Origin of the sequence: Pseudanabaena sp. SR411, from assembly GCF_002251945.1 — a bacterium.
Classification (GTDB): domain Bacteria; phylum Cyanobacteriota; class Cyanobacteriia; order Pseudanabaenales; family Pseudanabaenaceae; genus Pseudanabaena.
Map to the genome: position 1 here is coordinate 1 of NZ_NDHW01000159.1, position 115,343 is coordinate 115,343.

General features: G+C 42.5%; 97 protein-coding genes and 1 pseudogene (1 of these 98 running past the window's edge). 43 read left to right on the forward strand and 55 right to left on the reverse strand.

Features of this window, described 5'->3' with window-relative positions; translation table 11 throughout:
- Positions 1–116: 116 nt before the first annotated feature.
- The 3 genes from B9G53_RS15890 to B9G53_RS15900 form a co-directional block, all read right to left on the reverse strand.
- Complete coding sequence (locus B9G53_RS15890; RefSeq protein WP_094533986.1) at positions 117–1,193, reverse strand: ATP/GTP-binding protein; 1,077 nt, start codon at positions 1,191–1,193, stop codon at positions 117–119.
- A 147-nt stretch (positions 1,194–1,340) separates the two neighbouring features.
- Complete coding sequence (gene metH, locus B9G53_RS15895) at positions 1,341–4,904, reverse strand: methionine synthase (RefSeq protein ID WP_094533988.1); 3,564 nt, start codon at positions 4,902–4,904, stop codon at positions 1,341–1,343.
- Between the two features lie 255 nt (positions 4,905–5,159).
- Positions 5,160–5,864 (reverse strand): response regulator transcription factor, encoded by a 705-nt coding sequence (locus B9G53_RS15900; RefSeq protein ID WP_094533990.1) that lies wholly within the window; start codon positions 5,862–5,864, stop codon positions 5,160–5,162.
- A 594-nt stretch (positions 5,865–6,458) separates the two neighbouring features.
- Between B9G53_RS15900 and B9G53_RS15905 the strand changes: the two genes are divergently transcribed.
- From B9G53_RS15905 to B9G53_RS15915, 3 genes are all read left to right on the forward strand, one after another.
- The gene (locus tag B9G53_RS15905) at positions 6,459–7,196 is read left to right on the forward strand and encodes a phycobilisome rod-core linker polypeptide (protein ID WP_094533992.1); all 738 of its coding nucleotides are present in this window, start codon (positions 6,459–6,461) and stop codon (positions 7,194–7,196) included.
- A gap of 273 nt (positions 7,197–7,469) precedes the next feature.
- Entirely contained in the window at positions 7,470–10,109 is a 2,640-nt protein-coding gene (locus tag B9G53_RS15910; protein WP_094533994.1) for a PAS domain S-box protein, read from the forward strand.
- Between the two features lie 191 nt (positions 10,110–10,300).
- Positions 10,301–10,897, forward strand: a complete 597-nt coding sequence (locus tag B9G53_RS15915) for a Uma2 family endonuclease (protein ID WP_094533996.1) — start codon at positions 10,301–10,303, stop codon at positions 10,895–10,897.
- A 47-nt stretch (positions 10,898–10,944) separates the two neighbouring features.
- Here B9G53_RS15915 and B9G53_RS15920 read toward each other — a convergent pair whose 3' ends face one another.
- From B9G53_RS15920 to B9G53_RS15980, 13 genes and pseudogenes are all read right to left on the reverse strand, one after another.
- On the reverse strand, positions 10,945–12,573 hold the full coding sequence (locus B9G53_RS15920; protein ID WP_094533998.1) for a B12-binding domain-containing radical SAM protein: 1,629 nt from the start codon (positions 12,571–12,573) through the stop codon (positions 10,945–10,947).
- A gap of 286 nt (positions 12,574–12,859) precedes the next feature.
- On the reverse strand, positions 12,860–14,221 hold the full coding sequence (locus B9G53_RS15925; protein WP_094534000.1) for an AIM24 family protein: 1,362 nt from the start codon (positions 14,219–14,221) through the stop codon (positions 12,860–12,862).
- A 187-nt stretch (positions 14,222–14,408) separates the two neighbouring features.
- The gene (locus B9G53_RS15930) at positions 14,409–15,983 is read right to left on the reverse strand and encodes a B12-binding domain-containing radical SAM protein (protein ID WP_094534002.1); all 1,575 of its coding nucleotides are present in this window, start codon (positions 15,981–15,983) and stop codon (positions 14,409–14,411) included.
- Positions 15,984–16,049: 66 nt separating this feature from the next.
- Positions 16,050–16,505: a YlqD family protein gene (locus B9G53_RS15935; RefSeq protein ID WP_094534004.1), complete on the reverse strand. Its 456-nt coding sequence runs from the start codon at positions 16,503–16,505 to the stop codon at positions 16,050–16,052.
- A 109-nt stretch (positions 16,506–16,614) separates the two neighbouring features.
- Complete coding sequence (locus B9G53_RS15940; protein WP_094534006.1) at positions 16,615–18,492, reverse strand: long-chain fatty acid--CoA ligase; 1,878 nt, start codon at positions 18,490–18,492, stop codon at positions 16,615–16,617.
- Positions 18,493–18,600: 108 nt separating this feature from the next.
- Entirely contained in the window at positions 18,601–19,716 is a 1,116-nt protein-coding gene (locus B9G53_RS15945) for a hypothetical protein (protein WP_141211799.1), read from the reverse strand.
- Between the two features lie 138 nt (positions 19,717–19,854).
- Positions 19,855–20,625: a Uma2 family endonuclease gene (locus B9G53_RS15950; RefSeq protein ID WP_094534010.1), complete on the reverse strand. Its 771-nt coding sequence runs from the start codon at positions 20,623–20,625 to the stop codon at positions 19,855–19,857.
- A 109-nt stretch (positions 20,626–20,734) separates the two neighbouring features.
- The gene (locus B9G53_RS15955; RefSeq protein ID WP_094534012.1) at positions 20,735–20,959 is read right to left on the reverse strand and encodes an RNA chaperone Hfq; all 225 of its coding nucleotides are present in this window, start codon (positions 20,957–20,959) and stop codon (positions 20,735–20,737) included.
- Positions 20,960–21,290: 331 nt separating this feature from the next.
- Positions 21,291–21,815 (reverse strand): hypothetical protein, encoded by a 525-nt coding sequence (locus tag B9G53_RS15960; RefSeq protein WP_094534014.1) that lies wholly within the window; start codon positions 21,813–21,815, stop codon positions 21,291–21,293.
- A 527-nt stretch (positions 21,816–22,342) separates the two neighbouring features.
- Positions 22,343–23,059 carry a DNA/RNA nuclease SfsA gene (gene sfsA, locus B9G53_RS15965; RefSeq protein WP_094534015.1) on the reverse strand — a complete coding sequence of 239 codons (717 nt, stop codon included), beginning with the start codon at positions 23,057–23,059 and terminating at the stop codon, positions 22,343–22,345.
- A gap of 75 nt (positions 23,060–23,134) precedes the next feature.
- A pseudogene (locus tag B9G53_RS15970) lies at positions 23,135–23,332 on the reverse strand (DNA-binding protein).
- Between the two features lie 107 nt (positions 23,333–23,439).
- Positions 23,440–23,694: a hypothetical protein gene (locus B9G53_RS15975; RefSeq protein WP_094534017.1), complete on the reverse strand. Its 255-nt coding sequence runs from the start codon at positions 23,692–23,694 to the stop codon at positions 23,440–23,442.
- Positions 23,681–23,953, reverse strand: coding sequence for a BrnT family toxin (locus tag B9G53_RS15980; protein ID WP_094534019.1), 273 nt, complete (start codon positions 23,951–23,953; stop codon positions 23,681–23,683). Before B9G53_RS15980 ends, B9G53_RS15975 begins: the two co-directional genes overlap by 14 nt.
- 223 nt (positions 23,954–24,176) lie before the next feature.
- Here B9G53_RS15980 and B9G53_RS15985 point away from each other — a divergent pair, with 223 nt between their 5' ends.
- On the forward strand, positions 24,177–24,989 hold the full coding sequence (locus B9G53_RS15985; RefSeq protein ID WP_094534021.1) for a cupin domain-containing protein: 813 nt from the start codon (positions 24,177–24,179) through the stop codon (positions 24,987–24,989).
- Positions 24,990–25,420: 431 nt separating this feature from the next.
- On the opposite strand, the gene B9G53_RS15990 is transcribed toward B9G53_RS15985, so the two are convergent.
- The 11 genes from B9G53_RS15990 to B9G53_RS16045 form a co-directional block, all read right to left on the reverse strand.
- Positions 25,421–27,412 (reverse strand): RecQ family ATP-dependent DNA helicase, encoded by a 1,992-nt coding sequence (locus B9G53_RS15990; protein ID WP_094534023.1) that lies wholly within the window; start codon positions 27,410–27,412, stop codon positions 25,421–25,423.
- Positions 27,402–28,373 (reverse strand): hypothetical protein, encoded by a 972-nt coding sequence (locus B9G53_RS15995; RefSeq protein WP_094534025.1) that lies wholly within the window; start codon positions 28,371–28,373, stop codon positions 27,402–27,404. Before B9G53_RS15995 ends, B9G53_RS15990 begins: the two co-directional genes overlap by 11 nt.
- Before the next feature lie 99 nt (positions 28,374–28,472).
- On the reverse strand, positions 28,473–28,661 hold the full coding sequence (locus B9G53_RS27480; RefSeq protein ID WP_176453241.1) for a hypothetical protein: 189 nt from the start codon (positions 28,659–28,661) through the stop codon (positions 28,473–28,475).
- Entirely contained in the window at positions 28,658–28,879 is a 222-nt protein-coding gene (locus B9G53_RS16005; protein WP_094534027.1) for a hypothetical protein, read from the reverse strand. Before B9G53_RS16005 ends, B9G53_RS27480 begins: the two co-directional genes overlap by 4 nt.
- A 72-nt stretch (positions 28,880–28,951) precedes the next feature.
- Positions 28,952–32,476 carry a ribonucleoside-triphosphate reductase, adenosylcobalamin-dependent gene (gene nrdJ, locus B9G53_RS16010; protein WP_094534028.1) on the reverse strand — a complete coding sequence of 1,175 codons (3,525 nt, stop codon included), beginning with the start codon at positions 32,474–32,476 and terminating at the stop codon, positions 28,952–28,954.
- Between the two features lie 122 nt (positions 32,477–32,598).
- Positions 32,599–33,138, reverse strand: coding sequence for a pyridoxamine 5'-phosphate oxidase family protein (locus tag B9G53_RS16015; RefSeq protein WP_094534157.1), 540 nt, complete (start codon positions 33,136–33,138; stop codon positions 32,599–32,601).
- A gap of 87 nt (positions 33,139–33,225) precedes the next feature.
- Entirely contained in the window at positions 33,226–33,984 is a 759-nt protein-coding gene (locus B9G53_RS16020; RefSeq protein WP_176453242.1) for a GDSL-type esterase/lipase family protein, read from the reverse strand.
- Between the two features lie 75 nt (positions 33,985–34,059).
- Positions 34,060–35,229, reverse strand: coding sequence for a pyridoxal phosphate-dependent aminotransferase (locus tag B9G53_RS16025; protein ID WP_094534032.1), 1,170 nt, complete (start codon positions 35,227–35,229; stop codon positions 34,060–34,062).
- A gap of 159 nt (positions 35,230–35,388) precedes the next feature.
- Positions 35,389–36,279, reverse strand: a complete 891-nt coding sequence (locus B9G53_RS16030) for an NAD(P)-dependent oxidoreductase (protein WP_094534034.1) — start codon at positions 36,277–36,279, stop codon at positions 35,389–35,391.
- Positions 36,280–36,429: 150 nt separating this feature from the next.
- Positions 36,430–36,624, reverse strand: a complete 195-nt coding sequence (locus tag B9G53_RS16040) for a DUF2281 domain-containing protein (protein WP_094534036.1) — start codon at positions 36,622–36,624, stop codon at positions 36,430–36,432.
- A 15-nt stretch (positions 36,625–36,639) separates the two neighbouring features.
- Positions 36,640–39,978: an NACHT domain-containing NTPase gene (locus B9G53_RS16045; RefSeq protein WP_094534038.1), complete on the reverse strand. Its 3,339-nt coding sequence runs from the start codon at positions 39,976–39,978 to the stop codon at positions 36,640–36,642.
- A 174-nt stretch (positions 39,979–40,152) separates the two neighbouring features.
- Here B9G53_RS16045 and B9G53_RS16050 point away from each other — a divergent pair, with 174 nt between their 5' ends.
- Complete coding sequence (locus tag B9G53_RS16050) at positions 40,153–40,509, forward strand: hypothetical protein (protein ID WP_094534040.1); 357 nt, start codon at positions 40,153–40,155, stop codon at positions 40,507–40,509.
- 4 nt (positions 40,510–40,513) lie between these two features.
- Complete coding sequence (locus B9G53_RS16055; protein WP_094534042.1) at positions 40,514–41,203, forward strand: hypothetical protein; 690 nt, start codon at positions 40,514–40,516, stop codon at positions 41,201–41,203.
- Positions 41,204–41,228: 25 nt separating this feature from the next.
- Here B9G53_RS16055 and B9G53_RS16060 read toward each other — a convergent pair whose 3' ends face one another.
- Positions 41,229–41,867, reverse strand: coding sequence for a histidine phosphatase family protein (locus B9G53_RS16060; protein WP_094534044.1), 639 nt, complete (start codon positions 41,865–41,867; stop codon positions 41,229–41,231).
- Between the two features lie 89 nt (positions 41,868–41,956).
- On the reverse strand, positions 41,957–44,404 hold the full coding sequence (locus B9G53_RS16065; RefSeq protein ID WP_094534046.1) for a phosphoketolase: 2,448 nt from the start codon (positions 44,402–44,404) through the stop codon (positions 41,957–41,959).
- Between the two features lie 555 nt (positions 44,405–44,959).
- On the opposite strand from B9G53_RS16065, the gene sat reads away from it, so the two are divergent.
- The 3 genes from sat to B9G53_RS16075 all read left to right on the forward strand — a co-directional run bounded on the left by sat (position 44,960) and on the right by B9G53_RS16075 (position 46,836).
- A complete protein-coding gene (gene sat, locus B9G53_RS16070; RefSeq protein ID WP_094534048.1) occupies positions 44,960–46,162 on the forward strand; it encodes a sulfate adenylyltransferase in 1,203 nt (400 codons plus the stop codon).
- A 175-nt stretch (positions 46,163–46,337) separates the two neighbouring features.
- Positions 46,338–46,484, forward strand: a complete 147-nt coding sequence (locus B9G53_RS27485; RefSeq protein ID WP_176453243.1) for a hypothetical protein — start codon at positions 46,338–46,340, stop codon at positions 46,482–46,484.
- Positions 46,485–46,533: 49 nt separating this feature from the next.
- Positions 46,534–46,836, forward strand: coding sequence for a hypothetical protein (locus tag B9G53_RS16075; RefSeq protein WP_254923683.1), 303 nt, complete (start codon positions 46,534–46,536; stop codon positions 46,834–46,836).
- Positions 46,837–46,899: 63 nt separating this feature from the next.
- On the opposite strand, the gene B9G53_RS16080 is transcribed toward B9G53_RS16075, so the two are convergent.
- Positions 46,900–48,000, reverse strand: a complete 1,101-nt coding sequence (locus B9G53_RS16080) for a glycosyltransferase family 4 protein (protein ID WP_094534050.1) — start codon at positions 47,998–48,000, stop codon at positions 46,900–46,902.
- Positions 48,001–48,194: 194 nt separating this feature from the next.
- Between B9G53_RS16080 and ykgO the strand changes: the two genes are divergently transcribed.
- Positions 48,195–48,320 carry a type B 50S ribosomal protein L36 gene (gene ykgO / locus B9G53_RS16085; protein WP_094534052.1) on the forward strand — a complete coding sequence of 42 codons (126 nt, stop codon included), beginning with the start codon at positions 48,195–48,197 and terminating at the stop codon, positions 48,318–48,320.
- 98 nt (positions 48,321–48,418) lie between these two features.
- Here the strand turns inward: ykgO and B9G53_RS16090 are convergent, their stop codons facing one another.
- From B9G53_RS16090 to B9G53_RS16130, 9 genes are all read right to left on the reverse strand, one after another.
- Positions 48,419–51,499, reverse strand: a complete 3,081-nt coding sequence (locus B9G53_RS16090) for a beta-ketoacyl synthase N-terminal-like domain-containing protein (protein ID WP_094534054.1) — start codon at positions 51,497–51,499, stop codon at positions 48,419–48,421.
- Complete coding sequence (locus B9G53_RS16095; protein WP_094534056.1) at positions 51,496–52,725, reverse strand: cytochrome P450; 1,230 nt, start codon at positions 52,723–52,725, stop codon at positions 51,496–51,498. Before B9G53_RS16095 ends, B9G53_RS16090 begins: the two co-directional genes overlap by 4 nt.
- 114 nt (positions 52,726–52,839) lie before the next feature.
- Positions 52,840–54,864, reverse strand: a complete 2,025-nt coding sequence (locus B9G53_RS16100; protein ID WP_094534058.1) for an AMP-binding protein — start codon at positions 54,862–54,864, stop codon at positions 52,840–52,842.
- Between the two features lie 74 nt (positions 54,865–54,938).
- The gene (locus B9G53_RS16105) at positions 54,939–59,465 is read right to left on the reverse strand and encodes a GEVED domain-containing protein (RefSeq protein WP_176453244.1); all 4,527 of its coding nucleotides are present in this window, start codon (positions 59,463–59,465) and stop codon (positions 54,939–54,941) included.
- 181 nt (positions 59,466–59,646) lie between these two features.
- The gene (locus B9G53_RS16110) at positions 59,647–61,806 is read right to left on the reverse strand and encodes an OmpA family protein (protein WP_094534062.1); all 2,160 of its coding nucleotides are present in this window, start codon (positions 61,804–61,806) and stop codon (positions 59,647–59,649) included.
- Between the two features lie 5 nt (positions 61,807–61,811).
- Positions 61,812–66,896 (reverse strand): OmpA family protein, encoded by a 5,085-nt coding sequence (locus B9G53_RS16115; protein WP_094534064.1) that lies wholly within the window; start codon positions 66,894–66,896, stop codon positions 61,812–61,814.
- On the reverse strand, positions 66,896–68,323 hold the full coding sequence (locus B9G53_RS16120; RefSeq protein ID WP_254923684.1) for a hypothetical protein: 1,428 nt from the start codon (positions 68,321–68,323) through the stop codon (positions 66,896–66,898). Before B9G53_RS16120 ends, B9G53_RS16115 begins: the two co-directional genes overlap by 1 nt.
- A 197-nt stretch (positions 68,324–68,520) precedes the next feature.
- On the reverse strand, positions 68,521–69,087 hold the full coding sequence (locus B9G53_RS16125; RefSeq protein ID WP_094534068.1) for a DUF11 domain-containing protein: 567 nt from the start codon (positions 69,085–69,087) through the stop codon (positions 68,521–68,523).
- A 93-nt stretch (positions 69,088–69,180) separates the two neighbouring features.
- The gene (locus B9G53_RS16130) at positions 69,181–71,853 is read right to left on the reverse strand and encodes a hypothetical protein (protein WP_094534070.1); all 2,673 of its coding nucleotides are present in this window, start codon (positions 71,851–71,853) and stop codon (positions 69,181–69,183) included.
- Between the two features lie 547 nt (positions 71,854–72,400).
- On the opposite strand from B9G53_RS16130, the gene B9G53_RS16135 reads away from it, so the two are divergent.
- The 3 genes from B9G53_RS16135 (at position 72,401) to B9G53_RS16145 (ending at position 75,300) form a co-directional block, all read left to right on the forward strand.
- On the forward strand, positions 72,401–72,994 hold the full coding sequence (locus B9G53_RS16135) for a PAP/fibrillin family protein (protein WP_094534072.1): 594 nt from the start codon (positions 72,401–72,403) through the stop codon (positions 72,992–72,994).
- A 115-nt stretch (positions 72,995–73,109) separates the two neighbouring features.
- Entirely contained in the window at positions 73,110–74,462 is a 1,353-nt protein-coding gene (locus tag B9G53_RS16140; RefSeq protein WP_094534160.1) for a glycosyltransferase family 1 protein, read from the forward strand.
- Between the two features lie 139 nt (positions 74,463–74,601).
- The gene (locus B9G53_RS16145) at positions 74,602–75,300 is read left to right on the forward strand and encodes a hypothetical protein (RefSeq protein WP_176453245.1); all 699 of its coding nucleotides are present in this window, start codon (positions 74,602–74,604) and stop codon (positions 75,298–75,300) included.
- 39 nt (positions 75,301–75,339) lie between these two features.
- Here the strand turns inward: B9G53_RS16145 and B9G53_RS16150 are convergent, their stop codons facing one another.
- Positions 75,340–76,713 carry an ATP-binding protein gene (locus B9G53_RS16150; RefSeq protein WP_094534076.1) on the reverse strand — a complete coding sequence of 458 codons (1,374 nt, stop codon included), beginning with the start codon at positions 76,711–76,713 and terminating at the stop codon, positions 75,340–75,342.
- Positions 76,714–76,716: 3 nt separating this feature from the next.
- Here B9G53_RS16150 and B9G53_RS16155 point away from each other — a divergent pair, with 3 nt between their 5' ends.
- The 5 genes from B9G53_RS16155 to B9G53_RS16175 all read left to right on the forward strand — a co-directional run bounded on the left by B9G53_RS16155 (position 76,717) and on the right by B9G53_RS16175 (position 82,623).
- Positions 76,717–77,403, forward strand: a complete 687-nt coding sequence (locus tag B9G53_RS16155; protein WP_094534078.1) for a response regulator transcription factor — start codon at positions 76,717–76,719, stop codon at positions 77,401–77,403.
- 41 nt (positions 77,404–77,444) lie between these two features.
- The gene (locus B9G53_RS16160) at positions 77,445–78,791 is read left to right on the forward strand and encodes an ArsB/NhaD family transporter (protein ID WP_094534080.1); all 1,347 of its coding nucleotides are present in this window, start codon (positions 77,445–77,447) and stop codon (positions 78,789–78,791) included.
- Between the two features lie 6 nt (positions 78,792–78,797).
- A complete protein-coding gene (locus tag B9G53_RS16165) occupies positions 78,798–80,483 on the forward strand; it encodes a mechanosensitive ion channel family protein (RefSeq protein ID WP_094534082.1) in 1,686 nt (561 codons plus the stop codon).
- Positions 80,480–81,631 carry a mechanosensitive ion channel family protein gene (locus B9G53_RS16170; protein WP_094534084.1) on the forward strand — a complete coding sequence of 384 codons (1,152 nt, stop codon included), beginning with the start codon at positions 80,480–80,482 and terminating at the stop codon, positions 81,629–81,631. The genes B9G53_RS16165 and B9G53_RS16170 overlap by 4 nt, the downstream gene beginning before the upstream one ends.
- 134 nt (positions 81,632–81,765) lie before the next feature.
- A complete protein-coding gene (locus B9G53_RS16175; protein WP_217901605.1) occupies positions 81,766–82,623 on the forward strand; it encodes an HAD-IIB family hydrolase in 858 nt (285 codons plus the stop codon).
- A gap of 7 nt (positions 82,624–82,630) precedes the next feature.
- Here the strand turns inward: B9G53_RS16175 and B9G53_RS16180 are convergent, their stop codons facing one another.
- The gene (locus B9G53_RS16180) at positions 82,631–83,185 is read right to left on the reverse strand and encodes an ankyrin repeat domain-containing protein (protein ID WP_094534088.1); all 555 of its coding nucleotides are present in this window, start codon (positions 83,183–83,185) and stop codon (positions 82,631–82,633) included.
- Between the two features lie 173 nt (positions 83,186–83,358).
- Here B9G53_RS16180 and B9G53_RS16185 point away from each other — a divergent pair, with 173 nt between their 5' ends.
- Together B9G53_RS16185 and B9G53_RS16190 are read left to right on the forward strand one after the other, a co-directional pair.
- On the forward strand, positions 83,359–84,840 hold the full coding sequence (locus B9G53_RS16185) for a BCD family MFS transporter (RefSeq protein WP_094534090.1): 1,482 nt from the start codon (positions 83,359–83,361) through the stop codon (positions 84,838–84,840).
- A gap of 55 nt (positions 84,841–84,895) precedes the next feature.
- Complete coding sequence (locus tag B9G53_RS16190) at positions 84,896–85,438, forward strand: hypothetical protein (protein WP_094534092.1); 543 nt, start codon at positions 84,896–84,898, stop codon at positions 85,436–85,438.
- Between the two features lie 57 nt (positions 85,439–85,495).
- Here B9G53_RS16190 and B9G53_RS16195 read toward each other — a convergent pair whose 3' ends face one another.
- From B9G53_RS16195 to B9G53_RS16230, 9 genes are all read right to left on the reverse strand, one after another.
- Entirely contained in the window at positions 85,496–86,269 is a 774-nt protein-coding gene (locus tag B9G53_RS16195; RefSeq protein WP_094534094.1) for a hypothetical protein, read from the reverse strand.
- Between the two features lie 83 nt (positions 86,270–86,352).
- Entirely contained in the window at positions 86,353–86,865 is a 513-nt protein-coding gene (locus tag B9G53_RS16200) for an opioid growth factor receptor-related protein (RefSeq protein ID WP_094534096.1), read from the reverse strand.
- Positions 86,866–86,898: 33 nt separating this feature from the next.
- Positions 86,899–87,060 carry a hypothetical protein gene (locus tag B9G53_RS27490; RefSeq protein ID WP_162615588.1) on the reverse strand — a complete coding sequence of 54 codons (162 nt, stop codon included), beginning with the start codon at positions 87,058–87,060 and terminating at the stop codon, positions 86,899–86,901.
- A 64-nt stretch (positions 87,061–87,124) separates the two neighbouring features.
- On the reverse strand, positions 87,125–88,177 hold the full coding sequence (locus B9G53_RS16205; RefSeq protein ID WP_094534098.1) for an isochorismatase: 1,053 nt from the start codon (positions 88,175–88,177) through the stop codon (positions 87,125–87,127).
- Positions 88,178–88,201: 24 nt separating this feature from the next.
- Positions 88,202–88,798 (reverse strand): hypothetical protein, encoded by a 597-nt coding sequence (locus B9G53_RS16210; RefSeq protein WP_094534100.1) that lies wholly within the window; start codon positions 88,796–88,798, stop codon positions 88,202–88,204.
- Positions 88,799–88,820: 22 nt separating this feature from the next.
- Positions 88,821–90,683, reverse strand: coding sequence for a hypothetical protein (locus B9G53_RS16215; protein ID WP_094534102.1), 1,863 nt, complete (start codon positions 90,681–90,683; stop codon positions 88,821–88,823).
- Between the two features lie 17 nt (positions 90,684–90,700).
- On the reverse strand, positions 90,701–91,474 hold the full coding sequence (locus tag B9G53_RS16220) for an ADP-ribosylglycohydrolase family protein (RefSeq protein WP_094534104.1): 774 nt from the start codon (positions 91,472–91,474) through the stop codon (positions 90,701–90,703).
- Entirely contained in the window at positions 91,468–92,241 is a 774-nt protein-coding gene (locus tag B9G53_RS16225; RefSeq protein ID WP_094534106.1) for an ADP-ribosylglycohydrolase family protein, read from the reverse strand. The genes B9G53_RS16220 and B9G53_RS16225 overlap by 7 nt, the downstream gene beginning before the upstream one ends.
- Positions 92,242–92,305: 64 nt before the next feature.
- The gene (locus tag B9G53_RS16230) at positions 92,306–93,154 is read right to left on the reverse strand and encodes a protein phosphatase 2C domain-containing protein (protein ID WP_094534108.1); all 849 of its coding nucleotides are present in this window, start codon (positions 93,152–93,154) and stop codon (positions 92,306–92,308) included.
- A 108-nt stretch (positions 93,155–93,262) separates the two neighbouring features.
- Between B9G53_RS16230 and B9G53_RS16235 the strand changes: the two genes are divergently transcribed.
- The 4 genes from B9G53_RS16235 (at position 93,263) to B9G53_RS16250 (ending at position 96,065) form a co-directional block, all read left to right on the forward strand.
- On the forward strand, positions 93,263–93,955 hold the full coding sequence (locus B9G53_RS16235; protein ID WP_094534110.1) for an NUDIX domain-containing protein: 693 nt from the start codon (positions 93,263–93,265) through the stop codon (positions 93,953–93,955).
- A gap of 212 nt (positions 93,956–94,167) precedes the next feature.
- Positions 94,168–94,881, forward strand: coding sequence for a ribonuclease H-like domain-containing protein (locus tag B9G53_RS16240; protein WP_094534112.1), 714 nt, complete (start codon positions 94,168–94,170; stop codon positions 94,879–94,881).
- A 126-nt stretch (positions 94,882–95,007) separates the two neighbouring features.
- Positions 95,008–95,292: a BolA family transcriptional regulator gene (locus B9G53_RS16245; protein ID WP_094534114.1), complete on the forward strand. Its 285-nt coding sequence runs from the start codon at positions 95,008–95,010 to the stop codon at positions 95,290–95,292.
- A 176-nt stretch (positions 95,293–95,468) separates the two neighbouring features.
- Entirely contained in the window at positions 95,469–96,065 is a 597-nt protein-coding gene (locus tag B9G53_RS16250; protein ID WP_254923685.1) for a 1-acyl-sn-glycerol-3-phosphate acyltransferase, read from the forward strand.
- Between the two features lie 36 nt (positions 96,066–96,101).
- Here B9G53_RS16250 and pyk read toward each other — a convergent pair whose 3' ends face one another.
- The 3 genes from pyk to B9G53_RS16265 all read right to left on the reverse strand — a co-directional run bounded on the left by pyk (position 96,102) and on the right by B9G53_RS16265 (position 99,230).
- Positions 96,102–97,529, reverse strand: coding sequence for a pyruvate kinase (gene pyk / locus B9G53_RS16255; protein ID WP_094534118.1), 1,428 nt, complete (start codon positions 97,527–97,529; stop codon positions 96,102–96,104).
- Between the two features lie 251 nt (positions 97,530–97,780).
- On the reverse strand, positions 97,781–98,782 hold the full coding sequence (locus tag B9G53_RS16260; RefSeq protein WP_094534119.1) for a photosynthesis system II assembly factor Ycf48: 1,002 nt from the start codon (positions 98,780–98,782) through the stop codon (positions 97,781–97,783).
- A 58-nt stretch (positions 98,783–98,840) separates the two neighbouring features.
- On the reverse strand, positions 98,841–99,230 hold the full coding sequence (locus B9G53_RS16265) for a rubredoxin (protein WP_094534120.1): 390 nt from the start codon (positions 99,228–99,230) through the stop codon (positions 98,841–98,843).
- Between the two features lie 180 nt (positions 99,231–99,410).
- Here B9G53_RS16265 and B9G53_RS16270 point away from each other — a divergent pair, with 180 nt between their 5' ends.
- From B9G53_RS16270 to B9G53_RS16300, 7 genes are all read left to right on the forward strand, one after another.
- Complete coding sequence (locus B9G53_RS16270) at positions 99,411–99,599, forward strand: hypothetical protein (protein WP_094534121.1); 189 nt, start codon at positions 99,411–99,413, stop codon at positions 99,597–99,599.
- Entirely contained in the window at positions 99,586–99,783 is a 198-nt protein-coding gene (locus B9G53_RS16275) for a hypothetical protein (protein ID WP_094534123.1), read from the forward strand. Before B9G53_RS16270 ends, B9G53_RS16275 begins: the two co-directional genes overlap by 14 nt.
- A gap of 161 nt (positions 99,784–99,944) precedes the next feature.
- Positions 99,945–100,814, forward strand: a complete 870-nt coding sequence (locus B9G53_RS16280) for a hypothetical protein (RefSeq protein ID WP_094534124.1) — start codon at positions 99,945–99,947, stop codon at positions 100,812–100,814.
- A gap of 22 nt (positions 100,815–100,836) precedes the next feature.
- On the forward strand, positions 100,837–101,166 hold the full coding sequence (locus tag B9G53_RS16285) for a hypothetical protein (RefSeq protein WP_094534125.1): 330 nt from the start codon (positions 100,837–100,839) through the stop codon (positions 101,164–101,166).
- Positions 101,167–101,175: 9 nt separating this feature from the next.
- A complete protein-coding gene (locus B9G53_RS16290; protein ID WP_094534127.1) occupies positions 101,176–101,397 on the forward strand; it encodes a type II toxin-antitoxin system HicB family antitoxin in 222 nt (73 codons plus the stop codon).
- 60 nt (positions 101,398–101,457) lie between these two features.
- A complete protein-coding gene (locus tag B9G53_RS16295; RefSeq protein WP_094534128.1) occupies positions 101,458–101,964 on the forward strand; it encodes a hypothetical protein in 507 nt (168 codons plus the stop codon).
- Between the two features lie 216 nt (positions 101,965–102,180).
- Positions 102,181–103,008: a metal ABC transporter permease gene (locus B9G53_RS16300; RefSeq protein ID WP_094534162.1), complete on the forward strand. Its 828-nt coding sequence runs from the start codon at positions 102,181–102,183 to the stop codon at positions 103,006–103,008.
- A 73-nt stretch (positions 103,009–103,081) separates the two neighbouring features.
- On the opposite strand, the gene B9G53_RS16305 is transcribed toward B9G53_RS16300, so the two are convergent.
- Positions 103,082–103,387, reverse strand: coding sequence for a hypothetical protein (locus B9G53_RS16305; RefSeq protein ID WP_094534129.1), 306 nt, complete (start codon positions 103,385–103,387; stop codon positions 103,082–103,084).
- 327 nt (positions 103,388–103,714) lie between these two features.
- On the opposite strand from B9G53_RS16305, the gene B9G53_RS16310 reads away from it, so the two are divergent.
- From B9G53_RS16310 to B9G53_RS16355, 10 genes are all read left to right on the forward strand, one after another.
- Positions 103,715–105,007: an MSMEG_0569 family flavin-dependent oxidoreductase gene (locus B9G53_RS16310; protein ID WP_094534130.1), complete on the forward strand. Its 1,293-nt coding sequence runs from the start codon at positions 103,715–103,717 to the stop codon at positions 105,005–105,007.
- Positions 105,008–105,329: 322 nt separating this feature from the next.
- Positions 105,330–105,812, forward strand: a complete 483-nt coding sequence (locus tag B9G53_RS16315; protein ID WP_094534132.1) for an MSMEG_0572/Sll0783 family nitrogen starvation response protein — start codon at positions 105,330–105,332, stop codon at positions 105,810–105,812.
- A 15-nt stretch (positions 105,813–105,827) separates the two neighbouring features.
- A complete protein-coding gene (locus B9G53_RS16320) occupies positions 105,828–106,808 on the forward strand; it encodes a Nit6803 family nitrilase (protein ID WP_094534133.1) in 981 nt (326 codons plus the stop codon).
- 211 nt (positions 106,809–107,019) lie between these two features.
- Positions 107,020–108,117, forward strand: coding sequence for an MSMEG_0568 family radical SAM protein (locus B9G53_RS16325; RefSeq protein WP_094534134.1), 1,098 nt, complete (start codon positions 107,020–107,022; stop codon positions 108,115–108,117).
- A gap of 237 nt (positions 108,118–108,354) precedes the next feature.
- Positions 108,355–108,861 carry an MSMEG_0567/Sll0786 family nitrogen starvation N-acetyltransferase gene (locus B9G53_RS16330; RefSeq protein ID WP_176453246.1) on the forward strand — a complete coding sequence of 169 codons (507 nt, stop codon included), beginning with the start codon at positions 108,355–108,357 and terminating at the stop codon, positions 108,859–108,861.
- Entirely contained in the window at positions 108,862–109,824 is a 963-nt protein-coding gene (locus B9G53_RS16335; RefSeq protein WP_094534137.1) for a sll0787 family AIR synthase-like protein, read from the forward strand.
- A 152-nt stretch (positions 109,825–109,976) separates the two neighbouring features.
- On the forward strand, positions 109,977–110,651 hold the full coding sequence (gene plsY / locus B9G53_RS16340; RefSeq protein ID WP_176453247.1) for a glycerol-3-phosphate 1-O-acyltransferase PlsY: 675 nt from the start codon (positions 109,977–109,979) through the stop codon (positions 110,649–110,651).
- Positions 110,629–111,819, forward strand: a complete 1,191-nt coding sequence (locus B9G53_RS16345) for an aminotransferase class I/II-fold pyridoxal phosphate-dependent enzyme (RefSeq protein WP_094534140.1) — start codon at positions 110,629–110,631, stop codon at positions 111,817–111,819. The genes plsY and B9G53_RS16345 overlap by 23 nt, the downstream gene beginning before the upstream one ends.
- A gap of 277 nt (positions 111,820–112,096) precedes the next feature.
- Positions 112,097–112,765, forward strand: a complete 669-nt coding sequence (locus tag B9G53_RS16350) for a hypothetical protein (RefSeq protein WP_094534141.1) — start codon at positions 112,097–112,099, stop codon at positions 112,763–112,765.
- 62 nt (positions 112,766–112,827) lie between these two features.
- Entirely contained in the window at positions 112,828–113,295 is a 468-nt protein-coding gene (locus tag B9G53_RS16355; RefSeq protein WP_094534143.1) for an OsmC family protein, read from the forward strand.
- Positions 113,296–113,386: 91 nt separating this feature from the next.
- On the opposite strand, the gene B9G53_RS16360 is transcribed toward B9G53_RS16355, so the two are convergent.
- Positions 113,387–114,046: a LuxR C-terminal-related transcriptional regulator gene (locus B9G53_RS16360; RefSeq protein WP_094534145.1), complete on the reverse strand. Its 660-nt coding sequence runs from the start codon at positions 114,044–114,046 to the stop codon at positions 113,387–113,389.
- 105 nt (positions 114,047–114,151) lie between these two features.
- Between B9G53_RS16360 and B9G53_RS16365 the strand changes: the two genes are divergently transcribed.
- Together B9G53_RS16365 and B9G53_RS16370 are read left to right on the forward strand one after the other, a co-directional pair.
- Positions 114,152–114,577: an MAPEG family protein gene (locus B9G53_RS16365; RefSeq protein ID WP_094534147.1), complete on the forward strand. Its 426-nt coding sequence runs from the start codon at positions 114,152–114,154 to the stop codon at positions 114,575–114,577.
- Between the two features lie 150 nt (positions 114,578–114,727).
- Positions 114,728–115,343: the 5' portion of an SDR family oxidoreductase gene (locus B9G53_RS16370; RefSeq protein ID WP_094534149.1), read on the forward strand. It continues 122 nt past the right edge of the window; only the first 616 of its 738 coding nucleotides appear in the window; it begins with the start codon at positions 114,728–114,730; its stop codon lies beyond the right edge, outside the window.

Sequence of the window (115,343 nt, forward strand, 5' to 3'; positions counted from 1 at the left end):
GACTTGAAACAGTATTTTCCATTTTGGCAACGTTCTGATACTTTACCCAAATGGGATATAACCATTGTTCCTAATTGATTGGTATCTTATTTCCTCGCAAGTCCCTAAAGCCATTTCTACCGTACCTCAATATTACGCTCAGCAGCGATCGCAATTTGTCGCTCTGTGAAAACGATACTTTTAGATTTATCTTTCTCAATTCGATGAATAGTAATCCCATCCTCGCTCGGATTTTCAGCATTAGCAATATCTGCTAAACTCTGCCAGCAATCATTGCTATGGGTAGTTGCAAAAATCTGTACATTAAGACGTTTTGCTGTTTCCCAAAGCATTTTCCACATATCAGACATCACTGTAAAGTGCAACCCTGTATCAATTTCATCCACCAACAAAACTCCATTTTTTGCATTTACAATCGCTAGAGCAAGTCCTAAAATTCGCCACATCCCATCGCCCATGCTGCCAATTGGTATGCGTTGATTTTCAGGTGTTTGGACAATAAAACTACCGCGTGTGCCTTTATATCCATTCTTGCCAATAAGAGGTGCAATTCGTTTTATTTGAGGCTCAATAATCTGTAAAGCTTGAATAACAAGCTCTTCTTCTGACGTAAGTACTATATCTTCAAATAAATCAAGCGCTTTTTCAGCAGTTAGTGATGATGAGTTTACAAACTGGATATTTGACTTGCTATGATTCAAATTATTGGTTGCAGATCGCAATATTTTGAGAGATAGCATTCCTGCTGAAGAAAGTTTAAATGGTGTTTCAACTTCCATTGAGCTTATTAGCCGTTTGACACATAAGAATAGTGATTCTTGATCTACTAGATCTGTATGTGTTTTTATATTTTTAATAGAAACGATTAGCTCTGCTTGATTGTCACCAAAACTTTTACCACTAATTGTAAATTTACTATCAATATCAATATGGTGGTTATAAAAAAGATGACGAACTACCAAATTTCTATCTTGATCTTCGTCACTTATAACATACTCACTTCTACCAGTAGTTATTTGTTCTAGTATTTCAAAATCGAAAGAAAATGGTGTATTAAGGAGTAATTGCAGTGCTTCTAAAATAGAAGTCTTGCCACTGTTGTTAGTGCCAACTATGAGATTTAACCTGCCAAGTTGTTGCATCTCAAAGAATGGGAAGCAGCGGAAATTTTCAATTTTGAGGGATTTCAACATAATTGGGTACTAGGCATATAAGTAATTACATGTAGGATGGGTTAGCGATCGCGTAACCCATCACCTTTAACTTTATAGATGCGTTACCTTACGCTAACGCATCCTACAAGTAATTAAGAGACTTCCTACTTATAACTTTTAATCTATTTAAGCACTAAAATACTTAGCAGTAGGATGATGCACAATTAATGCAGTGGTTGACTGTTCGGGATAGAGTTGCTCGCTTTCATCCATAACTAAATCTACACGCTTCGTATTGAGCAAATCTAAAAGCTTGTACTGATCCTGCATATTCGGACAGGCGGGATAGCCAAAACTGTAGCGAGAGCCATGATAGCGCTGAGCCAGAATATCGCGGATATTATCAGGTTCTTCTGCTCCAAAACCTAACTCATGACGAATGCGTGTATGTGTCCATTCAGCGATCGCTTCCGCCATCTGCACCGCTAAACCATGAAAATAGAGATAATCGGTGTATTGATTAGCCTTAAATAGCCCTTGTGCGAACTCCGTGGCTATATGTCCGACAGTAACTGCTTGCAAAGGCAGTACATCAATAATTCCTGAATCCTTGGGTGAGAAGAAATCGGCAATGCAGAGACGACGCAGTGACTTCTGACGTGGGAAGACAAAGAAATTGATCGGTTTTGCTGATTGAATATCATTGATATCTTGAGGATCGTAAACATAGACTGTATTTCCTTCAGCTAATACAGGGAAATAGCCATACACTGAAGTCGGCACTAGCAGCTTCTCATTGATGATCCGCGCTTTCCAAGTTTCTAAAATTGGATAAACAGTCTCTTGCAAAAATGCATCATATTCTTCACGGGATTGATCTTGAGGTTTACGGAATTGCCATTGACCTGCGATTAGGGCTTGCATATCCAGATTCCAGAATAGCTCCTCAAAGGGAATATTTTCAGCTTGGAGAATCTGGGTTCCCCAGAAGGGAGTTATGGGACGGGGAATATTAGTATCTACAGCTTCAGAGCGCTCAATGTCCAGATAGCGCTCAGCTAGGAAAGCTTCTTGTTTAGCTTTTTCCTCAGATGTACTGATTGCTGTATCGTTAGAGATCGCTAAGTCATCAACTACCAAATTCTCATCTAAAAAGCCTTGAGAGTCTTCCCATTTACCTTCAGCTTTGGCGGGCATGTATTTGTCCATAAAGTTGAGGTCAGAGAAAGCATCTTTGCCATAGATTACTTTGCCTTTATAGACATTCTGGCAATCAGTGTAGACAAACTTCGGGGTCAGCGCCGCACCACCAAGAATCACAGGCACAGTAATACCGCGATTATTAAATTCTTGCAGGTTATCTTTCATAAAAGCAGTGGATTTCACCAGCAAGCCACTCATGGCAATACAGTCTGCCTTGTGTTCTTCGTAGGCTTTGACAATATTCTCAACGGGTTGCTTGATGCCAATATTCACAACTTTGTAGCCATTATTGGAGAGAATGATATCGACAAGATTTTTGCCAATATCATGCACATCCCCTTTAACAGTGGCAATTAGGAATACTCCTTTATTGGAGTCTTCTGCTTTCTCCATAAATTTCTCTAGGAATGCAACGGCGGATTTCATGGTTTCGGCAGATTGCAATACAAAGGGAAGCTGCATCTGTCCTGAACCAAACAACTCACCGACTACTTTCATGCCATCAAGGAGATATTTGTTGATGATATCGAGAGGTTCATATTTCTTGAGGGCTTCAGTGAGCGCATCATCTAGACCAATGCGATCGCCATCGATAACATGGTTTTTGAGTTGCTCCTCAATGGGAGTATCAGCCTTATCGACCTTCACACGCTTTGCGGAAACACCTTCAAATAGCTTGGTAAACTCGCCGAGCGGATCATAGGTGCAAATATCACCATCAAACTGGCGTTGATCGTAGACCAATTGACGAGCTACTTCCATTTCTCGCTCAGGAATACGATTGAGCGGCACGATTTTACTAGCATTGACAATCGACGAGTCCATGCCTGCTTTCATTGCTTCATGCAAAAACACGGAGTTAAGCACCACACGCGAAGCAGGATTTAGACCAAAGGACACATTGGAAACACCCAGTAACACATGAGTTTCAGGCATTGCTTCCTTAATGCGTCGAATTGACTCAATCGTTGCCGCTGCATTCTGGCGATCCTCTTCAATCCCTGTGGAAATTGGTAAAGCGAGAGTATCAAAGAAAATCTCACTAGGGGGCATTCCCAACTCTTCCGTAGCTTGTTTGTATGCACGGGAAGCGATCGCAAATTTCTTGTCCGCAGTTCGTGCCATGCCCTCTTCATCGATTGTACCAATGACGATCCCTGCTCCATATTGCTTAGCAAGACTAACGACTTTACAGAAACGTTCCTCTCCATCCTCATAGTTTGTGGAGTTGAGAATACACTTACCACCTGCTACTTTCAGCCCTGCTTCCATCTTTTCCCATTCAGTGGAATCGAGCATTAGGGGCAACGTCACATTGGTGACTAGGCGCGATACCAGTTCATGCATATCCCGCACACCATCGCGACCCACATAGTCCACATTCACATCAAGAATATGTGCGCCTTCCTTGACCTGCGATCGCGCGATCGCCACTAGTCCATCCCAATCTTCCGCATTCAGCAAATCACGAGTTTTCTTAGAGCCACTCGCATTTAATCTCTCACCGACAATCAAGAAAGAATTATCTTGAATATAGGGTTGAGAACTATAAATGGAAGCTGCTGAAGGAACTACGAGAGGATGTCTTTGCTTTGGCTTCAGAGTTTTTGCTACATCCGCTAAAGCCTTAATGTGAGCGGGAGTCGTGCCACAACAACCACCGATTACCTGAATTCCTAAATCTTCGACAAAGTGTTGCAGATGTACTCGCAAATCATCGGGAGTAAGTCGATAAAAAGCATTGCCCCCGACATTCTCAGGTAATCCTGCATTCGGCACACAGGATACGACAAAGGGAGAATGCTCGCTCAAATAGCGCATATGCTCCTTCATCAAGTCGGGACCCGTGGCACAGTTCAGACCTAGCACATCAATGGGATAGGGTTCCAAAATCGTGACTACTGCCGAAATATCGGAGCCAACGAGCATTGTGCCAGTGGTTTCCATTGTCACCGATACCATTACAGGAATTCTTGGTTTCCCTTGCTTAGATATTTTTGCAAAAAATTCTTCGATCGCATTTAACGCAACTTTGATTTGGAGTACATCCTGACAAGTCTCAACTAGTAGTAAATCTGCACCGCCATCATACAAGCCTTCGATCTGCTCGATAAATGACTGCTTCATCGTATCGAAATCAATATGAAGCAAAGTTGGCAACTTGGTAGTTGGACCGATCGAGCCAGCTACAAAACGCGGTTTTTCAGGAGTGGAAAATTCGGCGGCGACGGATTTGGCTAATTCAGTTGCTTTTTTGCTGAGTTCATAGGCCCGATGCCCAAGGTCATACTCATTCAGGACAATCGATGTCCCGCCAAAGGTATCCGTCTCGATCACATCCGCCCCTGCGGCAAGGAAGTCTCGATGTACTTTGGCGACTGCTTCAGGTTTGGTCATCACTAGATACTCGTTGCAGCCCTCATACTCTGCGCCGCCAAAGTCTTCGGCGGTGAGGTTTTGCACCTGCAAGTTTGTACCCATCGCACCATCAAATACAATGACGGGGCGATCGCTGCTGTGAAGACGTTCCAGAAACAGACTGGTCATTTGATCTATACCCTAAGCTAACAAAGTGACTCTAGGAATTCATTCTAGCAATATCTCTATGTTTTTTACCTTTTCCCTAATCCTATTCATCGTCAGAATCATGGATTAAAAGGATTAAACAATTTCATAGCAATTTACAGCGTTGTACACCCAAATCCAAATCAATAAATTCCCTAAAATTGTTGTAAAGCAATGCCAATTAACAAAAGTGTAGCCACACTTTCGTTAATTAAAAAACAAACCCTTTTAGAAAATTTATTGTGGTTCGTTTGATCGGAAATTGCTGTAAATCCGATTGAGACGATAGCCCATACTGTGAACAGTCTCGATTAAATCTTCGTTAGCTCCTGCGGCTTTCAGCTTTTGGCGTAACCCACGAATATGAACCTTTACTGTATGTTCTTCTGGAGGTGATTCCAAAGACCAAACATGTTCGATCATTACGCTGCGGCTCAAAACTCGCCTACCATTGCGTAATAGCAATTCTAAAAGTGCATATTCCTTGGGTGTTAAATGGATAGGATTGATCCCATAGCCTACTTCACAAGTGCTTGGATTAAGATACAATTCACCCCACTCTAAAACTGGTGAGGCACTCAGACTGCCTCGACGTAGCAAAGCCCGAATCCGTGCAAACAGCTTTTGTAAATCGACGGGTTTAACAATATAGTCATCGGCTCCTACATCTAGCCCGTTAATTTCATCATTGATCGTATCGCAAGCGGTGAGCATGAGGATTGGTAAGCTGTAACCATGCGATCGCAAGCGATGACAAAGACTAATACCATCTAATTCTGGCAACATTAAATCCAGTAGCATCAAATCATATTCTAGAGACTGAGCTTGATACCACCCAGATTCGCCATCAGTGGCAATGTCAACAACGTAACGTGCATCGATTAGAGCTTCAGCCAAGGTTTCGGCAAGGCGAACATCATCTTCAACTAGAAGAATCCTCATAGCATAGGAAAACCTTGTTTTGGGAATTTATTTTTGGGGGAGACATGATTACTTATCCCCTGATTTTACAAAAGTTTGTCCCAAAATTCTATTGTCGTTAGGATTGGAGTTTAGATATACAGCTATCGCTAAGTCTATTACAGCGCTTTGTGTTTTCTCAAAACCCAAAAGATTTGAAGAAAGTGGTGCTAAGCACCACTTCCTTCATACAAAACCTCAGTTAGCTGTCGCCATTCTTGTTAGGACATAAAACCCAAATAGTGTGAGGCGGCGCTTCGCGCCGCCTCACACTATTTGGGTTTTGATTTGTCCTGATACAGGTGACTATAGCCGTATCATAAAATCGGACTAACTACTTCAAATATATATTACCGAAAATCAAGATTTGTTGCTTTCGATCATTCTTTCCGTTTTCTTTACAATTTCCTGATCAGTTTCCTTACTTTTGATATGGGACTATCTAGGCGGAGAGATATACCGAATCCAACTCCCGATGCTGCACTTAAAGCATCTCAGATCTAAAGACACCAAAAATTTTAATGAAATTTAAGTTATTTGTTCGGTCAATATAAACCACTTTTTAGGAGAATATTTGTGTCGCTTCCATTATTAGAGTACAAACCCTTATCTCAAAACCAGCGTGTTGCTGGTTTTGAAGTCGCAAGTGATGAGCAACCTCGGATTTATAGTGCCGACAGTTTGCTATCTGGCTTTGAGCTAGATCTTTTAATCAGGGCAGCTTATCGTCAAATCTGTAATGAGCAGCAGATGCTCGAAAATCATCGTCAACTGAATTTAGAATCTCAGCTACGATCAGGGCTAATTACAGTTAGAGGATTCATTCGCGGCTTGGTATTGTCTGATTCCTTCAGACGACTGACGTTTGACTGTAATAATAACTATCGCTTTGTCGAGATTTGCATCCAGCGAATTCTTGGTCGTAATGTCTATAGCGATCGCGAAAAGATTGCATGGTCGATTGTAATTGCAACTAAAGGACTCCAAGCTTTTGTTGATGAACTGTTAAATAGTGAAGAATATCTAAATAACTTTGGCGATAGCATTGTTCCCTATCAACGTCGGCGCATTTTGCCTCATCGCACTAGAGGCGAAGTCACCTTTGCTCACATAGCGCGTTATGGTGCTGATTATCGTGATCGCTTGCCCAAACAGGTCTTCACTGGCAATAAAGGTGCGGCAAAATTGGATTATGTGCGTTGGGAATGGCAAAAGAACCCACCTGCTATTGTTGGCAAGATTGGTGCAGGAATTACTATTGGCGGGGCTGTCTTTGTTTGCCTCCTAATATCCTTAGTCTTACTTGGATTATAGTTTCTGTAAAATCATCCCAAAACTCCAAATGGCGTAGCTATTTTGCATTTTTAAAACCCTTAAGAGTTCTGCAATTTAATAAAGAACGAGATTGTTGATGGCGCGGTGAAGCCGCGCCATCAACAATCGTTTAATTTATTTTCTAAAAAGGCTTTGGCTTTTAAATTTTTTTGTTTTTATTCTTGTTTGCGGCTTTTAGAATAGCCAATGTTAATATGAAAATCGCTCTAGTATATAGTGCTTATCGCTTTATACTTGTAGGAATAGTTGCTTATGACCAGTGTTTCTGCGATTGTTTTTTTTCTAATTCTCCTACTGCTATTGGTAAGTTCTTTCTTGGTAGTAAGAGAAAGAAACCGTTGTCGGCAGATAGAAAATTTATTGAGACAGCAAAGCAATCGCGAACGATTGGTCACACGGATAGCGCTACAAATTCGGCAATCCCTTGATCTGGAGCAAGTTCTAGCAACCACTGTAAAGGAAGTGCAGGAGTTCTTGCAAGCTGATCGCGTCTTAATCTATCGACTTTGGGACGATGGTACTGGTAGCGCTATTTATGAAACTGTTTTACCGCCCTATCCCAGTATTTTAGGTCAAGTATTTCCCGAAGAGGTTTTCCCAAAAAAATACCATCAAGCCTACTCCTTGGGGAAAGTTCGCTCCATTGTTAATGTTGAACAAGAAAATGTAGAATCTTGTCTGGCTGACTTCGTAAAACAGTTTGGTGTTCTCGCTAAATTAGTTGTACCAATTATTCAAGAAAATCGTGAAAGCGGCAATTTAGATACTTCTCAGACCTATTTATGGGGATTACTAATAGCTCATCAATGCAATCATCCTCGGCAATGGGAAGATTGGGAAGTGGAACTAATGAAGCAACTAGCAACCCAAGTTGCGATCGCGATTCAACAATCAGAACTTTGCAAACAACTTCAGCAACTTAATACACAACTAGAACAACGAGTCCAACAGCGCACTGCCGAACTCGCTAAGGCTAACGCTTCTCTGATGACAGAAATTTCTGAACGACAGCGTACTGAACTTGCACTACGTCACACTAATGAAACATTACAAGCTCTTGTCAGCGCTTCTCCTCGTGCAATTTTTATGCTGGATATAGAAGGGATAGTAAGGATCTGGAACCCTGCTGCTGAACAAATGTTTGGTTGGAAGGAAGATGAGGTGGTCGATTGTCTTAGTCCAATTCTATTAGATGATCAATTAGAAGATTGTACAACACTGCAAAATAGTGTGCTTCAGGGCAAAACATATACAAGAGTGGAAATGACTCGCCATAGAAAAGATGGCTCAGCGATCGACATCATCTTTTCGGCTGCTCCTCTAACTGATAACAATGGACATATTAATGGCATCGTTGCTGTGATCGCTGATATTACTGAGCAGAAACTTCAAGCTGAACAAGTCCGTTTACTACAATCGGTTGTGATCAATACAAATGACGCAATCATTATCACTGAAGCAGAACCCATTGACACTCCAGGACCTCGCATTATCTATGTAAACGAAGCGTTTACACGAATTACTGGCTATCAACCCCACGAAGTATTAGGTCAGACCCCACGAATTTTACAAGGTGCTAAGACCGATCAAGCAGAACTTCAGAAAGTCCGAAAAGCTCTATCCCTTTGGGAATCCGTTACGATTGAAGTGATCAACTATCGCAAAGACGGTTCAGAATTTTGGAATGAATTTAGTTTGGTTCCTGTAGCTGATGCTAAGGGCTTTTATACTCACTGGATTGCGGTGCAGCGCGATACAACAGAGCGCAAAAAAGTTGAACAAGCCATGCGACATAGTGAACAACGCTTCCGATCGCTAATTGAAAATGCTTTGGATGTCATTATGATTCTTGAGGTGAATGGCACAATTGGCTATGTTAGCCCATCGGTTGAAAAGGTCTTAGGATATGGTGTTGTCGAACTCTTGGGCGAAAACATAAAGGATTTTATCCATTTAGATGATTGGACAATCACTCGCGATCGCTTAACTAATCCAGCATCATCTGAATTGCAACGACCGATTGAGTTTCGGCATCGCCATCAAGATGGAACATGGCGGATTCTTGAAGCCATCAGTCAACCCTTTGTAGATAGTACCGACATTCTGCGGATGATGGTGAATGCTCGCGATATCACCGAACGCAAACGTCTTGATGAAATTCGACTTGCCTTAGAACGGGAAAAAGAACTCAGTGCTCTCAAAACGCGCTTTTTCTCTATGGCATCCCATGAGTTTCGTACCCCCCTAAGTACGGCTTTAGCGGCAGCACAGGTTCTTGAGAATTCCCAACATCAATGGGACAATACCGAAAAACGATTACGCAATTTACATCGTATTCAAGATTCTGTTAGAAATATGGTGCAGTTACTTGACGATATTTTGACAATCAATCGCGCTGAGACAGGCAAACTTGCATTTAATCCCAAATCTTTAGCATTAGAGGCATACTGTCGTCATTTTATTGAAGAGATGCAACTCAGTGCAGACAATCAACACCAACTTACTTTTACTTGTTACGGTAAATCACAGCATGTTTGTCTTGATGAAAAATTAATGCGATCGATGCTCTCTAACTTGCTTTCCAACGCTATTAAATATTCTCCACAGGGTGGCATTATCTCTCTTTCTCTAGAGTTCCAATTAGATAATCTCATAATCAAAGTTCAAGATCGCGGGATTGGCATTTTATCAGAAGATCAAAAGCAATTGTTTGAACCATTCCACCGAGGCAAAAATGTCAAAACCATCTCTGGTACTGGCTTAGGTTTAGTTGTTGTCAAAAAATGTGTGGATTTACATCAAGGAAATATTATCATCAATAGCGAAGTTGGAAAAAGAACAACCTGTATAATCACTATTCCCTTGAGAGATAGTGCGCTCTTTAGGAATTAGTTTGTTGTTCGGCTTACAACATTTTTGATTTAGTGCAGAAAAGATTATTCAGGTCTTCTAGAGAAAGGATTTATGTAAAATTATAGGTATCAGATAGTTTGTGCTGCCCGCATATTTGGCAGCACAAGCTTCTAGGTTTTACCATGCTCTGATTGCTATAATCACCTTATCGCTCCGATTAGGAAACCATTATGACTCCAGCGATCGACCCTTCTAGCCTCTTAGCCGATGCCCCAGAGGACAAACTCCTCTGGACAAGTGCTGACCTCCAACTACTACCCGAAAACGGCAACCGTTATGAAATTATCAATGGAGAACTTTACGTGACGAGAGCGCCTCACTGGAAACATCAAAAAACTTGCGGTAGACTCTTTACGGCTTTGGATACTTGGTCGATCGCTACGAAATTAGGTGAAACAGCTTTGGGTGCAGGTGTAATCTTTGGAAATAAGGATGATGTGATACCTGACGTGGTGTGGGTTAGCAAAGAAAAATATGAAGCTTTAATTGATGAGGCTGGACATTTACTGGGTGCACCTGACATTGCGATCGAGATCCTGTCAGCAGGAACAGAAAACGAAAGGCGCGATCGCGAGGTTAAGTTAAAGCTCTACTCATCACAGGGAGTATTGGAATATTGGATTGCTGATTGGCGAGAGAAGAAACTTCAAATCTATCGCCGTGAAAATGGAGTTCTCAAATTAGCGATGACCTTATTTGTGACTGACATGCTCACTTCCCCATTATTACCCGAGTTCGCTTGTCCCCTCTCCCAAATTTTTGCATAAAAAAGCGACGCAATGCGTCGCTTTTTTATTTACTTAGAGCGCGATCGCTACTTCACTTCTTGCAAATCTGGCTCTTTCTCCACTGGTTGAATCTTTGGTAAAACCTTGGGTTGAAGTACAGGTGGGTTGGCGAGATAATCAGCAAGTTGAGCTTCAATCTGTTCACGCACAATCGAGCGATATTCAAGGAAATGCTCACCCTGAGCGCAAACTGAGAGATAGCTGGTGACCACGTTTGGATAACGCTTCATCAAGTCAAAGAGATTAATCCAGAATTGGAAACGGGTTTTGCGAACGAAACCTTGTCTCCAGCAGAGAATGAGTAAAGCTTTGATAGCAGTCCAATCGGTTCTCTTCTTTTGATCAGTCTTCTCGCGCTTGATCCGCTTGTATGGCGATTCGCCAAGAATCAAGAAATGGCGATAGGTACGATTGAGAAAGACGAGGGGATCGTAAAGAGTCCAAAAAGCATGAACATATTCCGTCGCAATGTCTTCCAATGGACGAGTGGGCATGAAGTTCATCAAAGTGGCTTGATGCCCATTGCTATTCTGGGTAATCATCCGTCCTTCTTTATTTAGGCGATGCCACAGCCCAGTATCAGGCAAGGCTTGCAGCATACTGAAGAGAGCCGTAGGAACCGCAGTCAACTCTACAAATTGGACAATGCGATCGCCTGCTCCTTTTTTCTCGCCATCAAAGCCGATGATAAATCCTGCCATCACCCGAATTCCTGCTCTGGCGATATTAATCACTGATTCTGAAAGCGGATCACGATTGTTTTGGAACTTCTTAGTGAGAGCAAGGCTATCGGTATCAGGAGTTTCAATTCCAAGGAATACTGAACCAAAATTACATTCCACCATCATCTGCATCATTTCAGGATCTTGGGCAAGATCGACTGATGCTTCCGTGGCAAAGGAGAAGGGATAATTGCGCTCTTTCATCCAAGGCTTTAGCTCTTGCAGCATTACCTTAACGTTACGCTTGTTGCCGATGAAGTTATCATCGACCATGAAAATACTGCGTCTCCAGCCGAGATCGTAGAGACATTGCAATTCTGCGAGAATCTGAGCAGGAGTCTTGGTGCGTGGCTTACGTCCGTAGAGAACGATGATGTCGCAAAATTCGCATTGGAAGGGGCAACCACGGGAGAATTGCACCGACATTTCGGCGTAGCGGTTCATCTCTAGAAGATCAAAGCGCGGGATGGGCGTATCGGTAACCGCAGGTTTTTCGCCATTGGATCTGAGAATGCCTGTGCGATCGCCTCTTTCAATAGCCTCGACAAACATCGGCAACGTAATTTCGCCTTCATCAAGGATTAAGAAATCTGCCCCCGAAACTTTCGCTTCTTCAGGTAAAGCGGTCGGATAAGGGCCACCAACAGCAACTAATTTACCGCGTTTTTTCGCCTCTTGGATCTGCGCTAGAAAGTCATTTTTCTGCACAATCATTGCTGAGAGAATCACCACTTCCGCCCATTCCCATTCGGCTTCGGTGATATCGCGCACATTGCGATCGACTAATTTAAATTCCCAAGTTTGCGGCAAGATCGCGGCAACTGTGACCATGCCAAGGGGCGGAAGCTGAGCCTTATAACCAACTAATTCTAGTGTTTTCTCAAACGACCAAAAGCTTTTTGGAAATAACGGATAGACGAGTAAAACACGCATTGTTTGTAGTTGGGGCTTATTTTTGATTGATTATGAACTGCACCTATTATAAAGGGTGATGCAATGGGTAGTCTTTATACTCATGAAAAATCAGCAATTCTCGGTATGAAAAAACAATTTTTGGGTTGTCATCACCTTCGACGCTGACAACCCAAAAATTGTTTTTTTGAAAGCACCGCGATACTGATGCATTAAGACAAATCAAAACCAGAAGCGAGTTGCGGCGCAAAGCGCCGCAACTCGCTTCTGGTTTTGTGTCCTAACAAGAATGGCAACAACTATAATTCTAAAAACCAAAAAACTTGCCGACGATGCTGGTGAAGTTACCAATAAACTGGAAATTCTTTTCTAGTGGGGTAAGTTCTTTCTTAGGAGCAACAGCTTGGCGCAAAAATACACCTTTTCCAGAAAATTGATTATCAATTAATGAGACTTTATTACGAAAATATGGCCAAAATGTCTCTGTACGGATAGTTGAATAGCCCAGTCGGGTATCAAATCCTATCAATAAATGACTCTCAACACTTGTCTTTGATGGCGATGTTTCCATTACATATATCCCCCCACTCCCTTCTAAATACAGCTTTCCTGTGCCATGAAAAATAATGTACCGATGCTGTCCTGTCATCCAACTATGAAAACTCCATATCCATCGAGTCTTTAACTGAATATCTCCAGATATCCCAGTAATACAAGCAGGATGCATCACAAGTCCTGGATGTTGTTGCAACTGTACTTCAGTAATGTAGTTACTTGCTATTTTGGGAGATAAAACAACCGTTCCATCTTCAACTGTACTTTTAGTTGTAAATTCTGTTAGCTCAACTAATCCCGATGCATAACTGATAAATGGAGCAGACCATTTCCAAAATAATTTAGTTCGCTTAGTCAGATTACGATCATATTGATTCATGGAATCCATTCTCATATATAAAGGATTAAACAGATCAACCCTTATACTGACCGTCTTTTCTGCATTTTTATAAAAAATATTTCCATCAGTTATGGGATCAGTTAATTGAATGGGAGGAAACTTTTCTGCACAATAGGCAATCCCAAAAAAGCACCAAGCTTTCCACAATGGAGAAGCCAATAAAACAAGAAGAATAGTGCAAAAAAAATATATCCAGTTCTCTTGAAAATTTATAACTAATAGTTTCCATACTCGATCCAACCGTTGTTCTGATTCTTCAAGTTGGAAGAGCTTTTGGCTCAACTGTTCCTTAAGATTTCCTAATTGCTGCTCGCGTTCGAGATATTCTTTTTCTAGGCGTTGGTATACTGCTTTTTCTTTTTTTAATAATTCGCAAGCAGTCTCTTTTTGCAATCTTATATCGAAACGATAAAATTCATACCAAGGGATATCTATATTACATTCTGCTTCAATTCTGAGGTCAATATCCTTATTCAAAAGGTTGATTTTTGACTTAAACTGCGGATTTGTATTGATCTCAAGTTGCTTGATATCTCTGTTTATCCTATTAATAACTTCCTGCATATCTTTTCCAGAAAGTTGACTCCAGAGATCTTGCCCAATCGGTTTAAGGATGGTAGTCGCTGCAAATAGAACTGTTAGTACAGCAATAAGTAAAGCGATGCTTATGGCTTTATTTGCCAGCCATAAAACAATGGCAAATATTAGTTTCATAAAATATTATGCCCTGAGCCGACAATCACGTATGTAATTAGTATAGAGAGATTTTGAAAGCGTGGCTTTGCGACGCTTTCAAAATCTCTCTATTAATTGCCCAGTTCCTAAATACAGCGCTTTATTAAAACCAAACTCAAGAAATTTATTATTCAAAGGCTGGCTTGGCCAGCCTTTGAATAATAAATTAAGCTGCGATCGCTGATTTCTGTTCTAATTTCTGAATGCGTTCTTCTTCTTTCCAATAAGCAGCTAGCTGCGATTCAATTTCACGACGTACAATGTCGCGGTACTCCATGAAGTGTTCATTGTGAGCGCAGACGATTAGGTAATGTTCCCATACCGCAGGATTTCGCTTGATCATGCTAAACAGATGATGCCAGAACTTCCAGCGGGTGTTGCGCTTGATCCCTTGTCGCCAGACGATAATTGCTAGAGCTTTAAGATCAGTTAGCGTTGGCAGTTTTGCCTCTGCTTTGATTCTGGGTGCGCCAAGTTTCAAGAAGTAGCTGTAAACGCGATCAAGATAGGCGTGAGGTTCATACAAAGCGCAGAAAGCTTCCACATATTCGCGGGCAATCTCTTCGACTGGGCGCGTTGGCTCGAAATTCATCAGGGTTGTTTGGTTCAAGTTCCCATTTTGAGTTCGCAAACGACCTTCTTTTTCGAGGCGATGCCAGAGAGCAGTATGGGGCAATGCTTGCAACATTGCGAATGTTGTTGTAGGTATGCCTGTTAGCTCGGCAAATCGGACAATGCGATCGCCTGCTCCTTTTTTCTCCCCATCAAAGCCGATGATGAACCCTGCCATGACGCGAATCCCTGTTTTGGTGATGGCTTCAACGGAATCCAGTAACGATGATCTGGTATTTTGAAACTTCTTGGTCATCTGTAAGCTATCTTCATCAGGGGTTTCAATACCAAGGAACACCGCATCGAAATAACATTCCACCATCAGATCCATGAGTTCTTGATCGGCAGCTAAATCGATGGAAGCTTCAGTATTAAAGCGGAAGGGATAGCCATGCTCTTTTTGCCACTCCTTCAGTTCGAGCAGGAGCAAGCGAACATTGCGCTTATTACCGATGAAGTTGTCATCCACCATAAACACGCCCCGTCGCCAGCCGAGACTATATAAATAATCTAGTTCGGCTAATAACTGAGCAGGAGTCTTGGTGCGGGGTTTGCGTCCATACAGTACGATAATGTCGCAAAATTCGCATTGGAAGGGGCAGCCGCGAGAGAACTGCACCGACATCGAGTCGTAGGCATCAAATTCTAAAAGATCAAAGCGCGGTACGGGTGTGCTAGTGACATCGGGCTTTTCACTGGTGCGGAAAATACCACTGGTTTCACCCTTGGCGATCGCCTCGACAAACATGGGCAAAGTAATTTCGCCTTCATCCAAAATCAGGTAATCTACACCTGCGGCTTGAGGATCTTCGGGCATCGAAGTGGGATAGGGGCCACCGCAAGCAACTTTTTTACCGCGTTGTTTGGCTTCTTTAATCAGAGATAACAAATCATCTTTCTGAACAATCATCGCTGACAAAATCACCATATCCGCCCATTGCCACTCAGCCTCGGTAATTGAGCGCACATTGCGATCGACCAATTTGAAATTCCATTCTTGGGGCAAAATCGCCGCAACTGTAATCAAGCCTAGAGGCGGTAGTAACACTTTACGATTTACTAGCTCTAGGATTTTTTCATAAGACCAAAATGTTTTTGGAAAAAGTGGGTAAACCAGTAGAACGTTCATGCCTTTTTTTAGGTAAGTGGGCGGATAATCTTAATCGCATCCCCCAAAGGGGGTTGCGATTAAAATTTAGACAGCGGGGAAACCTGTACGGATATCTTCGATGATGCCATCACGGAGAACAATTTCTACACGCATTTGAGCAATTAAATTGTCCCCCTTGCCAGCAGGGAAATAGCTATCAAGTTGCCCTTGAGAAACTTCTTGTTCAAGTTCCAGATTTTGAACTTGGGTTAATTGCGTGAGTAATTGATTCTTTTGGTCTAGCAATTCGGCTTTAACCCGATTCATTTCCGCACGAATACCTTCGATCGCATTGGAAACTTCGGCAGAAAATGGTTTGATGCTTTGACGCTCAATTTCATTGATTTGACGTGAGCCTTGAGCATCGACTTGCTGCACTTGTGCATCAAGTTGAGCAATTTGTTGTTGCAGTTGTTGCTGCATTTCCTCTTTCCAGCGCTGCGTCACAATGACTTGAATATTGGCGGTACGACGCAATAAGAGCTGATTAGAAAAATCCATCGAATTCACACTTATCTCCAAATTTAGTAGTTTTTAATGTGAGAGCGGCAAAGCCGCTCTCACATTATGAAGTAGTTTTTAATGTGAAAGCGGCGCAGCCGCTTTCACATTATGAAGTAAACATTTTGACAATAATATCTTGATAACGCTCAAATACGATGTTACGTCGGATCTTGAATGTTTGCGTTAGGAACCCATTATCGATGGTAAAGGGTTCAGGTAAAAACTCAAAAATGCCGATGCGATCGTTAATGCTATAGCCTGGACGGTTTTGGACTTCGCGATTTAGTTCGTCACGGTAAAGATTCCGAATTTTTGCATGATTCAACTCAGGCAAAATATCAGCAAGAGTTGAGTCAGAAGGAATCAATCCTGCGGCTTCTAGAGCTGAGAGATTGGGAACGATCAAAACTCCTAGCTGCTTTTGGTCTTGACCCACTAGTACTACCTGATCGATATAGGGACTACGAATGCAAGCATCTTCAATGGGCTGAGGTTCAATGTTTTCGCCATTGGTCAAGACGATCGTATCTTTTGCCCGACCTGTGATTACCAAGTCATCCCATTTGCTGACATAGCCTAAATCGCCTGTGTCAAACCAGCCCTGAGGATCGATCGCCTTAGCCGTGGCTTCAGGGTTTTTATAATAGCCTTGCATTACTTGCGGCCCCCGAATTAGCACTAAGCCCTGTTGTCCCACTGGTACGTCGGCTCTGGTAGACATATCGACAATGCGAGTTTCCGTATTCGGAAATGGCTGTCCATCACCACCACGAATATTGCGATTTGGGCGGCGCACATGGGTAATTGGGGAGGTTTCAGTCAAGCCATAGCCACCTAAGATCTCGATACCAACAATTTCATAGAAGTCTTCAAGGTGTTCGGCGATCGAGCCACCACCACTGACGATATATTTGAAATTGCCACCCGTTGCTTCGCGGACTTTTTGATAAACCAATTTATCTCCAAGCTTGTGAACAGCCCATAGTCCAATCACTGAAGGCAAGGCAAGCAATTTCTCGACTAGGGAAGGATAGAGATTTTCTACATTTAATCCTTGGAAAATGCGCTTAGCGACAATATATTTCTGACTAGCATTGAAGAAAAATTTGACTAGCCCCTGCTTATTTGCAGGTTGTTCGCGAAAGTTTTTCTGCACACCTTCATAGATCGATTCCCACAGACGCGGTACGGCAACCATGTAATGGGGTTTATGTTCCTTGAGATCTTTTTTGATGGTGCGGAGATTGGTGTAAATCTGAGTGCAACCTTGGGAAAAGATGAAATATTCAAAGGTGCGCTCGTAGGAATGCCATGTGGGCAAGATGCTCAGAACTTTTTCGCCTACTTGCAGTTGCAAAACTGATTGCGCCCCTTCGACTTCATACAAGAAATTTCCATGGGTAAGCATTACGCCCTTGGGACGAGCAGTTGTGCCTGATGTATAGATCAGTGTGGCAAGGGTATCGCGTTGAATTTGGGGATTGCCTAAATCTTTGCTACTGCCTTTTTCGAGTAATTGCTGGAAGTTATAAGCACCTTCGGGTGGCGTTTCGTCTGATAGCAAGATAATTTGCTTGACGGGTAATGTATGTAATTCAGGTTCTAGTTTTTTGAGGGTGGCAAGATTTTCGACGACGATCGCGACGCTATCACTATGCTCGATGATGTAGAGCAATTCGCTACGTTCAGCTTGAGAGCTACGGGTGGCATTGGCTGCGCCGATCGCTAAAATTCCTTGGTCAGCAATTAACCATCGTGGTGAGTTATCAGCAATTAGAGCTACCTTTTCTCCAAATTGGATGCCTAGCGAACGCAAGCCTGCCCCAAAAGCATTAATTTGCTCAAATGTATCTTTATAGGAGACTCTGACAGGCGGTTTTGCATGGGGATCGTGGAGAGCGATCGTATCAGGATGATTTTTTGCGCCTTGCTCCCATAGTTGCCAGAGGCTAGAGGCTTGCGAAATAGGAAAAGATGTAGCCATAAAAGGAATGATCTCACTAATGTTTAATTATTTTTGATTACTAGAGTTTATAGTCAAAAATAAGCATTAACTTAATAATTGTATGATGCCTAAAATCATTGAAAATAATCAATGGTTCTCATTGGGTTTCTCATAGATTTCTTTTAGCAACCCTTTTTGATTACGACCACTTTTAGTTTTGCCCCCAATCACTAGCAGCCATAATTCTGTAAACTGCCATTTGTATATTGGCATAGGATGTGCCGTCAAATTTCGTAATTTAGCGATTTGGTCAATTTTACTGGCTGCTTTTTGATTGCCTAAGAGCCAACTAGAAACAGGGTGATTCCACTGTTCCAAGAATTCATTTACTAATTGGCGATCGCTAGTTGATATTTTCTGATCATTAATTTTGTGATAGTAAAGGCGATCGCGATCGACATTAGATAAACTATCTCTATTTAATATTTCATCACTAAAAGTATCCCATTCCTTAGCAATCAGATAGGGCAAACTACCAATGGTATATCTGCCTCTATTTTTGAGGATCACTCCCGCAATCACAAAATCTCTTTGCATCGGATTTTGCTTGCAAAGAAAGTGATAGAAACTCTTATAAAAAGAATGCACAATTTCTCTCTCGACCACACTAGCTATATATAAACAGGAGGGTTTGTAGTCTGAAAAATCCTCTGTAAAAATGTCTGACTCAACTAAATATTTATGTTTATAGGCACTAAATAAATCATTTTTGCTAGATATTTCCAACTCTTGCCAAGCCTTTACTCCCAGCCTTTTGATTAGTTTTGTCTCAGTCTCTCGCTCATCATAATTAAAGGTAGGAATATTTTGGCGATCGGATAAAGTTTTGATTTGATCTCTCAGTTGTAAGATTTCACCTCTTTCCTCGTCCGACAGATTAGCTTTTTCCTTAAAAATGGCAATCTCTGCATTAAGCAGACGAATTTCTTCATCTTTATCTTTAAGCAGCTTGTATTTTTCAGCAAGATCGAGCGCGTTTACAGCAGCTTTGATTAAGTTGTAATAGTTATTTTTTAAAATATCGACTTCCTGCGAAGTCGCCCGACTTTTACCGCGCAAAGCTGTTTTCTGCCCTTGCCTGACAGCTAAGATTTCGCCTTCATGATTGCGGATGCGTAATTCTTTACTCTCCCCTCGCTCATCGGAAAGCACCACAACCATGCATTCATACTTACGCTGACTGTAATAAAATTCCGCTTTCATGATTAATTAGATTTCTGATTCAGCATGGCGGCGCTTTGCGCTCAAATCCAAACCAAGAGATTTTTAAAAGTGTTGCAAAGCAACACTTTTAAAAATCTCTTGAGGTTTGTTTGATCGGTATTTGCTGTAGATTTCCACTTAGGGCAATTCATCGGGGTTGATTCCTTGCGATCGCAAATAATTAGCTAACTTTTCAGCCCGTTCATTTGCCTGCTCAGCACGTAAACGCTCCTGCTCGGCAATTTGTCGCTCCTGTGCAACTAGCTCCACAGCCCAAGGCAAAATATTACCTAGCTCATCCCACCAGCGTAACCAATAGCCATCACGTTGTTCTTTAGACCCCTGCCATACGCCCAAATACAACTTCATCGCCTCGATCCAGAAATGCCCTTCCGCGTTTGGTTGAGCGAGTTCATAGCGATCGCCTTGCAGATAGTAGACCTCTAGCACACCTGTAACTGGCTCAAAAATCACATATACAGGCACATGCAAAATCTGCTCATAAAAAAACCATTTACCAAGGGGGAAAGTCCGCTTTACTGAATATTCGCCACCATCGCTATGGGACAAAAATTCCATAACTACAGTCGGTGTCGCCCCTTCAAGTGTGGGTGTATAACTACGGCGATCGCGAATCACCTCATACTTTTGAACATCCGCGACATACAACCAATCAGGAGCCTTGATCGCGATCGTATCGTTGACCGTAGCGCATAGCCCAAAATTAGACGAAATCAACATCTCAGGTTGAATAAAACCTACCAGTTCTAGGCTTTCGCGCAACGCACCTGCCAAAAGCGGTTGCCCTTCATTTTCCACAGGTTCTTCCTCTAAAGGCAGATCATCTGGCAATTTTTCCCACTTAATCACGAGGGGAGATTTGACAATAGAAGATGGTGTCGAAACCATATATCCTCCAAAAATTCTAGTCAGTTAGTACACACGCGGTGCGTGTGTACTAACTGGTTAGCCAATAGAACCATCGCAGAGATTTCAAAAGTTAATTAGCCTTTGATAATTAGCCTTTGATAAAGGCGATCGCATGTTGCCAAATCACGATCTTATGTCCCGATGCATCCATGCAAAGGCATTGATCATCAATCCAGACAATTTTGCCGCGTAGTTGATCGCCTGTAACCAGTTTAATTTCCACTTCGTTTTTGTCGCGAATAATGGCATGAATGCGACGAATACTGGGCAAAGCGGTATTGAGTCCGATCTTAGTTGCTGTTGGTGCGCTCATCGTCTTACCTAGGACAGTTTTACGAATATTATCATTTTAATTTGTAGGACTTACGCCAAATAAAAAACCAGTTTTTTGTAGCGCGGCTTCGCCACGCCACAAAAAAAACGGTTCTTTGTAGAAAAGACTAAGCAATGTCGCTACTCTATAGCAACGCAAGAGCTAGCTAGAACAAATCAAAACCAAAAAGATGAGTGGCGGCGCTTCGCGCCGCCACTCATCTTTTTGGTTTTATGTCCTAAGCAAAACTTACATTGCTATATAAAAATAAAAGCAGCCCCAAAGGCTGCCTTTACTGATTTTTGTTGGGACATGATAGGAACTGCCTTTACTAGAATCGTAAGCCCAAACCAGTTTGTAAAGAAGTTGCTGATGTCCCTGGAGAATTGCGATAGGCATCAAAAGCGAAGATCACATTACCAAATAGGACAAGATTACTATTAGGTACTGTGTAATCAATACCAGGCTGGATCACAAAGCTATTTCTGTTGCCTACTGGAGTTGTATCAACGGTATTAGAAAGCGCTACACCAGCACCAATATAAACATCAGTATCAAAGTTTAATGGCACATCAAAGGAAACAGTTGGCACAACTGCGGTGCTATTACCAATCAAAATTTGGGTTCTGACGGAAACAGGGAATTCTAGAAACTTATAACGAGCTGCAATTAGCCCAGAGGTGCGCGAGCTTTCACCTGCACTACTATTGCCACTGGTAAAGCCAAAGCTAGCACCTGCACCTACGTAGCTACCATAAGCAGGCTGGGCTTGAGCTGAAGGAGCCGCGATCGCTGTCAAGCAACCCACGGCAGTCAAGCCAAGCAAAATTTTATTTAGGTTAATTAGATTTTTCACAGATATCACTTCCTTGTGTGAGAAACGATTTACTTAGTTTTTTTACTGATTTTGAATTTTTGTTTACAAATGAGTCAGTAATCGCTTGTAAACGGCTTTAGTTTTCGGAGTAACCCCGTCAGGGAGACAGACTATCACAAGTTGGAGAGTTTGGCGAAAGAATTTACGATAAATTCCGACAAACTAAGTGGAGCATTTTGATCTCAACTTGGTTTGTCGGAAATATGGTTAAAATATCGCCCGACTGGAGATAGCAAAAATGCAAATAAGGTTGTATGGTTAAAGATCTATCTGGTGGCATCTGCTACAGATCAAAAACTTCGCTATACAAAACTTGTCTCTTGACCTATGGCAGAACTCGCAGTTTGTTTTGTTTTGAGTCTTGGTGTCCCTTACACGTTCTGGAAAATCGTTAAACCTTTTACAGATATGTAACGACTTAACTCAAAAAAGTAGAGGGGACGTAAAACGTCCCCTCTACTTTTTTGAATAATTTAGAGGTGCGCGGCGGAATCGCACAATCTAAATTATTCACTTAGCTCAGCTAAGCCAAGGTAAGTAATTTTTGGCGGCTCGATCGCAAATCGACAGGGCAACACCTTCACGCCTTTAGAGATCGCCTCTTTTAGAAGCCTTGCATATTCGGGATCAGCTTGCGCTCCTGCGGCAAAGCGATCGCAATCACCACGATTGATAAAAAAGATTAAAGCAGCAGATGTATCTTCTGTAAGTACCGACATTAACTCGCGAATATGCTTTTGCCCCCGCGTTGTCACCGTGTCAGGAAATAACGCCAAACTTCCCATGCACCAAGTTGTATTTTTAACTTCCACATAAGTTCTTTGAGAAGTATTTTCTCCATTAGTTAATAAGAAATCAATACGACTTTTTTCATTACCATAGGCTACTTCACCTTTGACATTGGTATACGGCTCTAATTCTGGTAATAAATGGCGATCGAGCATGTGACCAATTACGCGATTGGGAAGACTCGTATTTACTCCAATCCATTGTTCATTTAGATAGATAGCCTCCCAACTATAAGCCAATTTGCGCTTAGGACTAGGATGATAGGAAACTAAAACAGGACTTCCCAATTTGCATACGCCTGTCATTGGTCCTGTATTAGCACAGTGCGCGGTAATTACTTCACCATTCTCTAGTTCTATATCTGCAAAAAAACGTTTGTAGCGGCTGACCAGACGACCTGTGATTAGATCAGAGTAAGTGTAGACTTGTGACATTTTAAGTTTAATATGGACAGCGCAAAGCGTTGCTCATATTACCATGAAGGGAAAGTCACATTGTGAGATAACGAATCATGCTAAACGACGGTAGAGTTCGGCATTCTTTTGCAATACATAGCTTACGGCTTCGCTAAACTATTTCTTGGGGCTAGACAACCAATCTTCTATGCTTGCTTGTAATAGAGCTTCAGGAGATACTTGACTTTCTTGAGCTAATTTTTGTATTTTTTGAAGTTGCTCGTCTGGAAGATTAATAGTAATAGAAGCCATTAAAAACCTCTTAAATGTTGCAATTGAGTAAGATTATAACCTTGCGATCGTCTAGTCTCTGATTTGCAATGCGAGATCGCCCAATAAATCAAAATATCGCTACCACACTACAGATTATTTTCCTGAGTGTTAGACAATGTTGTATTCATAGGGGATTGGTTCTGTTGCGTCACTCTAATTAGGAATCTTAGGGCTTCATTAACTGCATCGGCACTAGGAAATATTGCGGCAACATCAGGTTCTAGACGCACAGTTGAACCGCCAAAGCTCTTACGTCCTGAGCCTAGTTTTCTGACACGCAGACTTTTGAGGTCATATTCGGGTCTAAGGTCGTCTTCTAGTTCTAATTCAGCCTTCTTCATATGCTTCACGCTCCGATTTTGTAACTTCTCTGGCACTGATGATCCGAATTGATTCTCTTCTCTCTGTATAGGAAACAATTAACAATCGTCCTCGATTTGATTCGCCGACAATTAGGTAACGTTCTTCGTCTTCTGAGTGGTCTAGATCATAGAAATCAACATACATCGGATCGTCAAAGATGGTTTTAGCTTCGGCAAAGGAAACTCCATGCTTTGCCAAGTTTTTGACTGCTTTGTTTTCGTCCCACTCATATTTCATCAGTTTATTTTAACAAGTATTGAAAGCGATCGCCTATTCTCTAAGTTGCAATGCGATTTATACCTATGCCAACTTGAAATAGCATGACTCGCACCTCTGTTTTTACTTTTTGAATATAAAAAATACAAATTATTCTGTAGCAATTCGGTCAAATAAATCAGTAGGCTTCATGATATTTTCTGAATTATCTATTTTATTTCAACATGTGAAAGAGTGAGCAGTGATGAGACTATTTAGAATTCCCCTTTTGGCAATGGGGCTGTTTTTTTCAGTTAGCTTTAATCTTCATGCAAACACCGTCCTCGCAGACAATATACACAGTTCTGCGATCGCTCTCCGTGACAAAAAATCGGCTTTGAGCAAATCAACTACTATCGATCTCAAGGAACTCATCGCCGATCCTAAAAAATACGATTTTTTTACCTTCAGACCCAATCTAGAGAAACTTATTCTATCTGGTGCGGCAGACACTCAGCATATCAGTATCCTTTGGTACACAATTCCTAATGGAAGTGTCGGACTCCATTATCATTCGATGACTGAATCTGTCTATACAATTGATGGTACACAAACCGATGCTAAGGGAGTTTATCCCACAGGTTCTCTTTATTTTAATCCGCCTGAAAGTGGTCACAAAATCACAAATAGTACTGGATTCTTTATCCTTGCCTATGCATCACCACCTGACTTCTCTAATACAGATAAAATCAAGCCATATACTCCCGTGCAAATCAATACTGCTGACCCCGATCTAGAGAAGAATTATACATTTACCTATTCCCAAGCAGGTGTTAAAGTATATGACGTTCCTCTAGATCCCAAGGGTGGAATGAGTTCTAAGATTATTAAAAGTACTTCCTTGATAAGATATAAGTACTTAGGGAATTACCTGCTTGTCCTCAAAGGAAGCTGCAATATCAACGGTAAGGTTTTTGATAAGGATATGTTGGTAGTTGCGAAAACAATTGAAACTCAATCCTACAGTCTTAGTGCTACCGCAGGTGATTCTTGCTTGGCTCTAGGGCTTTCTTTCTAAATATCAAAGCATCTTACAATTGTGGAGAGATGTTTGGGCGATCGCCTATTCTCTGATTTGCAATGCGATCGCCTGATAAATTATTAATGTGATTAGCGATCGCTAAGTTTTTTCAATAATGCACCGAACTTCTGCAACTTCAATCTCATCCCAAAGTTCAGAGATTGGGTGAGTTCTCCCGTTCATAGCATCATCTCATCCACGCTGAAAGCATTCCACCGCAGTGTCTAGCTTCTGTTCTTGGCTTGCAGTTATTTCTTGATTTAATAAGTCTCTCAGTTTTATTTTCTCTTGTAGATCCAAAAATTGCATCATATCAATGAGCGATTTAAAAGGTAGAGATAAATTTACGGTTACTGGGTTTGTCTGCATATTAGAAAGTTTTTACTCTTGGTATATCTGTTTAAAACTGATGCGTTAAACCTCAATTGTTATTCCATTTTGATTTTTTTAATTAATTCGTTTACTTGATTACTTAAAACTGCACTTTCCTTAGTAATTATTACTTGATCGTAAACTCCAAGATTTTTGTATATATTTTGCTTTACCGCCCAACTGACTTCATATTTCTCACTTCCTAGAAGCCCAAGATGCTCCCAATACCATATCTTACCTTTATGTCTTATCGTAAAGTCTGGCTCTTTCCATTGAGTCTCATTGTAATAAAGTTTCTCTTCATATTGAAAGTCAATATTTGAACGATGAAGAATATTAGCAATTATTACTTCGGATTTTGAACGAACCCAGACCCCACTTTCGGTTTTATGTATTTTGTCTAATTGATGCTTGCTTACACCTAAATATTTACCGATTTCTTGATGCATCGATTTTGAACCATCAAAGTTATTAAAAATATAAACAAGATAGTCTAGAAGATTATGCTTATATTCTCTCTTATTTCTAATTTCATCATTAATTGATAAAAGTTCTTGGTTATCTAGTTCTTGTTTCTTAGCTTCAATGATTAAACATTTATCAAGATTTCTACTTAACGTTGCTTCATCATCAACCAAAGCTTTATAAGTTATATTAAAAAAATCTTTACAATCTAATTCTGAAAAATTCGGCTTTAGCAGGATAGGAATAACCATACCTGTTCTTGAGGAATCAATTATTGTTTTTAGAAGATTGTTTGAATTTCTTCTAAAAACTTGTAAATTTGTAAATCCCTTCCCTTCTATCGTGATTGCTGCACAATTCAAAAAATATGGTAGAGCGGATTGCAAATCTTCTTCTGCAAAATATTGCAAAGTCTTTTTGCCAACTTCATTGTTTGTTGCTTTTCTGAATAAGTCTTTTACTTCCTGTTCATTCTTCGGAAATGATTTATCAATAAAATGAGTCTTTCTTACTTGAATATTCTTATCAGAGTAAAGCATATAAGCAGTAGCGCCATTCCCATCTCTACCCCCTCTTCCTATTTCCTGATAATATTGCTCAATAGATTCGGGTAGCATGAAATGGATGACCACACGAATATTTGGAATATCAATACCCATGCCAAATGCATTGGTTGCAAAAACTAAATTAGTTGAACCTTCTCGAAATTCATTGATGACTTTCTTTCTTTCGTCACTACTCATATCCCCATGAAAATGTAGAGATTTTAGTCCTTTTTGATTCGCAACTTCACATAAGTCTTCTACACCACCTTTATGATATTTACGATATAGATAGACTAATATCTTTTCGTTGAGATGATTATCTATTATTGCCCAAAGTCTTTCTCTCTTTTCTTCTTCATTTGCTAGTTTCTCAATCTTTAAATCAATGTCAAATCTCAACAATACGTCATCTTTAAGAACCGAACGAGTTTCGATCTTAAAATCAGATGTAATATCAATTAATTCTTTTGGATTGATTGTTGCGGTTAATCCTAAAATTCTTGGAGATTCTTTTCCAAAGACTGAATTAAGAAAAGTTGGTATATGTTTATAAAATGGTCTGAAATCAAATCCCCACTGACTTATGCAATGAACTTCATCAATAACAACTAATTTGATTTTATGTTTTTGCAATGAAATACAATATTCAAAAAATCCATCTGTTGCCATTCTTTCTGGACTGGCAAAAATAAAGTCAAGACTGGATTCACCTCTGGCAAACTTTTTTAATTGTTTGATTTGCTCTGAAGAACCCATCCCGCTATGAATAGCCAAAACAGAAAAACCTTCATTTGTAAGTTTTTCTGCTTGTTCATCAATCAGTGCAATCAAAGGTGAAACGACTAAACAAGTTCCTTTTAATGCTTTTGCCGCAACCCAATAAATGAGAGATTTTCCTCCACCTGTAGGCATCACTGCTAATGTAGAGCCATTATTGACAACATGGTTAATTACTCTTTCTTGAAATGGATATAAAGCATATTTGCTTGCTAATGAAGGAAAATTCTCTTCAAAGATTTCTTTGGCGTTAATAGTCATAATGGTAATTATTTGATCTTTGTTTTAAGATATCTATCTCGGATTGATTAGTTCTTGCTACAAATGAAAGGAAAGAATCAACTGCAACAAATCTATGTTCATTCGGCAAAGTTATTCCATGTTCTGAGTAAAGTACTCTTAACTTCTTGAAAATTTGCAGGGCGTAGAAAGCAAATAAACTATATGGATAGAAGTAATTCTGTTGAGTGGTTCCTTCTTGTGTGTTTATCATAAGGAATTGAGAGTCCTCATGGCATCCAAATCTTTGTTTGTTACTTAAATAATATAAAGCCCAAATTGCTTCTCTACTTCTATTTGGAAACATCTCAGGGAAAAGTTTATAGATGAATTGGCTTTTAATGCCCCCACCAATAACGCCATATACTATATATTCGTCTTCATCAAGCTCATAATATTCTAAATCATCACAAGTATTAATTTCCTCAAATTTATCCTCCTCATACCAATCGTCATGCCATTCACAGGCTAATTCAACAATGTTAAAAGTTACTTTAAATAAGTCACCTGCTTGTGAATCCCTAAATGCTATTTTGAATTTTTCTAGTTCTTGCGCTGTACTATTTAATGTTCTGTTAATAATAGGAATCTGCTTTCTTAAAACTGTATTTTTGAAAGAATTCACATCATGCTTATACTCTTCAAGTGCTTCTAGGTTAAGCTTCTCTTGATATGGTTGACGATCTTTTTCATAATTGACTATCGATTCTCTCAGAAGCCTTCTTAAAATTTCTGTGGCATTTCTTGGTCTGCTGTTAGGGATAGATGTAGAACCAAAACTTGCAGCAAGTCTTTCAATATCACTTTCCGATATTGCCTGTCCGCTTTCTGTATCAATATATTTTTGAAAATAGGTTGGTATAAATTTCTGCATCTCATTCCATACTTTTTCTATATGGTCTTGATCCCAGCATATCTCTTCAATGTTATTTGGATAATACATATAAATTTATTGGATGAAATTAAGTTGTCTTAAAATTATATAATATTTTGCAAAAAAAATATAGCGCTTCGTTTAAGATTGATCGCGCAACTGCCGAGCCTAGGTCAAACTATCCTTATCCTTAATATCAGTACGATTCTCCCACACACCAATCAACCCAGAATTCAGTAATTGCCGCGCAGTAAAAGTTTTGCTAGACTCAGGCAAACGTGGTCTTAGCTGTGGATTCTTGCGAATTAGCTTTTTAAAAGCCCTCAACGATTTAGATGTCCAATTAATATTTCTCAACGATCTAGCTCCGCTAAAAAGTCATCAACAGAACCACTTTTAAATTTACCTTCCATAAATTCTTGCCTCACTTCTTGTACTTCCTGCACAATTTGATGACGTTGACGCAGTTTCAATCGATTATGCAAAACATCTAGCAATGCTAATTGATCGTCTAAAGACAAAGATTCTATAGCGTTTAATGCTTCTTGAAATCCTGATATTTGTTGGGAGAGCATATAAGTGTTTACTACAAGTTTTGATCGCTATTGTAGCAACACCTATATGCCCTATATGTTATTTGCTGCGATTTATGGCTTCTGCTCAGGGAACATACACTTATCAGAATCGCAACCCGCAGGGCCCGCATCCATCAACTCACCCGAATCATAACGCAACAAACTCGCGTAAAAATCATCAGACTTGCGACGTTCTAGCACCTCAGCACTAAGCTTCTCATAAGTCGCCTTATCAATTGGCTCAAATGGCAATCGAGGGAAAGTTTGCAGGTCATCAAAACGCGCCAACAGCGCCGCCGAGATATAACCCTCATCATCACGAATCGCTTCGTAAATCTTCTTCCCTAAAGGCTCGATTTCCGCCTCACGCAATTCTAAAGTTGCGGAAGTATTATGACGGGTGTAATGCTTCTGCACCTGCATATAGAAATCAAACTGAGCCATTACATCAAACTTGCTGATGTCTACCTTGTCCGCACCGTCAAGGTCAGCCCAAGAAACGCTCACAGGAATCTCCACCAGCCATTCCGTACATCTCGGATCGAAGGGATCATTTAGCAATTGTCCATTCTCATCCTTATCCGATTGCGAAGGAATGATGCTATAGCCATAGTCCATGCAAGCCCGTGCCACAGGATCTTCCTTACGGAAAGTAATCCGACGGATAAAGCGCTGCGCCTTCGGTGGATGCCATCCTGGGGAAGCACCTGTTAGCAAAGATTTCGTGCCTGCGGGTTGTGTTGTCGTGCAACGATTCGGGCGGCGTAAGCCATGCGCGTCGCAATATTCCCAAACCGTCTGATGTACAATCTCACGCCAGCGATTGAGATAATCAGCTTCCTTCTCTTTGAAGTCTAGCCCCTGCACAGTATCAGGACGACCTGCTTCAAACCAGCGCAACCATTCCACACCAAAGGCATGAACGAAGAAGTCAAATAGACCTGTGAAGGATACGCCCACAATTGGGTCAACTTCACGGCTAAATTGATAGCGTTTCTCGATAAATTGATGATTAAGAAGTGATGCAACTGATAAAGCACCTGCCTTAAAGGCAGCTTCTTGTTCTTTTTCATCCTTAGGATTAATCAGATTAAGATGCACCTCTGAGAGATTACAGTGGAAATCTGCCCCCAAAATTTCACCACATGGATTCAGGGCATAACGCTGTAGTCTATGCTCTAACTCACGTTCAGTGACTTCAGGTTGATGCGATCGCAACCATTCTTTTCCTTCTCCTTTCACATAAGCAGCAAGGAAATCACGCTTGAGTTCGGTCGTTGTAATCAAGTCTGCATTAGAACGCGCGATCGCTTCACCTGCCCATTGAATTGCACCTTCACCCGAATAATATTGCTTACGAACTGCATCAACACATTCCTGCTCAGTCGGCTTGCGATGGAATACCCTTGTGTGGTTCGCCATTCTCAAAGCATCACGCTCAGGATCAATTCTCCAATTACCAGCTTCATCCTGCTGCCAGAGATTATCTTTTGCGACGGAGCCTAAAGCATCTTCAGAGGAGAACTGGCGCATACCTGCTGAGTTGTGCATCAGATAGCCATCACAGTAGAAGCAATGAGCTTCTTCCACTTCGATGTCGTAGGTTTGCACATAGTCCTGACTACCTAAACCTTTGACGCTTACAGGGATATCCATGCTTACATCAGATTCGACAATATAGCGCTCGTAGTTGGAATTGACTGAGCGAGAGCCTTGGAATCCCATATCACGCATTTCACTGTAGCTATATACTTCACGCATCATCTCGGCGGCGATCGTAAAGCCATACATCTTCAGTCCTTGACGGATTTCGCCCTTAACTGAATGCTGAGCAATGAGTGTGTTGTATCGTTCCTTGAGAGCAGGGATAGTGAGGTTGTATTTTGCTTGCCAGTTTTGTTCTTTAGGTCTAGTAATACTGATCCTGCCAGCAATCCCAAGACTTGAAAGAACAGCACTCACCTGTCTGACAAATTGACGGTAAACAGAGGTCACTAGATGTGGTGGACGATTATCAACTGCACCATCACTATCCATTAAACCTGCTAGGTAAGCAGAACGAACGTCTATAGATCCTTGCAAGATGAAAGATGGAACTTCTAAAACAGTGTTTGGTTGTTTAATATGCTTATAGAAGTATTCAGCTAGGCGAATTGAAGAACAGACTGTTTTTGCAGTGTTTTCTCCCTTGACGACACCGTGAGTAGCTGTCAAGCCAAACATTGCTAAAGCTTGATCCAGTTTGGCTTGAAGCTTTTGGCTAAGCTCAGGCTGGGTTGCATTCATAGCCCACTCTACTCGTCCATAGGGCTTGTCATGTTTATTTCGCCCTAAAGCTACATAGCCATCACCATGAGTGAATCCAATCAACCAAGCAACTTCAGGAGTTAATGCGGGAATAGTAATAGACTTTGCAGTGCGACTATGACTAGGACGTTGTTCAGTATCGTCTACTGGTAAATGGGTGACTGTTCCTGAAAGAATTTGAGTGCTGTGCATGAGGCGATCGCCTTCATCAAGTGCCGCCACATATTTCCAACGAATGCTACCCTTGGCATCAGACAAAACTGCTACTCGGTGGTTAATCGTTGCTCTAGGGAAAGTAGCATTGGTTTCAATTTCTTGAACTTCTTGCATTCCCTGATCAAATTTATTCAGGACTTTCCGAAATCCCAGAGGAGTTTGTACCAAATCGCCAACCTGCACATCTTTAATCGCAACTAATCCCTTGGATGTATGCACAAGAGCATCTTCAGGTAGACAACGACGTATGTTACCTGCCACGATGCAAACTGCGGCTTCATCGATGAGGATACAGCACTCAACCGAGGTGAGTTGACGACCGATAGCTTTATTTAAAATATTGGCACAGCGATCGTAGAGCGTGGGCAACTTGACAGGATTTGCCATACCGCCGAAACCTTTGAGGGCTTCACCACTGGGGCGTACATCGCTGATATCAACAGTGACTTGGACAGGCTTAGCTGCGTCAAAATTTTCATCGCTGCATAGCTCTAATAGCGATTGGTAGGACTTAACCCAACCTTGGCGACTATCGCCGACAACAAACTTGACCGCATTATTAGCATAGTCAAATTCGACTTCGGTATTGTGGCGGCGTTTTTCGACAGGGGTATCACCGATCGCACCAACGACATTTACTTGCAACTGGTTACGGATTACGGGCAGTTGGCTGATGTACTGCGGCTCTAATACGCCGCCAGTGCCAGATCCCTGCATAGCCAGATCCATCATCAAGCCAAAAGAGCGCCAGTCGATCACATTGGTGCTGGTGCAGTTGTAGGAGCCAGAGAAATTTTCGGGGCGATCGACCCATTCTGTACCACCGACCCACAGCCAACGTCCAGAGGTAAGGGACTTAAGCTGCTTTTGCATCTTGTCGATCAGGTCAGCTTGTTCTTGAGTCAACTTACCTAGCGTTTTTAAACCTGTAAGTGTGCGATCGCATACTTCAGCCCAGCTTTCGCGTTTGTTATTATATTTACGGCTATAAGTCCTGAAAAATACAGGATAAGCAGCAGGAGCGCTATCGGGGAATCTGACCTCTTTAGAGATCAGTTTGAGTTCTTGCACCATAAGAATGCTTTTATTTTAACGTTGAGTCAGATAATACCTTAACTCACATTTAGCGGTAAACGCTCAACAAAAATTATTCCTTACGCTATTAGTAGATTTTCGCTTACTTAAAGTTTGCATTGCTATAGAAGCTTGGTGGGTAAGCCATCAATGCTGTGCTGATTTTTTTCTTGCCAATAGGCATACACACCTTCCTCGCCTTTCTTCTCAGCCCATTCCTTTAAGACAGTGCGATCGCCTGAAAACTCATAAAAAGGCACAGCGAAGCCACAGGATGTTTGCACAGATTCCACTTTGACGCGCACAATTTGACGAGTACCAGCGATCGCAGGAAATAGCGATAAATATTCTTGCCATGCTGCATCTCTGGGACGGATTGGCTCACCTTGACCATAGAGGCGCAGAATGAGAGGCTTCTCGGTAAAGCTACAAAGCATGACAGTAATTCGGCTGTTTTCGAGGAGATGCGCGGCGGTTTCATTGCCGCTTCCTGTGAGATCAAGATAGGCGATTTCAGACTCGCTAATTACGCGCAAAGCATCCATTCCCTTGGGTGAGAGATTGATGCGTCCCTCATTGGGAGCGCTTGCCACAAAGAAAATATGCTGAGCTTCAATGAATGTTTGCAACTCGGTCGTAATGCGATCGTAAAATTTAGCCATCCGTTTAACTGTCCAATCCTCGTGAATTAATATAGCTGTCGCCAAGGACAAACCCAAGAATTGAGTGGCGGCGCGAAGCGCCGCCACTCAATTCTTGGCGACAGCTATATTTTTGTAATTTGTGAGTATTTTCAATAACTCTGCGTTAAGCATTATATAGCCTTGGTTATTGAGATGCAGAATGTCGCGGCTATAGATTGGGCGAACCTTGCCACTCTCATCTGCTAGAAGTGTTGCTGCGTCTAAGATAATAACGCGATCGCTTTTGAGTGATTTGATAAATTGATTAATCTCAATAATTGCGCGATCGGCTTCTTCTGGCCAATAGGCTCCCATTGATTGAGATAACTCACTTGTCGGAAAAATTGTAGTGAGAATGACAGTTGCTTTTAGTTCTTGGGTTAATCGATCAACAATTTTTTGAATATTTTGTTTGCAGTTATTGACTATATTCTGTGATTGATTGGGAAATGTGGCAAAATCTCTCAGGTCGTTCACACCGACTTGGACGACGACGATTTGAGGTGATAACGAGGCAACATGGGCTGATAGCCTACCCAGTACTTGATCAGTCGTTTGTCCATTGATGCCGCGATTGATAAATTCAAAGGGGATATTGGCGATCGCCGGCCAAGCCACTGCACGGGAGTCACCAAAAAATACGACTAAAGGTTTGTTTAGATCACGGTTTATAGGATGAGAAGGATACATGTTCAGTCCATAGGGATCGATTAGAGATTCAGTGATCGCCGATGGTTGATTATTGTTCTGCAACCAAAAAATTAGCCCCAAAGATCCACTGAGAAGGAGTAGCAAAATAGCTATAGCGAAGTATATTTTGTTCATCACTTTATTCTCCCAAAAAGAATTTTCCCAAAAAGAAAGCGGCGCGATGCGCCGCTTTCTTTTTGACATTTTGGATTAAAAATGTTTTTCCGCAAATTGACGAATGCGATCGCAACCTTCGCGAATTGTTTCTAAATTAGTCGCGTAGGATAGCCGAATGCAGTTATCTAGACCAAAAGCAATGCCCGGAATTACCGCTACTTTAAACTCTTCAAGTAGTTTGTCGCAAAACTCAAGAGAAGGCATTCCAAAGGACTTAATGCTAGGGAAGAGATAGAATGCCCCATCGGGTTTAGGACAAGTCAGCCCTGAGATGGAAGTTAACAGGTCATACATCACATCACGACGCTCAGCAAAGGCTTTCCGCATCGTTTCTACGCATTCTTGGGAATCATTGAGTGCTGTAACTGCACCATACTGAGCAAAGGTACAGATATTCGAGGTGCTATGCCCTTGGATCATCGTTGCGGCTTTGATGATTTCAGGTGAACCCGCCAAATAGCCAACCCGCCAACCTGTCATCGAGTAAGCTTTGGCAAAGCCGCTACTGATTAAGGTGCGATCGTACATTGCGGGACTTACTGAGGCAATACTGATATGGGTTGCGCCATCGTAGAGAATCTTCTCGTAAATCTCATCGGAAACAATATAAACGTGGGGATGTCGTTCCAAAACTTCAGCTAGAGCCTTGATTTCCGCAGGTGAATAGACCATCCCAGTGGGATTAGAAGGAGAATTGAGAACAAAAAGTTTGGTTTTGGGATTAATTGCCGCTTCTAATTGTTCAGGGGTGATTTTGTAGCCAGTTTCCTCAGTCGTAATTACAAATACTGGAGTTGCTTCGGCAAGTTTTGCCATTTCAGGATAGCTCACCCAAAACGGCACAGGAATAATCACCTCATCCCCATCATCAAGGATTGCCATCATCAAGTTATAAAGTGAGTGCTTCCCACCATTAGTAACGATGATTTGTTCAGGCTTATAGGTTACTTGATTATCGCGCAGGAGCTTGGCAGCGATCGCCTGTTTGAGTTCGGGTATACCTGCGGCGGCGGTATATCTTGTCTTACCTTGATCGAGCGCTAATTTTGCCGAAGCTTTGATATGGTCGGGTGTATCAAAGTCTGGTTCGCCAGCACTAAAGCTACAAACATCAATTCCACTAGCCTTCATTGCCTTAGCTTTTGCGTCGATCGCTAGAGTTAAGGAAGGCTGAATATTACGAAGTCGTTTTGCCAGTTGCATTTTTTCTGGAGGAGCGGAGGCATCTTTATGGGATTAGCTTCGCATTGTATCAAAGCATACTTGCTAGAGTTTGCAAGATTTTTAACAATTTAAGATTTAAACCCTATAAAGTAGTAAGGACGCAAAGCGCCGCCACTACTTTTAAGAGTACACACAGCCTTATTGATAAGCGCGAATCATCGCTTGTGTGCCTTGCTCTGCACCCAGTCCATCATCGAGCTGACTCACTTTTTGGAAATTTTGCATAGCCAAGGCGATCGCAGGTAAATCTACGGAAAAATTAAGATTTTGGCGATCGCTGATTTCTTGCACCAATCGTAAATCCTTGAGCATATGTTTGATCGCAAAACCCGCTTGATAATCACCTTTGGCAACTTTCATTCCTAGATTATTTAAAGCCCATGAGCCAGCCGCGCCACTACCGCAGACATCAACTACTAATTGAGGATCAACACCCATTTTCTCGGCAATCTGCATGGTTTCGCAGAGAGCAAGCATATACACAGATACAAGAGTTTGATTGCAAAGCTTGACGGCTTGACCACTACCGATCGCCCCGCAATGTTTGATATTGCTACCCATCGCTTCAAATAGTGGTAAACATTCTTGTAAATTTTCAGGATTACCTCCCACCATAAAAGTCAATGTGCCATTGCGTGCGCCCACATCACCACCCGAAACTGGTGCATCCAAAAATCTCAAACCATCATGCATTAAGGCATTACCAATATTTTTCGCCGCATCACTGCCGATGGTACTGGTATCGATAAATAGGGTGTTGGCTCTGGCAAAGTGCATGGCTCCCTGATCACCAATTAGTACCTCGGTGACATCAGGAACATCTCCTAAACAAGAAAAAACCACATCGGCAAAACTGACTGCATCTTCTAAGGACTTGGCTAATGTACCGCCTACACTTGTAAATGTAGAGATTGTGGGACGATCTTTAGTGCGATTCCAACCTAGTACTGAATACCCTCGTTTGACTAAGTTGGCAGCCATTGCACCACCCATTACGCCTAAACCTAGAAATGCAATCTTTTGAGTCATACCTAATAATTTATAAAGCTAATCGAGTCCTATAAATTTACTATATAGTTAGCTAGCAATTCTCATTATGAAACCGATTTTTATAATGAGAGCGGCGTTTGCTTTGTGATAGGTCAGAGAATGGGAAAGGAACAATCACGATATCTCCTTTTACAAATCTTGCCATGCTTCGTCTTCCTCTGGACTAAGCCAGTCTTTGGCTAGGGATGATTCGCTCATTATGGTGATTTCTAGCTTTTCTTGCTGGTATTGAGATTTTAGAGATAGTAAAAATTCGAGTACTTGTTCTAATAATGGTTCAGGTACTTGTTCGATTTCATGGGCGATCGCTTCTTTGGTATTCATTTTATTTCTCCTGTCTTACATTTCCGATAACCAAGCATTAATTTGAATAATGAGTTCTTGGGTGGTTTGTTCTCCTGTGAATAGGCATGTTTGGATTGGCGATAGGCTTTGACATAGTTGGGCGATCGCCTCATTAGCACTTTTGCCATAAAGGGCGATCGCTAATTTCTCGAATTCAGGCTCTAACTTTAGATTAAGTAATTCACGCTCTAAACAAGCGACATCTTGAACTACTGGAATCCTACGACCGATAGAATTAAAAATTTTGTTAGTTAATTTCTTTGCGATTACGTTAGGATCTCTCTCTTGTTCGAGATGGCGGATATCGACAACTAAACAGCGTATTTCGGGATGGTCAGCATGACGATCAATTTGTTCTTGAACTTTATCTATATCAATAAATTGAGAATAAAGATAGCTAATATCTTCTGCTGAACTTAATTTTAATAGACCTAAATTGCTACTACAGGCTTGGCATATATCATTAAACGTAACGTAGTTAATATTGTCTGTAGTAGCGAGCAAATATTCATATATTCTTTTCATATCAGACTTACAGTAAATAAAATCTGGATCTAACATCCCTAATAAATATTCACGCACAAAACATTTTGTTAGTTCTATCCAGTTTTCATCACTAGCAAATTCTTCCAGAAGAAAAAGTATGCGATATCTATCTACTTTATCTATATCGGAAATCTTCCAAACTTCATCTAACAATTTCATAAGTTTTTCCAGAATCTCAAGATCACTCATACCTCTTTCTCTTAGTTGATAGCAAATATCAACAGTAAATTTATGAGGAGTAATTAAGTCTAAAAGTTCTTGTGTTGTTAAGCTGTCAAGTGACTGATTTTGAATAATGTTTACATTAAAGCCTAGATCAAATATTGAAGTATGTTTCCAAGGTGTTCTATCAAATTGGATATCTATATGTTTATATGAAGCATCTATAATTGCTAATGTCTGTCCAAGCTCATTTATATATGATTTTATATTGTTGATAGCCTCTATTTTTTGATTCTTGATTTTTGGAAGATCATTTGTGTTTTCTTCTTCGTTGTTTAAAGCTAAATCTAATTCATTTTCATGTCTGCTCAAAATCTCCTCATAAATGGATATCTTGTTTCTTAGCGCTGTAATAGCTAATGGATTTTCTAAACAATTTTTCTTGTATAGATTTAGCAAATCATATGTTGATACATTATGTCCAATTAGCATATAGTCGTATGCTAATTGGAAAATTAGTCTTTCCACTATGATTGGATGCTTAGGATCTATATTCCCAGCAATCTCAAGAATCATAAATTCTTGAACCATAAGACACTTCAGATAATCTTTCAGATTAGGCGACCAACTTGTATATGAGATTAAATCCAATTTATTGTCATCCAAAAAACTCTGACATGTTTTCATTAAATCATTATGTAATTCCTCTAGTTCTAGCCATACGAAATATGAATCCATCTGATAGAGTATGTTAGATTTTTTCTTTAATTGATAATAAGGAATCAATTCTTCAATCCAATCACACTCAGATTCGTTAAAATAGCTAAATACTTTATTGACAACCTTTTGAATAAAATCAACTATTTCATCAAAATCATAGAACTCTGATGTCCCCTTCGCTACGAGTACAAATGCTTTTTCCTCATATAAACCATAACAGTCATCTTTAAAATTAATCAAACTATGTATCAAAGATTGCTTCTGGTTCAGTAAATGTTTTTCGTTTCTACCTAACCAGAAAAGAAAAACTTCAGTCCACTTGCCATAGAATATACGATAATTTCCTTGAGATATATGATTAGGGTTATGAATCAAGAAGTATGACTGATCATCAATTGCCAAAGCAGCAAAATACTCTTGAAAAGATGGATGATAAAAAGCATAAACAGTCTCTAGAGGATCTTCTGCCGCAACGCCAATCTCGTTTAACCAATTGAGTTTAAGCGCAAGATCGAATAAATCAATATCAAACTCTCTGAAGACATTCTCAATAAAATTCTTAGTCAAACGAAACCACGAAGTTTCCCCATCTATAGCCCGTTTTGCTAGTTCCCCTAAAGATCGATTCAGTTTATCTTCCTGACTGCGAGAAAGTTCAATTTGAGCTTTGCCCTTATTCCATTTATAAAATGCCTCCACAAACCACTCATAAAGCCCTGCTTTAGTCTCAGGCAATTCCCCTTGCTTCAACTGCCAACTATAACAAAGCAAAGTCAACCGCAAAGGATTTTTCACCATATCGCGGATGCGCTCTTTCCCCGCCTGTTCTAAAGCTTGCGTTAAACTCCCTGCCAACTCTGGAGCGCCAGCAAACCACTTATCAATAAATTCATATACATCATTAGGATAATCAAAATCTAAATTTCGATAGATATCAAAATCTGTTAGCGCATTTTTACCACCATCCCAAACATTCACCCGACAAGTCAAAACAACCCGCACATTCTTGAGCCAGCCTTCTTTTAATTGATTAGCCAGATAAGAAAGCGGATTGCTAACCGTCATCTCATCAACACCATCAAGCAACAACCAAACTTTTCCAGAAGCGCTCGCATCCTCAAGCGAATCTTTCCACTCTTGTGGCGCAACTCTTTTTCCAGAAGCATTACGCACCCAGTTTTCAAATATAAATTCCTCTAAAGGTATTGTTGCTAAATCAGCCAAAGAAATCCAAATTGGAATATCATCACTTTCTTCTCGGAGTAACCAAGAACCAATTTTCTGTAACTGCGTAGTTTTTCCTGCTCCCGCTTCCCCAATTACCGCAATCCGCTTACCATTGCTGATTCTGGTATTACCCCGCAAAAGCACATCTTCAAAAAACTCATCATGAGTAATCGGCGTTACCTTTTCCTCATACAACTCAGATCCGCGATCAGGTGCACCATCATCTTCTTTCCGTTTAGTTCTTTCTTGACGCTCCACCACGCCCAAAGGCACAAAAACATCATCAAAGTCAAAGCGAATCCCATCCCCAGCAGTCAAAACCTCAGTAGTCAGATCCTTCAAATCTTCTAGCATTTTTCTAGTTTCTTTCTGCCAATCAATAGGCTGTAATGTCAAAACGCGATCTTTTTCTTCATATTGATTTTGCAACCAATACCCAAGAACTTTTAACTTACCTTTGCTTTTCGTACTTAACTCCGTGCAATTTGTTGAGAACTTTTTATAGATACTCGTCATTCGAGCCTCTAAAGTGTCTAGCGAAATATTTAAACCTTGAGCAATCCTAGTCTGAGTTTTATTTAACTTAAAATCTTCAAACTCGACACAAAAAACTTCTTTCTCATCTCCTGAAAGATCATATTTATCTGCAATGTCATTCAGAAATTTTTGATAGGACATAGTTTTTGCGTGCAAACCATTGCTTTGATGCCTATCATAGCCTACTAAAAAATACTTGTAATCCCCTATTTGCAAAGTCTAGGGCATTCTAGGGCATTTTAGGGATTCCACAAGGGTTTTTATTTTGGTGATGGCGTTTTAATGAATTCATCGACATAAATCACCAACAAGGTTATGAACACCCACAAACAAATCCAACAAATCGCCGCCACCGACGAACTCCTAGATCAAGCGATCACCCTTACCCCCATCCGCAAACCCAAAGACCTCAACCACCTCCAACGCCGCCAACAACAACGCGCCATCAGCAACGACATGATCCGCGTTGCGATCGCCTACGGACAACAACGCAGCGATCGGCACGGCGCGATCATCTACACATTAAGCGATCGCCAACTCAAAACCAGTCCCTACGCCAAATTCACCGACACCCTCAGAGGCTTGCAAGTCATCTGTTTACAAGACTTCCAAAACCTGCAAATCCTCACCACCTATTGGAACTTCGACAGCAAACGTAAAGCCAGAAAGTAAACCTATGCAAAACTCCAAAGACCTCAGAGCCGCCTCCCAATTGCTCAAACAAGCCCAAATCATGATCGACAAATACAATCTCCCCGCGCAAAAATTTCTCGAAGATTTGGGACTTCTGCAAACTCAACCCGAAACCGAAATTGTCTTTGAGAAAACTGGCGGAAGGTTCCATCTCTTCAAAGCACTCGAAGAAGCCAAAGAACGAGTCGTGATCAAATGTCCTTGGGCAAGCGATCGCGCGATCGACAACGACCTGATGCTAAGGCTCAACTATGCCCTCGATCAAGGCGTACAAATCGATCTAGGCTGGGGCTACCAATACGACATCGGCACTGTCATCAAACAAGACCGTCACGGTAACCTCACCTTCGCCGCCGAAGGACAGTATCGCTACAGTGCCATGTCCAAACTCTTTCAACTGCAAAAACGCTATAGCGATCGCCTCCACCTCAAACTCACAGGCGGACATAGCAAATACTTTGTCTGCGATCGCCAATTCGCCTATGTCGGCAGTCACAACATCCTCAGTTCCACCATCCCCAATCTCAAAATTGCCTATCCCGACTTGCAAGGCGATGAAACAGGAACGATTCACCGAAATTTAGAAATGATTCAAAAACTTATTAATCGCTACGACCAAGCGATCGATTTGACTAATTCTATAATTGGTCAAAACATGAAATTGAGTGCATAATTTCTCATGTTTACAATCATATTTTTTAAGTGCCTGATAGCGATCGCAAGTCAGCATCCATAAAACTGCGATCGCCTAAAACCTTGAGCATTGGGCCTAATGCTCCAAACTGGACAATGCTCAGCGAGGCGGCAGGGACATCAATGCGATCGCGATATCTGCCCATATCAATTCCCAATAAACCACAGAGAATGACGCGGATTGTTGCTTTGTGCGAAACGACTAATACATTACCCGATGGATACATTTCTTGGATTTCGGCAACTACAAATGAAGCTCGACTTGCCAGTTGTACCGCCGTTTCGCCGCCTGTTGGTGGATTCCATGCTGGCTCCGTTAACCAACGGAGATAATCTTCAGTATAGTTCTCTTTGACAAAATCATTGGTTTGTCCTTCCCATGTGCCATAACGCAATTCTTTCAATCCATCTCGAAATTGCATTTCTACGCCGATCGCTTTACATAAAGGTGTAGCGGTAGCGATTGTCCGTTTCATCGGGCTGACAAATACGGCATCCCAAGCGATCACTTTATAAGCATCGGCAAAGGCGATCGCCATTTTTTCACCGTTAGCAGTTAGGTCAGGATCAAGCGCACCACAATAGCCGCCAGTGCGACTATAGGCAGTTTCACCATGACGAAGCAGATATAAGTTTAAGCTCATAATTTTCTCTAAAGATATCGCTTTGTTCTCTAAATAAAACCCAATAATTTAAAAAAAGCCTTGCTAAGCAAGGCTTTTTTTAAATTATTTTAATGGGGATAACGCCAGTTCACGATTTCAGGCTTATCGATGCCATGCTCGTAAGCATATCGACGACAATCGATTTGTTGATTGAGCAAAGCTTCCTTCGCATGAGCGCCGATATTTTTGAGCTTCGGCACACGGTCAATTACATCGATCGCCAGACTAAAACGATCAACTTGGTTATTGATCGCCAGTTCCAAAGGCGTATTAATATTACCCTTCTCCTTGTAGCCGCGCACATGCAGATTTTTGTGATTGGTGCGGCGATAGGCGAGACGGTGAATCAACCAAGGATATCCGTGGAAGTTGAAAATGATTGGCTTGTCAGTGGTGAACAGCGAATCAAAATCGCGATCGCTTAAACCGTGAGGATGTTCAGTATCAGGCTGTAACTTGAACAAATCCACCACATTGATAAAGCGAATCTTCAACTCTGGGAAATGCTCCCATAATAGGATTGTGGCGGCTAAAGCCTCTTGAGTGAGAATGTCCCCACAGCCTACCATTACCACATCAGGTTCGACACCTTGATCATTACTTGCCCAGTCCCAAATGCCTAAGCCTTTGGTGCAGTGCTTCACCGCCTCTTCCATATTCAAGAATTGCAAATGTGATTGCTTATCACAAACGATCACATTTACATAGTCAGTACTACGCAAACAATGATCAGAAACCGATAGCAACGTATTCACATCGGGTGGTAAATAGATGCGTGTTACTTCTGCACTCTTGTTCACTACCACATCCAAGAATCCAGGATCTTGATGGGTAAAGCCGTTGTGGTCTTGTCGCCATACTGTTGAAGTGATCAAGAGATTAAGCGAAGCGATCGGCGATCGCCAAGGTATTTCTCTACTGATTTCCAACCATTTACAATGCTGGTTGATCATCGAGTCGATCACATGCACAAAGGATTCATAGGTCGAGAAGAATCCATGTCTTCCTGTCAGTAAATAGCCCTCTAGCCAACCTTCTAAGGTATGTTCGCTGAGGATTTCCATCACCCGGCCATCGGTAGCTAGTTCACCACCATCAGCATCTTCAGGTAGATATTCAGCAATCCAGAACTTCTTACTGACTTCGTAAATTGCTTGCAATTTATTAGATGTGTTTTCATCGGGACCAAAGACACGGAAATTATCCATGTTTTGACGCATCACATCGCGCAAGAAAACACCTAAAGGCTTAGTATTTTCTGCTTCAGTTGTCCCTGCTTTATCGATTTTTACGCCATAACTGCGAAAATCGGGCATTCTCAAACCACGACGAAGTAATCCACCATTAGCGATCGGGTTCGCGCTCATACGGCGATCGCCTGTGGGAGCAAGATCCTTCAATTCAGGAATCAACTTGCCTGACGCATCAAACAATTCATCAGGTTTATAGCTCTGCATCCAATCCGACAACATTTTTAAATGTTCAGGATTGCTATGCATCCCCGACAATGGCACTTGGTGCGCTCGCCAAAAACCTTCGACTTTATGCCCATCCACTTCCTTTGGTCCTGTCCAGCCCTTGGGAGTCCGAAACACGATCATCGGGAATTTCGCCCTTGTGGGTACGCCTGTACTGCGAGATTCCAGTTGAATGCGGCGAATCTCATTAATGCAATGCTCAAGGGTTGCGGCGATCGCCTGATGCATCGACTCAGGATCGGAGCCTTCCACAAAGTAGGGTTGATAACCGTAGCCAATAAATAGGCTTTCTAGCTCTTCATGGCTAATCCGTGATAGCACCGTCGGATTATTAATCTTGTAGCCATTCAAGTGCAGAATTGGCAATACCGCACCATCACGAATCGGATTAATGAACTTGTTGGAATGCCAAGCAGTGGCGAGGGGGCCAGTTTCTGATTCGCCATCACCAACCATGACTACCGAGATTAAATCAGGATTGTCAAATACAGTTCCATAGGCATGGGAAACACTGTAACCTAGTTCTCCACCTTCATGAATCGATCCTGGAGTTTCAGGAGTACAGTGGCTACCAATCCCACCAGGGAAGGAAAATTGCTTGAAGAAGAGCTTCATTCCCTCTTCGTCTTCGCTAATGTCGTGGTAAACCTCAGAATAGGTTCCTTCCAAATATACAGGGCCTAAAATCCCTGGTGCGCCATGTCCAGGTCCTGCCAAAAAGATGGCATTCAAATCGTATTTCTTAATCAGACGATTCAAATGCGTATAGACAAAACTCATACCAGGACTCGATCCCCAATGCCCTAGCAAGCGGTTTTTAACATGTTCTGGCTTCAGTGGTTCGCGCAAAAGGGGATTTTCGCGTAGATAGATCATCCCGATCGCGAGATAATTACAAGCCCGCCAGTAGGCATCGGTTTTCCGCAGTTCTTCGTCACTGAGAGGGGTTCCTGCAACAGTGGAGCGTGCAGAGCCATAGCAACTAATTGCTGTGGTAGCGGAGTCTGTGTCAGCCATTTTGAGAGGAGTTGTTACCATAAAATTACGATTTGTTCCTGTCGCTAATTAGTTTTATAACTTCTGACTTCACAACTCTACATGAGATTGCAAGAATTCTGGGGGATGTGTATATCTCTTTTAGATTAGCTAATTAGGATCGCTTTTCCCTATATCTGGTTTAGATTTGCGGGTGGGGATCGCTTATACTTCTATATAAGGTTTTATAAAAAGAGAAGACAGAGCGAAGCTTTGACTTCTCTTTTATTTTTATTTGTATTTTTGAGCAATTTGCACTGAAAGCTCCAAAATCGATTTTTATAATCAGAATTACTACTCAAATTCAAAATTTATTGTCAAAAAAAGTTAACATTAACTTAATAATTCTAGAAATCTTAACCAAGTTATTTTTCCATAGCTTGTAACAATAAATTACGCTAATTCACAAAAATATTAGTATATTTTTGTGAATTAAAAGCAAGTTCCACAAGATTTTTAAAAGATGAAATGGCTAAGCCACTTTAATCTTTTGGTATAACCTTAAACTTCGCTAAAAACTAGAATCTTAGTAAATCAAACCCTTTGAACTCAAACGTCATGGCTCGACAACTCAAAAACATTGCACCGCATGGTGGTCAACTGATCAACCGCATGGCTACAGAAGCCCAAAAAGAAGTTTTTTATAGCAAAGCTGACCACTTGCCGATTGTGCAATTGACTGAGCGATCGCTCTCCGATCTTGAGCTAATAGCGATCGGTGGGTTTAGTCCACTGACAGGCTTCTTAGGTAAAGCTGACTATGAATCTGTCGTTTTAAATATGCGTCTCGCCAATGGCTTGCCTTGGTCGATTCCCATCACTTTGCCTGTCACCACCGAAGTTGCCGACACCTTAAGCGTTGGTAGCCTTGTCCGTTTAAATGACCCTAATGGCGTATTTATCGGCGTATTAGAATTAAGCGAAAAATATAAATACGACAAACTCAAAGAAGCCCTCCATGTCTATCGCACCAACGAAGATCGTCACCCTGGAGTCAAGGTAGTCTATGCCCAAGGTGATGTATATCTGGCTGGTGATGTCTGGTTATTAGAGCGTCGTCCTCACCCACTTTTCCCTACTTACCAGATCGATCCTGTGGATTCTCGCGAATTGTTCATCGAAAAAGGTTGGCGCACCATTGTCGGCTTCCAAACTCGTAACCCGATCCACCGCGCCCATGAATATATCCAAAAATGTGCGCTGGAAATCGTTGATGGTTTGTTCCTGCATCCTCTAGTCGGCGCAACTAAGAGCGATGACGTACCTGCGGATGTGCGGATGCGTTGCTATGAAATCATGCTGGAGCATTACTTCCCATTGGATCGGGTAACTCTAGCAATTAATCCTGCGGCGATGCGCTACGCTGGCCCCCGTGAAGCGATTTTCCATGCTTTGATTCGCAAAAACTATGGTTGTACGCACTTCATCGTTGGACGCGATCATGCAGGTGTCGGCGACTACTACGGAACCTATGACGCACAACATATTTTCTATGAGTTTGAAGATGGCGAGCTAGGCATTATTCCTTTAATGTTTGAACATGCTTTCTATTGCAAACGGACTATGGGCATGGCAACCACGAAAACCAGTGCCAGTCTTCCTGAAGAGCGAGTCCATCTCTCTGGTACAAAAGTTCGCGAAATGCTGCGTCGTGGTGAATGTCCACCCCCTGAATTCTCTCGTCCTGAAGTAGCTGCCGAACTTGCCAAAGTGATGCACAAAATGGCGATCGAGGAAGCAGCCACAGGCTTTGAAATCTAAAAAAAGAGGCGCAAAGCGCCTCTTTTTTTAGATTTCAAGCATAACTAGACTTATACTAAAAAACAAAATGGCTACGCCATTTTGTTTTTTAAAACCCTTACTGGGTTTGGTTTTTAATTCACAGAAGTGTCGTCACACTTTTGTGAATTGGTATTAATAGAGATATTAGGAGAAAATGGACGATTTCATAAAGAGATTGAAGAAAGTATCGAACTATATTGAAGCTCAAAAAGATAATGTAGATGCATTGGTAGAAGAAATCGCTGATTATAAGTCTCAGCTTCAGGATTCAAGCGGTGTTGATAGGCTAGAGATAGAGTAAGCTTTTGTTGAGAATAAGCTTAAACGATTAAGACAACTAAATCTTAGTTATGGAATTTCAATCAATGCGTTATTTACTAATGGCAATATTTACAATTTTGCCAGGTGTTTTGGGAGTTTTGATCTTTGGATATCATGCTTTAGCAGATTGGAATGGCTTACAACAAGCTTATATTCCCTTTGCTAAGGCAGTTCAGAGTAAATCTAGTCTAGAAACTTTATTTGTTACCGAAGCAATGCAAAACATCCAACGAATCAATCTTTTTGCAGATGGAGTTTGGACTCTTCTGAGCATGATAATTGCCTCAATAGGTATCCACGGTATTTGTTTAGTTCCTCGAACCAGAAAATAAATGAAAAAGCTAAAACAGGCTGTTAAAACCCAAAAAGAGGTGCAATGCACCTCTTTTTGAGTTTTAGGGTTCGCTGATTGACTGTTCTTTTTGCGATCGCAATTCCTTAGCTCTAATCCTCTGCCAAACTTTAAAACAAGCATAAATCATTAATAAAGTACTAATCGCCGCATAGGTTCCCCCCGCAGGCATTCCTGAAACCGCCATCGCAATACTCCCAACCCAAAGTGTAAGGGCATAAATAAATAGCACTGTAAGTCGTTTAGAAACACCTGCTTGAACTAAGCGATGGTGTAAATGCTGCTTACCAGCCGTCATCGGTGATTCACCCCGACCAATACGCTGCAAAATCACAGCCGTCGCATCCACAATCGGCACAGCCAAAATCATATAAGGCATAATCAGAGCCACCGTCGCTACTGCCTTAACTAGTCCAATCACGCTCACTCCAGCCAGCGTAAAACCTAAGAAATAAGCACCACCATCGCCCATAAAGATTTCTGCTGAGCTTTTAGGCTTGAAGTTGTAGCGCAAGAAGCCTAAACATCCCCCAGCGAGTGCTGCGGCAATCAGCGCTGCCGCAGGTTGCTTCATAAATAAACTAGTGATTAAAATTACAGCAGCAGCGATCGTGGTTACACCAGCGGCAAGCCCATCCAGTCCATCTAGCCAGTTAATTGCATTTGCCATGCCTGACAGCCACACCATCGTAATTGGCAAGCTGAACCACCCAAATTTAATAATGCCGATAAATGGCACTGAGATAAAGTCTATTCTCACGCCCACGCGCCATGCAGCAGCCGATACTGCTAACTGAGCAATTAATCGTGGCAATGGCGGTAAGTTAAACAAGTCATCAGCAAAACCAATCAGGAAAAAGGCTGCGCCACCAATGGTTACGCCCCAGACTTCATATTCTCTAGTTTGCGGTAAAATCCCAAAATATCCACCTGCCCAAACTAGCAATAAGGCGCTAACACTGCCCAAAAAAATTGCTACACCCCCAACGCGCACGACTGGCGTTGTATGCATTTTACGGTGATTAGGTTTGTCTACTAATCCTGCTTTTAGTCCAAAATGTCGAATAATTGGTGTACTCAGCCAGACCACGATCGCAGATACTGCAAAGGCGACCAAGTAAGGAATGGCAGTTGGATGCAGCATTACAAGAATAAAATTAAGTATTGGAATTGGGCAAATTTATGCTTGCAAGCATAACACTGGATTGGCTAAACGCAACCATTTAAAGCCAATTTAAAGAAGCGCTTAGCCCTATCTTTAAATTGGCTTTAAAATCATGTTAAGATTATAAGCCGTGTGAAAAATTTTGATCATCAGTAAACGTTAGGCATTAGTTCATGAAAGTTGTTAGCTCCCTCAGATCGGCAAAAACTCGCCATAAGGACTGCAAAGTTGTGCGTCGTCGCGGCAGAATTTATGTCATTTGTAAGTCAAACCCAAAGTTCAAAGCTCGTCAAGGATAATCAACGATTTTGCGTTATTTATCAAAAAGGAAAAAGCCCGTCATATGACGGGCTTTTTTCTTTTGATAAATATGAGAGACAGCACTTCGTGCTGTCTCTCATATTTTGGGTTGTCGCGCTCTATGCAAGCATTCCTGCAATTTCTGCGCCAATATCTGCACCTGTGGCTCGCGAAACATTGACATATGATCGCCAGAGATAGGTTGGATATCCAATTCACCTACCGCTAACTTACTCCACCCCAGATCCCAATCTGGTGGCACAAAACCTACACCTTGATCTGATTCCTGTGTGTCAGCCCGAAACAATGTTACTTTGTCAGGATAGACTTGCATAACATAGTTTTTCAGTGCTTCTTTACCAGCTTTTTCTAATGACTCCTCGATCGCTGATTGCCGCAAATAGATCGGTAGTTGCCATTGCATTCGTTGATAAAACCGTCGAATAATTCTCTTTGTCCAATAATGATACCTGCCGATTAGCCAGTCTTGCCAAGCTGGAAATTTTTGAGAAAAATATGTAAAACCCTTTTCTCTGAAGCTTTGATAATGCAAAAAAATTCTCTTCCGAAAAGGCTGCCGAACTGTATTGGTAGATCTGATTTTGCCATCAAATAAAGCGAGTAAGGCGACTTTTTCACCTTGCTGATGTAGTTGTTGAGACATCTCCCACACTACATGACTCCCCAAAGAGAAACCACCTAAAAAATAAGGTCCTTTAGGCTGCACTGTTCGCACAACTTGAATGTAGTAATCTGCAATTTCTTCAATGCTGGTGAGAGGCTGATGGATACCATCTATTCCTTTAGGTTGCAGTCCATAAAAAGGCTGATCTGCACCCAAATGTTTAGCAAGATCAGCATATATAAGCACACCGCCATGAATCCCTGAAACACAAAATAGAGGAGGATGAATACCTGTTGGTCTAATTGGTACAAGGGTTGACCAAGCTGCTCTTTGATCTGATTGCTCTTGCTGATTTAGCTGGCTTAGCATCTGGGCAAGTTGAGCAACAGTTGGACATTGAAATACAACAACCAAACTAAGATGGCATTTAAAAGCCTGCTCGATTTTGGCAAATAAGTTAACTGCAATTGTCGAAGTTCCACCAATATCGAAAAAATTGTCATGAATGCCAATGGGTTTTATATCGAAAACCTTTTCCCAAATAGCTGCTAGTTTCTTTTCAGTGCGATCGCGTGGTGCAACAAAATTACTTTCTAAATCTCTTGCTGATTTTGTCTTGGGTGGATTGGATATAGGTATTTCAGCAACGGGGGTTGCTTCTAAAATATTTAATTGAGAAGGCGGCTGTACCCAAAAAGATTGCCTTTCAAATGGATAAGATGGTAATGAAATTGGAGTCAAATTAGAACTAACATATAAACTGCTCCAGTCCACTTTTACCCCATTCACCCAAAGATCTAGTATGCGATCGCGTAAAAATTTATGAGTGTTTGGATCTAGTTCAGTTAACGATCCTAAACCAAAGCTGATTTGTTCTAAGGTGTGTTGGGGATAGTTTTGGCTAAGCTTGCTAATTAGAGGTTCTTCATTATTCAGAATTGTGTGAAGAGACTGTTTTTTGTATTTTTTGAGGTTTACTTTACCGCTAAAGACTTGACTGGAAGAGCGATCGCTAATATATGCACTCAGATTTTGTTGCAAGTCATCGATCTCATTTGTACTTGCATTTACCACGATTGCAAGACGGTAGTTAAACTGCGATCGCCGCATTGCTGTAGTACATACTTGGGCGATCGCGACTTCTGAATGTTTTTGCAAAAAGTCGTGATAATTAACTGCCATTTGCCGCAAAGCCTGTTCGGTCTTGGCGCTTAAAATCAAAACATGGTGGGTGTAATTAATCGATAAATTTGGATTGAGAATGGAAACTGGAGGTGCAGATTCTAAAACAACGTGAGCATTCGTTCCACCCATACCAAAAGCACTTACACCCGCGTATAAACTTCCCTCTAGAGGTAAAGGCGTAAGCATGGTCGGTACTTGAAGAGATAACTTCTCAAACTCGATATAGGGACTAGGCTGCTCGAAATGCAAATGGGGTGGAATTTGGCGATGGTGCAAGGCTAAGGCGACTTTGATCAGCCCCGCAATTCCTGAAGCAGTTTCCGTATGGCCAATATTCGTTTTCACCGTGCCAATTTGACATATTCTTTTTGCTGAATCCTCCGAGGAACTAGAGTTAAATACTCGTTCGATCGCTTTCATTTCCACGGCATCGCCCATCATTGTGCCAGTGGCGTGCGCTTCGAGATAGTGAAAGGCATGAGGATCGATCTCGGCTTGGTGACAAGCGCGACGCAATAGTGATTCCTGTGCTTGGAGATTAGGTGCAGTGAGTCCATTGCCTTGACCATTATGGTTAACAGCACTGCCACGAATCAATGCATAAATGCGATCGCGATTTGCTAAGGCTTCAGACAATGGTTTGAGAACAACAATTCCCACACCTTCAGAACGGACATATCCATCCGCCGCCGCCGAAAAAGAGCGACATCGGTGAGTGGGAGAGAGTAATTCTGATGATTGCGGTGAGATTCCTAAATTGGCAAAAATATTTACACCACCTGCCAAAGCGAGGGAACTTTGACCAGACCATATACTCTGACAAGCTAAATCGACGGCAACTAAAGCGGATGAACAAGTAGTATTGACTGCTAGACTTGTACCTTGCAAATCGAAGTAATGGGAAATGCGGTTAACGGCGATCGCATTACTCGTACCAGAAGATATATAAGCAGTTTGGTCGTTACCTGTTTGCAAAAGTGATTCATAACCATTTGCCGCAACGCCAATAAAAACGCCAGTTTGACTACCATTTATTTGGGCTAGATCTATCGCGGCATCTTCTAAAGCGCTCCAACTAACTTCTAGTAATAGGCGCTGCTGTGGATCGATTGTCGATGCTTCACTGGGAGAAACACCAAAGAAATCTGCATCGAATTGATCAATTCCATTCAGAAATCCGCCCCATTGTCCATTGATGGTTTCAAGTGCAGCGTCATCAAACCTATTAAATGGATAAAGTTGGCGGCGATCGCTCGGCATGGGGGCAATTGCATCAACACCATCACGCAATAATTGCCAAAAAGCGTCAACACTATTAGCTTGAGGAAAACGGCAGCCAATACCAATAATTGCGATCGGTTCTTTCATGAAGTTGACAATCTTACGGACAAAGTTTTGAGACCTCTCAAAGTGATGCTTTCCCGCCACTGAATATCAGGATTGCTTAAGTCTCTCAATTGTAGATGAGGATAACGCTGGATCAAGCTTTTAATTGCAATCTGTCCTTGTACCCTTGCGAGAGCTGCACCTAAACAGTAATGCAGACCGCCTCCAAACGGCAAATTATAATTATGACGATGGAAATTGATTTGGTCAGGTTCTGGGAAAGTTTCGCGATCGCGATTAGCTGCACCCAAACACAAAATCACTTTATCGCCAGCATGAATCGTTTTGCCGCCATACTCAAAATCTTCAGTAGCGAGTCGGGCAATCACTTGCACGGGACTGTCGTAGCGCAATAACTCCTCGATCGCGGCAGGAACTAAATCCAGATTTTGCTGTAATTCGGCTAAGGCTTGAGGATGCTGCAAAAGGGAGAGAACGCTGTTACTGATGAGACTTTTGGTGGTTTCTTGTCCCACAATTAACAGCATGATACAAAATCCTAAGATCTCATCTTTACTCAGTTGCTTACCCTGATCCCTTGCTGCCATGAGTTGCCCGATTAACCCTGAAGGTTTAGTTGCCATGAGGTTAATCAAATATTCCCTAGCTTCGATCGCAATTTCGTTTTGTTTTTGATAGCCGCTAAGGGACATCGGTTGATCGAATACAAAAAACAAATCGTAAGACCAACGCATTAACTTGTCATGATCTTCCAATGGCACACCCAGAATTTGAGTGACGGTCATCGCAGGCAGTGGTGAGGCAAAATCAATCATGATATCGATTTCGCCATTATTTTGATGCGCCTTCTGTTCTGCTTGTGTGAGCAAGAGATCAACTGATTGGGCGATCGTAGGTCGCATAGTTTCAATCATCTGCGGCGAAAAGGCTTTTGCCACCAAACTCTTCAGCTTGTTATGGTGCGGTGGTTCTAGGAAAAATAGCCAATTTTCGATAGTTTGCGCCAAGGCTTCAAAGTTTCCTTGCTTGAGGTATTGGCTTTTTTGTCTTAACCGCATGGGTAAATCATCAACATGCAGTTGTGGTGCTTTCAGTAATGCATCAACATCATGATGGCGAGTAATTACCCAAGCTTGCATAAAGCTCCAATGAATTGGATCATGCTGGCGTAACCACTCATAAATAGGATAAGGATTGGTATGAAAATCTGGAGAGAAGGGATCGAATTTGACAGAGTTCGTCGTCATATAGAGGGTTTCAAAAGATTATTTTACACAGAGTCTTCTCAAGTTCTTAGTTTGCAAAGCTTTTAAAAATTATCTAGTTAGGGAGCTTTATTTTACTGCGAGATCTTTGATGGGTTAGAGCGTCATTAAATGATCAGTCAATGCTGTAATAGTGGGATATTCCCAAAACAGAGTAGGCATAAGTTGATGACCAATTTTTTCAGATAAATCTGCGGTGAGACTAAGCAAAACCGATGAGTCTATTCCATAGCGCGAGATTGGCTCATCGGTGTCAATCTCGTCGGAATCGAGATTGACCACTTGACTGATGCGCGTCACAATCCATTCAGCGATCGCCTCTTCAGTCAGGTCAGCATTGAGTGAAATCGAGATGGAAGGTACGGCATCTTCAATATTTGGTTGTACCCATTGTCCAACGATATCAAGACTGTTTGCTAAAAATTGTTGTCGGCAAGCCTGACGCTGAATCTTACCACTTGAGGTTTTGGAAATACTCGCAGGTTTGAGCAGAGCGATCGCAAATACCGAGATCTCATGCTGCTCTGAAACTGCTTGACGAATTGCAGTAACAATTGCCTCAACATCTAGTTCTCGTAATGCAGTTCGTTCAACTTCTTGCACAATTACCAAATATTCTTGGCGATCGCGATCAATCGCAAAAGCAGCCCCACCATCAATCCGCAAAGCAGGATGACTATTTTGGACTGTCATCTCAATATCTTGTGGATAGTGATTACGCCCCCACAAGATCACCAGATCTTTTAGTCTTCCTGTAATAAAAAGTTGGCGATCACGCATAAATCCTAAATCACCAGTACGCAGCCAATTTTCCTGTTTACCATCTTGGCTACCTACAAGTTGGGCTTGAAATGTGGCTTTAGTCGCTTCGGGTTGCTGCCAATAACCTAAGGCGACACTGCCACCTGAAACCCAAATCTCCCCGATTTGATCGGGTTGACACTCTACCTGTGTTTCTGGATTCGCGATCGCAATTTTGGTGTCTAACCACGTTGATCCAACACTGACAAAATGTTTAGCATTCAGCTCAGTTTCGGTAATGGGGACAACTTGCTGTTGTTCTAGCGCTTGGGATGCGATCGCACAGTACACTGGCTCAGCATCCACATTCCCCCCTGAAATCATCAGCGTTGACTCTGCCATGCCGTAGCAAGGATAGAAAAATTTAGACTGAAATCCTAAAGGCTGAAACTTCGCTGCAAATTGTTCTAATGTCGATCGCCTAATTGGTTCTGCACCTGTATAAGCACTTTGCCAACTACTTAAATCGATTTGCGCCTGATTAATTTGGTCTTCACTAATTTTGCGGACACATAACTCATAGCCTTGATTGGGACCACCGCAATGGGTGGCTCGATAGCGCGAAATTGCTGCTAACCAACGCATCGGCTTTTGCAAAAAAGCCACAGGCGACATCAACACACCCAGAAAACCTGAATATATCGGCTGAATAATGCTATCAATTAGCCCCATATCATGAAAATTTGGTAACCAACTCACCGAAACACTCTTTTGATCTAGTTCAAAAGCGGTCTGAATATAAGCCGAATTATGGAGTAGGTTTCGATGACTGACCATTACGCCCTTAGGATGCCCCGTTGAGCCAGAGGTATATTGCAAAAAAGCAATACTATCTAGCTTAATTTCTGGGTGTTGCCACTGTGCCGCCAGATCATCAGATAGGCGATCGCTTGCTATCCATTGCACAGATGGTAACTCTGGCAAACTCTGCCAAGCCTGCTTTAAGTTATCTAATAATGCTGATGTCGTTAGTACCACTGTAGGCTGAGCATCATTCACGATCGCCTGTAAGCGCGACTGCATCTGACCCCGCTTGGGTGGGGCGACAGGAACGGCGATCGCTCCTGCATAGAGGCAACCAAAAAAGGCACTAATAAATTCAAGTCCTGACGGATAGCACAGCAGTACTCGCGAACCTGATAAAACCAGAGTTTGCAATTTCGTGGCGATCGCCCGTGCTTGTAAATCTAGTTCTCCATAACTGAGATGAACTGCATCTAATTCTCCATCTACCAAAAATGTAAATACATTCTGATTGGACTGATTTTGAGATCGCAATTGTAGACAATTTACTAAATCAGAAAAATTAGGATGGCTCATTTTGGCAGTTAGCTAAATTGTGGGACTGAATAATTTACAGCTAACAGAGATTGTACAGGTTCATACTATCTCCATCATTTAACTCTCACCTGAAAACGGATGAACCCATAGGAATTAGTAGGAGTACCTGATCCTGTAGCATTAGGGACATTGGTAGCTGCACCAAGTCGGACTAAGAGTGCACCGTCGGGATTTGTACTTCCATCGTTACAAGGCACAGGAGCATTAGTTACCGATACATTTGCCGCTATGAATTGACCTGCATCTGCATCTGGCACATTGTTGAGTGCAACTTTACCTGCGCCTAAAGTCGAATTTGCAGGATCGGGTAAAGGCAATACTCCACCTGTAGTATTCCAACCCAGCAGAATTCCATTACCAGATCCATAGGTATCAGGTTGGAAAATCGTATTCGCGGGGATGAGATCGCATAACTGTACATTTCTTGCAGCGGTTGCGCCATTAGACAGGAAGTAAATTGTGTATTCTATTAATCCTCCAGGAGCAACACTTGAAATCGTCCCACCATTGCAAGGGGATGCTGTAGTACAGTCGATCGCACCTCTTAAATATTGGGTATTAGCTGTGGGCCAATTGGTATCATTATCATTAGATGTGGCTGTATTTGCACCATCCACAAATCCAGTAATGGGAGTGCTGTTAATTGCTGTAATCCTTTTCACTAGATTAAGCCCTGGCACACCAGCATTAGTAATAATGATTTGGTAATCTTCAACTTCACCATTGCCCACAGCTCCATTAGGTGTCGCAGTAGTCAAAGCGCCATCACTAATACGGAAACGAGCGTAGGTATTACCCACAGTAGGTACAGTTATGCCTGTCCAGTTAAGGACAATATTTTGGGCGATCGCGCTACTTGGTACAGATACAGTTTGAGCTTCAGTCGTCTCAAAATTACCATTTCGATTAAAGTCAACCCATCCTACTAAAGGTCTGTTAACTCCAGTGTTATTAAAGACATTAACTGTGACTGAGTAGGATGTGCTAGATGTTGTTAGGGCGGGGAAAGTGGCAATACCATCTTCATCATCAACACCGTTGGTGTCGTCAGCATTAGCCGCCACATTTTGTAATAAGCCACTATCAGCATCAGGATCAATTGCCCCTAACCTAAGATTAGCGATAATTGTATGACTTGCACCACCGCTAGCACTAAGAGTTTCATAGTTATCCTGTCCTATACCTGCACCTGTATCTGGTGCATCACCATAGTCAATTGCATTAGTCACAACTAGTCGATAGTCTTCAACTTCACCGTTACCAATTAATCCATCGGGAGTAGCAGTAGTCAAGGTGGCACTATCACTTAGACGGAAGTGTGCATAGAGAATATCGCCAGCAGTTAAGCCAGAAATCCCCGTCCATTGGAGCGGCAAATCTTGAGCGGTAGGACTAATAGCGATCGGCTGAATACCTGCTGTACCTAAGTCTGAGTCATAGGCTCTACCTTCAGTAACTTCAAACTGACCATTTCGATTAAAGTCAATCCAACCAACTAAATAAGCTGGGGCTGCGGTATTGGTAACGTTGATGGTAGCTGTGTAAGAGGTTGTACTAGCGGTGATCGCAGGTAAGGTGACACCATCTTCATCATCGATACCTGTTGTATCATCAAGATCGGCATTCGCGTTTTGTAACGTACCGTTATCAGCATCGGTAGCCGCACCAATTCTGAGAGTATTGACAATAATATGACTGGCTCCTCCATTAGCTGTGGTAGTTTGATAGTTACCAGTAGCAACTGCCGCAGTGTCATCAGGAGCATCACCATAGTCAACGGGATTAATCGTAACCAGATAATCTTCAACTTCACCACTACCGATTAAGCCTGTAGGCGTGGAAGTGGTTAAAGTTCCATTACTGATGCGGAACCGTGCGTAAGTATTACCTGCCGTCAATCCACTTAACCCTGACCACGTAAGAATAACGTTAGTACCATTGCTATTGTCGGCGACTGTTGCTGTTTGAGCTTCAGTGGCTTCAAAAAGCCCATCTTTGTCAAAGTCAATCCAGCCAACTAAAGTAGCTGGAGTACCAATACTATTAGTAACGTTAACTGTTGCACTGTAGCTAGTACTTGCAGTGGTCAAGGTATTCGGAGTCGGTAGAGTAACACCATCTTCGTCATCTGCTACACCTGTATTGGTGCTGTCATCAGCATCAGCCGCCACACTTTGCAATGTGCCATTATCAGCATCAGGAGTATTGCCTAATCTCAAGTTAGTGTTAATCAGATGCGACGCTCCACTATCGGCACTGGTGGTGTTGTAATTTCCTATCCCCACACCCACTGTTGCATCAGGAGCATCTCCATAGTCTAGAGGATAAGTTGCGCCAATGATGGTTAAAGCATAGTCTTCTACTTCTCCATTTCTCTTACCGCCGATAAAGTCACTGGTAGTTAAAGGATCGTTGTTAATCCGAAAACGTGCATAGGTGTTACCTTCGGTTAATCCTAATGCACCCAATCCAGTCCAATTGATGTTGACGTTGCCATTGGTTCCATTAGGTATAGTCTGGACGATACCTTCACTTGCCTCGAATCGACCATTGCGGTTGAAGTCAATCCAGCCTCCTAAATAAGCAGGAGCAGCTACTCCTGGAGTATTCTGTACTCTTACTGTAACTGTATAAGTAGTATCAGTAGTTCTTAAAGAGTTAAAGCTAGTAACTCCATCTTCATCATCAGGTGCAACACCATTAGTGTCATCGCCATTAGCAGCAGCATTAGGCTGACCATTAGTATCTTGATCAGTAAGAGCAGTGCCTAACCTGACGGTAGTACTAAGAATGTGGCTAGCTCCTACACCTTCAGTAGTGCTATTAATTCTATCAGTACCATAGGTATCTGGTGCATCACCATAGTCATTAGCGTCACCATCAGCAATAATTGCTGGAATTGTACCTACAGCAAAACTTCCATAGACAAATGTATCAATATATCTGCGATCGCCCCAACTATTATCATTAGCTCCTTGTCCACCACCACTAGAAGTAGTTCCCCAAGTGTGCCGACCACCAGATACTCCACTAGGTAATGTGGTTGTACCTGTTGCGCCTAGAATTGTTTGGTCATCCCAATACACTAGAGTATTTGCGGTTGAAGATGGAGTTGTCGCTTGGTTGATTGTTAAACCAGTGCCGGGACCACTAGTTTCTACATCTCCCGCAACAAAGTGGTATTCTCCAACGATCGCTTTGACTTGAGCATTATAAGTTCCTTGAGGTACGATTACACCAGCATTATTTCTACCATTCCAAAGAGCGGAAACATTGCCCACAGCATCTGTATCGCCTCTTAACTGAACATCTCCTGATCCATAAATGCCATCTTGATTGGTATCAACGATAATTTCATAAGTACCTGGAAGACTGGAGGTGAATCGAAAGAATCCTGAGTCTTGGATTCCAGTAGTACCTCCTGGAGTAAATGTGTTATCTTCTCCAGCGCTATCTTCAAATCTTAAATTGGTGATAGTAGGTCCTACCGTTGGGTTAACAAAGGTTTGATCGGGGTACTCAAGATACATTCTGTATTGTGGAGTAACACTGTTACCTGAAATCGGAACGCTTAAGCCTCGAACATTAGTGCCCCCACTATTTGGCGAGTCAACACCTCGGTTATTTGCTACTAATTCATAAACAAATCCAGCAAAGTCATTTAAGTCTAGTTGCCAAACAAAGTTTGTCCCTGGACTACCACCTGGAACAACAACATAAAAATTTTGGTCGGTAGATTCGTTAGCGGTAAATCCTTTCCCATTAAAAGCCCAAACGTAAGACCAAACACGCCCTTGTGAAATTTGAGGATTGGGGACAGCAGGTATTCTGGCTGTTGGACTCACCGTATTGGTGACTGAAATATCAAATTGACGAAAAACAGTATTATTGTCACCTGATGAGGCTGTATTTTGAGTTCTGTTTTGCAAACGAATTTCATAAACGCCAGGACCTGAGCTGGCTGGGACTCTAATGGCGCTACCATCAGTGGTAAAAGGCGGTGCAGGAGTTGTTAAGTCCATGTCCGCCGTGGTTAAACGGCTATAGGCATAACAATCGCTGTTATTTGCGACATTTGTACCATTCCCAAAAGTACCCTGTCCTCTGAAATTAGTATCAGTGTTAGCGGCTAATCCCGCTTGTCCAAAAACTAATGTGCCAGAGGCAGGAGGATAGGAAGCAAGTGTGCCATTAAAGCTATAGGCAGCACTGTCTGGTGAAGGCTGAGGACCGACGTAGTAAACATCTGCTTCCCAGTCATCTGTCCAAGCGTTGCCACAAGCACTGATATTGATGATTTCATTAGCGTCTCTAATGTCCACATAAATAGGACGGTTTCGATCACGGATATTGGTAGTCGAGCCAGTAGGGTCATCATAAACAGCACTATATTCAAATAAGGCTTGTCTACTTTGATTTGAGGGACTAGGTCCAAGCTGAAAACTGCCTTCTGAGTGTGCAGGTTGTATCCCCCCAATGATACCTGTGGCTTGAAGTGTAAATATAAATGCTAATAATGTAGAAATTAAGAAACGAGTTAAGCGATCGCTATTTAATTTTTTGATTAACCGTTTAACCAAGTTCCTATTTAAAGAACTTGATTGCCATATATGGAATAAATTTATTGACTGTTGCTTTGTGTTTAACGATCTTCGGATAACTTTTCTAATCGTTTTTTTGATTTTGGCAAACATTACTTTCGCACTCCACATACTTTTACTAGCTGTCAATTAAGAAAAAGAATCACTCAAAGAATAATCATTATTCCAATTGCAAATCTTCCTGTTGTGATTCAAAGCGAATCTCGACATCACGCACATCGGTAAATTCAATCTCGACTCGCCGATCGCGGGCATAGTCAGTAACTTGATTACCCTGTGAAGCGCGTTGCGTTTCACCCAGCGATCGCACGGTCATGCGTTCAGAGGCAATACCCTGTCGCATTAGGTAATTACGCACTGCACGCGATCGCCTAAAGCCCAGTTCACGGTTATAGGTATCACTTGCCCTAGGGTCAGTATGTCCTGCGAGGGTAATCATAATTGTGGGATATTGCTTTAATACATCAGCGATCCGATCTAGGATTTTAGCGCTGGTGGGGCTAATTGCATCACGATCTAGCGCAAAGTGAATCTGTCGCGGAACAGATAAAACAATTACTTCGGGTGGAGGTGGAGCTTGCACAACTTGGGGTGGTGTCGTACAGGCGGGAATAGTTGCATCGACCTTGGCAAGCTCAGGAGCCGACAGATCAGGATTAACGATTCTGGCATTGAAGGCTGGCTCAGAAGTACCGTACTGTGGATCGGTAGCGATCGCGCTAATCGTATCGCCCACTTCTAGATTACTGAGCGATGCGCTAAATTTGCCATTAGCATCAGTTTTAACCGTGGTCAGATATTCACTGAGAGAGCCATAGGGCAGATTCGGATCAATTTTGCCAGTAACGCGATAGAGATCAATTTCTGTGTCAGGGTCAGCATTACCGTCAATATTGACCTTATCGGCTGTAAACATGGGAAAAGTAGCAGCAAGGAAAGTCGGCGCATTGATCGCCCCATTAGCCGTATCCACTCGCCGAAAATGGGAATCGCGGAGGCGGTTAATGCCATCACCTGTAATGAAATCGCGAGTATTCACATGGCGCTGCGAAATCAAGTCAATACTCAAGCCCTTGAGAGCCGAAAAAGTATTTTTGCGAATTAAATTGCGATCGCTTTTCGGATAAGCGGCGATCGCCACACCTGCACCGCGTTGATTACTAATTTGGTTGTTAGTAACTCGATGATCATTACCCATGAGATAAATGGCGGCGTAGTTGGTACTGCGATCGTTAAACAAAATGCGATTATCTTCAATGGCGATCGCGCCTTTTGGCTTGAATAGATAAACGCCACTGCCATCATTAGCGCAGAGGATATTGCCCTTGATGCGTAAGTTGGCAATTTCACCTTCGAGATAGATCCCGTGAGGCATTCCATCAAAACCATTACTAGTAATTGCATTTTCGAGAATCTGCGTTCCTGTTGCTTTCACCGATGTGACGATGCCACTACCCTCGTGGTAAGCAATGCGGTTGCGGCGAATCAGCGTATCGGTGCTATTAAATAGATAAACCCCAAAACTAGAAGGTTGCTTAGGCATTTTGCCTGTGGGTGTAATACCGAGCCAGTTAGCTTCGAGTCTTACCCCTTGAGGGGGGCGATTGCTGTCATAGAAGGGAGAAAATTTGGCGGGTTGCTGTTGCTGTGTGGTGTCGGGCGGTGGTGCTTGGTGGGAAATGAAAATATCGGCGGATGGTGTGGTCGTGGGGACGCTTTCGATCGCATTAAAGCCATAGATACTTAAACCTCGAATCGTCACATCATCAGCAACAATCGTCAAACCTCGGAAAATTTCTACCCCATCATCAGGAGTAATCTCCACAATTGGCTGTGGAATCGCTAGCTCTTGAGCAAAGGAACTGTTAGCGTCATAGCCCGCTTGGGTTGTACCGTCAATGGTCAGGTATGGGCTACTGATGTCAGGTAGAGCCTTGCGTAACTTAATCGTGGTGCGATCGCTAGGTAAATTAAATCCAATTCGTGAGCCTTCAAGTCTGGCGATTAATTGTGGTTTTACTTGATTGCGTTCAGCCTCACTGAGTTGCTCAAGGGTGAGCGTGCCATTGGCGATCGCGATCGCTTCGCGCAAGGTCAATTCCCGATCAGGTTGGATTTCACCATCTTGATTGCTATTAACCGTGATCTGATATTTAGGGAAATTTAGCAGTGTTTTTTGGGCGGTGATTTGAGCAGTGTTTTGGGCGATCGCCATATTATCATTTGCCTTAAACGTTGCCATCGCGATACCAGAGATACCGATCAACCCGATAGAACTAATCAATGTCGCTGTTAATTTTTTGCTGGTTACTTTTCGCATAGTCTCTAGTTCTTAAGATTTGAGAGTTGATCGGGATCGATCACAAAGCCGCTTTTCTCGGTAGTGCTAATTCCCATCGCCCGCAGGAGTGCGGTTACGGTGTCACCATCACTAGTCAACAAGAAGTTAAAGGCGGTGGCAAGACGGCGGGTGGCTCCATCCGTAGGATTGATATTGGCTGGACTATCCGCAGAATTATTTACGGTTAGTTCATTACCCAATAGCATACTTACAAGTTGGGTTGGTGAGGTTTCAAAGGCATAACTCCAGAGGCGATCACGATCATCCGATGGGAAAGCAGGATCGACAGGACGAGTGATCGCTAGCAAGAACGAATCGACGGTTGGCAATTGAGTTAACAAGGGGCTAAATTCAAGATTAGGTATTTGAATAGAGGTATTAAATACTGGATTGAATTGGGGATTAAGTTGAGAATCAGGAATTGCGCTTTCCAGCCAATTGGACAAGCGGCGATCGGCTTCTAACAAAACCGCCAAGGGCGATGTGGAAGTGGTCGAAGTTGCCAAGGGGACAGGAATTGTGGTAGCACTTGCTTGGGAAGTTGCTGGGGTGGTTGGGGTGGTCGCAATATTGATATTGCTCTCATCTACATTCAGCGAGATATAAACTTGAGAATTTCCTGCCTGATTGGCTCTATTAGAACTTAATAAAATGCGATCAGAACTTACGCCCTTATCCAGTAGATAGCTCCTGACAGCAAGTAATTTAAATGTTTCTAGATCCTGTCCTGACACAGCACCGAAGGCTGAGCTAGTCTGAATCTCAAACATCAAGCTAGGATTGGTATTCAGTCGCTCAATCATCCGATCCAGTGTGGCATAGCTCAAGTCCGCAATTTTACCGTCGTTGCCAACATCCACACCTACAGAAATGTTAGGAGTTGCTCCACTAACATTAGAAGGCTGATTAACAGGTGTGGCATTAGCTTGCAGAGTAGATTGAGCATTAGGTAAGATGCTCTGCAAAAATTCAGTTGTCGGCGAATTGGATGCCATCGTTTGCAAACGGGTAGCGATCGCATTAAAGACATCGGCTTGACCACTAAGCGCAAAACTAACGGGGGTCGCATTGGCCGCACTAGCTTGAGTGGAACTGTCGGCGCTAGCAATACCACCTAAGGAGCGTAAGATCATCTGCGTACTTGCCACACCTCTTTCTAGCAAGTACTTTCTCGCCGCCATCATGCGATTCGCCGCAAGATTATCACCTGAATTCATCTCGGCAAGTGAGCCAATATATCCTTGGATATCAATGGAGAGATTATTGTATTCCTTCAAAACTGCGGCTAAGTTTTCTAGGATCGCAATATCTGATACTGCTAACTCTGCATTCTTAGCTTGACTGCCCTCTTTAAAGGTCAGCGATCGCGCCACATTTAGGCTGATGATTTGAGGGCTAGAGGGAATCGCCGCCGCTAGTTTCTGCTCTGGTTGCGGTGTTTTTGCTACAGGTGCTACAGGCTCAACAGGATCTTGTTGCTGGCGGGGAGGAGTCTTTTGCAAACCAAATCCATCAAACAATTCGTTCAACTTCACAGTGATGCCTGCATATAGCCCACTTGCCGATCTTGAACCATTAAAATCGCGATCGACATTTACGGAACCACTGCTATAACCAGCCGCTAAACGTAAATTTGGAGTCAGGTAATAACCCACTTCGCCAACTAATCCTAGTTCGCTATAACCTGCGGTTGGTTGATTGAGTAATCTCGTTTCGCCGACCAGTTCGACGTTATAGCCAAGACGATAGGTAACTCGAAATTGGGATAAGTTGGTATTCGACACACCTGTAAAATCACGGGCGATCGTGGTAGTGCTATTTCTCAAAGCAAGCTTGCCATAAAATTCCCATTGCCAATTAGGAGCGTAAATTGCTTCTAGGGCAAGTGTATGATCGTTATAGCCACTACCACTACCGAGCAGCAGTGATTCTGGCACAATACTAGGATTTTGGCGGTATTCATAACGTAAGAGAACGTTAAATTTGTCATCTTCAGGATCTCGATAGGCAAGCCCGACCTTGAGATTGGAGATCGTTCCTAACCCAGAAATTAGTTGGTTTGCGGCACTAGATTGCTGATAGTTAAACAGCATGGTCAAGGCTGGAGATAGCTTGCCTAGAGCCGAAGCGGTAAATACGGTGTTAGTGCTGGTATTATCGCTACGATGCTCAAATCTAGCACTTGCCTTGAAGTCTGGATTATCGGTATATTCCACACCGATGTTATAACTATCGCCATTTTGGAAAGTTAGAGCGCTAGAGGATTGACCAACCGCAAAGGGTTGCAAGAATGATGTTCCTGTAGTTGTTGCCGTCGTAAAGCTGCCAAATATATGCTCATAGCCAAAACTCATCCGTAGTCCTGGTAGAATTTGCCAGCGTTGGTTAATCCCTAAAGCACCCTGAGTAGATGCGGCATTATTCGCGCCACCAATCACCGAATAACGCCCCGTAAAGGTTGTATCGCTACCAAGTTTATACTCTCCCAACAAATCAGCGCTGGTGATGGCATTGCCTGCTAGAGGTCCTGAATGGAACCATTGCTGCCCCAATCTGGCGGTTAAACCTTGCACAATTGTCCAATCCAGTGCGAGAACACTGCGATCAGGAATAACGGCATCGGAGCTTGCGGTCAGGCTAACTTCATTTTGGGCTGTTACTCGGAGATTATCAGCAATTGGCACACTGAGACGCGATCGCAATTGAGTAGAGTTACTCGACAACAAGTTTGGCGATTGACGATCTTGGCGATCGCGATATAGCAAATCGAGATTGAGCAGCGCCGCCCCAATATTTTGCTGCACACCCAAGCTAATCGTGCGGAGTGAGTTATTTACTGCCGATCCAGGAATCGCTTCTTGTCTTGGGGAAAGCAAATCAGCAAGGGTTGTCAGTGGACGTGGGGCAATGCCAACATTATCCTCTTGGTCGTAGCGCAATTGGAGACTGGTTGAGGGACTGACTTTAGCACTGAGATTTGCACCATATCGAGTTTGTCCTGGGACAAAACTAACCGTGGCATTATTGGCAAAACCTGTTTCGGCTTTACTGTAATAGAGCTTACCGAGAATACCTGAAGCAATCTCACTGTTTAGCTCAAAGCGCATCGCTGAGCCGCTCACATAACCGAAGAGTTCCGAATCGTTTTGCGATCGGGCATATTCAGCAATCAGTTGAGTCTTCTCGCCAAAGGAGATGAGCGCATTCGCACCATAGAGAACAAAATTGCGAATGCCGAGACTTTCTTTAAAATAATTTGCACCAATCCAACTAGGTTGACTTTGGCTACGGTTGAGATGATAACGCAGTTGTCCACCATAGAGACTGCTATCACCGCCGATTTGCTCATTCTGATAAGTAACAACTATTTGGCGACGCAAGAGTTGTCCAGCATCACCTAGCTCGGTCTGCAATAATGGCTGCCGAAATAAAATCGAGCCATTGTCATAGTTAATATCGTAATCTTTGCCACGGATTAGCTCTTGGCGTGCAACCACTGTCCCTGCGCTAAAGAAATCAATTAACTCGATAGTTACATTCTCACTACCATTAATCAACAGGCGTTTTGAGAGAAAGTAAGTGCCACTTGTGCCGTTCGGGGCGATCGTGTCGCGCTGAAAGCCTTTGCCAACGTTACTATAAAAACCCGTAATTTGCAGATCGCCTAGGTTAAAGTTCCCTTTAAACCCTTGCAGTTGTCGAGAAATTGCACTGAATTGTTGCGATCGCGACGCGAACTCCTCCGTGTTGTAATTTCCCCACATGAAATAATCTGTACTCGCACCCTGCACAGGCGAGTTACGCTCAAACCGCAAAAACAAACTGTCATAGGATGGAGTCGTCTGGGTTACGGAAGAACTATCTCCATACACAGGATATTGCGGGTCGCAATATTTCTCTGTACCAGTTAAACTGCTGTTGCCAGCACAGTCTTGACTCAAGGTACGGCTATTATTAAAAGCACCAGTAAATAACCATTCGCCAATACGACCAGTCCCAAACACGGCTCCGTACAGGTCAACTTGAGTGCGATTGTCGCGATCGGCAGGCAAGAAGTCACGCAAGCTGCGATAGAAGTCAGTGCCTCTTGCTCCAACTCGCAGATCAATTACCCCAGTCACCAAAGAAGGTCGCAGATCAGCCTCAAACTGAACTTGCGTAAAAGCTTCCATTTGAGCATTGAGCGCTCGGATCGTGACTGTTCCTGTCTTCAAACCCGATCGCAACTGAGTGGAAAACTTTCCTTGTTTGGCTTCGACCTGAAAACCTGGCTGTTCTGGCGAAGCATCAGTACCGATAAATTCGCCTTCACTGGCTTCTAAGGTGACTAAAGCATCCCAGTTGGAGCGATTGCCATCTTCATCAACTAATTGTCCATCAACTGTTACATAGGAACGACCATCCGCAGGAATCTTTGACTCTAATGTACTAACGACTAATTTGGTAGGAGCGCCGCGAACTTTTAGATTGATGGAACTAGAAGCTGATTCGGAGCCGATCGCTCTTGCCGTGATTTGGTTGTTACCTGCTTGCAAAGGTACGCCGTACCATGTTTGCGTAATGGTTTTATTAGTTTCATCTAATTCCGATCGCCCAATCGAACTAGGATCAACAGCTTTCCCATTCACCAAAAGCTCAATCTTGACATTGCTTGGCATCTGGATCACTACGGTCGCCGCAGGCGCATCTAAAACAGCGCCAACCGTAGGCGAAAGAATAACGATGCGCGGTGATGGGGTATTAGATAAATCCGCAGTTGGATTAGCTGTTGGATTAACTGTGTCAGCAATTTTTGGAGTATCAGCAACAGGCTCAGAAGTCTTGACATTGCTAGGAACTTGTTCAGGCGCTGAGGATTTCTCTAGGCGTTGAGAATTTGTATTCTGATTAAGCTTTTTCGCAATCTGATGATCCGTTTGACTGGTTAAGTTTTCTTCCTGCTGAACTTCTGGATCATTTTTGACATCAGCAATTGACTCTGCTTTGACCATTGATGTTGTCAGCAACATCAAAACCTGCGGCAAAACCAAAATCCCTAACTTTACAAGAGGTGCAGAAGTGTTTTTCATTACTTTGTACCTTCCTGAATTGTATCGCTAATACCACGAGCCGTAGGGGTAACCGCAAAGTTGACACGCCCTAATCCCCCAGGAGCAAGCCTGACTAAACGCGATTGACTATTGCGCTCAATAAAATATAAATTTGGTGCGAGTGTGTATCCTGAAACAGAAGTTAAGTCGATCGCCAAAGTACGACTGCCAGACAGAACATTACTGAGAGAGTACAGTCCATTCGCATCAGTGACAATCCGATTACCATCATCCATATAAATCACCGCATTCGGTACACCCGGCTCACCTGGTTGTTGTTCACCATCAAAGTTTTTATCGACAAATACTCGTCCAACTAAGGTTCCACAATCGGACAAGATCCCTGGACGAATCCGCATCAAATGTGATACAGGACCAGTACGAACGATGCGTCTATTATCAGTACGAGTACCTGATATAGAGGCTCGGTTAATCCCATTCCCACGAATCGCATCATTGGTGACCTGTGCAGCATAGACAATATTCAGGGGAATATTATCAGCCGCTATAGGGAGTGCAACATTGGGACGGAAAGTCAAGCTTCTACCATTCCGTTCTACGGTCACATTAACTGCATTCCCACCAAGCTCAGCACGAACTGAACCATCGACATATTGGAAGCCTAGTGGTAAATCATCGCGAATTTCGGGGTTATTAATAACCGTAGTTGATAGATTCTTAGCATTTAAGCGATAAACAACAATATCGCCTGGTTCAGCAGCGGCGCGATCGCCTGTTTTTAAAAGTTGAATTGCTTGAGCTTCACAGGTCGCGATATTGATATTATTGACTGCCACAGCTAAACTCAAACCTACAGTTTCAGCATTAGAGATATTAATAACTCCATTTACAGAGGTAGCTTCACTCGTAGCAGAGATCGGTTCGCCATCTAAAGAAGTCGCTGTATAGCTAGCAACATTACCATTGCGTGCAGTAATTGTAATTCTGACCCGTCGTTCGGCAAGTGCCGAGTTTGCTGGTGGCTTCACAGCTAAAATGTACTCTCTCCCCACATCAACTTGTCCACGACCGACATCCAGCAAAAAGTTGAATCGCCCCTGATCGCTATTGACCAAGACAAAAGGATTAGAGTTATAGAAATTTGGACTTATACCAACAGCTTGTTTTGTTTTAGGCGGTACTGTAGCGGTTAGTGAAACGGGTAAGCCAATATCGCCAGTTGAGTTTAGTAATTCATACAAGCCCACGCTAAATCCTGTGTAATCTGCTAATAGACCGCCATCACAGGAGGTCAAGCTACCAAACGGATCGATTAGGGGGGGGATTGCTGCTGCTGCCGATACTTGAAGTTGTGCAGAAACACCCTGAAAAACTGCTCCTGAAGCAATATCAGTGTAAGTGAATGTAGCAGTATTCCGAATTGGTGTGGCGGCTGGCTGTGCCAAACTAAACTCACATACTTGAGAAGAGCCAAGCAGAAATATCGCAGTAAGGCTTAAACTGTTTCGCAGAAAATTCTGTTTTATTGCACAATTTCGAGTCTTCATCTTCAACAGTTAACCTTAAGCCCTGTAAATCTTTGCAGAGACGGAATCTAGGCTTTAGAGTAGGCGAATTTATGTTGTCCTACTCTAAAGTGTATTTAGCGAATGCGAACTTGGTAGGTTGCGTAGGCAACTGTTTTCGCAGAAAAGTTATCACCAAATCTCCATCGGATGTTGGTATACATACTCTCAGGTGCAGGACGGGTAACAATTTCCCCACTTTCCAACTTGACTCGAATTGTGGGCTTGTCAGTGTAAGTTTTACCGCCGTCAATGCTGTAGTCTAATTTTGCACCTTCTATGTTTGGTAGAGTTGCTGAACCTAAGACATAAACAGACCCTTTGGGAATCGGTTGATTGACGACTAATTTTTTGATTTGCCGATCGCTAGTATTGCTAGCAGTCACAACATAGCGAATGGTTTCCCCTGGGCGGAGTAAGGCATCAGTGGGCATCGGCTTCCAATCGACGCGCCCAGAAGCTGTGGCAACAATTGATTGCCGTTCAGCAGCAAGTTTTAGTTGCACTGGGGATTCTTGCTTAGCCGTTTGAGCGATCGCAGGATCGCTATTTTGCAAGCTAGCTAAGCTGGGCATTACCGCAGCAAAAGAAATGGAAGACAAGAGTGCGATCGCGCCCAAGCCGATTATATTTATAGGTTTCATTTGGATCACCTGACTTATAAAAATCAAAAGTAGAAATTTAGATTTTGAGAAGTACAAAGTCCTTCCCAAAATCTAAATTCAAGATACAGTTATCTATCTAACACGACGTTGGAATGTAAAGACTCCATTAGCACCTGGTGCTATCGTTGGAATGCTGTCGAGATATCTGGTGACATTCACATCTGTAGTCGTCGTAGGTGTAGCCCCATTAAAGAAGGTGATCACCGCGCCAGCAGTAGCATCCGCTGCCGTACTAGCCACGTTGAAAGTAGTAGTAGCCCAGTTGTTAGTACCAGCCGCACCATCTTCGGTAATGACGATGTTGTTCGCATTCAAGATCACATTTCCGATACCAGATGCAGGAGTGGAAATGTTGCTGTAGGTAATCTGATACAGGATAATATTGCCTGGTGCAGGAGTTTTAGGATTACCATTTAAAATCGCGTCTGCAGGCAATACTGCAGGACCTGTTCCTTGGAGGATTTGAGAAGCCTTGACGAGATTCAAGTAGCCTGTGTATACACGATCCATCTTGATGTTGAATGGATTGTCTTGACCTAGTACAGTTCCATTAGTTTTGAATGTTGTTCCGTCGGCAATATTACTATTTACATAAGAAACGATTGGTACAGAGTAACCAGTTGTGACCACAGCACCAGCAGGAAGATCGACTATAACTGTATAGAGTTGAGAGACTCCTACTGCGATGGTAGGGATAATGATCGGTGCTGCGACAGCGTCTCCTGTACCAGCAGCATTTGCACCACTGGATGTCAGAACGAAACTACCAGCAGTGAGCGTATAAAGAGCAGTACGACCACCAAAGGAAATTCTCACAATTGTGCCATTCGGCAAAGCTGCGTGATTGGCGAGGTTGGTTAAATCATAGGCTTGGATTTGGGCTGGTGTAGGTGCTGCTGTATTATTCACAGCTTGAGCCGCCAATGTTGCCGAAATTGGCTCCAAAGTCACATTGTCCAACTGATTGGTGTTGGTCGCAGGGTTTTGAACCGTATTGGTAAATGTAATCGCCGCTGGATCGTATGTGCTTCCGGGGAGAACATTAGGAGGAACATCGGTTGCCGACTTGTTGACAAAGTCAGTTTGAGCCGTTCCATCTGGACCAAGAGCGCCAGGTACTCCTGGAGGGCCATTCAAGATAATCCCAGCGGGATTGATTGTAAAGACGTTGTTTTCACCACCAAGACCAGTACCTTGGTTGTTGCTGGTGGTATCACCGATCGGGTCAGTACCGTTGGCGGGGTCAGAAACACCAGTGGGAGAAGTTGCGGGTGTGGTGATTGGAGCTGGGGGTACACCTGCTTCATAGTTATTTGGATTCTGGTCACCAGACTCGTCATAAACTAGAGGATTGGTCGGACTGATCGGACCAGCCGTAGATTGACCAAATACTTGAGCAATGTTGGCAATAGTGACAGGAAGAGCGGCGACACCAGTTGTAATTACGCGGAATTGGAAGCCAGTGGCATCTGCCACTGTCGTGGTTCCTGCTGGTAAAGGACCAACGGCAACATAACCAATTCGGGTCACACCAGCAGCAGGGACAGCACCAGTTTGCCAGTTTTGCCCTACGGCTAGAGGTCCAGTAGCAGTGGCTACTGTGCTATAAACCCTTGTCCAAGTAACTCCACCAATGGTTACGGTGGCAGCTCCAAAAGTATTATCTAGAGTAGTCTGAGCAGGAATTGCATCAGAGATTAAAATTCTATCAGTAGTAGCATCAGAAACGCCATTAAGAGTGATACGTGTAGGTAGTAATGGCGCGGGAGTAATGCCAACAGCGGGAGGGGTATTCTCAACCCTCAAATCTAAACGATAAGTAAGTTGGTCATCGGTGAGTGCGGCAGTTCCAGCAGCATAAGCAACGCGAGTCTTCAGGACTGTGGCTAATGCAACGTTATTAACTGCTGTCGCCAAAGGCACTGTCGTGAAAGCTGCCGCTTCACGAACACCGTTAACAGGTGTACCTGCACCAACGTTGACAGTACGAACTTCATCTGCCCCAGTCGCAGGATCAGCCCCAACGGCTGGAGGTTCTGCGCCTGTATCAGGCTGATTTTGAGTGCCTGCGCTGTTGTCGTTAGCACCAGTATTTCCCAATCTGACTGAGACTGGGTTGCCTGCCACAGTTTCGGTGACAGTCACAGGCACTACTACCCTGATTGTGCCATTAGCAGGAATGCTTCCATTAAATCCAGGAGGACCGCCAGCCGCGATAACCGCAGCTATGAACACAGCATCTGTAGTCAAACCACTTGCGGGGACAGCTACAGGTGTCGTCAGGACAATGCCATTGATTTCGGTGACAACCAGCCCAGCTTTAGCTAATGCGCCAGCATTGCCAGCAGTTGTACCAAGAGTTCCACCAACAATTGTCGGTGCGGGGATGTAGACAGCCGTAGGATCGTTACCGACGTTAGTAATTAAGAAAGCGTAGTCAACTGCATCATTAGTTGTGACACTACCACCATTAATATCAAGTAGCCCAGCAGGGGTGTTAGTAAGACCAGCAACTTCAGCCACTGTAGCTGTGACTTCATTTGAGGTGGTGTTAATCGGTACACCAGGGTTGTTTGGGTCCTCGTAAGTACCTGTAGCTCTGTTTAGGATTTGCGTGTTAGCAGGGGTTAGCTGTGCTGAGGCAATTAGAGGCATTAATAATGACACCCCACCCATTGTCAATGTCGCTGCTATCAACCGATAGAATGAAGACTTTGAGCTATTATTTTTACTATGGTTACGCATAAAGGCTAATTTTCCTCACTAAAAAAGCAATGATGTATTTCGTTATCAGGTGATGGTTAATAACTACCAGTTTTTGACAGCAGCGATCTATCAGTAATTGATTCAGCAGTTGATTTTTAACTAAAATTTGACAGAAATATCCTAGACTTCGATTAATCAAATCGAAATTCAGCAATATATTTACAAACAATAGAATCAGCCTACAAGAAACTATTTGAATACAATACAAGATGTCTAGGAGCCTCTCCTAGATAGTAGCTATCTTGCATAGCTATTCAAATCAAATGATATTTATTCAGGTTTTTCTATCTTAACGATGGAATTATGACTGGATAAACTTACTAGCGAACGTGTATCTCACACAAGATTTAGATTGTATACCTAAAACTTATTGCATATATTGATAAATCAATATGCGAGAACAGCTTACATTATCTTACCCACTTAATACAATATGCTATCTAAAATATCGTCTTTTAATTTTAATTTTTCTCAACCTATATTCAAATCCAATATTCGCTGAGTGCGATCGCGATAGAATTAAGTCATGACTAGCAATACTCGCAAAGCAAATCTAATTAATGCGATCGCACCTGTGAATCGCGGCTTACAAATGACCGAAAATCAGCGTAAAATGATTTTTTCAGCAGTTGCTTATCTCGAAGAACTCAATCCCACACCTACGCCAACACAAACACCTGAGTTATTGGATGGCAATTGGTTATTGCTATTTACGACTAGTCAAGAGCTTTTGGGAATTGATCGCTTTCCATTATATAAGCTAGGCAACATCTATCAATGTTTGCGTGTATCGGAAGGAAAGATTTTTAATGTGGCGGAGATTAAGGGGTTACCTTTACTAAGTGGTTTAGTAAGTGTTTGTGCAAACTTTACGGTTGTTTCTGACAAGCGAGTTAAGGTTAATTTTGAGCGATTAGTAGCTGGTTCGCAAACTTTTATGGGTTATCAGGATGTGAATAGTTTTATCGATACTTTGCGATCGCCTAAGAAGTTATTGGCGATCGATTTCCAAATTAAGCGGGAAGATCAGAAGGGCTGGCTAGAGACAACTTATCTCGATCAAGATCTGCGAATTGGTAGAGGCAATGAAGGTAATCTATTCGTTTTGAGAAGAGTTTAACAAACATGCTGCTTCGCAGCATGTTTGTTTTTCTCCCGAATTATCCCCGTTTTAACCTCAGTTTCCTAACTAAGCGAAAACTATCTTCAATCACATCGTTAATCAAAATGTGGTTATGACTAGCAAACTATTTAGGCTGCCCAATTGGGAAACTGAAATCTTGGAGCGAAGTCTATCTACCCCCATTGTTCCTCAGCACCGTTACGCTTTAATTTCGGTACATGGAGATCCTTCTGCACAACTTGGTAAGGACGGTGCAGGTGGTCAAAATCTCTACGTTAAATCCTTAGGTTTATCCTTAGCAAAACGCGGCTGTCAAGTGGATATGTTCACCCGTCGCGAAGATGCCGATCAACCTGCAATTATTCAACATGCCAATGGATGTCGAACAATTCGCCTCACGGCTGGTCCCACAGAGTTTATTCACCGTGACGACTTGTTTCCCTATCTGCCAGAATTTGTAGAAGCTTGGCTCGATTTTCAAAAGCAGAATGGACTCATCTACGATCTTATCCATTCTAATTATTGGCTGTCTGGTTGGGTAGGAATGCAACTGCGATCGCGTCTAAACATTCCACAGGTGCATACTTATCACTCCGTGGGAGCGGTGAAGTACAAGGCGATGAATGCATTGCCAGAGATTGCACTTTCTCGCCTAGGAGTGGAATGGGCTTGTCTAGAGCAAACTGACTGTGTAATTGCAACTAGTCCACAGGAAAAGAATGATCTGCGCGAATTAGTATCAGAGCATGGTCAAATTCAAATCATTCCTTGTAGCGTGGATATTGACCATTTCTCTAAAGTGGATCAAGCTTCAGCGCGTCAACAGTTAGGATTAGCTAAACATAAAAAGATGATTCTTTATGTGGGTCGCTTTGATGAGAGAAAAGGAATTGAGACTCTGGTGAGAGCCTGCGCTCAATTGCCTTCGGAACTAAAGGATCAATGGCAACTCTATCTAGTGGGTGGTAGTCGTAAAGGTGGTGTTGATACGGAAGAGCAGCAACGCATTCGCAGTTTGGTAACTGAGTTGGGCTTAGATGCTGTAACGACATTCACAGGAGCGATCGCACAATCAGAGTTGCCAGCCTATTACGCGGCGGCAAATATGTGTGTGATTCCTAGCTATTACGAGCCTTTTGGTTTGGTGGCGATCGAGGCGATGGCAGCAGGAACTGCGGTGATTGCCAGCAAAGTCGGCGGATTGCAGGAAACGGTGCTAGATGGCGAAACTGGGCTTTTAGTGCCAATCCGCAATCCTGAAGCTTTGGCAGAGGCGATCGCTAAGTTATTGAATGATCCTCAGTCTGCTCAAATAATGGGAGCAGCAGGTGCGAGGCGATCGCATTCCCATTATAGTCAAAGCGCAGTTGCGGAAAAAATTCATCTTCTCTATGAGTCTTTAATTGCCAAAAATAGAGTCTCACAGTCTGCAAAGCAACTGTCTTTAGGATTGGTGAGTGCGTAAATCTATAAGTAGGAAGGTTAAATTTGTAGGATGCGTTAGTGCAACGTAACGCATCATCAAATAATTTTTAAAAAGCCTTACTTTACAAGGCTTTTTAAAAATTATTTGGATGTTTTTGTTGAGTTTTTACTTAAAATATTTGGAAACCACTACGGGTGGAGTGATGCAATTAGATGAAGTAGGTTTACGGCAATCACAGTTAACACAAAAGCAAAAGATCGTGAAAACAATCTTTGTTGATGGGCAATCTTTTCTTGTTAGTGGTGTGGGCTATAACCCGCATGGAAATATTTATTACGATCGCCAGCCGATTGATCCTTGGTTATTATCAGGGTTAGAAGAATGTTTGATCGCAGGGTTACTCTGCAACAACTCACAGCTAGTTAATCAAAATAAACAATGGCAAGCGATCGGTGATTTTAATGAAGCGGCGATGATTGCACTTGCTTACAAAGCTGGGCTAGAGCCATCACAACTATCGGCTTCTATGCCACGTTTAGATGCGATCGCGATCGCTGAATTTAACGGGATGGCAACTCTGCATGATCTCACTCCTACTCTCAAAAAGAATTCGCATCGTCATCATGTTATTTATATCAGAAGCATGGTGGATCGGGTGCTAGAGCGTTGTGACTGGATGCTAAATTTAGATGGTCAACAAGTTTTGATTAATCTTCCCAAAATTAAACAGGCGATCGCCAATATGAAAGAGAAGGGGTTAGAGACTATGATCTTGATTAAAAAAGATGTGCCAAATATTTATCAAAATTTAAATTTAATTGATTTAAATTCTGAACTAATTTTTATGGGAATACAGGGAATAAGCGCCGTTGCATAGCAAGGGTAATTATTGTTGAAGCCACGCCACTAAAAAAGCCTATTTTTCTAGCCGAGATTGCGGAATTTGAATCGTGAAAGTTGTCCCCACACCAACTTCACTATCAATAGTGATTTCACCTTGATGCAAATCAATACAACGCTTGACTAGAGCTAGTCCTAACCCAGTACCAATAATACTTTTGACATTTACACCTCGCGTAAATGGTTCAAATAAAGTGACTTGTTCCTCTGGCGAAATTCCCATACCTTCATCTTTAACTTGAAAGGTAATCACATCGATTTTGCCATCAAGAATAAAGTCGATATTGCTGCCTACAGGTGCATACTTAATTGCATTTGATAGTAAATTACTCAGAGCCGAATAAATTAGCGCTTCGTCTAACCAGCCGTGGGTGCGATCGCCTAAATCAATCAACTTAATCACATGTTGATACTGATCGCTCAACTGCATATCTTCGACTAAATTTAAACAAAAAGATTGCAGTTCTAGCCAACTTGGTTGATATTCCAATTTCCCTGCATCGGCACGGGCAATGGTCAGCACATCCGCAAACATCTGTTTCATCGCTTTTGCCGATGATTCAATCCTTGTCAAACTGCGTAAACGCGATCGCTCAATTTGACTGGATAAACTATCTTTGAGCAACTGTGCAGAGCCTAAAATCACACTTAGCGGAGTCCGAAATTCATGGGAGACTAAAGCCAGAAATTCTAATTTAAGTTCACTTAATTCCTTCTCTTGAGCAAGCTTTTGCTGCATTCTTTCTGCTTCTTGACGCTTGAGCAACTGATGATATAGCACAAGATATACGCTTAAGAAAATCGTAAAACTAATCAATGTGCCAACACTTTCGATCGCAAGACGATACTGCATATTATTGCCAGACCGTGCAATCCACAATTCTAAGGAGCTTTGTTCCTCAGCTTTGAGGGCGATGAATACTTCTCGTAAGGCTTCGCGATTAATTCGACTAGCGATCACCAATGGATGATTTGCGGAGAGATCGCTAGGATTAAGTCGAAATAAGGTGTTTGATGTTTGAAATAGTTTCTGGCGTTGATCGATTAGCGATCGCAGTTGTTGAAAACGCGCATTTTGGGAAACTTGATTTCCTAAAGATTGCTCAAGATCATTCAGGATTTTTACTAATTTGGCGATCGCTAAATTGTAACGTTCTAACTCAAAGTCTGTGCCGAAGAGCAGATAACCTCTTCTCCCAGACTCGGCTTCATTGAGAGTAGCCTGAATATCCGCAAGATGTTCTAAGGTAGAATAGGTTCTTTTAATACGCTCGGTGCTTCTAATCAATTGAATTGCATTTTGATAGGAAATCCAACTCATCGTTCCCATGATTAAAAGCGCAGCACCTAAACCACCAGCAATTAGTTTTCGTTCTAAGTTCCATTTCATATTATGAGAATATTGGTAGTTGAAGATGATGTACAGTTAGCTGACATGCTAACCGAAGCCCTGACCAATCAACAATTTGTCGTTGATATTGCTAATGATGGTGAGATGGCGTGGCATTGCTTAGAAACTCTAGAATACGATCTCGTAATTTTGGATGTAACTTTGCCAAAAATCAACGGTTTGCGTCTATGTCACAAATTACGTGAAAGTAATCTCCAAAATAACGCTAATACACCTGTGCTAATGCTGACTGCGAGAGATACGAGTGCTGACAAAATTTTGGGGCTAGATGCAGGAGCCGATGTTTATATGGTCAAACCCTTTGATATGGGTGAACTCATGGCTCAGGTGCGCGCACTGATTCGACGGGGTGGCAAGAGCAATAGTTCGATGCTGTCATGGGGAGTCTTAGCTCTGAATATTAGTACCTATGAGGTTACTTACGACGGTGAGCCATTGTCCCTAACTCCCAAGGAATATCAACTCTTAGAACTACTAGTTTCCAGTGGGCGAAGGGTTCTCAGTCGCCCAGGTATTATTGAGCGTCTCTGGTCACTGGATGATCCACCCAGTGAAGAAGCCGTCAAGTCCCACATTCGCAGTCTCCGCCAAAAATTTAGAATGATCGATGCTCCTGACGATCTCATTGAGACTGTACATGGTTTGGGCTATCGGCTCAAGCAATTTTAAGCCTAAACCAATCTAAACCACTAAAATCAAAATCATTACTTATGGACAATTGGCAAGCTATTTTTACAGGCGTGACCTTTGTAGTAGTAATTATTCTAATTGTTACTGAGAGAGTCCATTTAACGATCGCCGCTTTTTTGGGAGCATTACTATTAGTTGCCGCCAAAATTATGAGTTTGGAAGAAGCAACAAGGTATGTCGGTAGAAGTTATGCCACTATCAGTTTGCTATTTGGAGTGATGGTTATGGTGCGGGCTTTTGAGCCAACCAAAATATTTGATTACTTAGCTGTCCAGATCGTGCTGCTTTCTAAAGGCAAAGGGAGTCGGTTACTGCTAGCAATTGTTGGGATTACGTCTCTGGTATGCGCTTTACTGCCCAATGCCACAACCATAACGCTTTTAGCTCCGATGATTCCACCCTTGGCAAAAGTTATTGGAATAGATTTTGTCCCCTTGATCATTTTGATGGTAGTTGTCTCGAATAGTGCAGGACTATTAACGCTTGTGGGTGATCCTGCGACGTTTATTGTTGGTAATGCTATTAATGTCAGCTTTGCCGATTATCTGATGCGATTAAGTTTTGTTGGAGTTATCTCCATTGCTATCATTGTATGTACTTTGCCATTTTTATTTGGCAAAATCTGGCGTAAGAATATAGAAATTAGCGATCGCATCGAAGTTCCTAAAATCAATCATCCCCGTACTTTAATTATCGGCGGTCTAATTTCTCTATTTGTATTAGTCTTATTTGTGATGGGGGAATCTTTACCCACACCAATTTCCCCCGCCGCAGTTGCCTTACTAGGAGCTGGATTGTCTTTGTTTCTTTCTCATCATAACAAGATTGACTCTATTAATCATGTTTTACGAGATGTAGATTGGAGTACATTGCTATTTTTTATGTCAACTTTTGTTTTAATTGGAGGATTACAAAAAACAGGTTTAATTGCCCAAGCTTCTAGTTTATTTGCATCAGCATTAGGAACAAATATTGCGCTAGCCGCAATAGTAGTTTTGATATCCGTGGCTGTAATTTCTAGTGTGATTCCGAATATTCCCCTTGTTGTCGCAATGGTTCCGATGATGAAGGAATACCTTGTAAATGTAGATCTAGCACCATCATGGATTCTCGTTACCAACTTTAACGGACAATTTCCCGATGAGGTTTTACCACTTTTCTACGCCATGATGTTTGGAGCTACGCTGGGCGGTAATGCAACTGTTGTAGGAGCTTCAGCTAATATCGTTGGTGCAGGTATTTCTGAAATTCATGGTAAATCTATTTCTTTTAGTAGATTCGCTAAATATGGTATTCCTATAGCTGCTTTACAAATTCTTGGGGCAGCTATTTTCATCAGTGTTAGGTTCCTAGTCTTTGCAAAATAGAAAAATATGTTCAACCGTTTCATCCAAACTAAAATCCACTTTTGGAAGAAGTGGTTTCGTACTGCTGGTTTATTTATTGGCGCGATCGCACTAACACTCTTTCTTTCCCATAATCAAAGTGCTTGGGGGCAAGCCGAACTTTTAAAACTAAATTGGTTAACAGGACAAAAAAAAACTGATGTGTCTAGTGTTGATCATGCTGTAGTCACTCTGGATGGCTATAAATTGTTTGTACTAGCATCTCCTAGCACTAATCAAAAATTTCCACTGGAGCAGCGTGTACAGGGGATTGAAGATGAGCTGAATCGCATTGCTAATAGCAACTTTGACCCCGCTAGTTTGCAGGTGACGGCAAATATTGATGAGCAAAGTGGACAGCCCGTTATTTCAATAGGTGATCGCTACTTGATGACCGTAACAACGATGGATGCTCAACTGCAAGGACGAGATCCGCAAGGCTGGGCAAATCAAATAGCAATAATTCTGCGTGAGGCTTTGACTAGAGCCAGACAAGAGCGCCAACCTCAATTTTTAATCAATCGGGGATTAATTACGGCTGGGATCATTCTGGTAATGTTCATCGCATTGCGGTTGAATACTTACTGGCAGGGGCGTTTAAAGTTACAGAAAGAAACGATTAAGGCGCATATGGAACATGAAGCACCGCCATACCTTGATTCTGTCGCGGTGATCGATTTGCAACAACAACTGACGCAACAACAAAAAGCTAATCTCAGCGATCTCAAAAGACGAGTTTTGGAGCTAGGCTATGTGGGTGTTTTGGGCAGTGGTATCTTCATAGTTTTGGGTCTGTTTCCCTATAGTCGTTGGTTACAAACTTTCTTACTATCAACTCCTCTGCAAATTGTGGCGATCGCCTTCGTGACTTATTTGTTAATTCGGATTAGTAACCTGTTAATCGAACGTTTTTCTGGTTTCTTGAAAGCTAGGGATTTTGCTATGTTAAAACCCTATCAACGCTTGGATTTACGAGTATCGACGGTTTCGCAGGTTCTCCGAAATATTACTGGTATTATTTGGTTTGGATTGGGAGTTCTCGCGATTCTCTCCTCCATTGGGTTTGATTTAGTGCCACTCCTCGCAGGTGCGGGGATCATTGGGCTAGCAATTTCTTTTGCGGCTCAGGGATTAATTAAGGACATCATCAATGGATTTTTAATTATTCTCGAAGATCAGTATGCAGTTGGAGATGTAATCGTCATCGGTGATTTAGGTGGATTGGTAGAAAGCATGAACCTCCGTGTTACGCAAATTCGCAATAATGAAGGTCAATTGATAACGATCCCCAATAGTGCAATTTCGATCGTCCAGAACCTTTCTAAAGACTGGGCGCGGGTAGATTTGAGCATTCGGGTTGCCTATGATACTAATCCTGATCAAGCTCTGGATGTGTTACGAAAATTAGCCCAAGAGATTTATCAAGAGCAGATTTGGCGAGAGAAGATTATCGAACCACCTGAAGTTTTAGGTATTGATGATTTGCAGCATTCAGGGATGTTAATTCGGATTTGGATTAAAACCCAACCGCTTCAGCAATGGGCAGTGGGCAGAGAATTTCGTCGTCGCCTCAAGTTAGTTCTGGAACAAGAAAACATTGCGATCGGTATTCCCCAACAGGCTTTTTTGCTAGAAAACACCTTTACGCTCAATCCTGAGAAACCTAATTTATGATCATTTTGCCAATTGTAATTATTGTGGGTGCGATCGCCATTTCTTGGGGCTTGGGAATGTTGCGGCGATACTTATCGCGTACCCTCAAACAGAAGTTAGCAGGCACGGAACGCGAGTCAATTACCAAGGGATTAGATTTATTTTTTACCGTAATTTTGTCGATCGCTCGGATCTCCGTTTGGGTAGCTGCTGTTCTCTATATTGCCGATCTTTTTGCCGATTCCCGCGCCATCAGCCAACAAATTCGGGATGTCTTGGCATCTAGTTTTAACGCACCAGTCTTGACCCTTGGCAAAAGCTCCTATTCAATCATCAATCTATCGATTTTAGGCGCATTGCTATTTGGCTTAATCCTTCTCGTTAGAGCGATTATCGATATCTTTAAAGATCGCGTGCTTAGCATTGCTGGGCTAAATCGTGGCGCACAGGAAGCGATCGCCGTAATTGTGCAGTACACCCTGATCTTTATCGGCACATTGGTTTTATTGCAGATCTGGGGACTAGACTTGAGTTCGCTCACGATTTTGGCTAGTGCCTTGAGTATTGGTTTAGGTATTGGCTTACAAAATATTGCCAAAAACTTTGGTAGCGGCTTAATTCTGGTGTTTGAGCGTCCGATTCAAGTGGGAGATTTTATTGAAGTTGGAGATTTGCATGGCACTGTCGAAAGAATTGGGGCAAGGAGTACCGAGATTCGCACCTTAGATCGCGTCTCCATTATTGTGCCGAATTCACGATTTCTTGATAGTGAAGTGATTAATTGGAGTCATGGCAATCCGATCTCAAGGATACATTTACCCCTAGGAGTTGCCTATGGCTCCGATCCCCAGCATGTGCGAACAGTGTTGATAGAAGCGGCTAGCGAACATCCCAAGGTATTAGCGTCTCCTGCTCCTAGCCTATTATTCAAAGGTTTTGGTGATAGCTCCTTAGATTTTGAGTTATTAGTTTGGACAGCGGAACCCGACAAGCAATTTTTGCTCAAAAGTGATTTATATTTTCTGATCTATGAAGTCCTTAACCAAAATCAAATCGAAATTCCTTTTCCACAGCGTGATCTCCATTTGCGATCGGGCAAAGTAGAGATGTCTTCCCAACTGGAGTCTGCGTTGCTGGGACTAGCTGATAACTTATCCAAACCCAAATAGATAAAGGCGGCGCAAAGCGCCGCCTTTATCTATTTGAAGAAATCCCCCCGATTTCTCTCCGATCGCTCCCCAAAATTAGTCGTGGCGATCATTCACAATAGTTGGGTTGATAGTCTTTGCTAAAAAGCTACTCCATGATGAATTCTACTAATCAATTTCTCCTAATTACCGATTTAGACAACACCCTTGTGGGCGATGATCTTGCCACCAAGAGGTTAAATCAGTATCTCGTCGATCGTCGTGAACATTATGTGGTGGTCTACGCGACTGGACGCTCCTATAATTCGGCAAAGCAGTTAAAGCGAGAACGTGAACTCATCGAACCCGACTACTGGATTACAGGGGTTGGCACAGAAATATACTTCCAAGATTGTCTAGATTTTAATTGGGCAAATCAAATTAATACAGACTGGCAAAGAGAGGCGATCGCATCCTTTGTGACTAGTCGATTTCCCCAACTCAAACTCCAAGCCAAGGAAGAGCAAAATCCGTGGAAATTAAGTTTCGATTTATTAGATTCGGCTCATGAGCCAATCTCACAATTGCAAGCGGTGGGCAAAATAAATAGGGGATATGTTGAATGTCTAGCTACAGCCCGTTCTATCACCCTAACCACTAGCGATCGCCCAACCAATGGCACGATTAATCAATTGGTTAATAGCTTGCAAGCGATGAAATTCAAAGCTCAAGTAATTTTTAGCAGCAATGTTGATTTGGATATTTTGCCTGTGAAGGCAAATAAAGGGAATGCAGTGCAATACATTCAACAAAAATTAGGCATGGCAGCTAATAGAACTTTAGTATGTGGCGACTCAGGCAATGATATTAGTATGTTTCAACAGCCTGTATGTGGAGTAATTGTGAACAATGCTCAACTTGAGTTAATTGAATGGTATCAAGCTCATGCTGACGAGCATCATTATTTTGCGAAGAATGCCTATGCCAACGGCATTTTTGAGGCTTTGCAAAAGTTTAAGCTTATTTTGGAATAAGTACTACTTAGTCGTTAGCCACATTTCGTAAAATTGCGACCGTTTCTTGCTGATTGCCATCCCAAGCCCACATCATCGCTGTCCAACCATTGCGATCCTGTGCGTTTAGTCTTGCTCCTGATGCAATTAGCGATCTCACAATTTCGCTATAACCTTGACCAGCCGCCCACATCAGAGGAGTCCATCCATACTTATTGCGCGTATTCGGATTTGCGCCTGACACTAATAAAACCCGCACCACATCAGTATGTCCATTCATCGCCGCCCATAGGATCGGTGTCCAGCCATATTCATCGCGGACATTGACATCGGTTGCTTGAGAAATTAGTGATCGCACATCCTTAAGGTTGCCATTTTGAGCAGCAATTAGTAATTGAGCATTTAGTAATTGAGTATTGGGATTTTGTTTAGTTTTTTGTGACTTAATTTGCTGAGTTTGATGATTAATTGGCTTGATAGCATTAAAGTTTTGGGGTAACTCCTCTGCATAAACTTTCGTACTAAAGCAGAGAACTAAGCTACAAGCTAATAAAAAATTTGAGCGTTTCAAACAAGAATTCATAGATTTATCCCCATCTCAAGTTGATCAACTTGATTGGTTGTGGTGCAAGCACCACAACCCAATCAAGATTGATTTAGAGTCTAGGGGGCTGGTTTGGCGATCGGCTAGCGCAATTCTGCGGAAGTTTGAGATAATAGTGTTTTTACTGATTTTTTTAATTTCAATCGCAACCGATGAATAACCAAGTCGATATCGCAAATTTAGACGAAACCCCGTCCCAAATACCGCCTAAATTGCCGCTGATCCAAATGTTTCGGATCGGGCTATTTCAAATGGGCTTAGGAATTATGTCTTTGCTGATCGCAGGGTTGTTGAACCGTGTGATGATCAACGAACTAGCGATTCCTGCTACCCTCGCCGCCGTGTTTATTGCGATGCCGCTATTTGTGTCTCCGACGCGAGTTTGGTTTGGGCAGACCTCCGATGCTAAAACGATATTCGGAACCCATCGCTCAGGCTATGTCTGGATTGGAGCCGTGATCTTTGCTGTAGTTGCTTTTTTGACTACACAGGTGATGTGGCAATTGGGACGTAGTGTGTATGAGATTGGCTGGAATGGTGTCACCTATGGCTGGGTGATCGCCTTGGCTGCTATGTTTGCGCTGTATGGAATGTCGATTAGTCTAAGTTCCACACCTTTTGCCGCAATGTTAGTGGATGTGTCTGACGAAGAGGATCGCTCTAAACTAGTGGGCATTGTCTGGTCGATGTTGATGGTGGGAATTGTGATTGGGGCGATCGTGGTTTCTCGTTTGCTGCAATGTTCAGAAGCACCACCTAGTAATATTTCTATTTATACTGATGCTACTAAGCTCGCCACATTACAAAAAACAATTAATTTTGTATTCATGGTCATTCCTGTAGCGGTAGTTGGTTTATCGCTGTTCGCTACCTATGGCATTGAGCAGAAGTATTCCCGTTATAAGTTGCGTGTTGCCGAAAATCACATTCTCAATGGAACCACTGCCACAGAGGATAAACTTAGTCTTGGTAAAGCTTTACGAGTGTTGACCGCCAGCAAACAAACAGGTTTATTCTTCTCATTCTTGCTAATGATGACCGTTGGTATTTTCATGCAGGATGCAATTATGGAACCCTTTGGTGGTGCTGTGTTTGGCATGAGCATTTGTAAAACCACACAACTTAATGCCGCTTTTGGCACAGGAACCTTAATTGGGTTGAGTTCTTCAGGATTCTTGATTGTGCCGCGCCTTGGTAAGCAAAATTCCACCAAACTAGGTTGTTACTTAGTTGCTGGTAGTTGCGCCTTATTATTAATTGCAGGATTTACCCAAAAAATCCCCGTCTTACAAGGCGCTTTAACTCTATTTGGATTTGCCTCTGGAATTACCACTTCAGGAGCTTTGAGTCTAATGCTTGACCTCACAGCAGCGGAAACTGCGGGAACCTTTATCGGTGCTTGGGGACTATCTCAAGCGATCGCCAGAGGACTTGCCACAGTTACAGGTGGTGTGGTGCTAGATATTGGCAAAAAAATCTTCAGTTTGCCGACATTAGCTTATAGTTTTGTTTTTGTTTGCGAAGCCGCAGTGATGATTTTTGCCGTATTTCTATTAAGTCGAGTCAATGTCCAAGAATTTCGCACCGATGCCAAACAAGCGATCGCGGCTGTATTCTCTAACGAAATCGACTAAATAAATACAATTCTCTGCTTTCTGATTATGTTCATGGTGAATAATACCTAGACCTATGGAACAAATCTTTCTCTTCCTTGACATTGATGGCGTAGTCAACACAAGCATCAATGCAGACTCGCAATTTCTTGGTACATATCAAGACAAAGATCTCCGAGGCTCACCATCACCTTTAGTCAAGCCACTACTCAAGGCAATAGATCAGTCCGAGCATATCAAGCCTTTTTGGATGTCTTCGGGCTGGCGGGAACACTCAAATATTTGGAATCGCTGGGCTGGTATTACACCTTGGACTGTTGGCTATCCCATCACTTTTGCTAAAGCCAACTATGTAATTGGCAGGTATCGGAAACAATTAGAACTTGATGAAATAGACGATAGTAAAACTATTGCGGTTATCTATCATTCTGGAAACACTCCTAAAATTGTATGGATTGAGGATGGCTTCTCTCAATCTGCGATCGGATGGGCAGCCTTAGATCAGCGCGTAAACCTCATCAATACTATTCATCCTTCCGATCCTTTACTTTTAGGAATTCAAGCATGGAACATAGATTCCATCTTAGAATCTCTAAACATTAAGTTAGAGACTATGTAAGTCTATGTCACTAGCCGCTAGACAAGGGGCTTAAGCCCCTTGTCTAGCTTAGGTTTCTCAGCCACCAAATCCTCCTAAAGAATTAAAGTTAGCCGCACTCTGACTCACACGCATCGCTGACTGCGAAAATACCTGAAAAGCCTTACGAATTTCACCATCACTATTCGCAGGTGTGAGAATCCATTCATCACGAATTCCCATATCTTTAAACACTTGGCGAAAATTCGTAGAGCCATCGTCAATTCCCATCGCCGCGATAATGTGATTCTCCATTCGCAACATGTCGTGGGCGATCGCTGCTACATCCTTAGCTGTATGACGCATCGAATGGCAGTCATCACCATCGGTAATAATCAGGGTCACGGTGCGAACAGGCACGCCATTATCCGAGAATTCCTGAGACTTCGCTAATACAGTCCCCAATAGTACTACCGTCTGATCATAAAGTGGTGTACCTTGATTGGGCGTATAATTCTTGGAATCCATGCGAATTGCCTGTGCGATCGGGCAGTAAGGATAAAGAATAGTTCCATTGAGATAACGATTGTGAATCAGAATATTATCCTGTTGTTGCGAAGAAGTCAGCGCATCAATGACAGAGTTATGTCCGCCGCGCACAGCCTGAGCATTTCCTGAGTATTGAATCGATCCCGAATCATCGGGCATAATCGTCACAAGTACGACTTCGCTAGACATCACATCATCAACATGTATGCCAAGCCCTGCTTGGATTTGTGCGCCGAGGTCATAAACAGTAAGTGCTTGTAAAGATTCATTGGAAAGGCTTCCATCATCTAAAGCGGATTGAAAGAGATCGTTGATGTTTGTCATTTTATTTGGTGATTGGTAATTGGTGATTGGCTTTTAGCCTTTAGCTGATTGACAATTAGGGGAATTTTTGCCTTTTTCCTTGTTTAAACTGCTTTTGTCCAAAATTCCATTGTTTTGGGATCGATCGCTTTGGGATCTTCTTGATAAAGTTCTTGCAAGCAAGTTAGGAAAGCTTTGGAATATGCACTAAGCCCCAAGAGTGTAAGACTACGGAGAATGCGAGTAATTCTCAGATGATTGTGATTCATGGGACGTAGCCAAAATGGTTTGCGTGAGGTGAAATTAGCTGCTTTGCTAATCTGGACTCCTAATTCTTTAGAGGTTACGCATTGCAAACCGTAAAAATCTAGCATCAATTTGAAGGAGCGAAATAGGCGCTTCCTAAGTTCTTTGTTAGATAAAAAAGCTTGAATCACTGCTTCATCAAGAAGGGGAGCGGTTGCGTTAAATCGACTCGGTTCAGGGAGGGGAAATAGCCATTGAATGTAGTTATGGACATTCTCAAGGCGATCGCGCTGCCAAATCCAAATATCTTCAAGTTTGCGACCTTCAGGATTTGCTGATTCACCACGATAGAAAGAGAGCAAAGCATTCATAGATCTATCTCCTACTTTTGATTTGTGTCCATTTTAGCTAGATAACAAACGTCCAAAAAATCCCTTTTTAGGTTGAATAGATTCTAAATATTCTCTAAGCAAGCGTTCAATTAATTCTGAACTAGTTGTATTTTCTTTCGCAAGGATTGCTACTAGATATTTCTCTGTTTCATAGTCAAGATTGATACTCATCATAGGATTGAGCTCCTAAAACTGGATTTGATTGAGAGTTGTACTGCGCTTCGCGCAGTACAACTCGTTAAGCAAGGTTGAGATCTGACCAAGTTTCCATTGCGTCAGTGGATTTGACAAGGTGCATCCCTGCATTAGCAAATCGCTGAAAGGCAGCATCGGCTTGATCTGTGTAGTCCACAACATTGGGAACCACCACAGGCGAAGTGCAATCTTCCAGCAGATAGACCTTCTTCGCAAGTTTAGGATCATGGGCAAGAATTTCGCTAAGTAAGTCTTGAATCGTCCATGCGACGCAATGGCTCTTGGCTTGTCCTGCGATGATCACCGCATCAAATTCTAGTAACCTTTGTAAGAAGCGCGTGTTCTTTTGTGCGATCGGTCTGCCATCGGCTCCATCCATCACTTCAGGACGCAACACAGAATAATTTTCAGTGAGAGGATTACCGCCTTTAATCTCGAAATTAGTCTGACTGTGACGAGCAATATTATGGAAAAACATTGCTTCTTCAACGGAGGATACGAGCGCGTGACCGATGCCGCCGAGCATTGAGTGATAAGCCCAAACCGTAAGTGGGAATTTGCCTTCATCGCTCAGCTTCTGGACATAATGCAAAGCATGACGCTGAATTGCCATATAATTACCTTTGGCGAGACTATAGGCGATCGCTGGATTTACTTTCCACTTGCCTTGTTGCACATCTTCCAAAGTAATTGATGTAGCATTAGGAATCGGATGTTCCCCTGCATCATTTACCCAAAAAATGGGATGGAAGATTTGCATGGCGGTGTGAGTATCCATCGTGGGCGCAATTTCGCTGATGTGGTGCAAGTTGCGATAGATAAATTCGCACAGCCGCACGTTATCCTCGATCGCACCAGTACCAGAGCGACCACCGACATATAGCTCATGATCAGGAATACAAAAGGTATTCTGCACATCGATCGCCATCAGACAAATTTTCTTACGATCTTTTGCAGCAGGCGTGATGCCATGTTGTTTCGCCCATGTTTCGGCTTGGTTAGCGCGATCTTGATAAGGAACGCGCCACACTGAGCCGACTTTGTGGCGATCAAAGAATGCAGGAATCGGAAGTTGAGTAACAATTTGAGTAGTCATGGTTAGAGGTTTCCTGTTTTAAAATTATTGAAAAGAGAGAGAAAGAATGCCCAGAATTTTGTCAATATTGCTGAGTTGATACTCAGTTAAGTCAATCTCCACAAGGCGATCGCTAAGGCGTAAAAACTTCCAATCGTTGCCAGTAGTAGCAGCTCCATAAATTACAGAAATATCATTCTCATGTTGCTGATTAAAGAGTTTCGCTGCCCACATTTCGGCAATACATTGTCCTAGAGCTCCGTTGATATTCTCCTTTTTTGCTTCAACCACCACCACTACAGGCGCTTTAAGCATTAGTTGTGAAGGCGATCGGCTGAGGAGAAAGTCACAAACCCCATTTAAGCCAATATCTCGATCAATATTTAGTTCTATTCCTGAGAATAAACTGGCGCGATCTAGAAATTGTTTGCGAACTTCTACTAAAATCGGGGCAATAATTAATTCCGATCTAGCTTTTTCGGTATTCATCGCTAGTGCTAATGGGGCAAATTCTTTGAGAAGTTGGTTGAGAAATTCACTAGCTTCTGCTAAGGGGGAATCATCAAGTAAATTGGCTCGTTCAGTAATTGTGAGATCGAAGGCTGTCTGAACTGACTCTAAGGTAAATTCACTATAGGACATGGCAGATCACCTGAATATATTGCTAAGCTAATTGTAACTGCAAAATCTTTTGTGCATGAATCACATAAATCCCTTGAGAACCGACAATGAGAGAACAGCCACTATCAACATAGGATTCGGTTTCAGGGAAAGTTTTCGTAATCATAATCTGTCCATTATTCACCTCAACTCTCGCAATACCTTCGTCAGTGGGAACGAATAGCCAATTAGCGATCGCACTGCCTCCATGAATATTCATTAACCATGCAATGTCACCTTTTTGTCCTGCGAGAGTTGCTACTAATTCACCGTTAGGTCGCAATACAGAAACACGATGGATGATTTTGCCTTGCTCTTGGGTGATGGTGAAGAACCAGCAGAGGTCATTACTAAAGACGCAATTTGCATCAATTAGTTCTCCTTGAATGGGTGGAATATTCACGTGATCGCATATTCCTGAACGCTTAGCATCAAAGGTAAATGCAACACTGATTGCACCAGCTCGATAGAAGCCAAAACCAAAGGTTTCACCAATCCAAAATTGTGTTTGTCCTTCGAGAATATCACCGATGTATTCATTGCCTAGCTTGCCATCGCGGAGTAATTGACCTTGATCAATCCAATAGCGAGAAAAAGAATTAGCTCGGATTAGCTCGGTGGCGATCGCTTGCGGTGGTTGTCCTTGATTGAGCTTAAGAGCTTTTCCTTGTTTGGTAACGATTGTAGACTTACCAAAGATTGCGAATTGAATATTAGCATCGAGTTCTCCTGACAATAAAACTGCGTTGTCTTCGCGCTTAAATTCGTGGTTAACATGATAGAGATAACTGAGAGAATTATTTTGTAAAGCGGCTTGAAGAATTACGCCTTCGGTTTGAAATATATGGATAACTTTACAGGGTTTGCCCTCACTCCCAGCCCCTCTCCCAGAGTTAGAAGGGAGAAATGCTATTAGAGGCGTGCAAATTGGGCAAGTGATCTTTAAATGTTCAATTCCACATTGATTGCATTTATTCCAACGCATTGATTCGAGTAGAGATTTAGGAAAATCTCCGCGCCAATCTTTTTCAAAGCAGTTATGAAAATGCTGGAGCAAATCATCAGAGAGAACTTTGTAAGGAATTGCAGGTTTAGGATAGCGGACATCGGGATGAAAAACCGTAATCCTTTGCAGTGGTCTAGCGCTGTGAGGAATTTGCGATGCTTGCGATTTTGGCTTATATACGCCGCCATAGGGATCGACATAGAGAAAGCTCTGCATCAACATCACCGTGAATGCGTACCAATCGGAATCAGGGTTATGCTGACTGGTAAGAATCGGCTGATTGGCGCTGCGATCGCACAATAACGGATCGACAAATCTCGCTGTGAATACCTGACAGGGAAACTGTCCAAACTGAAAGGAATCTGCATCAATGAGGTTAACTTGATTTTGAGAAACCAATAAATTCAAATCATTGAAATCACCAATCGTGACATTTGCTTGATGAACTTTGAGAACAGACTCATGTAAATCGCGAAATAAGTTCGTCACAACTTGTTGTGAGATAGCGTTAGTTTGGCGATAATTACGATCGCTGTATTTCAAAAGTGGCACTGTATTTTGCAAAAATGGCATTGCATAGCCCAAGATCATTCCCTGTTTATCTGTGGCTAAAGTTTCAGGTTTAATCACTCTCGCAGGTAGATTTTGTGGGAAAGCAGGCAACTTTTGCTGATGGAGTGACAATCTGGATTGAGCCGCTAATTGTTCTTGAGGAAGTAACTGATAATCAGGATGATCGGCAGTTTTGAAGAGTTTAAGAACCTTGCCATTTTTGAGATCATAGATATCTGCTTCGCCACCCTTGCCGATCGCATTTTTAGGATTTAGTTTAATCCGCTTCTGATTAAGATAGATATCCATGATTTTGCTCCAATGCTTTAAGGCAATTGATAAACTTTTCTAAACTCAGTCACTGTCTGACGAATACGACGATCTAACTTTTTCCAAACAGGTTGGGCGATCGCATTAGGTACACCACTATAAAAGGCTTCAGCAATGCTACCTGTAATACAGGCGATCGTATCGCTATCACCACCGAGAGACACAGCATTACGAATTGCGTCTTCAAAATCCGTTGATTCTAAAAAGGCGATAATTGCTTCAGGAACGCTTTTTTGACAGGAAACTTCAAACTTATAATCGGGGCGAATTTCACCTAGAGTACGTCGCAAATCATAGTTAAAATTCTGTTCGATATAGTCACGAATTTCTGCCTTGGTTTTGCCATTACGAGCTAAAAAGATTGCTGCTGCTGTTGCCTGTCCGCCTTTGATTCCTTCAGGATGATTATGAGTAGTTACCGTGCAACGTTCTGCTTCTTTTAAAACAGTATCAAGATCATTGTATGCCCATGCGATCGGGCTGACTCTCATCGCCGCACCGTTACCCCAACTGTTATAACCTTCCTTGCGGTTGCTCATTGCCCAGCAAGTAAACCTTTGCCCAAAACCTGCTAAAGGATAGCGCCAAAAGCATTTTTTGAAATTGTTAGCATAGTTAGTTCCTGTAAGAATAGATTTTGCCACAGCATAGGTAAGAACAGTGTCATCACTAAAATGACTACCAAATGAGAACAGTTTGAAGTCCTTCCGCTTCATCGGCACTACTTCGTAAATCGAGCCGATAATATCGCCAGCGATCGCACCTAACATAAGTTATACCTCGTTCTAAATTCTTCAACCACTTCACGCATTGCTTTAGGTAAATAACTTAAAGTCTTTTGAGCAATATCTTGAGGAACACCACCATAAAAAGCTTCGGCTATGCCGCCTGTAATACAGGTCAGCGTATCGCTATCACCACCGAGGGAAATTCCATTGCGAATTGCATCTTCAAAATCTGTTGATTCTAGAAATGCAATAATTGCTTCGGGAACAGTTTCTTGACAGGATTCATTAAATTGATAAACAGGACGAATTTCGTCTACAGTTCTATCTAAGTCATACCCAAAAGATTTAGCGATCGCATTTTTTATTTCCTCCTTGCTCTGACCTTGACGAGCCATCAAGATAGCCACAGCCGTTGCTTGCGCTCCCTTGACTCCCTCAGGATGATTGTGGGTAACTTCCGCCGATCGCTTAGCTTCATTCATCACCGATTCCAAGTCATCATAGGCAAATCCCACAGCACTGACTCGCATTGCCGAGCCATTACCCCAGCTATTGTATGGCTCCATACTCTCAAAACGAATCCATTGAGCAAAGCGTCCACCATAGCCACGATTGGGATATTTACGAGCATAGGTTTTGATGTATTCTGCATAATTGCCTTGATTCATCAAGCAATCAGCAACCGCTACAGTTAACACTGTGTCATCGGTAAAATCACATCCTCCACTGAATAAAGGAAAGTCTTTTGAGCGATGATTATTAAATTCGTAAATGGAACCAACGATATCACCGACAATTACGCCTAACATAGTTTTACCTCTTCAATAAATTTTCTATTTTGTTCCATCTGTAGAGGCAATTCATGAATTGCCCCTACAGATAGATTCTTCTAATCACAACCAAACTCGTATCATCAGACAAAACCCCCGATCGTTTAATTAATTCGTGCTTATTCCAATCTGGCTTTACTTCCTCACGATTTAGCATGGCTAACTTACGTCTTATCGCATCAGGATTTTTGAAATAACGATCTTCTTGCCAGAATTGACTAACTTCTTCAACGGCAATCAAATCGTCAATTCCATCTGTAGCAATTAGAATAGATTCTAATTCTGAGGTAGGTATACGAACGCGAATTTCAAAGCTCACTGCATCAGGGCGATACAAGCCATAGGCGAGATAGGGTGGTGCATTATCAGGATAGGCAGGAATTTGAGTAAGTTTGCCATTAACAGCGAGCGCACCATCTCCCATGGAGAAAGCAACTGTTTCGCTAGGAGTAATAACTAAGCCCACAATTGTAAATAATAGATAGTTATTTACAAATTCCATCACAGATTCTTGAGCCTCATTAGTCGCGATCGCCACAAAAGCCTTGACTTTCTGTAAGAGATTAATTTTAAGCACATTCCAAAAATCAGGCTCAGATATTATTAACCCTTGATGGAGTAAATCGGCGATCGCATCAGTCACCATCCGCGTACCGAGCTTTGCCCCAACTTCACTATGCTTGCCACTACCACAGCCGTCACATACTACAGCCGTCATAAAGTTATCCCACAGGACAATCCGCAGCGCATCCTGATTATTTTTGCTAGCAAGAACATGGTTGCGCCCAATAATTGAACCGCAGGCATATTCAAACTGATTTGACAAATTTTCACCCGCTAAATCAGGAATTTGCAGCGATCGCCGATCAGGAAATTCCACTTGTTCTTGCATGACGTTATAGTGTATAAACTACACAAACTACTATAGTGTTATTTTTACACTATGTCAACTATTACTTGCAAAGTTGCTGCGTAGCAGCAACTTTGCCCCTCAAAAACTATGTCCCACACCTACGACTACCCCCGCCCCGCATTAACTGTTGACTGCATAGTATTTGGGCTTGATGCTCAGCAGGAACTCAAAGTTATGCTGATTCAGCGAGATATTCCACCATTTCAAGGACAATGGGCAATTCCAGGAGGTTTTGTACGGATCGATGAGACTTTGGAACAGGCGGCTTTGCGTGAACTGCAAGAAGAAACAGGGATTCATGATGTTTATCTAGAGCAGCTATATACTTTTGGTGATTTGGGGCGTGATCCCCGCGATCGCACGGTTACGGTTGCCTATTACGCATTGATTAATTTGGTGGAGCAAAAAATCCAAGCATCCACTGATGCGCGTGAGGCTGATTGGTTCGCCGTCTCGAAAATTCCGACTTTAGCCTTTGACCATAAGCAGATCTTGCAAACGGCGATCGCCAGATTACGCAACAAAATTCGCTATGAACCAATTGGCTTTGAACTATTACCCAAAAACTTTACCCTGTCACAACTCCAAAAACTCTATGAAACTGTGTTAGATCGTCCTTTAGATAAACGCAATTTTCGTAAAAAAATTCTTGGTATGGACTTGCTGATTGATACAGGAAAAGTCGAACACAATGTCGCCCATCGTGCGGCAAAACTTTATGAATTTGATGAGACTAAATACTTACAGTTAAAACAAAATGGATTTAATTTTGAAATCTGAAATCAAAGATTACTCCCTTGTCACTCAAGAATTAGTGGTGCGGCGCTTCGCGCCGCACCACTAATTCTTGGTACTATTTCTCAAATTTCTTAACAAGGGGATCGCCAAATTAGCGATCGCAAACAGATTATTACCGTTAGGATGTATAAGTACAGCACTAAGCAAATCAAACAAATCTATTGATCTGCCTGCCCACCTTTAAGCCAAACTTTATGTATAAAAGGGAACTCAAGCTTTCAAGTCAATATACAAATAATTTCTATGATGGCTCAATCTACGATCTTGTTTTTTTAGACTTAGAATGGTGTCGTGATTTTCAGAAGAATGGCACAGTACAAAAAATATTTGGTTATACTCTCACCCGCATTTTAGAAGATAGTAACGAACAATACATAAAAATCCAATTTATCGAATCAAGTACACAGGAAAAAAAGATAATTCAAGATATCTTAAATGACTTACAAAGTTTACAGGGAAAATATTTTATTGGTTATGGACTATCGACTAGCGACATGTTTTGCTTACGCCAAAGAATCGATGCTCTAGATTTTATTCCCAAAGTTGATAGTATTAAAATCCTCGATTTACAAAGAATTATTCAACGGACAGATCTCAATCAAGGTTTGAATAATTTATTTGCTTATTTGGAAATTCCTATTTATAAAAGAATTAAGGGCTACTACGTTTTTCGGAATGGAATAAAGGTATTACGGAAAGAGAGAGGATATGAAACAATTCTTAATGAAATCTATGAATATTGTTTAGAAGATGCCGAAAATTATTTTCATATTATTAGCAATTGGCAAACCCAATTTCCCCTAGTCGATCGCCATAAACACCAGACAATTAACCTCAAAATCGATCCGCGATCGGAGCAACGCATTAGAGCAAGGCGAGGTGCTGCATTACAAAGACCTTCCAGTTAGCTCCCCTCTTTCTCTCACTGAACAGCTTAATCCCCTTTGTCTGTCCAATAATCAGCGCAAAGCACTGTAGAGGGGGCTTACAAAACGATATAGTAATTTAGATCAAACCATTGCCATACCAAAAACATGGATGCAACAGCAACAATCAAAACTATTTTGCAAGAAAAAATCGGCGCAACAATTGTCGAAATTGAAGATCGTAGTGATTTGCATAAACACCACCAAGGTCGAATGAATGCCCTAGTTGGCAGTGGTCATTATGACGCGATCGTTGTTGCTGCTAGTTTTGCGGGCAAAACGATGATGCAGCAACATCGTATGGTCTATGAAGCCTTAGCCGATCAGATGCAAACTACGATTCATGCACTATCGCTCAAAACTTATACGCCTGAACAATGGCAGCAAATTTAACTTGAATAGAAGAGTTCACGCTATTGCTTCTATTAGGATTTCAATTTGTTGGTCATAGAAATGTTGTAGGAACTTGTTAAATGGAAAATGCTAAAAGCTCTGAACTAAAAAAATCTGATCCAAACAATGCAACTAACATTGTTAAAGATAGGGGTGGAAATCCCTTGTTATATAAAATGTTCAAGTGGCTGGTAGTTAGACCACTGCTGTATTTATTTTATCAAGAGCGAATTTATGGCGCTGAAAATGTGCCACTCACTGGGCATCTGATCGTCGTCAGTAATCACGCTAGCGACTTCGATCCGCTCATCGTCGGTAGTTGTATGGGTCGTCCTGTCGCTTTTATGGCAAAGGAAGAATTATTTGAAATACCTGTGCTAAGTCAAGCAATTCAAGCCTTTGGCGCTTATCCTGTCAAGAGAGGGGCAGGCGATCGCGCCGCCATTAGAGCCGCGATCGCTTCCATTGAGAAGGGATGGGCAACGGGTATTTTTTTGCAGGGTACACGCACATTAGATGGAAAGGTGACAGAACCAAAATTAGGAGCGGCGATGATTGCCGCAAAGACTCAAGCTCCATTTTTACCGATTAGTATTTGGGGAACGGAAACAATCTTACCGAAGGGAGCAAAGTTTCCGAGGTTATTTCATCCTGTCACTGTCAGGATCGGGGAGCTAATTCCCGCACCTGAGACAAGCGATCGCCAGACTCTTGAGGCTTATACCAAAAAATGCGCGGATGCGATAAATGCACTTCATGCTTTAGGAAGATGAAGAAAAAGGGTTCGCTTCGCGAACCCTTTTTAGGAATTATAGAATATGTATTTTCAGGAAGTTAGTTCCACCCTGTATGCCCATCGGGATACCACCAATAATCAAAATGCGATCGCCTTTAGCCGCAATATTTCGCCCTAATAAACAAGACTCTACCTGTTGCAGTACCATCTCAAAGGAACTCACCTCTTCATCGACTAGCAAAGGCTTAACTCCCCAAACTAAGTTCAGACGATGATAAACATTAATGTTGGGAGTGATGGCAATAATCGGGGTTTTGAGACGTTCCTTAGAAGCGAGAATTGCAGTATAACCCGTAGCTGTGAAGGCAACAATACAACGAAAATCGATCACATCAGAAATCACATGCAGAGCTTCACTAATGGCATGAACTTCATCGGTTCTGGATGCAGGATAGTTAGTGAAAACAGCATCTTTCTCGACTTCCGCCGCGATTCTGGTCATCATTTCCACTGCTTGCACAGGATAATCGCCCACTGCCGACTCGCCTGAGAGCATTACTGCGTCAGTACCATCCATAATTGCATTGGCGACATCGCTCGCCTCGGCTCTAGTGGGACGCGGATTCTGAATCATGCTCTCTAACATCTGCGTAGCCGTGATTACAGGAATACCACTTTCATTACAGCGTCGAATAATATGCTTTTGAATCATCGGAACTCGTTCGGGTGGCATTTCTACGCCCAAGTCACCCCGCGCCACCATAATCCCATCGACAACGGCAAGAATCTCTTCCAGATTGGCGATCGCCTGTGGCTTTTCGATTTTGGCAATAATTGATACTGACTTTCCATATTCAGTAATCAGATCTTTCAGCAGTTTTACATCGGCTGCTTGTCTGACAAAGCTTAGTGAAATCCAATCCACGCCTTGCTCTAAACCAAATGCAAGATCTTGCCGATCCTTATCGGTCATGGATGGCAAACGCAAATTTAAGCTAGGAAAGTTTACGCCCTTGTGACTAGTGAGTATTCCACCTTTGACCACTTCACAATGGACAGCATTACCAGATATTCCACTGACACTCAGTTCAAAGATACCATCAGCTAACAGAATCTGGGTGCCAATGGTTGCCTCTTCGGCAATATAGGCATAATCAATGGCGATCGCATCGGCATAAACAGCTTCTAACTGCTGAAACTGATCCATTGGTACGAGTGTAATAAATTTGCCTTCAATTAGCTCAATTCCAGTAGCAGGCAAATTACCAACCCGAATTTTTGGCCCCTGTAAATCTTGTAAAATCGTAATCGGAATATCTAACTCTTCTGATACTTCACGGATCATGGTGATGGTTTGGGCATGATCGGCATAACTACCGTGGGAAAAGTTCAGCCTTGCCACTCTGACACCTGTCTCGATCATCTTGCGGAAGACTTGAGGCGATCGGCTTGCGGGTCCAATGGTGGCAACGATCTTGGTCAAATGTTGAGGAATTGCCATACAACTCAAGGGTTAGAAATTTCTACGCTTCCAAATCTAGCTCTAGTTCTCTTTAATCGAAAGGTGAAATTGAACATATACAGCAACGCAAACCCAAGAAGTGTGAGGCGGCGCGAAGCGGCGCCTCACACTTCTTGGGTTTTATGGCGACAGCTATATAAGAAATTTTTTAAAAGTGTTATTTCGTTTAATCTCCATAAAAAAAGGTTGAAGTACTTCGTACTTCAACCTTTTTTTATGGAGATTTTTATTTAATCTGGTGAATAGGCTAGTAATGTGCCATTCTGTCCGACCACAAAACCGCGATCGCTTGAGAAAAAGTAAATCTTGTAGAGGTTCGCACCTGCATTAGCTGTTGACTCATCGCGTTTCCAAGTCTTGCCGCCATCTTCACTATGGATCAAGCGAGAACTACCACCAGAGATCCAAACATTATTTTCATCTTGATAGGCAAGATCCAGCAGTCCAAATCCGCCGCCTTCTTTAGGAGTTTGCTTTTTCTCCCATGTATCAAATTCACCAACTTCACTAAATTGGACTTGTCCGCCACGGTTCAACATCCAGAGGCGATTATCAGGGGTATAGCCCATGTTCTGGACACGGCGAGAGCTATTACGGTTATGCTGAATCCAAGTCATATCCCCTGGTTGCCATGTGGAATAAAAGTTACCATTTGCTGATATCGCTACATAACGACCATCTGCACTGCGATTGAGGTTACGGGCATTACCAACCGCTTGGGTAACTAGAGCTTTCCAGTTTTGTCCAGCATCTTGAGTGGCATAGATTGCGCCCAAATCGGTGACCATTTCCGCCGAGTTTCTACCTTGGGCAACGATCGCAAAGGGATCACCAGGGAGTTTAGAGCTAAGTCCAATCCGTGACCAAGATTTGCCGCTATCAGTGGTATGTAGCAAGAGTGCTGGCTGTCCTGTAATCCAACCTTCATCACCAGAAAAACTGATCGATGAGAAACGATAAACACTATCGCCGAGATCAAGTTTGCGCTCTTCCCATGTGTTGCCACCATCGGTAGATTCGAGCAAAGTTGCGTCAGTGCCAACTAGCCAACCATGATTTGGGTCATATTTGTCAAACCATAGATCAAGGGGGGTAATCGCCACGGGGAGATCGACTTTGTGCCAGCTCCCAGTACTTGCCAAGGCGCTAGGAATATTGCCAAATAATGTTAGGCAAATGAGTAATACACAGATCGAAAAGGAGCTAAGGAAGCGTTTTATGCTTTTTTTCATAAAAATTGGGCAAAAATAATGAAGGTTCTAATGCTAAATAAAAGTGCTAATGAATAAACTAATCTAGGGCATAGAGACTAATAAAAAATGCTACTGCTAAGGCTAAAGAGCCAAATATGAGTAAGTTTTTTTGACCTGGGGTGAGGACGTTTACGCCAAATCCATAGCCAAGGTTTTCGGTAAAGCCTGATGGTTTGGCGGCAATGCCAATATCTGAGAAGGCTTTTTTCTTGGTGTTGCAGACGGGGCAACGCCAATCTTCGCTGATGCTCTCAAAGGCTGTGCCAGCAGGGATATTCCGTTTAGCATCACCGATGGATGGTTCATATATATATCCACATACGCCACATTCATGGCGGTGTAGTTCTTCCTCTATGGCTGGGGCAACTACTTCCGCGTTGATTGTTTCTATGTTTTCAGTTTCCGTACTTGTTATTTCGGGTTCCATAATTTTGATCGAGTTGATCGAGATATATGCGATCGCTTGTTAATTCTGTTACAAATTATTACATCTTTTTGACAGGCTTGCCTAGTTGCCAAAAATCCTACAAGCTGCCTAAAAATGAAACTTAGTTTGAAATCTTAAAATCCCGTAAATTTAAGGCTTGTCAAATTTATTCGTCTATATATGCCAACTGTAGATCAGGCGATCGCCTGTGTTAGGGTTTGCCAGATGCTCTCAAATGGCTATCAGCCAATACATATATTTCGCTACAATGCGAATACTAGTAAAGTTTTCATTTTGGCTGGTGTAACTGAGTGCCTAGAAGTTTTGATTTTTCCTGATGGTCAATGGAGGTTTAATGATGAAGCCTGATTTTAGTAATATGACTCGACAAGAATTACGAGCTTATATCTTGGCTAATCGAGAAGATGATGAGGCGATCGCTGCTCTAATCAATCGCGCAAATCCTAACAGCCCCAAATTTCCTTTTCCTAAAACTGATGCAGATTTAAAAGAAATGCAAGAAATTCTTAGCGATAAATTAAGTCATATATAGATGCTTAGAGTCTTTTAGAAAGGCAAATGATCACTTGGTCATGCTGTTACAAAAAACACCTAAATCCTTCTACATAAAAACCGAAAATTATATCTACCTATCCAATTATCTTAATTCCTAACTCCATACAACGCGCCCAAAGTATCAATCCACCTGTACCTGTGTTTGCAGAGACAGCACCACAAAAACCATCGTCACCACCAGAAATCTATGACAAAGGATTATTAACAAGATGGGGGATTGTTGGCTTTATCGCGTCATTAGTGCTTGCGTTTTTCAATATTTGGCTAAGTATTACAGCGATCGCTATAAGCGCTTTGATGGTTGCTTATCTGGCTTGGTCAATGAATCAGAGTTTTCCGCAACGAAAACGTGAACACGATGACCAAGTAAGGAAGTATCCAAGATTATTACAGTCCTACCAACAGGCGAAACGAGAATATCAGGAAGAGATCAAGCATATCCATAGTCACGAAAATGTAGCTGCGTATCGAAAATTGGAACTTTTGCGAATACTCAGGCAAACTAATCCCCATGATGGAGGAAATAGTAAAGCTCAAGTAGGATTCTCGGAAGCCAAGTTTTATGCGTATCTCACTCACTATTTCAAGGACAAAGTAAAACGCGGACTTACGTTAAATATTCCAAATTTTAAACATCATTACAGTCCTGATTTTGTCTATATCGACAAGTCTGTAAATCTATACATTGACATTGAGATTGACGAGCCTTATGCCTATAACAGCAAAGTTCCTACTCACTTTGTTGGATCTAGCAAAGACACCAGTCGCAATAACTTTTTCCTCAATAGAAATTGGTTAGTGATTCGCTTCAGTGAGGAACAAGTAGTACGTTATCCACAAAGTTGTTGTAAGGCGATCGCCAAAGTTATCGCTAGTGTTTTAGGGGATAATTTATATTTAAGTCAGTTTGCGATAGTTACAGATTTAGAGCCGATGAAACAATGGACTAAATCAGAGGCAGCATATATGGCAGATAGAAATTATCGACAAACTTATTTGATAAATTGATAAAAATTTTCAGTACATTCCCATGAATAAACCACCACTCCCTCAACCTCAACTCGATCGCACCCCAATCACCTCCGATCAATACTGCGAATACACGCCCGAAAAACTAGAACTATGGAGTGGATTCTATGGTTATGGCGGACAAGACTTAACAGGCTTTTATCTTGGTATCTTGGCAAATATGGGACTTCGCGCAGCCGTGAGTCATGTACCAATCTCCAAATGGCTAGAAGCAATTCAAGCAGTCGCATTGCAAAATCCTAAACTTGATGAAGCAATGCGCGATCGCCTCAATCGAGGTTTAGCAGATTTGCAAGCAGTTGCCGAATATTTGGAAACAAGCACAAATTGAGTAATAGTTATGAAATATGCAGTTGTAATTGAAACTGGCGAAACTAGCTATGGAGCTTATGTTCCTGATTTACCAGGTTGTGTGGCTGTAGCTGAAACCGTCGATGAAGTCAGAACCCTTATCCAAGAAGCGATCGCTTTTCATTTAGAGTCTCTTTCTGAAGAGGGAATGTCGATCCCACAGCCCAAAACTTTATGTGAATATGTCGATCTTGAGTTGTTGAGTGCTTAGAAGGTTTACTAGTTAGGAGATCATGTAGGATTGCTGTAGCCCCAAATATAGTTAACGAGCGTGCAATCTTCTCAACCTATTTCGACTGAATCAGAGCATTTATCTGTCGCTGATCGCATTGAATCTTTTAAAGCTGGATTTCTCGGCGCGATCGCTAGTGTGTTCGCATTTTTTGCGATCGCCCTATTGCATCACTTTTTGCAGAATTTCCTGTCTGTGCAACTAATCAGCAGCTTTGAGCTTAGCAGTCCCTTCATATTGCTAATTAAGCTGGGTATGATTGGCTTTTCAGGTTTTTTGTTTGCGGTCACCTATCGCTACATCGTGCGGCGCGATCGCAACTCCCATCTCAAATCAGGCGCAATTCTAGCTTTTGCCTGTATCCGTAGTTTTGGTGCAATTGATCGTGACTTGCCTACACTAACGCTCTTGCCTTTGGTCCAACTAGCTTTAGTAAGCGCCATCTTGTTACTTGAAAATGTTGCATGGTTAGCGATCGTCCAAAGTCTCCTCGAAACCGCAATTCAAACCAAATGGATCGCTGCATTTGGCTCAGACAAACAATGAAACAATAGTGCAACATCCTGTTGCACTGTTTTGTCGAATATATAGTGCAGCAGCCTGCTGCATAAATTCCTCTATTTTATCAGTTTTACCGAAAGTGATAGAAGGCGATCGCCTATGACAAAATTGACATAGCGACACGTATAACTCACTCAATAATTAGCTTTGATATCCACACCAATACTCACAACCCTCTTTGCCCAACTTGCTCAATTTCCGATCTGGCAATGGATCAGTGAGCCACTTGCGCTGGAATTTATGCGAAATGCCTTAATTGCAGGTGGTTTAGCAGGAATTATTTGTCCAGCGATTGGGTGCTTCTTGATCGTTCAGCGGATGGCATTGCTGGGGGATGTGATGACGCATACGGTGATGCCGGGGATGGCGATCGCCTTTTTTTGGCGGATTGACGTTGCCATCGGCGCATTTATCTCAGGGATTGGTAGTGCTTTTTTAATCGCATGGTTGCGATCGCAAACTCGCGTCAAGGTTGATGCAGCGATGGCTTTGACTTCATCGAGTTTCTTTGCGATCGGGATTTTGTTAATTTCCTTGCTGAAAATCAAAATTGATCTGCATGGCTTTTTGTTTGGCGATATTCTTAGCGTTACGCTAACCGATACGATTCGCGCAGGAATTATTACCGTGATTGTGCTGGCAGCGATCGCCATGTTTTATAAGCAATTACTTTTTTATACCTTTGATCGCATTGGTGCGAAGGCTTTGGGATTGCCAGTTAATCTGATCTATTTAGGATTAATGGCAGGTGTGACTTTGACGATTATTGCCAGTATGCAAACGATGGGCGTGGTATTGGTGGTGTCGCTCTTAGTGGGTCCCGCGATTACCGCCTATCTATTAGTTAAGGAATTGCATCAGATGATTTTTGTGGGTGCGGGGTTAGGTGTGACGGCAAGTGCGATCGGTTTATATGCCAGTTACTATCTCAATTTGCCTTCTGGCCCAGCGATCGTGTTAGCGGTACTGCTGTTATTTTTACTGACTTTAGTTTTTAGTCCCAGTCAAGGCTTACTCACAGGCAAATAAAAAGCGGCGCGATGCGCCGCTTTTTATTTTTTTAGAAAAGGCAGTGCTTCGCGCTGCCTTTTCTAGTTTTGATCTATGCTTCGGTCGTTTCTTCAGGTGCGCTTTCTTCAGGTGCTTCAGTCACTTCAGCAATAACTTCTTCCACAACTGGTTGTGGCTTAGTTGGCTTTGGTCCCCTGACCAAAGCGAGATTTACGGGAGCTTTGACTTCTTCGTCCCTTCCGCCTCTTTTATCTCTCTTGCCTTTACCACCATCACGACCATCACGGCCAGAAGAACGCCTTTTGTCGGAGTCGTCAGACTGTCTAGCGCTAGGAGTGGTTTCGTTGGTTTCGGGGTTTAGCTGACGATCTGCTTTTTTGATAGGACGTTCTACCATTGTTAAATTCCTGATTAACTTGATGTATTTGTATCCTAGCCTGTTTAGGCATAATCTCGCGATCAAAACTAGAAAGGACGCAAAGCGCCCCTTCTAGTTTTGAAAAAGTAGAGGCAGCGCGAAGTGCCCTTTCTCCTTTTTTAGCTGGTTTTTGAACTATTGATTTAGGTAGAAGCTGGAAATGCGATCGCCTTAAAATCATCGGTACATTTTCTATCCCTAACGTTATCGATAGACTTAGAGGTTCCGTAGTTAGGAATACAAAATCACAGTTTGGCTAGCACTTACTCTCAAAGCATTCTAAGCAGCGATTTAAGAAATTAGCCAATGACAAATCACTATCCCGTTGTAATTGTTGGCGGTGGTCAGGCTGGTCTATCCATAAGCTATTGCTTAAAGGAAAGAGGCTTAGACCATATTATTTTTGAGAAAAATCAGATTGCGAATGCATGGCGATCGCAGCGATGGGATTCCTTTTGTTTGGTAACTCCCAATTGGCAATGCCAGCTTCCCGGCTATCCCTATAAAGGTAATGAGCCAGAAGGTTTCATCAAAAAAGATGAAATCGTAGCCTATATCGAAAATTACGCACGCTCCTTTAATCCACCGATTCAGGAAGGCGTAGAAGTTCTGAATTTACGACGAGGCGATCGCGGTATTTTTGAAGTGACAACCAGCATTGGTGATTACACTGCCGATCAGGTTGTTGTAGCCGCAGGTGCATACCATCAACCGAAGATTCCCAAAATTTCAGAGCGCTTGCCAGAGCATATTTTGCAGGTTCATTCTTCAAAGTACAAAAATCCTGAATCTCTTCCCAAAGGTGCGGTTTTGGTCATTGGTACTGGTCAATCTGGCTGCCAAATTGCCGAAGATTTACATTTAGCTGGGCGCAAAGTCCATCTATGTGTGGGTAGTGCGCCGCGATCACCCCGTCGTTATCGCGGTAAGGACGCAGTGGAATGGCTAGATTTAATGGGATATTATGAACTTTCCATCGATCAGCATCCCCAAAAAGAAAAAGTCCGTTCTAAGGCTAATCATTATCTAACAGGACGTGATGGCGGTAGAGAAATCGATCTGCGCCGCTTTGCTCTCGAAGGAATGCAGCTACATGGCAGGTTGAAAAATATCTCTAGAAATAGCTCTAGTGCTAAATTGGAATTTTTCAATGACCTCAAGCAAAACCTTGATGGTGCTGATGCCGTGTCCGAGAGTATTAAGAAAACGATTGATAATTTTATTGCTAAAAATAATCTTGACGCACCCCTTGAGCCTCCCTATCAACCCGTCTGGCAACCAGAAATGGATATTCCCGATCTGGATTTGGCTGAGGCGAATATTACAACCGTGATCTGGTGTACGGGCTTTCAATCGGACTTTAGTTGGATCGAGATTCCTGTCTTTGATGGCAAGGGCTACCCTGGCCATGATCGCGGAGTGACTGAGGTCAAAGGTTTGTACTTCCTAGGATTACCTTGGCTCTATACATGGGGTTCGGGTCGATTTTCAGGAGTTGCTAAAGATGCGACTTATCTCGCTGATTACATCATGGCGCGGCGCAAGGTTGCCCATGTCAGTGATTGGACTGTGGTTAATGAGTTTTTACTTGGTTCTTGATCGTCGTTCACGATCACCTATCGAAATCGATAGGTAATTGATCGCATTTTGATGAATTCCTAAAGAAAGCGATCGCCTTCCTATCGATAAAGATAGAGTTCTCTTTTTCGTAACCAGAGATACAAAATAGAACCTTAGCTAGCAACTAATCTGACTTCAAGTTCTTAGTTAGGTATAAGCTTTTAGCTTTTAGCTCTTAGCTTTATTACCGACTGTCAGATTATTAGACATTACAGCCATTTTGAACTTCAACTTTTAAAGCTAATAGCTAAAAGCTAATAGCCAAAAGCTTTCCAAACATTTAACCTTAAAGGAAACAACAATGCCTGAAGTAACTGCTCCTGCCCATCAGACTGGCGATTTCTTTGTGAACTATGAAGAGAAAGTATTTGAGGATGTCAAAGCTGAACCGGGGGAGAAAGCCCTTGTCACTTTCCATACTGTCGCCTTTGAAGGTTCAATCGGTTTTGTAAATCTTTTACAAGCTACTCGTTTACTTCGTAAAGGATTTGAGACTTCAATTTTGCTCTATGGTCCTGGGGTAACTCTGGGTGTACAGCGTGGTTTCCCAAAACTAGGTGATGCCGCTTTCCCCGGACATCAGAATTTCAATGACCAAATCTCTAAATTCATGTCTGAAGGTGGAAAGGTATATGCCTGTCGCTTTGCTCTCCAAGCTCTCTATGGACATGGTGAACCATCGCTAATTCCTGGGATTCGTCCGATTAGCCCTCTGGATGTATTGGATATCATTCTTTTGCATCGTAAGGATAACGCTTTCATTCTCGATACTTGGACTTTATAAGGACTTCACAAAATCGTGGATTATTCACGCAAAGTTAGAGCCGCCGCTGTCCAAATCAGTCCTGTGCTGTTTAGTCGCGATGGTACAACCGAGAAAGTCTTACAAGCGATCGCCAATGCTGCAAAAGAAGGTGCTCAGATCGTCGTTTTTCCTGAGACCTTCGTTCCCTACTATCCTTACTTTTCCTTCGTGCAGCCGCCCGTAATGATGGGAAAAGAACATATGCGACTTTACGAAGAAGCTGTTGTCGTTCCTAGTCCTGTTACGGATGCGGTTAGCCAAGCCGCGCGATCGCATAGCATCGTTGTTGTGTTAGGTGTGAATGAACGCGATGGTGGTTCGCTCTATAACACACAGCTAATTTTTGATGCCGATGGTTCACTGTTACTAAAGCGACGCAAAATCACACCGACCTATCATGAGCGAATGGTGTGGGGACAGGGTGATGGCGCAGGATTGAAGGTAGTGGATAGTGCGGTTGGGAAAGTCGGCGCTCTGGCTTGTTGGGAGCATTACAATCCCTTAGCTAGATTTGCCTTGATGTCGCAGCATGAACAGATTCACTGCGCTCAATTTCCGGGATCTCTAGTTGGACAGATTTTTGCTGACCAAATCGAAGTCACGATCCGTCATCATGCCCTTGAGGCTGGCTGCTTTGTGATTAATTCCACGGGTTGGCTCTCGGCAGAGCAAGTAAGTCAAATCACCAGCGATGAGAAGTTGCAAAAAGCCCTCAGTGGTGGTTGCAACACCGCCATTATTGGACCAGAAGGAAATCATCTTTGCCCACCGATTACAGAAGGTGAAGGCATGGCGATCGCTGATTTGGATTTCTCGCTGATCACCAAGCGCAAGCGGATGATGGACTCGGTTGGACATTATGCGCGTCCAGATTTACTTCAGGCTCACTTGAACGCTGATGCTTTTGCAGGATTCCAGATTGATGGTTTTGAGCAGGGATTAACGGAATTTTCATGTCAAGAACAAGGGGCGTAAGAGAATGTTTGAGAAGTCTCCTATTCAGCATAAATTTCTGCTACCCCCCTTAATCCCCCCTTGCGAAGGGGGGAAACTTAAATTCGCCCCCTTTGCAAGGGGGAGTTAGAGGGGGTAAAAACTTCTCAAACACGCACTAAGCCCCTTGCCTGCCTGATTAAGTATGAATTTAAAAATCCGATCGCAAGTTTCGATAGGAGCATAACCCTTAATGAATAAGCAACAATTAATTACAGAATTACAGACTAAGGGTTTGCAACTGGTTGATCGCCAAAATGATCGCCAAATGGGAGCGAATGGTCGTAAAGGTGGAGCAGGACCTTCCGATCATAAGGCGATCGCCATTGATGGTACGACAGTCATGGTTCCCGTCTTTAACAGTTCAGCAGCTAGTTCTCCCTATAGGGTAGAGATTAATGCCGAAACTAACGAGATGCTCTTAGAATCAGGGAAAGAAGCGATCGCGCCCATTTCTTTCCCAAAATCTCCGAACTTCTATAATCTCACCACCAGCGATGGCATTCCCTATTGGAAAATCGCATTGCTTCACAGCCACGATGTGCTAGCAACAACGGTTTTGCAGACCTGTATGCGCTATAACAATACGGATACGTCCTGTCAATTTTGTGCGATCGGGCAGTCTCTCGAAGCAGGACGTACCATCGCTCGCAAAACTCCTGCTCAACTAGCCGAAGTTGCCGAAGCTGCGGTGCGCTTGGATGGAGTTAAGAACATGGTGATGACTACGGGGACCCCAAATACGAGCGATCGCGGTGTGGCTTATTTGACGGAATGTGCCAAAGCAATCAAAGCAAAAGTAGATATTCCCATTCAAGCCCAATGTGAACCTCCCGATGATTTCATCTGGTTTGAACGCATGAAAGCGGCAGGTATTGACACTCTAGGAATGCATCTGGAAGCTGCTGACCCCAAAGTTCGCGCCAAAATCATGGCTGGCAAAGCAAGCGTTCCCCTTGACTATTATTTTGAAGCCTTTGCTGCTGCTGTCAAAGTATTTGGCTGGGGTCAGGTCAGCACCTATCTCTTAGCAGGCTTAGGCGATAGTTTAGAAACTCTGGTGGAAACCTGCGATCGCCTAATTAGCATCGGTGTTTATCCCTTTGTCGTTCCCTTTGTACCAATTAGCGGTACGCCATTAGCCAATCATCCTGCACCGACGACGGAGTTTATGTTTGCGGTTTATGAGCAGGTGGGTGCATTATTAAAGCGATCGCAGATGTCTTCTGCCGACATCAAAGCAGGATGCGCGAAATGCGGCGCTTGTTCAGCACTTTCTCTTTTTGAATAAGCCCCTCACCCCTAGCCCCTCTCCCAGATGGCTACCTTGTACACACAAGTCTCAAAAACCCCCTTTAATTCCCCCTTGCAAAGGGGGAAGACTAGAAACCTTATTCCCTCCCTTAGCAAAGTGGGAAGACTAGAAATCCTGTTCCCTCCCCTTTGCAAGGGGAGGGCTAGGGAGGGGTTATAGCTCCCGCAGGAGAATGGGAGTGAGGGCAGAATATTAAACTTAGGGATAATTATCATGACTTCCGCTTACATTTTTAAACTTGCCTCCACACCGCAAGAAATCGACGCATACTTTGAACTTCGCAAAGCCATCTTTGTAGAAGAACAATATGTATTTGAAGAGAATGATGTTGATGACATCGATGCGATCGCTTATCCGATTGTGGCGATTAATCCTGAGAATAATCAAGTTGTGGGTGTTGTCCGCATCTATGAAACCGAAAAAGGTATTTGGTATGGTGGCCGATTAGGAACGAGTAAAGATTATCGACGGGGTTGGCAAATTGGCAAAGGCTTGATTTACAAAGCGGTAACTACGGCGAATACATGGGGATGCGATCGCTTCTTTGCCACAGTTCAGATTCAGAATGTGCGCTTCTTCCAACGTCTGCATTGGGAGTCCCTCAAGGAAATGACGATCTGCGATCGCCCCCATCACTTTATGGAAGCTGACCTGAACTTCTATCCTCCAAGTAATGAAATCCGTCCTACTTATCCTGCTCAAATCCGTGAGGCTTCCTAGATGCTGGCGGAACTTGCGGCAACACTTAGGGAATCTATGGGTATCTTGCACAAGCAGGATATTCAGATTACGGCAAGAGGGCTAGGTGAGCAATGGAATGATGCAATTCTGTTAGGTGATGACTGTGCGGCAATTCGCGATCGCGATGGCTATTTGTTACTTGCCGCTGAGGGGATGTTACCGCAATTGATCGATACTGACCCTTGGTTTGCGGGTTGGTGCGCGGTGATGGTTAATGTTAGTGATATTTACTCAATGGGGGGTGAACCGATCGCTGTTGTCGATACCTTGTGGAGTCAATCACCTGACTCTATTTCTGAACTATTAGCAGGAATGAAAGCGGCGGCTATTGCTTATCAAGTGCCAATTGTTGGTGGACATACAAATTGCCGTAGTCCATATAACGCCTTATCTGTTGCCATTCTCGGACGTGCTCAGAAGTTGCTCACCAGTTTTAACGCGAAGCCTGACGATATTTTGTTAGCGGCGATCGATATGCGTGGTCAGTTCCATCCTGATTACCCATTTTGGAATGCTGCAACTCAAGCCGATCCACAACAACTACGCAAGAATTTATCGATCCTGCCATATCTTGCTAAATCAGAACTATGTGATACTGCCAAGGACATAAGTATGGGTGGGATTATTGGAACTTTACTAATGCTCACCGAAACTTCTAATTGTGGCGCAATTCTCGACTTAGATCGAATTCCCTGTCCTGAGAATGTTCCCTTAGAGCGTTGGTTGATTTCTTTCCCTAGCTATGGATTTCTATTAAGCATTCGTCCTGAAAATGTAGAAGCAGTGCAAGCTCTTTTTCGTGCTCAAAATTTAGTTTGTGCGGTGGTTGGCGAGGTGCAAGCAAAGAACGAAGTGATCTTGCGATCGCAAGGTGAGTCAACTCTATTTTGGGACTTCTCTCAGCAATCTCTAACAGGATTTAGCGATCGCAAAGATAAATAATTATTAAGTGATCAGGGTCTAGACACCATAATTAAAGTTTTTCAAGAATAATTTTATTAAACTTTGCCGTTAATCCCTGCTTAGTGAATGATTAGTGTTACGCAGCAAAGCCTCGCACCACTAATCCAAAAACTCTCTTAACGAGATTAATTATGGAACTTAGCTTATTGATTCTTGCTTACTTTATTGGCTCGATACCAACAGGTTATCTGGTGGGTCGAAGCGCAGGGCTTGATATTAGAGAACATGGTTCTGGTTCCACGGGAGCCGCCAATGTCTGGCGCACACTGGGTAAAGACAAGGGTTTTTTGGTGTTTGGGATTGATTTAATCAAAGGCACAACAACCATCTTACTAATACAATCTATTGGTGAACTCAAAACCACCTCAAGCCCTCTGTTTTTCAACAGTTTTGAGGCAAATATCCAGCCTCAAAATGAATGGTTTGTAGTAGGAGCAGCCTTACTAGTGATTTTGGGACATAGTTATTCATGTTGGATTGATTTTAAGGGAGGTAAATCCGTAGCTACAGGTTTAGGAATTCTATTGGCTTTTAATTGGATTGTAGGATTAGGAGCATTTAGTTTTTGGCTAGCGACGGTCGTCATGTGGCGAACGACATCGATTGGTTCTATATTGGCAGCGATCGCCGCCTCAAGTCTCATGCTTTGCACTCATTCGCCCGTCGCTTATAAATTGATGGTGTGTGTCGGCAGTCTCCTCATAATTTACCGACATCGCAGCAACCTTGATCGACTATGGCGGGGTACAGAGCTTAAAATCAACTTTTTTGAGAGCGATCGCCATGAAAATATATCCACGGATTGAGTTAGATATCTCAATTAAGGATTTAAGTATAAGCCTAGTTTCTTCCTTCGCATGGTCTGAAAGAGCAAAAATAATTACTCAGATTCAATCCTATTGGCATACATCAAAGGAAGTTCTAGTTACACTCTGCGTTAGAACTTCCTTTGATCTACTACTCCAAGCATTATGCTTACCTGCTGGCTCCGAAATTATGATGAGCGCGGTAAACATAGCTCACATGGAAGAGATTGTCAAAAAGCATCATTGTATTCCTGTTCCCATAGATATTGACTTAGAGACACTTGCACCCTCTTTAGAAGCGTTCAAAGCTTCTATTTCTAATCAAAGCAGGATATTTGTCGTAGCCCAGTTATTTGGTGCGATCGCACCACTCGATCCTTATGTCGAGATATGCAAGAGCCATAATATCCTGCTGGTGGAAGACTGCGCTCAAGCATTCGATGGTCTGCGTTATCTTGGACATCCTCATGCTGATATCAGTCTTTTCAGTTTTGGTCCAATCAAATCCTGTACTGCTTTAGGTGGTTCCGTAACCATCGTTCAAGATCCAAATTTAGCCCAGAAAATGCGAGATATCGAGCAAACCTATCCTGTCAAGACTGGTTTCTGGTTTGTGACAAGATTACTCAAATATCTCGGACTTAAAGTTCTCTCTACTCCTACGATCTTTGGGATTCTTATCGCTTGTTTAAATTTGCTGAAATTAGATGCAAATAATTTTATTAGTATGCTAACCCGTGGGTTTGGGAAAGGAGACATCCAGACTCAATTGCGATACCGTCCTCCCAATGGGATGCTGAGGCTTTTGCTCCATAGACTAGAGCACCTTGATGCAACCTATTACGATCGCCGCAAGCAGTCAGCCATTGTCTTCTTTGATTTATTAAAAAAGACAAGCTCTAATCTTGGAAGTGGTGTAATGCTGCATTCGTACTGGGTAGTTCCTTTGATGACAGAAAATCCAGAAATGCTAATGCAAACGTTGAGAAAGGCAGGATTTGACTCGACTACAGGAACAACTAGTCTGAAATCACTAGCGGAGGAGTCATCATTTGCAACTAAGTTAATGCGTAACATCCTTTACTTACCGATATATCCTGCTGTCCCATTAGAAGAAGTGGATCGCCTTGCCCAATTAATCAATCTGAATACAACATTGTCCTCATAGTCCTCATATGGCTAGCGATCGCTAGACAGCTATAGCAACGTAATATAAACCCAGAAGATGAGTGGCGGCGCTTCGCGCCGCCACTCATCTTCTGGGTTTATATTGCGATAGTAATTGAATCGACTAGTCTAAGCACACCTGTAGCTCTTGAATGAGGATTGCTTTTCCATTAACAAATTGATTTGACTTGATGCAGAAATTACTGCAACACACTCTCAATTCGATTGCGATTAAAATTGAGAAACAACGCAAACTTATCCACAAATAATTTAAAACTATGGCATTTGAGTTTGACCATCTGTTTGTCTGTACTGATATTGGAGCCAGTGAAGCTGAATTATTATTATCATTCGGACTATTAGAAGGTTCTTCTAATAAGCATATTGGGCAAGGCACAGTCAATCGTCGATTCTTCTTTCATAATGCCATGTTGGAATTATTATGGGTTGACAATCCTGAAGAAGCACAATCAGCAGATATCTGTCGCACTCGTCTTTGGGAACGTTGGAGCAATCGGAAAGATACCTGTCCATTTGGAATTTGCCTGCGTCCATCAGCAAGTAATAATAACATCGCAGCATTTTCGAGTTGGGCATATCGTCCCCCCTATTTGCCAGAAACTATGAGTATTGCAGTTGGCACAAATAGTGATGTACTGACTGAGCCAATGCTTTTCCAGACTCCCTTTGGCAAGCGTCCAGACAAATACTCTGCGGAGAAATCTCAACCTTTAGAACATCGTGTGGGTTTGCGCGAGATAACTCGTGTGGAATTAATCTATCCAGATGCAAATAATCCATCTCCAGAACTTCAATCCGTAATTGACACCAATCAGATCAAGGTGCGTGTTGGAGAAACCTACTTTGTAGAACTTGGTTTTGATGGAGAGTTGCAGGGAAATCGAGTCGATTTTTGCCCCAAATTACCTTTAACTCTATGTTGGTAAATTATTGGTTCGTGACTTCGCTCTGCATCAATAATATATTCACTTAATAACTAAAAATCAAAATGTCTGAATATACTGCCACTATCTGCTGGGAAAATCGCCAAGCAAAGTTTACAGACAACAGGTACAGCCGAGAACATACTTGGAAATTTGATGGAGGAGTTGAAATTCCTGCTTCTTCTTCACCTCATGTTGTGCCAGTACCATACTCCAATCCTAACTGTATCGATCCTGAAGAAGCTTTTATAGCCGCATTATCCAGTTGTCACATGCTTTGGTTTCTTTCCATTGCCGCCCAGAACAAATTTGTTGTTAAGAGTTATAGCGATCGCGCAATTGGCATCATGGACAAAAATGACTATGGAAATCTCGCTATGACAACCGTGCGACTATTTCCAAAAGTAGTTTTTACAGGAAATCACTTACCAACAGAGGAACAAATCGAGAATATGCATGATCAAGCCCATCACGCCTGTTTTCTCGCTAATTCCGTAAAAACACACATTACGATTACATCTATCCCCGCATAATACCAAAACACGAAATGGATTAGGCATTTCGTGTTTTTAAAACCCAAGAGAGAATTTTGGCACGAAGTGCTAAAACTCTCTCTTAGGTTTATTATTTTGTAGAAAGTTGTCCAACCATCTCTGCCCGCGATGACACCTCAAGCTTACGGAACATTCGCTTCAAGGCTTGCTTTACCGAATTTTCTGTAATCCAAAGCTCAATCCCTATTTGGGCATTTGTTCGACCAAGAGCAACCAGTTCCGCTATTTGTAACTCGCGAGGTGTTAAGAGATCGCTTCTCAGAGACTGATGCTGCAAACTATTGGTTGCGATCCAAGCTGATAAGTGCAAACAGATTGCGCTCAAATCAGCTAAGTTTTGCATATCAAAGCTAGTCATGGACTTCTCACGGGTACAGCCGACTACGCCCACTAATTGACCACTATTGACAATGGGACCTGCCATAACATGCCTATGATCGGGACGGGGACAAATTAATGACCAGACTTTGGGTGTTACAACTAAACCTTCATGGACAGGAGAATGTCGCTCGACGAGATAACGGGCAATGGGATTATGATCGACCGATAGCGCCACATTCAATATTTTCTGAAAATCACGATTGCCCAAATGTAATTGGTCAAAGAAAAAAATCGCCGATCGCGTAGCTGCAAAATATTCACCAATAGTCGGTGCAACCTGCGATCGTAAATTGTGTCGCTCCTGCGAATGGCTGATTGATTCAAAGATTAGCTTTAAGGGACTTGTCATAACCAAATTGTTGAACGAAGTGTACCCGATCGAGGTCTAGAGAAATTAATGCATTCAACTTAATATTACTCTCGTTCTCCCTAACGGATTGAAATAAGCGTAACAATGACACAGGAAGATATCTTCAGCCCCTTCTTTGCAACCATGTTCCTTACAATTTTAGTGTGGGTGTACATGTATATTCGCCGCATTAATTTTATTGTGAATAGAAAGCTGACTCCCAAAGAGCTTACACCAATTGCCCTCGCTCAGTTATCTCCTCCAGCAGTATCCAATCCATCAGATAATCTCAAAAATTTATTTGAGATTCCAATCATTTTTTATGTCCTTGTCTTCTATCTCTTCATCACCAAACAGGTAGATTCAATATATATAAACTCGGCATGGATTTTCTTTGGGTTTCGCACCTTGCACAGCCTTGTCCACTGTACATTCAATCTAATTATGCTGCGATTTTATCTCTATTTGATTTCCGCGATCGCCCTATGGTTTATGACAATTCGTGCAGCTCTAATGTACTTTAACTCCTAAATCCACTGACATTCAGTTAGCCTTGAGACCATCTCATAAATTAGCACCATACAAAATTATGGGTGAATTTCGCTCTACTTTACTTTGGTAAGCGACTGTTTTATCGTTGAAGCTAGACAAAGTTTAAATTCGTAGGAGTAAAGCCGCATCGTGCTTGATTTAAAAGGAAAGATAGCTTTAATCACTGGTGCATCGCGAGGCATTGGTGCGGCTGTTGCTCAACAGTTGGCTGAGCGGGGAGCCGATATCATCATCAACTACCGCAGCAAAGCGCATCGTGCCGAGGAAATTGCCGCGAATGTGATGGCAACTGGACAACGCGCAGTTCTCGCACAGGCAGATATCACCCAAGAAGAGGAAGTTGGCAAAATGATGCAGAACATTGCTACTGACTTGACGAAGCTGGACTTATTAGTACTGAATGCCAGTGGTGGTATGGAAAAGGATAAATCCGCAGATTATGCGATGGATCTTAACCTCAAGGCACAAGAGCGATTAGCCGATCTAGCTGTTCCCTTAATGAAAGATGGTGGGCGAATTGTATTTGTGACTAGTCACTTAGCACATTTTTATGGAAAAAAGCCTGTAAGTGCCATCTACGAAAACGTTGCCGCCAGTAAATATGCAGGTGAACAGTCGCTGCGCGATCGCATTCCCCAACTCACTGACAAAGGAATTAGCTTAGTGATCGTTAGTGGAGATTTAATCGAAGGTACGATCACGCCAAAACTAATGGAACGCGCAAATCGAGGATTTATCAATGAAC

What these genes read in the sequence shown, in the direction of transcription:
- B9G53_RS16190 (WP_094534092.1), top strand. Translation starts at nt 84,896, where the DNA reads ATGGAACAAATCTTTCTCTTCCTTGACATTGATGGCGTAGTCAACACA.
- B9G53_RS15920 (WP_094533998.1), bottom strand. Translation starts at nt 12,573, where the DNA reads ATGCGTGTTTTACTCGTCTATCCGTTATTTCCAAAAAGCTTTTGGTCG.
- B9G53_RS15980 (WP_094534019.1), bottom strand. Translation starts at nt 23,953, where the DNA reads ATGAAATATGAGTGGGACGAAAACAAAGCAGTCAAAAACTTGGCAAAG.
- B9G53_RS16065 (WP_094534046.1), bottom strand. Translation starts at nt 44,404, where the DNA reads ATGGTAACAACTCCTCTCAAAATGGCTGACACAGACTCCGCTACCACA.
- B9G53_RS16230 (WP_094534108.1), bottom strand. Translation starts at nt 93,154, where the DNA reads ATGCAAGAACAAGTGGAATTTCCTGATCGGCGATCGCTGCAAATTCCT.
- B9G53_RS16030 (WP_094534034.1), bottom strand. Translation starts at nt 36,279, where the DNA reads ATGACTCAAAAGATTGCATTTCTAGGTTTAGGCGTAATGGGTGGTGCA.
- B9G53_RS16235 (WP_094534110.1), top strand. Translation starts at nt 93,263, where the DNA reads ATGTCCCACACCTACGACTACCCCCGCCCCGCATTAACTGTTGACTGC.
- B9G53_RS16135 (WP_094534072.1), top strand. Translation starts at nt 72,401, where the DNA reads ATGACTAGCAATACTCGCAAAGCAAATCTAATTAATGCGATCGCACCT.
- B9G53_RS16220 (WP_094534104.1), bottom strand. Translation starts at nt 91,474, where the DNA reads ATGTTAGGTGCGATCGCTGGCGATATTATCGGCTCGATTTACGAAGTA.
- B9G53_RS16110 (WP_094534062.1), bottom strand. Translation starts at nt 61,806, where the DNA reads ATGCGAAAAGTAACCAGCAAAAAATTAACAGCGACATTGATTAGTTCT.
- B9G53_RS16080 (WP_094534050.1), bottom strand. Translation starts at nt 48,000, where the DNA reads ATGCTGCATCCAACTGCCATTCCTTACTTGGTCGCCTTTGCAGTATCT.
- B9G53_RS16260 (WP_094534119.1), bottom strand. Translation starts at nt 98,782, where the DNA reads ATGAAAAAAAGCATAAAACGCTTCCTTAGCTCCTTTTCGATCTGTGTA.
- B9G53_RS15925 (WP_094534000.1), bottom strand. Translation starts at nt 14,221, where the DNA reads ATGAAACTAATATTTGCCATTGTTTTATGGCTGGCAAATAAAGCCATA.
- B9G53_RS15935 (WP_094534004.1), bottom strand. Translation starts at nt 16,505, where the DNA reads ATGGATTTTTCTAATCAGCTCTTATTGCGTCGTACCGCCAATATTCAA.
- B9G53_RS16270 (WP_094534121.1), top strand. Translation starts at nt 99,411, where the DNA reads ATGCCAACTGTAGATCAGGCGATCGCCTGTGTTAGGGTTTGCCAGATG.
- B9G53_RS15945 (WP_141211799.1), bottom strand. Translation starts at nt 19,716, where the DNA reads ATGAAAGCGGAATTTTATTACAGTCAGCGTAAGTATGAATGCATGGTT.
- B9G53_RS16365 (WP_094534147.1), top strand. Translation starts at nt 114,152, where the DNA reads ATGACACAGGAAGATATCTTCAGCCCCTTCTTTGCAACCATGTTCCTT.
- B9G53_RS16165 (WP_094534082.1), top strand. Translation starts at nt 78,798, where the DNA reads ATGTTCAACCGTTTCATCCAAACTAAAATCCACTTTTGGAAGAAGTGG.
- B9G53_RS15910 (WP_094533994.1), top strand. Translation starts at nt 7,470, where the DNA reads ATGACCAGTGTTTCTGCGATTGTTTTTTTTCTAATTCTCCTACTGCTA.
- B9G53_RS16265 (WP_094534120.1), bottom strand. Translation starts at nt 99,230, where the DNA reads ATGGAACCCGAAATAACAAGTACGGAAACTGAAAACATAGAAACAATC.
- B9G53_RS16175 (WP_217901605.1), top strand. Translation starts at nt 81,766, where the DNA reads ATGATGAATTCTACTAATCAATTTCTCCTAATTACCGATTTAGACAAC.
- B9G53_RS16355 (WP_094534143.1), top strand. Translation starts at nt 112,828, where the DNA reads ATGTCTGAATATACTGCCACTATCTGCTGGGAAAATCGCCAAGCAAAG.
- B9G53_RS16330 (WP_176453246.1), top strand. Translation starts at nt 108,355, where the DNA reads ATGACTTCCGCTTACATTTTTAAACTTGCCTCCACACCGCAAGAAATC.
- B9G53_RS16215 (WP_094534102.1), bottom strand. Translation starts at nt 90,683, where the DNA reads ATGGATATCTATCTTAATCAGAAGCGGATTAAACTAAATCCTAAAAAT.
- B9G53_RS16205 (WP_094534098.1), bottom strand. Translation starts at nt 88,177, where the DNA reads ATGACTACTCAAATTGTTACTCAACTTCCGATTCCTGCATTCTTTGAT.
- B9G53_RS15995 (WP_094534025.1), bottom strand. Translation starts at nt 28,373, where the DNA reads ATGTATTATCCAAATAACATTGAAGAGATATGCTGGGATCAAGACCAT.
- nrdJ (WP_094534028.1), bottom strand. Translation starts at nt 32,476, where the DNA reads ATGGTGCAAGAACTCAAACTGATCTCTAAAGAGGTCAGATTCCCCGAT.
- B9G53_RS16015 (WP_094534157.1), bottom strand. Translation starts at nt 33,138, where the DNA reads ATGGCTAAATTTTACGATCGCATTACGACCGAGTTGCAAACATTCATT.
- B9G53_RS16195 (WP_094534094.1), bottom strand. Translation starts at nt 86,269, where the DNA reads ATGACAAACATCAACGATCTCTTTCAATCCGCTTTAGATGATGGAAGC.
- B9G53_RS16335 (WP_094534137.1), top strand. Translation starts at nt 108,862, where the DNA reads ATGCTGGCGGAACTTGCGGCAACACTTAGGGAATCTATGGGTATCTTG.
- B9G53_RS16180 (WP_094534088.1), bottom strand. Translation starts at nt 83,185, where the DNA reads ATGAATTCTTGTTTGAAACGCTCAAATTTTTTATTAGCTTGTAGCTTA.
- B9G53_RS27490 (WP_162615588.1), bottom strand. Translation starts at nt 87,060, where the DNA reads ATGATGAGTATCAATCTTGACTATGAAACAGAGAAATATCTAGTAGCA.
- B9G53_RS16185 (WP_094534090.1), top strand. Translation starts at nt 83,359, where the DNA reads ATGAATAACCAAGTCGATATCGCAAATTTAGACGAAACCCCGTCCCAA.
- B9G53_RS15940 (WP_094534006.1), bottom strand. Translation starts at nt 18,492, where the DNA reads ATGGCTACATCTTTTCCTATTTCGCAAGCCTCTAGCCTCTGGCAACTA.
- B9G53_RS16040 (WP_094534036.1), bottom strand. Translation starts at nt 36,624, where the DNA reads ATGAATACCAAAGAAGCGATCGCCCATGAAATCGAACAAGTACCTGAA.
- B9G53_RS16130 (WP_094534070.1), bottom strand. Translation starts at nt 71,853, where the DNA reads ATGCGTAACCATAGTAAAAATAATAGCTCAAAGTCTTCATTCTATCGG.
- B9G53_RS15985 (WP_094534021.1), top strand. Translation starts at nt 24,177, where the DNA reads ATGAGACTATTTAGAATTCCCCTTTTGGCAATGGGGCTGTTTTTTTCA.
- B9G53_RS16325 (WP_094534134.1), top strand. Translation starts at nt 107,020, where the DNA reads ATGAATAAGCAACAATTAATTACAGAATTACAGACTAAGGGTTTGCAA.
- B9G53_RS15990 (WP_094534023.1), bottom strand. Translation starts at nt 27,412, where the DNA reads ATGACTATTAACGCCAAAGAAATCTTTGAAGAGAATTTTCCTTCATTA.
- B9G53_RS16090 (WP_094534054.1), bottom strand. Translation starts at nt 51,499, where the DNA reads ATGAAAGAACCGATCGCAATTATTGGTATTGGCTGCCGTTTTCCTCAA.
- B9G53_RS15900 (WP_094533990.1), bottom strand. Translation starts at nt 5,864, where the DNA reads ATGAGGATTCTTCTAGTTGAAGATGATGTTCGCCTTGCCGAAACCTTG.
- plsY (WP_176453247.1), top strand. Translation starts at nt 109,977, where the DNA reads ATGGAACTTAGCTTATTGATTCTTGCTTACTTTATTGGCTCGATACCA.
- B9G53_RS16210 (WP_094534100.1), bottom strand. Translation starts at nt 88,798, where the DNA reads ATGTCCTATAGTGAATTTACCTTAGAGTCAGTTCAGACAGCCTTCGAT.
- B9G53_RS16360 (WP_094534145.1), bottom strand. Translation starts at nt 114,046, where the DNA reads ATGACAAGTCCCTTAAAGCTAATCTTTGAATCAATCAGCCATTCGCAG.
- B9G53_RS15890 (WP_094533986.1), bottom strand. Translation starts at nt 1,193, where the DNA reads ATGTTGAAATCCCTCAAAATTGAAAATTTCCGCTGCTTCCCATTCTTT.
- B9G53_RS15975 (WP_094534017.1), bottom strand. Translation starts at nt 23,694, where the DNA reads ATGAAGAAGGCTGAATTAGAACTAGAAGACGACCTTAGACCCGAATAT.
- B9G53_RS16140 (WP_094534160.1), top strand. Translation starts at nt 73,110, where the DNA reads ATGACTAGCAAACTATTTAGGCTGCCCAATTGGGAAACTGAAATCTTG.
- B9G53_RS16250 (WP_254923685.1), top strand. Translation starts at nt 95,469, where the DNA reads ATGTTCAAGTGGCTGGTAGTTAGACCACTGCTGTATTTATTTTATCAA.
- B9G53_RS16100 (WP_094534058.1), bottom strand. Translation starts at nt 54,864, where the DNA reads ATGAGCCATCCTAATTTTTCTGATTTAGTAAATTGTCTACAATTGCGA.
- B9G53_RS16225 (WP_094534106.1), bottom strand. Translation starts at nt 92,241, where the DNA reads ATGTTAGGCGTAATTGTCGGTGATATCGTTGGTTCCATTTACGAATTT.
- ykgO (WP_094534052.1), top strand. Translation starts at nt 48,195, where the DNA reads ATGAAAGTTGTTAGCTCCCTCAGATCGGCAAAAACTCGCCATAAGGAC.
- pyk (WP_094534118.1), bottom strand. Translation starts at nt 97,529, where the DNA reads ATGGCAATTCCTCAACATTTGACCAAGATCGTTGCCACCATTGGACCC.
- B9G53_RS16285 (WP_094534125.1), top strand. Translation starts at nt 100,837, where the DNA reads ATGAATAAACCACCACTCCCTCAACCTCAACTCGATCGCACCCCAATC.
- B9G53_RS16305 (WP_094534129.1), bottom strand. Translation starts at nt 103,387, where the DNA reads ATGGTAGAACGTCCTATCAAAAAAGCAGATCGTCAGCTAAACCCCGAA.
- B9G53_RS15955 (WP_094534012.1), bottom strand. Translation starts at nt 20,959, where the DNA reads ATGAGCGCACCAACAGCAACTAAGATCGGACTCAATACCGCTTTGCCC.
- B9G53_RS15930 (WP_094534002.1), bottom strand. Translation starts at nt 15,983, where the DNA reads ATGAACGTTCTACTGGTTTACCCACTTTTTCCAAAAACATTTTGGTCT.
- B9G53_RS15950 (WP_094534010.1), bottom strand. Translation starts at nt 20,625, where the DNA reads ATGGTTTCGACACCATCTTCTATTGTCAAATCTCCCCTCGTGATTAAG.
- B9G53_RS16075 (WP_254923683.1), top strand. Translation starts at nt 46,534, where the DNA reads ATGGAATTTCAATCAATGCGTTATTTACTAATGGCAATATTTACAATT.
- B9G53_RS16115 (WP_094534064.1), bottom strand. Translation starts at nt 66,896, where the DNA reads ATGAAAAACACTTCTGCACCTCTTGTAAAGTTAGGGATTTTGGTTTTG.
- B9G53_RS16290 (WP_094534127.1), top strand. Translation starts at nt 101,176, where the DNA reads ATGAAATATGCAGTTGTAATTGAAACTGGCGAAACTAGCTATGGAGCT.
- B9G53_RS16095 (WP_094534056.1), bottom strand. Translation starts at nt 52,725, where the DNA reads ATGACGACGAACTCTGTCAAATTCGATCCCTTCTCTCCAGATTTTCAT.
- B9G53_RS16200 (WP_094534096.1), bottom strand. Translation starts at nt 86,865, where the DNA reads ATGAATGCTTTGCTCTCTTTCTATCGTGGTGAATCAGCAAATCCTGAA.
- B9G53_RS16055 (WP_094534042.1), top strand. Translation starts at nt 40,514, where the DNA reads ATGCAAAACTCCAAAGACCTCAGAGCCGCCTCCCAATTGCTCAAACAA.
- B9G53_RS16125 (WP_094534068.1), bottom strand. Translation starts at nt 69,087, where the DNA reads ATGAAACCTATAAATATAATCGGCTTGGGCGCGATCGCACTCTTGTCT.
- B9G53_RS16025 (WP_094534032.1), bottom strand. Translation starts at nt 35,229, where the DNA reads ATGCAACTGGCAAAACGACTTCGTAATATTCAGCCTTCCTTAACTCTA.
- sfsA (WP_094534015.1), bottom strand. Translation starts at nt 23,059, where the DNA reads ATGTCACAAGTCTACACTTACTCTGATCTAATCACAGGTCGTCTGGTC.
- B9G53_RS16155 (WP_094534078.1), top strand. Translation starts at nt 76,717, where the DNA reads ATGAGAATATTGGTAGTTGAAGATGATGTACAGTTAGCTGACATGCTA.
- B9G53_RS16245 (WP_094534114.1), top strand. Translation starts at nt 95,008, where the DNA reads ATGGATGCAACAGCAACAATCAAAACTATTTTGCAAGAAAAAATCGGC.
- B9G53_RS16350 (WP_094534141.1), top strand. Translation starts at nt 112,097, where the DNA reads ATGGCATTTGAGTTTGACCATCTGTTTGTCTGTACTGATATTGGAGCC.
- sat (WP_094534048.1), top strand. Translation starts at nt 44,960, where the DNA reads ATGGCTCGACAACTCAAAAACATTGCACCGCATGGTGGTCAACTGATC.
- B9G53_RS16050 (WP_094534040.1), top strand. Translation starts at nt 40,153, where the DNA reads ATGAACACCCACAAACAAATCCAACAAATCGCCGCCACCGACGAACTC.
- B9G53_RS16005 (WP_094534027.1), bottom strand. Translation starts at nt 28,879, where the DNA reads ATGCTCTCCCAACAAATATCAGGATTTCAAGAAGCATTAAACGCTATA.
- B9G53_RS16160 (WP_094534080.1), top strand. Translation starts at nt 77,445, where the DNA reads ATGGACAATTGGCAAGCTATTTTTACAGGCGTGACCTTTGTAGTAGTA.
- B9G53_RS16060 (WP_094534044.1), bottom strand. Translation starts at nt 41,867, where the DNA reads ATGAGCTTAAACTTATATCTGCTTCGTCATGGTGAAACTGCCTATAGT.
- B9G53_RS15915 (WP_094533996.1), top strand. Translation starts at nt 10,301, where the DNA reads ATGACTCCAGCGATCGACCCTTCTAGCCTCTTAGCCGATGCCCCAGAG.
- B9G53_RS16240 (WP_094534112.1), top strand. Translation starts at nt 94,168, where the DNA reads ATGTATAAAAGGGAACTCAAGCTTTCAAGTCAATATACAAATAATTTC.
- B9G53_RS16345 (WP_094534140.1), top strand. Translation starts at nt 110,629, where the DNA reads ATGAAAATATATCCACGGATTGAGTTAGATATCTCAATTAAGGATTTA.
- metH (WP_094533988.1), bottom strand. Translation starts at nt 4,904, where the DNA reads ATGACCAGTCTGTTTCTGGAACGTCTTCACAGCAGCGATCGCCCCGTC.
- B9G53_RS16045 (WP_094534038.1), bottom strand. Translation starts at nt 39,978, where the DNA reads ATGTCCTATCAAAAATTTCTGAATGACATTGCAGATAAATATGATCTT.
- B9G53_RS16310 (WP_094534130.1), top strand. Translation starts at nt 103,715, where the DNA reads ATGACAAATCACTATCCCGTTGTAATTGTTGGCGGTGGTCAGGCTGGT.
- B9G53_RS16275 (WP_094534123.1), top strand. Translation starts at nt 99,586, where the DNA reads ATGATGAAGCCTGATTTTAGTAATATGACTCGACAAGAATTACGAGCT.
- B9G53_RS16150 (WP_094534076.1), bottom strand. Translation starts at nt 76,713, where the DNA reads ATGAAATGGAACTTAGAACGAAAACTAATTGCTGGTGGTTTAGGTGCT.
- B9G53_RS27485 (WP_176453243.1), top strand. Translation starts at nt 46,338, where the DNA reads ATGGACGATTTCATAAAGAGATTGAAGAAAGTATCGAACTATATTGAA.
- B9G53_RS16020 (WP_176453242.1), bottom strand. Translation starts at nt 33,984, where the DNA reads ATGAACAAAATATACTTCGCTATAGCTATTTTGCTACTCCTTCTCAGT.
- B9G53_RS16315 (WP_094534132.1), top strand. Translation starts at nt 105,330, where the DNA reads ATGCCTGAAGTAACTGCTCCTGCCCATCAGACTGGCGATTTCTTTGTG.
- B9G53_RS16170 (WP_094534084.1), top strand. Translation starts at nt 80,480, where the DNA reads ATGATCATTTTGCCAATTGTAATTATTGTGGGTGCGATCGCCATTTCT.